The sequence below is a fragment of the Sulfurospirillum sp. genome (assembly GCF_036802865.1).
Classification (GTDB): domain Bacteria; phylum Campylobacterota; class Campylobacteria; order Campylobacterales; family Sulfurospirillaceae; genus Sulfurospirillum.
In genome coordinates, this window is sequence record NZ_DAIRVK010000005.1 from 113,744 (window position 1) to 229,086 (window position 115,343).

General features: G+C 39.8%; 109 protein-coding genes (2 of these 109 running past the window's edge). 69 read left to right on the forward strand and 40 right to left on the reverse strand.

Annotated elements, in window-relative coordinates:
* On the forward strand, positions 1-1,063 hold the 3' portion of the coding sequence (locus V7Q04_RS11225) for a DNA methyltransferase (protein WP_333805196.1). The gene continues 140 nt to the left of window position 1, outside the view; the window shows 1,063 of its 1,203 coding nt (coding positions 141-1,203); the start codon falls outside the window, past its left edge; its stop codon occupies positions 1,061-1,063.
* 48 nt (positions 1,064-1,111) lie between these two features.
* Here the strand turns inward: V7Q04_RS11225 and V7Q04_RS11230 are convergent, their stop codons facing one another.
* On the reverse strand, positions 1,112-1,996 hold the full coding sequence (locus V7Q04_RS11230; RefSeq protein WP_333805197.1) for a carbon-nitrogen hydrolase: 885 nt from the start codon (positions 1,994-1,996) through the stop codon (positions 1,112-1,114).
* Positions 1,997-2,105: 109 nt separating this feature from the next.
* Between V7Q04_RS11230 and V7Q04_RS11235 the strand changes: the two genes are divergently transcribed.
* Positions 2,106-2,330: a FeoA family protein gene (locus V7Q04_RS11235; RefSeq protein ID WP_333805198.1), complete on the forward strand. Its 225-nt coding sequence runs from the start codon at positions 2,106-2,108 to the stop codon at positions 2,328-2,330.
* Positions 2,327-4,426, forward strand: a complete 2,100-nt coding sequence (feoB, locus tag V7Q04_RS11240; protein WP_333805199.1) for a ferrous iron transport protein B — start codon at positions 2,327-2,329, stop codon at positions 4,424-4,426. The genes V7Q04_RS11235 and feoB overlap by 4 nt, the downstream gene beginning before the upstream one ends.
* Before the next feature lie 121 nt (positions 4,427-4,547).
* Here feoB and V7Q04_RS11245 read toward each other — a convergent pair whose 3' ends face one another.
* The gene (locus V7Q04_RS11245) at positions 4,548-5,447 is read right to left on the reverse strand and encodes a cation diffusion facilitator family transporter (protein WP_333805200.1); all 900 of its coding nucleotides are present in this window, start codon (positions 5,445-5,447) and stop codon (positions 4,548-4,550) included.
* Complete coding sequence (locus tag V7Q04_RS11250; RefSeq protein ID WP_333805202.1) at positions 5,447-6,439, reverse strand: agmatine deiminase family protein; 993 nt, start codon at positions 6,437-6,439, stop codon at positions 5,447-5,449. The genes V7Q04_RS11245 and V7Q04_RS11250 overlap by 1 nt, the downstream gene beginning before the upstream one ends.
* A gap of 120 nt (positions 6,440-6,559) precedes the next feature.
* Here V7Q04_RS11250 and V7Q04_RS11255 point away from each other — a divergent pair, with 120 nt between their 5' ends.
* The 6 genes from V7Q04_RS11255 (at position 6,560) to V7Q04_RS11280 (ending at position 13,675) form a co-directional block, all read left to right on the forward strand.
* Positions 6,560-8,032, forward strand: coding sequence for a sensor histidine kinase (locus V7Q04_RS11255; RefSeq protein WP_333805204.1), 1,473 nt, complete (start codon positions 6,560-6,562; stop codon positions 8,030-8,032).
* A 3-nt stretch (positions 8,033-8,035) separates the two neighbouring features.
* Positions 8,036-8,713, forward strand: a complete 678-nt coding sequence (locus V7Q04_RS11260) for a response regulator transcription factor (protein ID WP_333805206.1) — start codon at positions 8,036-8,038, stop codon at positions 8,711-8,713.
* A gap of 130 nt (positions 8,714-8,843) precedes the next feature.
* Positions 8,844-9,158, forward strand: coding sequence for a DUF485 domain-containing protein (locus tag V7Q04_RS11265; protein ID WP_333805207.1), 315 nt, complete (start codon positions 8,844-8,846; stop codon positions 9,156-9,158).
* Positions 9,155-10,795 (forward strand): cation acetate symporter, encoded by a 1,641-nt coding sequence (locus V7Q04_RS11270; protein WP_333805208.1) that lies wholly within the window; start codon positions 9,155-9,157, stop codon positions 10,793-10,795. Before V7Q04_RS11265 ends, V7Q04_RS11270 begins: the two co-directional genes overlap by 4 nt.
* A gap of 124 nt (positions 10,796-10,919) precedes the next feature.
* Entirely contained in the window at positions 10,920-12,866 is a 1,947-nt protein-coding gene (gene acs, locus V7Q04_RS11275; protein ID WP_333805209.1) for an acetate--CoA ligase, read from the forward strand.
* Positions 12,867-12,985: 119 nt separating this feature from the next.
* Positions 12,986-13,675 (forward strand): SapC family protein, encoded by a 690-nt coding sequence (locus V7Q04_RS11280; RefSeq protein WP_333805210.1) that lies wholly within the window; start codon positions 12,986-12,988, stop codon positions 13,673-13,675.
* A 66-nt stretch (positions 13,676-13,741) separates the two neighbouring features.
* Here V7Q04_RS11280 and V7Q04_RS11285 read toward each other — a convergent pair whose 3' ends face one another.
* The gene (locus tag V7Q04_RS11285; RefSeq protein ID WP_333805211.1) at positions 13,742-14,425 is read right to left on the reverse strand and encodes a flavodoxin family protein; all 684 of its coding nucleotides are present in this window, start codon (positions 14,423-14,425) and stop codon (positions 13,742-13,744) included.
* A 100-nt stretch (positions 14,426-14,525) separates the two neighbouring features.
* Here V7Q04_RS11285 and V7Q04_RS11290 point away from each other — a divergent pair, with 100 nt between their 5' ends.
* Positions 14,526-14,900 carry a winged helix-turn-helix transcriptional regulator gene (locus tag V7Q04_RS11290; RefSeq protein WP_333805213.1) on the forward strand — a complete coding sequence of 125 codons (375 nt, stop codon included), beginning with the start codon at positions 14,526-14,528 and terminating at the stop codon, positions 14,898-14,900.
* A gap of 63 nt (positions 14,901-14,963) precedes the next feature.
* Here the strand turns inward: V7Q04_RS11290 and V7Q04_RS11295 are convergent, their stop codons facing one another.
* The 5 genes from V7Q04_RS11295 to rpoD form a co-directional block, all read right to left on the reverse strand.
* Complete coding sequence (locus tag V7Q04_RS11295) at positions 14,964-15,842, reverse strand: metal ABC transporter substrate-binding protein (protein WP_333805214.1); 879 nt, start codon at positions 15,840-15,842, stop codon at positions 14,964-14,966.
* A gap of 98 nt (positions 15,843-15,940) precedes the next feature.
* Complete coding sequence (locus V7Q04_RS11300) at positions 15,941-16,741, reverse strand: metal ABC transporter permease (RefSeq protein WP_333805216.1); 801 nt, start codon at positions 16,739-16,741, stop codon at positions 15,941-15,943.
* An 8-nt stretch (positions 16,742-16,749) separates the two neighbouring features.
* A complete protein-coding gene (locus V7Q04_RS11305; protein WP_333805217.1) occupies positions 16,750-17,499 on the reverse strand; it encodes a metal ABC transporter ATP-binding protein in 750 nt (249 codons plus the stop codon).
* Between the two features lie 169 nt (positions 17,500-17,668).
* The gene (locus V7Q04_RS11310) at positions 17,669-18,355 is read right to left on the reverse strand and encodes a hypothetical protein (RefSeq protein WP_333805218.1); all 687 of its coding nucleotides are present in this window, start codon (positions 18,353-18,355) and stop codon (positions 17,669-17,671) included.
* A 2-nt stretch (positions 18,356-18,357) separates the two neighbouring features.
* Complete coding sequence (gene rpoD, locus V7Q04_RS11315; protein ID WP_333805219.1) at positions 18,358-20,214, reverse strand: RNA polymerase sigma factor RpoD; 1,857 nt, start codon at positions 20,212-20,214, stop codon at positions 18,358-18,360.
* A 178-nt stretch (positions 20,215-20,392) separates the two neighbouring features.
* On the opposite strand from rpoD, the gene V7Q04_RS11320 reads away from it, so the two are divergent.
* The 5 genes from V7Q04_RS11320 to V7Q04_RS11340 are packed head-to-tail and all read left to right on the forward strand — an operon-like array spanning position 20,393 to position 23,208.
* A complete protein-coding gene (locus V7Q04_RS11320; RefSeq protein WP_333805220.1) occupies positions 20,393-21,196 on the forward strand; it encodes a flagellar hook-basal body protein in 804 nt (267 codons plus the stop codon).
* A gap of 27 nt (positions 21,197-21,223) precedes the next feature.
* Positions 21,224-22,012, forward strand: a complete 789-nt coding sequence (gene flgG, locus V7Q04_RS11325; protein ID WP_333805221.1) for a flagellar basal-body rod protein FlgG — start codon at positions 21,224-21,226, stop codon at positions 22,010-22,012.
* A gap of 16 nt (positions 22,013-22,028) precedes the next feature.
* Positions 22,029-22,199 carry a hypothetical protein gene (locus V7Q04_RS11330; protein ID WP_333805222.1) on the forward strand — a complete coding sequence of 57 codons (171 nt, stop codon included), beginning with the start codon at positions 22,029-22,031 and terminating at the stop codon, positions 22,197-22,199.
* A gap of 21 nt (positions 22,200-22,220) precedes the next feature.
* Complete coding sequence (locus V7Q04_RS11335; RefSeq protein WP_333805223.1) at positions 22,221-22,895, forward strand: AzlC family ABC transporter permease; 675 nt, start codon at positions 22,221-22,223, stop codon at positions 22,893-22,895.
* The gene (locus V7Q04_RS11340) at positions 22,885-23,208 is read left to right on the forward strand and encodes a branched-chain amino acid transporter permease (protein WP_333805225.1); all 324 of its coding nucleotides are present in this window, start codon (positions 22,885-22,887) and stop codon (positions 23,206-23,208) included. The genes V7Q04_RS11335 and V7Q04_RS11340 overlap by 11 nt, the downstream gene beginning before the upstream one ends.
* Here V7Q04_RS11340 and V7Q04_RS11345 read toward each other — a convergent pair.
* The 6 genes from V7Q04_RS11345 to V7Q04_RS11370 all read right to left on the reverse strand — a co-directional run bounded on the left by V7Q04_RS11345 (position 23,205) and on the right by V7Q04_RS11370 (position 29,817).
* On the reverse strand, positions 23,205-23,543 hold the full coding sequence (locus tag V7Q04_RS11345; RefSeq protein ID WP_333805227.1) for a zinc ribbon domain-containing protein YjdM: 339 nt from the start codon (positions 23,541-23,543) through the stop codon (positions 23,205-23,207). The genes V7Q04_RS11340 and V7Q04_RS11345 overlap by 4 nt on opposite strands.
* Before the next feature lie 175 nt (positions 23,544-23,718).
* Complete coding sequence (locus V7Q04_RS11350; protein WP_333805228.1) at positions 23,719-24,201, reverse strand: hypothetical protein; 483 nt, start codon at positions 24,199-24,201, stop codon at positions 23,719-23,721.
* Between the two features lie 102 nt (positions 24,202-24,303).
* Positions 24,304-25,758: a 2-methylcitrate dehydratase gene (gene prpD, locus V7Q04_RS11355; RefSeq protein ID WP_333805229.1), complete on the reverse strand. Its 1,455-nt coding sequence runs from the start codon at positions 25,756-25,758 to the stop codon at positions 24,304-24,306.
* Between the two features lie 13 nt (positions 25,759-25,771).
* On the reverse strand, positions 25,772-26,899 hold the full coding sequence (gene prpC / locus V7Q04_RS11360; RefSeq protein WP_333805230.1) for a bifunctional 2-methylcitrate synthase/citrate synthase: 1,128 nt from the start codon (positions 26,897-26,899) through the stop codon (positions 25,772-25,774).
* Positions 26,900-27,022: 123 nt separating this feature from the next.
* Positions 27,023-27,901, reverse strand: a complete 879-nt coding sequence (prpB, locus tag V7Q04_RS11365; RefSeq protein ID WP_333805369.1) for a methylisocitrate lyase — start codon at positions 27,899-27,901, stop codon at positions 27,023-27,025.
* A 5-nt stretch (positions 27,902-27,906) separates the two neighbouring features.
* Positions 27,907-29,817 (reverse strand): propionyl-CoA synthetase, encoded by a 1,911-nt coding sequence (locus tag V7Q04_RS11370; protein ID WP_333805232.1) that lies wholly within the window; start codon positions 29,815-29,817, stop codon positions 27,907-27,909.
* 158 nt (positions 29,818-29,975) lie between these two features.
* Between V7Q04_RS11370 and V7Q04_RS11375 the strand changes: the two genes are divergently transcribed.
* From V7Q04_RS11375 to V7Q04_RS11405, 7 genes are all read left to right on the forward strand, one after another.
* A complete protein-coding gene (locus tag V7Q04_RS11375) occupies positions 29,976-30,926 on the forward strand; it encodes a hypothetical protein (protein ID WP_333805234.1) in 951 nt (316 codons plus the stop codon).
* 90 nt (positions 30,927-31,016) lie between these two features.
* The gene (locus tag V7Q04_RS11380; protein ID WP_333805236.1) at positions 31,017-31,433 is read left to right on the forward strand and encodes a DUF1924 domain-containing protein; all 417 of its coding nucleotides are present in this window, start codon (positions 31,017-31,019) and stop codon (positions 31,431-31,433) included.
* A gap of 112 nt (positions 31,434-31,545) precedes the next feature.
* Positions 31,546-32,001, forward strand: a complete 456-nt coding sequence (locus V7Q04_RS11385; RefSeq protein WP_333805237.1) for a diheme cytochrome c — start codon at positions 31,546-31,548, stop codon at positions 31,999-32,001.
* The gene (locus V7Q04_RS11390; protein ID WP_333805238.1) at positions 31,998-33,101 is read left to right on the forward strand and encodes a cytochrome b/b6 domain-containing protein; all 1,104 of its coding nucleotides are present in this window, start codon (positions 31,998-32,000) and stop codon (positions 33,099-33,101) included. The genes V7Q04_RS11385 and V7Q04_RS11390 overlap by 4 nt, the downstream gene beginning before the upstream one ends.
* On the forward strand, positions 33,102-33,476 hold the full coding sequence (locus V7Q04_RS11395) for a Spy/CpxP family protein refolding chaperone (RefSeq protein ID WP_333805239.1): 375 nt from the start codon (positions 33,102-33,104) through the stop codon (positions 33,474-33,476).
* Positions 33,473-34,144: a response regulator transcription factor gene (locus V7Q04_RS11400; RefSeq protein WP_333805240.1), complete on the forward strand. Its 672-nt coding sequence runs from the start codon at positions 33,473-33,475 to the stop codon at positions 34,142-34,144. Before V7Q04_RS11395 ends, V7Q04_RS11400 begins: the two co-directional genes overlap by 4 nt.
* Before the next feature lies 1 nt (position 34,145).
* The gene (locus tag V7Q04_RS11405) at positions 34,146-35,363 is read left to right on the forward strand and encodes an ArsS family sensor histidine kinase (RefSeq protein ID WP_333805243.1); all 1,218 of its coding nucleotides are present in this window, start codon (positions 34,146-34,148) and stop codon (positions 35,361-35,363) included.
* 243 nt (positions 35,364-35,606) lie between these two features.
* Here V7Q04_RS11405 and V7Q04_RS11410 read toward each other — a convergent pair whose 3' ends face one another.
* Positions 35,607-35,933: a cupin domain-containing protein gene (locus V7Q04_RS11410; protein WP_333805245.1), complete on the reverse strand. Its 327-nt coding sequence runs from the start codon at positions 35,931-35,933 to the stop codon at positions 35,607-35,609.
* A gap of 229 nt (positions 35,934-36,162) precedes the next feature.
* Here V7Q04_RS11410 and V7Q04_RS11415 point away from each other — a divergent pair, with 229 nt between their 5' ends.
* The 5 genes from V7Q04_RS11415 (at position 36,163) to V7Q04_RS11435 (ending at position 40,594) form a co-directional block, all read left to right on the forward strand.
* Positions 36,163-37,482, forward strand: coding sequence for a DEAD/DEAH box helicase (locus V7Q04_RS11415; RefSeq protein WP_333805246.1), 1,320 nt, complete (start codon positions 36,163-36,165; stop codon positions 37,480-37,482).
* A gap of 127 nt (positions 37,483-37,609) precedes the next feature.
* Positions 37,610-38,083: a hypothetical protein gene (locus V7Q04_RS11420; protein ID WP_333805247.1), complete on the forward strand. Its 474-nt coding sequence runs from the start codon at positions 37,610-37,612 to the stop codon at positions 38,081-38,083.
* On the forward strand, positions 38,080-38,583 hold the full coding sequence (locus tag V7Q04_RS11425; RefSeq protein WP_333805248.1) for a PaaI family thioesterase: 504 nt from the start codon (positions 38,080-38,082) through the stop codon (positions 38,581-38,583). The genes V7Q04_RS11420 and V7Q04_RS11425 overlap by 4 nt, the downstream gene beginning before the upstream one ends.
* The gene (gene recQ, locus V7Q04_RS11430) at positions 38,584-40,374 is read left to right on the forward strand and encodes a DNA helicase RecQ (protein WP_333805249.1); all 1,791 of its coding nucleotides are present in this window, start codon (positions 38,584-38,586) and stop codon (positions 40,372-40,374) included.
* Between the two features lie 22 nt (positions 40,375-40,396).
* Complete coding sequence (locus V7Q04_RS11435) at positions 40,397-40,594, forward strand: YwbE family protein (RefSeq protein WP_333805250.1); 198 nt, start codon at positions 40,397-40,399, stop codon at positions 40,592-40,594.
* A gap of 30 nt (positions 40,595-40,624) precedes the next feature.
* Here the strand turns inward: V7Q04_RS11435 and V7Q04_RS11440 are convergent, their stop codons facing one another.
* From V7Q04_RS11440 to V7Q04_RS11450, 3 genes are read right to left on the reverse strand one after another with little or no spacing between them, the layout of a single operon-like run.
* Positions 40,625-41,440, reverse strand: a complete 816-nt coding sequence (locus V7Q04_RS11440; RefSeq protein WP_333805251.1) for a phosphate/phosphite/phosphonate ABC transporter substrate-binding protein — start codon at positions 41,438-41,440, stop codon at positions 40,625-40,627.
* Positions 41,430-42,902: a sensor domain-containing diguanylate cyclase gene (locus V7Q04_RS11445; RefSeq protein ID WP_333805252.1), complete on the reverse strand. Its 1,473-nt coding sequence runs from the start codon at positions 42,900-42,902 to the stop codon at positions 41,430-41,432. Before V7Q04_RS11445 ends, V7Q04_RS11440 begins: the two co-directional genes overlap by 11 nt.
* Complete coding sequence (locus V7Q04_RS11450; protein WP_333805254.1) at positions 42,886-43,761, reverse strand: phosphate/phosphite/phosphonate ABC transporter substrate-binding protein; 876 nt, start codon at positions 43,759-43,761, stop codon at positions 42,886-42,888. Before V7Q04_RS11450 ends, V7Q04_RS11445 begins: the two co-directional genes overlap by 17 nt.
* Before the next feature lie 169 nt (positions 43,762-43,930).
* On the opposite strand from V7Q04_RS11450, the gene V7Q04_RS11455 reads away from it, so the two are divergent.
* From V7Q04_RS11455 to yedF, 3 genes are all read left to right on the forward strand, one after another.
* Positions 43,931-44,518, forward strand: a complete 588-nt coding sequence (locus tag V7Q04_RS11455; RefSeq protein ID WP_333805256.1) for a DUF2179 domain-containing protein — start codon at positions 43,931-43,933, stop codon at positions 44,516-44,518.
* A 189-nt stretch (positions 44,519-44,707) separates the two neighbouring features.
* Positions 44,708-45,913, forward strand: a complete 1,206-nt coding sequence (gene yedE, locus V7Q04_RS11460) for a selenium metabolism membrane protein YedE/FdhT (RefSeq protein WP_333805258.1) — start codon at positions 44,708-44,710, stop codon at positions 45,911-45,913.
* A gap of 12 nt (positions 45,914-45,925) precedes the next feature.
* The gene (yedF, locus tag V7Q04_RS11465; RefSeq protein WP_443070042.1) at positions 45,926-46,162 is read left to right on the forward strand and encodes a sulfurtransferase-like selenium metabolism protein YedF; all 237 of its coding nucleotides are present in this window, start codon (positions 45,926-45,928) and stop codon (positions 46,160-46,162) included.
* Between the two features lie 35 nt (positions 46,163-46,197).
* On the opposite strand, the gene V7Q04_RS11470 is transcribed toward yedF, so the two are convergent.
* Positions 46,198-48,612, reverse strand: a complete 2,415-nt coding sequence (locus V7Q04_RS11470) for an AAA family ATPase (RefSeq protein ID WP_333805259.1) — start codon at positions 48,610-48,612, stop codon at positions 46,198-46,200.
* A 203-nt stretch (positions 48,613-48,815) separates the two neighbouring features.
* Between V7Q04_RS11470 and V7Q04_RS11475 the strand changes: the two genes are divergently transcribed.
* Positions 48,816-50,426: a methyl-accepting chemotaxis protein gene (locus V7Q04_RS11475; RefSeq protein WP_333805260.1), complete on the forward strand. Its 1,611-nt coding sequence runs from the start codon at positions 48,816-48,818 to the stop codon at positions 50,424-50,426.
* 55 nt (positions 50,427-50,481) lie between these two features.
* Here the strand turns inward: V7Q04_RS11475 and V7Q04_RS11480 are convergent, their stop codons facing one another.
* Positions 50,482-51,081 (reverse strand): LysE/ArgO family amino acid transporter, encoded by a 600-nt coding sequence (locus V7Q04_RS11480; protein WP_333805261.1) that lies wholly within the window; start codon positions 51,079-51,081, stop codon positions 50,482-50,484.
* A 111-nt stretch (positions 51,082-51,192) separates the two neighbouring features.
* Here V7Q04_RS11480 and V7Q04_RS11485 point away from each other — a divergent pair, with 111 nt between their 5' ends.
* Entirely contained in the window at positions 51,193-52,917 is a 1,725-nt protein-coding gene (locus V7Q04_RS11485) for a tetratricopeptide repeat protein (protein ID WP_333805263.1), read from the forward strand.
* Positions 52,918-52,951: 34 nt separating this feature from the next.
* Here the strand turns inward: V7Q04_RS11485 and V7Q04_RS11490 are convergent, their stop codons facing one another.
* The 4 genes from V7Q04_RS11490 to V7Q04_RS11505 form a co-directional block, all read right to left on the reverse strand.
* Positions 52,952-53,488: a ferric reductase-like transmembrane domain-containing protein gene (locus tag V7Q04_RS11490; protein ID WP_333805264.1), complete on the reverse strand. Its 537-nt coding sequence runs from the start codon at positions 53,486-53,488 to the stop codon at positions 52,952-52,954.
* Entirely contained in the window at positions 53,485-54,402 is a 918-nt protein-coding gene (gene msrP / locus V7Q04_RS11495; RefSeq protein ID WP_333805265.1) for a protein-methionine-sulfoxide reductase catalytic subunit MsrP, read from the reverse strand. Before msrP ends, V7Q04_RS11490 begins: the two co-directional genes overlap by 4 nt.
* Positions 54,403-54,457: 55 nt before the next feature.
* On the reverse strand, positions 54,458-55,273 hold the full coding sequence (nudC, locus tag V7Q04_RS11500; RefSeq protein WP_333805266.1) for an NAD(+) diphosphatase: 816 nt from the start codon (positions 55,271-55,273) through the stop codon (positions 54,458-54,460).
* An 88-nt stretch (positions 55,274-55,361) separates the two neighbouring features.
* A complete protein-coding gene (locus tag V7Q04_RS11505; RefSeq protein WP_333805268.1) occupies positions 55,362-56,975 on the reverse strand; it encodes a methyl-accepting chemotaxis protein in 1,614 nt (537 codons plus the stop codon).
* 159 nt (positions 56,976-57,134) lie between these two features.
* Between V7Q04_RS11505 and V7Q04_RS11510 the strand changes: the two genes are divergently transcribed.
* Positions 57,135-57,686, forward strand: coding sequence for an HPP family protein (locus V7Q04_RS11510; protein WP_333805270.1), 552 nt, complete (start codon positions 57,135-57,137; stop codon positions 57,684-57,686).
* A 94-nt stretch (positions 57,687-57,780) separates the two neighbouring features.
* On the forward strand, positions 57,781-58,182 hold the full coding sequence (locus tag V7Q04_RS11515) for a PAS domain-containing protein (protein WP_333805271.1): 402 nt from the start codon (positions 57,781-57,783) through the stop codon (positions 58,180-58,182).
* 20 nt (positions 58,183-58,202) lie between these two features.
* On the opposite strand, the gene V7Q04_RS11520 is transcribed toward V7Q04_RS11515, so the two are convergent.
* Complete coding sequence (locus V7Q04_RS11520) at positions 58,203-58,967, reverse strand: exodeoxyribonuclease III (protein ID WP_333805272.1); 765 nt, start codon at positions 58,965-58,967, stop codon at positions 58,203-58,205.
* Between the two features lie 139 nt (positions 58,968-59,106).
* Here V7Q04_RS11520 and V7Q04_RS11525 point away from each other — a divergent pair, with 139 nt between their 5' ends.
* Positions 59,107-59,595: a CreA family protein gene (locus V7Q04_RS11525; RefSeq protein WP_333805273.1), complete on the forward strand. Its 489-nt coding sequence runs from the start codon at positions 59,107-59,109 to the stop codon at positions 59,593-59,595.
* 97 nt (positions 59,596-59,692) lie between these two features.
* Here the strand turns inward: V7Q04_RS11525 and V7Q04_RS11530 are convergent, their stop codons facing one another.
* From V7Q04_RS11530 to V7Q04_RS11540, 3 genes are all read right to left on the reverse strand, one after another.
* Positions 59,693-60,946, reverse strand: coding sequence for an arsenic transporter (locus V7Q04_RS11530; RefSeq protein WP_333805274.1), 1,254 nt, complete (start codon positions 60,944-60,946; stop codon positions 59,693-59,695).
* Positions 60,943-61,257: an ArsR/SmtB family transcription factor gene (locus tag V7Q04_RS11535; protein WP_333805275.1), complete on the reverse strand. Its 315-nt coding sequence runs from the start codon at positions 61,255-61,257 to the stop codon at positions 60,943-60,945. Before V7Q04_RS11535 ends, V7Q04_RS11530 begins: the two co-directional genes overlap by 4 nt.
* A 279-nt stretch (positions 61,258-61,536) precedes the next feature.
* The gene (locus V7Q04_RS11540) at positions 61,537-64,644 is read right to left on the reverse strand and encodes an efflux RND transporter permease subunit (RefSeq protein WP_333805276.1); all 3,108 of its coding nucleotides are present in this window, start codon (positions 64,642-64,644) and stop codon (positions 61,537-61,539) included.
* A 103-nt stretch (positions 64,645-64,747) separates the two neighbouring features.
* Here V7Q04_RS11540 and V7Q04_RS11545 point away from each other — a divergent pair, with 103 nt between their 5' ends.
* The 10 genes from V7Q04_RS11545 to V7Q04_RS11590 all read left to right on the forward strand — a co-directional run bounded on the left by V7Q04_RS11545 (position 64,748) and on the right by V7Q04_RS11590 (position 74,146).
* Positions 64,748-65,536 (forward strand): ABC transporter ATP-binding protein, encoded by a 789-nt coding sequence (locus V7Q04_RS11545; protein WP_333805278.1) that lies wholly within the window; start codon positions 64,748-64,750, stop codon positions 65,534-65,536.
* Positions 65,537-65,602: 66 nt separating this feature from the next.
* Positions 65,603-66,091, forward strand: coding sequence for a 3-isopropylmalate dehydratase small subunit (locus tag V7Q04_RS11550; RefSeq protein ID WP_333805280.1), 489 nt, complete (start codon positions 65,603-65,605; stop codon positions 66,089-66,091).
* Positions 66,088-67,161, forward strand: coding sequence for a 3-isopropylmalate dehydrogenase (gene leuB, locus V7Q04_RS11555; RefSeq protein WP_333805281.1), 1,074 nt, complete (start codon positions 66,088-66,090; stop codon positions 67,159-67,161). The genes V7Q04_RS11550 and leuB overlap by 4 nt, the downstream gene beginning before the upstream one ends.
* Complete coding sequence (locus V7Q04_RS11560) at positions 67,158-67,406, forward strand: tetratricopeptide repeat protein (protein ID WP_067176817.1); 249 nt, start codon at positions 67,158-67,160, stop codon at positions 67,404-67,406. Before leuB ends, V7Q04_RS11560 begins: the two co-directional genes overlap by 4 nt.
* Complete coding sequence (locus tag V7Q04_RS11565) at positions 67,397-67,801, forward strand: CiaD-like domain-containing protein (protein ID WP_333805283.1); 405 nt, start codon at positions 67,397-67,399, stop codon at positions 67,799-67,801. Before V7Q04_RS11560 ends, V7Q04_RS11565 begins: the two co-directional genes overlap by 10 nt.
* Positions 67,798-68,931, forward strand: coding sequence for a CCA tRNA nucleotidyltransferase (locus tag V7Q04_RS11570; protein WP_333805285.1), 1,134 nt, complete (start codon positions 67,798-67,800; stop codon positions 68,929-68,931). Before V7Q04_RS11565 ends, V7Q04_RS11570 begins: the two co-directional genes overlap by 4 nt.
* Positions 68,918-69,760, forward strand: a complete 843-nt coding sequence (purU, locus tag V7Q04_RS11575; RefSeq protein ID WP_333805286.1) for a formyltetrahydrofolate deformylase — start codon at positions 68,918-68,920, stop codon at positions 69,758-69,760. Before V7Q04_RS11570 ends, purU begins: the two co-directional genes overlap by 14 nt.
* Before the next feature lie 122 nt (positions 69,761-69,882).
* Complete coding sequence (locus V7Q04_RS11580; protein WP_333805371.1) at positions 69,883-70,353, forward strand: tRNA (cytidine(34)-2'-O)-methyltransferase; 471 nt, start codon at positions 69,883-69,885, stop codon at positions 70,351-70,353.
* The gene (locus V7Q04_RS11585; RefSeq protein WP_333805287.1) at positions 70,350-71,495 is read left to right on the forward strand and encodes an NAD(P)/FAD-dependent oxidoreductase; all 1,146 of its coding nucleotides are present in this window, start codon (positions 70,350-70,352) and stop codon (positions 71,493-71,495) included. Before V7Q04_RS11580 ends, V7Q04_RS11585 begins: the two co-directional genes overlap by 4 nt.
* A gap of 32 nt (positions 71,496-71,527) precedes the next feature.
* Complete coding sequence (locus V7Q04_RS11590; RefSeq protein ID WP_333805288.1) at positions 71,528-74,146, forward strand: bifunctional diguanylate cyclase/phosphodiesterase; 2,619 nt, start codon at positions 71,528-71,530, stop codon at positions 74,144-74,146.
* Here the strand turns inward: V7Q04_RS11590 and ppnP are convergent.
* Positions 74,106-74,417: a pyrimidine/purine nucleoside phosphorylase gene (gene ppnP, locus V7Q04_RS11595; protein ID WP_333805289.1), complete on the reverse strand. Its 312-nt coding sequence runs from the start codon at positions 74,415-74,417 to the stop codon at positions 74,106-74,108. The two genes, V7Q04_RS11590 and ppnP, sit on opposite strands and share 41 nt — an antisense overlap.
* A gap of 118 nt (positions 74,418-74,535) precedes the next feature.
* On the opposite strand from ppnP, the gene V7Q04_RS11600 reads away from it, so the two are divergent.
* The 6 genes from V7Q04_RS11600 to V7Q04_RS11625 all read left to right on the forward strand — a co-directional run bounded on the left by V7Q04_RS11600 (position 74,536) and on the right by V7Q04_RS11625 (position 81,088).
* The gene (locus V7Q04_RS11600; RefSeq protein ID WP_333805372.1) at positions 74,536-75,183 is read left to right on the forward strand and encodes a carbonic anhydrase; all 648 of its coding nucleotides are present in this window, start codon (positions 74,536-74,538) and stop codon (positions 75,181-75,183) included.
* Positions 75,180-76,112 (forward strand): endonuclease/exonuclease/phosphatase family protein, encoded by a 933-nt coding sequence (locus V7Q04_RS11605; RefSeq protein WP_333805291.1) that lies wholly within the window; start codon positions 75,180-75,182, stop codon positions 76,110-76,112. The genes V7Q04_RS11600 and V7Q04_RS11605 overlap by 4 nt, the downstream gene beginning before the upstream one ends.
* A gap of 76 nt (positions 76,113-76,188) precedes the next feature.
* Entirely contained in the window at positions 76,189-76,392 is a 204-nt protein-coding gene (locus V7Q04_RS11610) for a phosphoribosylaminoimidazole synthetase (RefSeq protein WP_333805293.1), read from the forward strand.
* A gap of 89 nt (positions 76,393-76,481) precedes the next feature.
* Complete coding sequence (glyS, locus tag V7Q04_RS11615) at positions 76,482-78,533, forward strand: glycine--tRNA ligase subunit beta (protein ID WP_333805294.1); 2,052 nt, start codon at positions 76,482-76,484, stop codon at positions 78,531-78,533.
* A gap of 78 nt (positions 78,534-78,611) precedes the next feature.
* Positions 78,612-80,357 carry a molybdopterin-dependent oxidoreductase gene (locus V7Q04_RS11620; RefSeq protein ID WP_333805295.1) on the forward strand — a complete coding sequence of 582 codons (1,746 nt, stop codon included), beginning with the start codon at positions 78,612-78,614 and terminating at the stop codon, positions 80,355-80,357.
* Positions 80,354-81,088, forward strand: a complete 735-nt coding sequence (locus V7Q04_RS11625; RefSeq protein ID WP_333805296.1) for a hypothetical protein — start codon at positions 80,354-80,356, stop codon at positions 81,086-81,088. Before V7Q04_RS11620 ends, V7Q04_RS11625 begins: the two co-directional genes overlap by 4 nt.
* 1 nt (position 81,089) lies before the next feature.
* Here V7Q04_RS11625 and V7Q04_RS11630 read toward each other — a convergent pair whose 3' ends face one another.
* On the reverse strand, positions 81,090-81,428 hold the full coding sequence (locus tag V7Q04_RS11630) for a P-II family nitrogen regulator (RefSeq protein ID WP_041958039.1): 339 nt from the start codon (positions 81,426-81,428) through the stop codon (positions 81,090-81,092).
* Positions 81,429-81,440: 12 nt separating this feature from the next.
* Positions 81,441-82,766, reverse strand: coding sequence for an ammonium transporter (locus tag V7Q04_RS11635; RefSeq protein WP_333805297.1), 1,326 nt, complete (start codon positions 82,764-82,766; stop codon positions 81,441-81,443).
* Positions 82,767-82,945: 179 nt separating this feature from the next.
* Between V7Q04_RS11635 and V7Q04_RS11640 the strand changes: the two genes are divergently transcribed.
* Positions 82,946-84,874 (forward strand): sulfatase-like hydrolase/transferase, encoded by a 1,929-nt coding sequence (locus V7Q04_RS11640; RefSeq protein ID WP_333805298.1) that lies wholly within the window; start codon positions 82,946-82,948, stop codon positions 84,872-84,874.
* A gap of 4 nt (positions 84,875-84,878) precedes the next feature.
* Here the strand turns inward: V7Q04_RS11640 and V7Q04_RS11645 are convergent, their stop codons facing one another.
* Entirely contained in the window at positions 84,879-85,742 is an 864-nt protein-coding gene (locus V7Q04_RS11645; RefSeq protein WP_333805299.1) for an EamA family transporter, read from the reverse strand.
* A 12-nt stretch (positions 85,743-85,754) separates the two neighbouring features.
* Complete coding sequence (locus V7Q04_RS11650) at positions 85,755-86,375, reverse strand: LysE family translocator (protein WP_333805300.1); 621 nt, start codon at positions 86,373-86,375, stop codon at positions 85,755-85,757.
* Positions 86,376-86,578: 203 nt separating this feature from the next.
* Here V7Q04_RS11650 and V7Q04_RS11655 point away from each other — a divergent pair, with 203 nt between their 5' ends.
* The 6 genes from V7Q04_RS11655 (at position 86,579) to V7Q04_RS11680 (ending at position 94,983) form a co-directional block, all read left to right on the forward strand.
* Positions 86,579-87,760, forward strand: a complete 1,182-nt coding sequence (locus tag V7Q04_RS11655; RefSeq protein WP_333805301.1) for a methyl-accepting chemotaxis protein — start codon at positions 86,579-86,581, stop codon at positions 87,758-87,760.
* Positions 87,761-87,905: 145 nt separating this feature from the next.
* Positions 87,906-89,024 carry an ABC transporter substrate-binding protein gene (locus tag V7Q04_RS11660; RefSeq protein ID WP_333805302.1) on the forward strand — a complete coding sequence of 373 codons (1,119 nt, stop codon included), beginning with the start codon at positions 87,906-87,908 and terminating at the stop codon, positions 89,022-89,024.
* 284 nt (positions 89,025-89,308) lie between these two features.
* Positions 89,309-92,779 carry a methionine synthase gene (gene metH / locus V7Q04_RS11665; RefSeq protein ID WP_333805303.1) on the forward strand — a complete coding sequence of 1,157 codons (3,471 nt, stop codon included), beginning with the start codon at positions 89,309-89,311 and terminating at the stop codon, positions 92,777-92,779.
* A gap of 13 nt (positions 92,780-92,792) precedes the next feature.
* On the forward strand, positions 92,793-93,488 hold the full coding sequence (locus V7Q04_RS11670; RefSeq protein WP_333805304.1) for an SIR2 family NAD-dependent protein deacylase: 696 nt from the start codon (positions 92,793-92,795) through the stop codon (positions 93,486-93,488).
* Between the two features lie 131 nt (positions 93,489-93,619).
* Positions 93,620-94,330 carry a hypothetical protein gene (locus V7Q04_RS11675; RefSeq protein WP_333805305.1) on the forward strand — a complete coding sequence of 237 codons (711 nt, stop codon included), beginning with the start codon at positions 93,620-93,622 and terminating at the stop codon, positions 94,328-94,330.
* A 215-nt stretch (positions 94,331-94,545) separates the two neighbouring features.
* Positions 94,546-94,983 carry a nucleoside deaminase gene (locus V7Q04_RS11680; RefSeq protein ID WP_333805308.1) on the forward strand — a complete coding sequence of 146 codons (438 nt, stop codon included), beginning with the start codon at positions 94,546-94,548 and terminating at the stop codon, positions 94,981-94,983.
* Between the two features lie 6 nt (positions 94,984-94,989).
* Here V7Q04_RS11680 and V7Q04_RS11685 read toward each other — a convergent pair whose 3' ends face one another.
* A complete protein-coding gene (locus V7Q04_RS11685) occupies positions 94,990-95,658 on the reverse strand; it encodes a response regulator transcription factor (RefSeq protein WP_333805309.1) in 669 nt (222 codons plus the stop codon).
* Positions 95,655-97,544 carry an FIST N-terminal domain-containing protein gene (locus V7Q04_RS11690; RefSeq protein ID WP_333805310.1) on the reverse strand — a complete coding sequence of 630 codons (1,890 nt, stop codon included), beginning with the start codon at positions 97,542-97,544 and terminating at the stop codon, positions 95,655-95,657. Before V7Q04_RS11690 ends, V7Q04_RS11685 begins: the two co-directional genes overlap by 4 nt.
* A gap of 462 nt (positions 97,545-98,006) precedes the next feature.
* Here V7Q04_RS11690 and V7Q04_RS11695 point away from each other — a divergent pair, with 462 nt between their 5' ends.
* The 10 genes from V7Q04_RS11695 to V7Q04_RS11740 all read left to right on the forward strand — a co-directional run bounded on the left by V7Q04_RS11695 (position 98,007) and on the right by V7Q04_RS11740 (position 109,933).
* Positions 98,007-100,727 carry a molybdopterin-dependent aldehyde oxidoreductase gene (locus V7Q04_RS11695; RefSeq protein ID WP_333805312.1) on the forward strand — a complete coding sequence of 907 codons (2,721 nt, stop codon included), beginning with the start codon at positions 98,007-98,009 and terminating at the stop codon, positions 100,725-100,727.
* Positions 100,728-100,813: 86 nt separating this feature from the next.
* On the forward strand, positions 100,814-103,180 hold the full coding sequence (locus V7Q04_RS11700) for a pyridine nucleotide-disulfide oxidoreductase/dicluster-binding protein (RefSeq protein WP_333805314.1): 2,367 nt from the start codon (positions 100,814-100,816) through the stop codon (positions 103,178-103,180).
* A gap of 1 nt (position 103,181) precedes the next feature.
* Complete coding sequence (locus V7Q04_RS11705; protein ID WP_333805317.1) at positions 103,182-103,388, forward strand: DVU_1557 family redox protein; 207 nt, start codon at positions 103,182-103,184, stop codon at positions 103,386-103,388.
* Between the two features lies 1 nt (position 103,389).
* Complete coding sequence (trsM, locus tag V7Q04_RS11710; RefSeq protein ID WP_333805318.1) at positions 103,390-104,121, forward strand: DVU_1556 family methyltransferase; 732 nt, start codon at positions 103,390-103,392, stop codon at positions 104,119-104,121.
* Positions 104,121-104,567 (forward strand): DVU_1555 family C-GCAxxG-C-C protein, encoded by a 447-nt coding sequence (locus tag V7Q04_RS11715; protein ID WP_333805320.1) that lies wholly within the window; start codon positions 104,121-104,123, stop codon positions 104,565-104,567. The genes trsM and V7Q04_RS11715 overlap by 1 nt, the downstream gene beginning before the upstream one ends.
* Positions 104,568-104,572: 5 nt before the next feature.
* Positions 104,573-105,913 carry a radical SAM (seleno)protein TrsS gene (trsS, locus tag V7Q04_RS11720; RefSeq protein WP_333805321.1) on the forward strand — a complete coding sequence of 447 codons (1,341 nt, stop codon included), beginning with the start codon at positions 104,573-104,575 and terminating at the stop codon, positions 105,911-105,913.
* On the forward strand, positions 105,910-107,205 hold the full coding sequence (locus tag V7Q04_RS11725) for a DVU_1553 family AMP-dependent CoA ligase (protein ID WP_333805322.1): 1,296 nt from the start codon (positions 105,910-105,912) through the stop codon (positions 107,203-107,205). Before trsS ends, V7Q04_RS11725 begins: the two co-directional genes overlap by 4 nt.
* Positions 107,206-107,208: 3 nt before the next feature.
* Positions 107,209-108,240 carry an XdhC family aldehyde oxidoreductase maturation factor gene (locus V7Q04_RS11730; protein ID WP_333805323.1) on the forward strand — a complete coding sequence of 344 codons (1,032 nt, stop codon included), beginning with the start codon at positions 107,209-107,211 and terminating at the stop codon, positions 108,238-108,240.
* Between the two features lie 3 nt (positions 108,241-108,243).
* Positions 108,244-109,347, forward strand: coding sequence for a DVU_1551 family NTP transferase (locus V7Q04_RS11735; RefSeq protein ID WP_333805324.1), 1,104 nt, complete (start codon positions 108,244-108,246; stop codon positions 109,345-109,347).
* Complete coding sequence (locus V7Q04_RS11740) at positions 109,340-109,933, forward strand: histidine phosphatase family protein (RefSeq protein WP_333805325.1); 594 nt, start codon at positions 109,340-109,342, stop codon at positions 109,931-109,933. Before V7Q04_RS11735 ends, V7Q04_RS11740 begins: the two co-directional genes overlap by 8 nt.
* A gap of 41 nt (positions 109,934-109,974) precedes the next feature.
* On the opposite strand, the gene V7Q04_RS11745 is transcribed toward V7Q04_RS11740, so the two are convergent.
* The 4 genes from V7Q04_RS11745 to V7Q04_RS11760 all read right to left on the reverse strand — a co-directional run bounded on the left by V7Q04_RS11745 (position 109,975) and on the right by V7Q04_RS11760 (position 113,642).
* Positions 109,975-111,051 (reverse strand): hemolysin family protein, encoded by a 1,077-nt coding sequence (locus V7Q04_RS11745; RefSeq protein ID WP_333805326.1) that lies wholly within the window; start codon positions 111,049-111,051, stop codon positions 109,975-109,977.
* Between the two features lie 112 nt (positions 111,052-111,163).
* A complete protein-coding gene (locus tag V7Q04_RS11750) occupies positions 111,164-111,529 on the reverse strand; it encodes a methionine-R-sulfoxide reductase (RefSeq protein ID WP_333805328.1) in 366 nt (121 codons plus the stop codon).
* 122 nt (positions 111,530-111,651) lie between these two features.
* Positions 111,652-112,314 carry a potassium channel family protein gene (locus V7Q04_RS11755; RefSeq protein WP_333805329.1) on the reverse strand — a complete coding sequence of 221 codons (663 nt, stop codon included), beginning with the start codon at positions 112,312-112,314 and terminating at the stop codon, positions 111,652-111,654.
* A complete protein-coding gene (locus V7Q04_RS11760; protein WP_333805331.1) occupies positions 112,311-113,642 on the reverse strand; it encodes a TrkH family potassium uptake protein in 1,332 nt (443 codons plus the stop codon). The genes V7Q04_RS11755 and V7Q04_RS11760 overlap by 4 nt, the downstream gene beginning before the upstream one ends.
* A gap of 195 nt (positions 113,643-113,837) precedes the next feature.
* Here V7Q04_RS11760 and V7Q04_RS11765 point away from each other — a divergent pair, with 195 nt between their 5' ends.
* Positions 113,838-115,343, forward strand: partial view of a TonB-dependent receptor plug domain-containing protein gene (locus V7Q04_RS11765; RefSeq protein ID WP_333805333.1) — the 5' portion only. It continues 468 nt past the right edge of the window; the window shows 1,506 of its 1,974 coding nt (coding positions 1-1,506); its start codon is at positions 113,838-113,840; its stop codon lies beyond the right edge, outside the window.

Genomic DNA, 115,343 nt, shown 5'->3' on the forward strand with positions numbered 1-115,343 from the left:
TTCATATAAAGATATTTGGAAAAGTAATGAAGAGTATGCTGAGTTTTTATATCATAGATTAATTGAATTAAAGCGAGTACTAAAAAATACAGGAAGTATTTTTGTACATTGCGATAAAAATGCTACACATATCATAAAAACACTCTTAGATGATATCTTTGGTTTAAATCAATTTCAGTCTGAAATTATTTGGTATTACAAAAGATGGTCAAATTCAAAAAAAGGTTTACTTTCATCTCATCAAACAATATATTTTTACTCAAAAACAAAAGATTTTAAATTTAAAACAATTTATAATAATTATTCTGAGACAACGAATATAGATCAAATTTTACAAAAAAGGGTAAGAGATATTAATGGTAAAACTATCTATGCAAAAGATGAAAATGGAAATATTATAAATAGTGGTATAAAAAAAGGAGTTCCTTTAAATGATGTGTGGGAAATACCATATTTAAATCCAAAGGCAAAAGAGAGGGTTGGATATCCTACTCAAAAACCAATTTTATTATTAGAAAGAATTATTAATTTAGCCTCAGACAAAGGCGATATAATACTTGATCCGTTTTGTGGAAGTGGGACAACTTTGATTGCAGGTAAATTGAATAATAGAAATGTTATTGGGATAGATATTTCAGAAGATGCAATCGAATTAACAAAATTAAGATTAGCAAATCCAATAAAAAGTGAATCGAATTTATTAAGAAATGGAAAAGACGCATACAATAATGTTGATAGTGTGGTTGAAAATTTTTTATACGACATTGATTATATCCCTGTCCAAAGAAACAGTGGAATTGATGCTATTTTGAAAGAAACCTATCAAGATAGTCCAATATTGATTCGTATCCAAAAAGAACATGAAACTGTTGAAGATGCAATAAAACAATTGCAAAAAGCGGTTGAAGTTAAAAATTCCAAAAAATCGTTTTTAATTAGAACGAATGACATAAAGTCAATTTTTGAATGTAGTATATATGATAGCAAGATAGAAATTATCAATTCAGCTTCATATGGATTAAAAGAGGTATTAATAAATAAGATGTCTAATAAAGTTAAATAAGAATAATTTTTACATGTAAAGCTTTAAAACTTTACATGTAAAAAGATTTCAATCAATAAATCGTTTCGTTAAATCCCCATAAGTCTCAATTCTTCTATCGCGTAAAAATGGCCAGATGCGTCTGACGTGTTCGCCTCGTTTTAGGTCGACATCGACAATGAGAATTTCTTCTTCATCGTGACTGGCGCGTGCGATGATTTCGCCTTGTGGACCTGCGACAAAGGAGTTGCCCCAAAAGCGGATGCCTTCTAATACGCCATGATTGTCTTCTTCTTTGCCGATGCGGTTGACGCTGATGACAGGTAAGCCATTTGCGATGGCGTGTCCTCGTTGTATGGTTTCCCATGCGTCACATTGCCTTCGTTGTTCATCTTCCATGTCTTCATCAAACCAACCGATGGCTGTGGGGTAAATGAGCATGTCAGCCCCTTTAAGCGCCATCAATCGTGCGGCTTCGGGATACCATTGATCCCAACAGACAAGAAGTCCTAGTTTTCCGACACTGGTTTGAATGGGGTTGTAGCCTGTGTCACCTGGTGTAAAGTAAAATTTCTCGTAAAAGCCTGGGTCATCGGGGATGTGCATTTTGCGGTATTTACCTGCTACACTTCCGTCGTTTTCAAAGACCACTGCGGTGTTGTGGTAAAGACCTGCGGAGCGTTTTTCAAAGAGTGAGGTGACTAAAACGATTTTGTTGGCTTTGGCGATGTTTGACCAAAAAGCGATGTCGGCTTCCCAGTCATTTGCCAAATCAAAACATGCGACATCTTCGTTGATGCAGAAGTAGCGGTCTTGGTGAAGCTCTTGGAGGACAACGAGCTTTGCGCCCTCTTGTGCGGCTTTTTCGATGAGTGAAACGGTTTTGGCTATGGTTTTTTCTTTGGTACTTTCTTTGGTACTTTCTACTGCGTGTTGGATGAGTCCGACTTTCATAAAATCCACCTAATGTGCTTAATTTTGTTGCTTTTATTATACATTAATGAGCTTTTAATCCGTTTTAACTTACAATCTTGATGAGCATTATCAATTAAGGAATATTAGAATGACATTATCTGAAATGAATGCTGGAGAGAACGCTATTGTGACGCTCATTGAAGCCGATGGCGAATTAAAACAGAGACTTTTTTCTTTAGGACTTCGACGAGGAAGTCACCTCAAAATCAAAGCAACGAGTATTGCAAAAAGTACGATGGAGATCGAAGTGGGAAGTACACTTTTAGCACTTCGATTTGAAGAAGCCAAATACATTGGAGTGCAAAGAGCATGAACGAACTTATTATCGCCCTTGTGGGGCAGCCCAATGTTGGTAAAAGCATGCTCATCAACTCTATTGCCGATGCACGCCTTAAAGTAGGCAACTTCTCAGGTGTCACGGTTGAAAAAGCGGAAGTGCGTTTTATGGCGCAAGATCGTTCTATCAAAATCGTGGATTTACCCGGAACTTACTCACTCAATGACTACACGCAAGATGAGCGTGTTACCAAAGAGTTTTTGGAAAATGAACCGTACGATCTTATCATCAATGTTGTTGATGCGACCAATTTGGAACGCAATTTATACCTCACAACACAACTTTTAGAGCTTGATAAAAAGATGATCGTAGCGCTTAATATGATGGATGAAGCCCATAAAGAGGGCATTATTATAGACCATGAATTGCTAAGCTCTATTTTAGGTGTACCTTGTGTGAAGGTCTCTGCGGCAACCAAGAAAGGCATCGGTAAGCTTCTCAATCGCACCATTGATATCTCAAACTTTCCCCATGAAAAATCAAAACTTATTTACAGTGATGTGGTAGAAGAAGAGGTCGAAAAGCTCTCTTTCTTTTTGAGACAAAAACGCTATAAAACAGAACTTCCTTATCGTGATGTGGTGCTAAAACTCTTGCAGGAAAACCCAAAAATTTACCACAAAATGCACGATGAGCCTATTTGGCTTGAATTTTCACCGCTTTTGAAAGAGGCGTTGGAGCATTTGTATTTGCACCATGAAACGAAAGATGTTGGCGAAATTTTTGCAGAAGAGCGAGCTTCATTTGCAAAAGGTGCGGTGATGGAAGCGGTTATCTCTAAAAAGAGCGTGTCTCAAAATGTGACTGAAAAGATCGATAGACTTCTGATCCATCAAATTTTTGGCATTCCTATTTTTATTTTTTTGATGTGGGCTTTGTTTCAACTGACCTTTAAGCTGGGTTCCATTCCGATGGATTGGATCGATGCCTTTTTTGTTTCGCTTGGCAATTATGCTAAAACGATTTTTGGCGATGGCGAACTAGGCTCGATGATCGCCGATGGCGCTATTTCAGGTGTTGGTGCAGTGGTAATGTTTCTTCCTAACATCGTCATTCTCTTTTTTGGCATAGCCCTTTTAGAAACGACAGGATATATGGCGAGAGTTGCATTTTTACTCGATGGCTTTTTCCACCGCTTTGGGTTGCATGGCAAAAGCTTCATTCCCCTTGTGACGGGTTTTGGTTGTTCTGTTCCTGCGTATATGAGCGCACGAACCCTTAAAAACGACAAAGACAGGCTTATCACACTTTTTATCATTGGGTTTATGAGCTGTGGTGCGAAACTTCCTGTGTACGTTCTTTTTGCAGGGGCTTTCTTTAGCCAACAAAATGCGGGCAATGTCCTTTTTATTATCTACATTGCAGGGGCATTTATAGGGCTTATTGCAGCGAAATTCTTGAAAGTGTTTGTCTTTAAAGGTGTAGATGAGCCTTTTGTTATGGAGATGCCAAAGTATCGTTTGCCTTCACTAAGGCTCATTTGGCATACGGTTGCAACAAAGGCGATTATGTATCTTAAAAAAGCGGGTACGTTTATTTTGGGTGCGTCATTGCTCATCTGGTTTGCAAGTAATTACCCTAAGCATCTTGATATTGAAGAAGCGTATGCCCAAAAAATAGAGCTTGTTCAAAATGCCGAAGAGAAAACGGTACTTGAAAATGAGAAAGCTCAACTGCTTTTAGAGAAGAGTTTTTTAGGGATGATTGGCAAATCAACCGATGTTTTATTTACACCGATTGGCTTTGACTGGAAAATGACGATAGCCCTAGAATCGGGCTTGGCTGCTAAAGAAGTTGTGGTCTCTACACTGGGTGTTTTATACGCACTTGGCTCAGAGGTGGATGAGGGCAATGAGAGTCTTATAGGGGTACTTCGCCAGCAAATTCCTTTTGCATCTTCGGTTTCGTTTATTATCTTTGTGATGTTTTATTTGCCGTGTATGGCGGCAAGCATTGTTTTTACAAAAGAGAGTGGAAGTTATAAGTATCTTTTTTATCTCTTTATTTTTACGACGGTGATTGCGTGGGGACTCTCTTTTATAGGGTATCGCGTGGCGTTGCTTTTAGGGTAAATGCGCGGGCTTCTCGCTTAAGGAATCACCGCGTTAGCGTAGTCTTTCACAGAAACTTCGTTTTGGAGCTTTGCTCCAAAGGCGTGTAAAGCGTTCTTTCGAGTTTGCAAGAACGCTAAGGCTAATCCATCTTCTTGGCTGTTTTATCGTTCATTTCTGAGTCATCGTACGGGTCTAGGTGTGCATTGATAACCCACTCTCCATCGGGAATCAGCTCTTTGATGCTTTCTTCAATGCGATCTCCTGCATGATGCGCTCGCATTAGTGAAATTCCAGGACTAAAAACCAAATGCACATCGACAAAGTTCGTATTGGCAGATTTGCGGGTTTTAAGGTAGTGAAAATCGCTAATCTCTTTTTCCCCAATAATGATGTTTTTAATACTCTCAACAATCTCTTCATCGAGCGATGCATCCAGTAAAATATAAACACCATCACGGATAATCTCATAAGCAGAGTGGATGATATAGATGGAAATAACCACACCCATAATGGAGTCGATCATCTCAAATCCAGTGACTTGAATAAGCACCAAAGAGATAAGGATAGCACCATTGCTCAAAACGTCTGTTTTGTAGTGCAGGGCGTCTGATTTGACGACCATGCTATGCGTTTTTTTAGCGACATAATTCAAAAAGAGCACCAAAGCAATGGTAATCACCAATGAAACCAACATAACAATGACAGAGTAGCCCAAAAACTCGATAGGCTCTTGGTTGATCGCTTTTTTGATAGAGGTGTAGAAGATAAAAAGACCTGAAACGGTAATGACCGTTCCTTCGATAACTCCTGCTAATGCTTCGATTTTACCTTTGCCATAATTGAACTTTTTGTTGGCAGGTTGTTCTGCTTTTGTGATGGCAAAGTAGTTAAAGGCAGAGACAATTAAGTCTAAAACAGAGTCAATGGCAGAGGCTAAAACGGCAACAGAACCACTCATGATACCAATAAAAAGTTTGATAACAATCAGTAAAGTAGCTGTTGCACTCGATACAACGGTCGCTTTTTTTTGTAAAGTCATTAGGCGTTATCTCTCTCTTTATAAATGTTCATCGAAGCACAGTGAAGGCTTCCGTGCTCTCTGATGAGAATGGATGACTCTATGCCCACAATTTCTCGCTCAGGAAAACAGCGCTCGAAAATAGCTAAAACTTCTTTATCGTAAGCATCAGAGTAGGTTGGTACAAGTACGGCGTTATTGATAAGTACAAAGTTCATGTACGTTGCTGGAATACGGTGGTTGTTGAAGTATTTAGCCGATGGTAAAGGCAGTGGAAGCAGGTGAAATTCTGTTTTTTGAAGCTCTTTTTCCATTTTACGAAGCTCTTTATAGTGCTCGTCTTCTTTGTCGTAGCATTTCACATAGGCGATGGTGTTTTTGTTGATAAAGCGTGCTAATGTATCGATATGTGAATCAGTGTCATCGCCCATAAGTGCGCCATGCTCAAGCACGATAAGCTCTTTAAGTCCAAAAAGCTCTTGAAGCGTTTTTTTGATTTTCTTTTTAGAAAGATGTGCGTTCCGGTTTTGTTCATACAGACAATACGCTGTGCTTAGCATAACGCCATGACCATTACTGTCGATACTTCCGCCTTCCAGTACAAAGTCAAGGCTTTTGAGTTTGCCTTCCAAATAACCCTCTTCAAAGAGCTGCTGTGTGATGCTGTTGTCAAGATTGGCTTCAAATTTGTTTCCCCATGCGTTGAAGATGAAGTCATAGGTACGGCGTTTATGGTTTTTATAGATGTTGATGCCACCAAAATCGCGAATCCATGTGTCATTTGTAGGCATTTGGATCAGCTCGATGTTTTGCAAGTTTGGCAAAAAGTTGGCAAGTGTTTTTTTGTCTTCACAGACCACAAGGCATTTTTGAAAACGTGCAATGGTCGAAATAAATGTAAGATATGTCTTGTGAATTTCCTCAATGGAGTGTGCCCAGTCACTATTTTTGGGTGGGAAAACGACGATAAGTGCTTCTTGTTCTTCCCATTCGGCTGGTATTCTGATTTTCATGTGTAACTCCATGTAGCGTGTATTGAAAGTAAATTATACCAAAAATGAGATCTCATCTCTGTTTTTGGGTGGAAAGAGGGTAAAATAGCCACCATGCGCATTTACATGTAAAGGATATTTTTGCTACAAAAGACGAAAGATAACAAAAGTATTAACCAGATTAATTTTATGGCAATTCTTTTTGCGGGTCTTTTTGCCTTTATATCGGCATGTTTAGTGATCGTCAATGAGTATTTAGAGTTTCAAAAAGAGATTAAAGTACTTGAAGCAAACTATATTCAGATGCAAGAAAAAAGTGCCGCTTCTCAATTAACCCTTCTTTTTAACATTACCGAATACCGCTTTACGCAGAGTAAAAGCTTGCCGAAAGAGGAAATTTATCAAAAACTCAAAGAAGACATTGGTGCGTTGATGTCGCATACGGAAGAGCAAAATTATGTCTTTTTACAGAAAAATTCAGGTGAGATGCTTTACCGCTCTTCTGCCTTTAGTGTGGAAGAGACAAGTAAAGATATCGTAGTGACAAAACTGTATGAACCGTTGGGATTGATACTGGGTAGTGGTGTTAGTACCCACAATATAGAAGATGTATTGGAGCAAAGGAAGAAAGACTACCAAGATAAAATCATCAATTTTGTCCTTAAAATTTATATGCTAACACTCTTTTTATATCTGATCAGTACGATTGAATACCGTTATGTCAGCGACATTATGAAACGTGAAATACGTTTTATTGCCTATTCATTCAAAAAAGCTTCTTCGAGTTATGAGTTTATCGATATGGAAAAGATCAAGTTTCAAGAGTTTCAAGAGATAGTAACCCATGCTAATGTGATGATTGAGGAGATTAAAAGTAAAAACAGTGCGCTTATTGAACTCAATAGCAATCTTGAGCTAATCGTCGAGCAAAAAACGGAAGAGTTAAAACGCTCTGTTGCGTTTACCCAAGAGTTACTTGAACAACAAGATCGTTTTATCAAAAATGCCATTCATGAGATCAATACGCCACTTTCCATTATTTTAATGAACATTGATCTTTATAATCTAAAATATGAGAAAAATCCTTACTTGCTTAAAATTGAAGCCGCCGTCAAAGTGCTTGATAATATCTATGAAGATTTGGCGTATGTTGTGAAAAAAGACAGAGTTGTGTACGAAAAAGCGATGATTGATTTTTCCAAGTTTTTAACAGAGAGGGTAGAGTACTTTGAAGATGTTGCCGAGGGCAATAAACTGCACATCATCACGGACATAACACGCGATCTGTTTATTGTTTTTAATGAGATAGAACTTCAACGCATTTGCGATAATAATCTTTCCAATGCCATTAAGTACAGTTATGAAAAACAGCCTTTGCGTGTAAAGCTTTATGCAGAGCAAGAGAGTGTGATTTTTGAAGTGCAAAATTCTGGCGAGAAGATTAAAATGCCTGACCAGCTTTTTGATCGTTACTACCGGGAAGATGAAGCGCGTGGTGGGTTTGGCTTGGGGCTTAACATCGTAAAAGAGATTTGTGATGCCAATGCTGTGGCTATTAGCGTTCTCTCAGATGAGTCAAAAACACTTTTTCGCTACCGCTTTACGAAAGGATAATGTATGAAAATTTTATTGTTGGAAGATGAGCTGATGCTTCGAAGTTCTATTGAAGAGTACTTGGAAGCACTTGGTCATAAAGTCATTGCGTATGGAAATGGCGAAGCGGCATATGAAGCAATCAAAAAGGATGTGTTTGATCTTTTGCTATTAGACATTAATGTTCCTAAACTCAATGGGCTGAGTTTACTTAAAGCCCTGAATGAAATAGAACATGCTTTTCCGACCATCTTCATCAGTGCAAACGTGGACATTGATGATATTACGCGTGCGTTTGAACTTGGAGCGTCAGACTATCTCAAAAAGCCATTTCATCTTAAAGAACTGGGACTTCGCATCGACAAAATTAAAAAAGAGTATGAGATCAAAAAACTTCAACATATCATTTTAAGTGCAAAATATGTCTTCTCAAATGAAGAACAAATGCTCTTTTATAACAACAATGTTCAAGTGCTTACCAAGAAACAGTTACAAATAGTTACAATTCTTTGTGAGAACATTGGCGTCGTTGTTGACTTTGAAAAATTCCGAAGTTATGTGTGGAACGATGAACCCATCGACAATGCCTCAATTAGGGCTGAAATCAGCCGTTTTCGCAAGCTTCTTAAGGAAGATTTTATCATCAATCTTAAAGGTGTTGGGTATAAAATTGAAAAGTATTTCCCTGAGAAAAACCGCTAAAAGTTACAATTTTACTCATATTATTTAAAAAAAATCCTCCATTTTCTTCAAACCTTAAAATGCTACGGTAATGCTACGTTACTTCTTTACAATGTCCTCATAGCTACCACATCACATTGAAGGAGCATTTATGAGTCAGAACATCTACGACAGAGTACAGGCCAATCCAAAATTCGCCGAACTCGTAAAAAAAAGAAGTAGTTTTGCGTGGAAACTAGCCATCGTTATGCTGGTTGTTTACTATTCTTTCATCCTTGTAATTGCTTTTTCCCCTGCAACATTTGCAGTGAAACTTGGAGAAGGTGTTACCACACTTGGTATGCCAATAGGACTTGGCGTTATTATTATCGCGTTTGTTCTTACGGGTATTTATACGCAAAGAGCCAATGGCGAATTTGATGACTTAACCAATCAAATCAAAGAAGAAGCAAGGGGTGAGAAATGAAATGGGGCTTGTTACTTTTAACACTTTCAAATTTTTTGTGGGCAGCGGATGCTCAATTTAGTGGTAAGAGAGATTTAAATGTCTCTGCGATTATCATGTTTGTCATTTTTGTTCTTGCGACATTAGGTATTACCTATTGGGCGGCAAGAAGAACGAAAACAGCGAAAGATTTTTACACCGCTGGCGGAGGCATTACTGGGTTTCAAAATGGTTTAGCAATTGCGGGCGATTATATGTCAGCAGCATCATTCCTTGGTATTTCAGGACTGGTTTATCTTAAAGGATTTGATGGACTTATTTATTCCATCGGCTTCTTAGTTGGCTGGCCAATCATCCTTTTCTTGGTGGCAGAACAACTTAGAAACTTGGGTAAATATACCTTCTCCGACGTTGCATCGTACCGTTTGCAACAAACACCAATTCGTGTGCTTGCCGCACTTGGTTCATTGGCAACTGTAGCACTCTATTTGATTGCTCAAATGGTAGGTGCTGGTCAACTTATCCAGATTCTTTTCGGTCTTGATTATGAGTATGCGGTTATTATGGTTGGTATTTTGATGATTCTTTATGTTACTTTTGGTGGCATGTTGGCAACAACATGGGTACAGATTATCAAAGCGGTATTATTGCTCTCCGGTGCATCTTTTATGGCTATTATGATTATGTACAAAGTGGGCTTTAGCTTTGAATCACTCTTTGCACAAGCTGTTGCAGCGAAGAAAACTGCATCGATTATGGCACCAGGGGGACTTGTAAGTGACCCAATTTCGGCGATCAGCTTAGGAATTGCCTTGATGTTTGGAACCGCGGGTCTTCCACATATCTTGATGCGTTTCTTTACGGTAAGTGATGCTAAAGAAGCTCGAAAATCTGTATTCTTTGCAACTGGCTTCATCGGTTACTTTTATATTTTAACTTTCATCATAGGTTTTGGTGCTATCGTATTATTAACGAATGATCCAACGTATCTTGACCCAGTCAAAGGTGGCATCATCGGTGGTGGTAACATGTCTGCGATTCATACAGCGCATGCGATTGGTGGAAACTTATTCCTAGGATTTATCTCAGCAGTTGCTTTCGCAACGATTTTAGCGGTTGTCTCAGGTCTTACACTTGCAGGTGCGAGTGCGGTCAGTCATGATCTTTATGCAAATGTTTTTGCACGAGGTCGAGTGGACGAAATGACAGAAATGAGAGTTTCTAAGTACTCTACGATTGCTCTTGGTATCGTAGCGATTATTTTAGGCATTGCGTTTGAAAAGCAAAATATCGCGTTCATGGTAGGACTTGCGTTTGCAATTGCAGCAAGTGCTAACTTCCCGATTCTTTTCCTCTCAATGTTCTGGAGAAAGCTTACAACAAAAGGTGCCGTCTGGGGTGGTAGTTTAGGGCTTATAACAGCGATTGTGTTGGTAATTTTGAGTAAGGCGGTTTGGGTTGATGTTTTAGGCTATAAAACAGCGATCTATGCTTACGGTAATCCAGCGATTTTCTCTATGGCAGTTGCTTTTATCGGAATTTGGTTCTTCTCTATTATCGATAAAAGTGAAAATGCAGCCAAAGAGATAGCGGCATATGATCATCAGTATATCAGAAGCCAAACAGGGATTGGAGCAGAGGGCGCTTCAAGCCACTAAAAATACAGTTATAAACTAAATCTCTGCCTCGTAAGAGGCAAGCTTTAGTGCATAGTGCAACGTAGGCTTTTGGGCTTTGCCCAAAAGACGTTATAAAATAATTTTATGAAAAAGGATCGTAACGATGTCACAACTTTTTGAACCAAGTAGAGCTTTAAGCAAAGAAGCCAGAATTAAGAACATGTGTGAGTATAAGGAGCTTTGTATCCAAGCAGACGAGGATTTTGAAGGATATTGGGATAAGCTAGCACGTGAGAAAATTGAGTGGTTTAAGCCTTATGACAGAGTGTTAAATGAAGAAAACGCTCCGTTCTACAAATGGTTCGAAGGTGGCAAATTAAACGTTACGCATCAGTGTTTAGGACGTCATCTAAAATCACGCAAAAACAAAGCGGCGATTATCTGGGAGGGTGAAGACGGTAAGCGTCGTATCATCACTTATCTTCAACTTTTCTACCGTGTTAACCGTTTAGCAAACTTGATGCGCAATAAATTTGGCATCAAAAAAGGTGACCGTGTTGTTCTTTATATGCCAATGATTCCTGAAGCGGCGTTTGCGATGCTTGCGTGTGCAAAAATTGGTGCGATTCACTCGGTTGTTTTTGGTGGATTTTCTGCTGAAGCACTAAGAGACCGTATCCAAGATGCGGAGGCAAAACTCGTCATTACTGCTGATGGTGCATTTAGACGTGGTAAGCCTTACATGTTAAAACCTGTTGTGGATGAAGCATTGAGCGTTGGTTGTGAATGTTGTGAAAAAGTACTTATCGTTCAGAGAAACTTTGAAGATATCGACTATGTTCCAGGACGTGACTATGTTTACAACGAGATTATAATGAACGAGTCTCAGTACTGTGACCCTGAATGGATGGACTCAGAAGATCCTCTTTTCTTACTTTATACTTCTGGAAGTACAGGTAAACCAAAAGGTGTTCAACACGGAAGTGCTGGTTACATCCTTTGGGCGCAATACACGATGGAACACGTTTTTGATGTGAAAGAAAACGATACCTTCTGGTGTACAGCAGACGTTGGTTGGATTACAGGGCATACGTACATCGTTTATGGACCATTGGCGATGGGTGCAACGACGATTATGTATGAAGGTGTGCCAACGTTTCCAGATGTTGGCAGATGGTGGGGAATGATTGAAGAACACCGTGTCAATCAATTTTATACCGCTCCAACAGCCATTCGTTTGCTTCACAAAGAAGGTGCAGATGCTCCTTCAAAGTACGATCTAAGTTCGTTAAAAGTACTTGGAACCGTTGGTGAGCCTATCAATCCCGATGCATGGAATTGGTACTATGAGCAAATTGGTGGCGGTAACTGCCCAATTGTAGATACATGGTGGCAAACAGAGACGGGTGGTCATATGATTACACCACTTCCTGGAGCTACACCGATAAAACCAGGTTCCGCGACATTCCCACTTCCGGGTATTAAAGCAGAAATTATCGATGAACATGGCAATCCAACACCAAAAGGTGAAAAAGGGTTCTTGTGTATCACGAAACCTTGGCCATCGATGATTCGTAATATTTGGGGCGATCCTGAGCGTTATGTTAAGTCCTATTTTGGGGATTGTAAAAAAGATGGTAAGCCTGTTTATTTCTCAGGCGATGGCGCAATGTACGATGATGATGGCTATATCATCATAACAGGGCGTACCGATGATGTTATTAACGTTTCAGGTCATAGAATTGGAACAGCTGAGATTGAAGCTGTTCTAGGCAACCATGAAAACGTAGCAGAGGTTGCCGTTGTAGGAAGACCTGATCCTATTAAAGGTGAGGGTATCTTTGCATACATCGTCATCAAGGGTGCAGATAGCATCAGTGAAGAGGTTTACATGATCCAGGAGCTTAACAAACTCATCGTTAAAGAGATCGGTAATATCGCTAAGCTTGATGCCATTCGCTTCGTTCCAGGACTTCCAAAGACCAGAAGCGGCAAAATCATGCGAAGAATTCTTCGTTCTATCGCGAAGAAAGAACCAATTACGCAAGACATCTCAACACTTGAAGATCCAAGTATCGTTGAGAAAATCCAAAACCTTATCGAATTTTAGAACTCTCCTGCGGTTACATGTAACGTGTAACCGCTCTCTTTCACAAAGCAAAGTGAAATTTTTTACTGAAAATGCTATGATACAGGCTATATAACTATCTCTTAGAGGAACATGACATCATGGCAATGCATATTATAAACCAACCAGACGATCAAAATAAAGCGGTCAATGAGGCAATTCGTTACCCCAACTTAGAAACGATGATAAGCGTACCTCTAGGACTAGGAGAATTTTACGAAGCGTGTAAAGATTATCCTATTTTGTTTACTAAAAATCAAGAAGGACATTGGCTTGCTATTGCCTTGCTTGGCTATAACGATAAAAATGTTTACTTAGATGAAAATCGTCGCTTTAAAAAAGGAAAATACCTTCCTGCTTTTTTAAGACGTTATCCGTTTGTTTTAGTTCAAAATGAAGCTCAAGAGAGCTTTTCTTTAGGCATTGAAGAAGAAGCTTTGGAAAAATTAACTCCCTCTAACCAACAAAGAGCCCTTTTTAAAGAAGATAAAACACCTAGTGATTTGACAAACAGTACGTTAGATTTTCTCGTTCGTTTTCAAGGTGAGTTACATGCATGTAGTGCTTTGATTAAAGAGTTTGAAACATGGGAACTGTTGGTTGAACAAAGTGCAAATATTGTCGATGACGAAGGTAAATCACATACCATTAATGGCTTCTTTACGGTTAATGAAGAAAAGTTAAATCATCTAAGTGAGAAGAAAAAGCTTGATATTTACAAAAAAGGAGCAACGCCTTTTATGACAGCGCATCTTATCTCATTAAGCAATATTCGACGATTGGGATTGTAGGCTTTTTTGCATTAATAATGTTTACATGTAAGGTTTTCAATTTTACATGTAAACGTCACTCTCCTTTTAATGGGGCTCAACTTCACTGAAAAAAGAAGATGAAACACCTTGTTTAGCAAATCGTACACCCATATTAAACGCTTTTTCGCAATCTATGGGGAACACATCTTTACGCCTTTGTGCTTTGTGGGGTTCACTAAAAGCGGTTACTTCGTATTTTGAGTAGTCTTTAAACTGATAGGTATCTGTGACATAAAGTGCTTCAGAAGAGCCAAAAATACTTCCAAGTCTCTTTTCAAGACCACTAAGCGCTTCAACATAACCCCATTCTCGCATTCTTTTTTCATCTAAATTCATCGTATACAGCAATCCTATAGGTATTTTTTTTGGGAATAAAGAGGAGTACTTAACATCGTAAACAGTATATTGAAAGGCTAATCGTTCGATGAAAGAGCGCATCATGCCAGTGATGTTTCCAAAGTAAATGGGCGAGCCTAAAAGAATCGCATCTGCCTCTCGTAGCGTTTCTAAAAGCGGCTTAAGCTCATCTTTATGCGCACATTTACCATAGGCTTTTCCATTTTTAAGTTTACAGGCAAAACAGCTCACACAGCCTTGATAATTTAAGTCGTAAAGATGGATTAGCTCTGTTTGCGCACCTTGTATTGCAGCACCTTCAAGCGCTTTTTTGAGCAGGGTTGCGGTGTTGGCATTTTTGCGTGGACTTCCATTGATCGCTACAATTTTCATTGGTTTTCCTTCTAAATATTTTGTTCATTGAATTATAGGGTTATTTACAATCTAAGTATAGAATGAACTTTTTAGTTATATACTAACTAAAAGGAAAGTAATGGAGAAAAAAATGGAAAATTTTAGTGATAAATACGAAAAATGTCCTATGTACTACGCGATGTCAATTCTTGAGGGAAAATGGAAGTGGATTATTTTGTGGAAGATATCGGAAGCAAAAGTCATTCGCTACAATCGTTTAAAAGAGATGCTACAGCCCATTGCACACAAAACGTTAAGCCAACAACTCAAAGAGTTAGAGAGTAATAATATTATTCACAGGGAACAGTACAACCAAGTGCCGCCTAAAGTGGAATACTCACTCACGTCAGAGGGAGAAACGCTCATACCCATTTTAAGTTTAATGTATCAGTGGGGAAAAGAGCATATGAAACCAAGTGAAGCGCTTGATGGAGGATCGTGTTTAAACGACTAATGTGGGTTACATGTAAAGCTAAATCAACTTTACATGTAAACGCTACTAAAGGCATAAAATGGATTATCGGCAATCCATAGCATCGTTGAGTTTTGTTAGATTGTCTCTCATAATATCGATATAACCGATACCTTTTTTACTCTCAGCGACGGTAATGTTCTCCACAGGTCTTAGAGCATCTGTTTTGACATTGGCTTCTTTTGCAATGGATTTTGCAACTTTATCGCTTGCAAATTCTTCAAAAAAGACGGTATTGATCTTTTCATTTTTTGTAAGATCGATTAATTTTGCAATCTGTTTTGGAGAAGGTTTTGTCTCAGGTGTCATGCCAGAGATTGAGTATTGGGTGATGCCGTACTCGTGTGCTAAGTACTCAAAAGCATCATGATTGACGATGACTTTTTTATTTTTACAATTTTTAAGCACTTCATAATCCGCTTTTAGTGTTTGAAGTTTTGTAAGATACTCCGCCAAATTTGCTTCATAAACTTTTGCATTTTCAGGATCTTTGGTACTGAGTAGGGTTGCTACTTCTTTTGCCACATTCATATAATTATCAATGCTTAACCAGTAGTGTGGATCATAAGATCCTTTGTGCTCATGCCCATGATCGTCATGTTTCATCTCGATGAGTTTGACTTTTTGGCTCATATCAATCGTTTTATCTTGAATTTTCAAAGAGCTAATCACTTTTTTGCTCCAAGGCTCAAACACGGGGCTACTGATAATAAAAAAATCACTCTTTGAAAGACTGGCAATCTCTTTGGCTTTGGGTTCAAATTCATGTGCTTCAACACCAAATGGTACAAGATTGGTTAGTTTTACTTTATCGCCACCAATATTTTTGACAACATCATACAGTGGAAATATAGTAGTTGTAACAGATACATCTGCAAACATAGCCGTACTGAGAGTTGCTAAAAATGTAAGCTTTTTTAACATACATGACTCCTTTTCTAGTTTTATAATCAAACTATAACATAATGCAACTAAGTTGCATATAAAAGTTCTGCTATGAAAAAATCTTAAGCAAAAGAGGGCTAGTAAAGTTTTCTTTTACATAAAAGTGAAATGACAAAGAAACAAAGTAGCAAAACAACGATGCTTGCTCCACTGGGCAAAGAGGCATAGTAAGAGATAAAAAGACCTAAAATGACCGATACAATAGCGATCAAAATGGCATAAACAACGGAATTTTTAAAATTTTTGCTAAATTGCATGGCAATAATGGCAGGAATAACCATCATCGCTCCAATCAAAAGAGCTCCAACAATTTTAATAGAAACACTAATAACCACCGAAACAAGCGAGATGAGCATATAGTTCAAAAGTGTGGTATTGATGCCTGAGGCTTTGGCACTTTCTTCATCAAATGCGATGTATAAAAATCGTTGAAAATTGGCATATAACGTCACACTACACGTCAAACCTAACAGCATGATAATAAGAATATCGTCATCATCAATGGCGACGATGGAGCCAAAGAGATAGTCAAATAAAGAGGTATTAAAAGAGGCTGATACCGATACAATGATGATGGCTAAAGCTAAAGAGCCTGATAAAAAGATAGAAAGTATCGAATCAGAATAGAGTTTGTTGTGTTGCCTGAGGTATTCAATGACCCATGATGCGACCAGAGTAAAAACCAGCGAGCTATAGCTGGGAGACAATGCTGTTAAAAAACCAATCGCAACGCCAAGAAGAGAGATATGCGCTAGGGCGTCGGAGAGCATTGAAAAGCGTTTAACGACAACGAACATTCCTAGGGATGAGGCAATAGCGGCGATTAAAGTGCCTGCTAAAAAGGCTTTGAGCATAAATGTGTAGTGAAAAATTTCCATATCAATCCTTAGTGATGGTGACAAACCATGTGTGCGTCGACACCGTAGAGTTGATTTAACTGTTCAGAGTGGTAGAGTTGACGCGGGTCATGGCACGCTAAAAGTGATTGGTTGATGCACAATACTTTGTTAATATCATCAACGATAACACCCAAATCATGCGTGATAAAAAGAATTGTAATGTTCTCTTTTTGATTTAAATCTTTTAAAAGTGCGTAAAAATTAATTTGTGATTGCTTATCAACGCCAGTATTTGGTTCATCGAGGATGAGAATTTGAGGGTTGTTTACAAGCGCTTTAGCGATCATAACTCGTTGTCGTTGTCCGCCTGAGAGTTCACTAATTTTGGCATCTTTGAGTTCAGCAATATTCATTTTTGCAAGAACGAGATCTATGATCGTTTCATCTTTTTTGCTGATTCTTGAAAAAAGTGATTTGTTTGCAATTAATCCTAAAGTGACAACCTCTTTGACACTAATGGGAAAATTTTCATCCAATTTTGAAATACCTTGCGAAACGTAGCCTACTTTTTTCAAAGAGCTTAATGAAGGCGTTTGAGAAAAGAGTTTTACCGTCCCACTGTCGTAGGGAATAAGCCCTAATATGAGTTTAACAAGTGTACTTTTCCCGCCGCCATTAGGACCAATAATGGCAGCATAATCGCCTCTTCTGATTTCAAATGAGACGTCTTGAATAATACTTTTAAAGTTTAAGTTTTTGGTTTCGATGACATTGTCTTTGAAATTTTGTAATAACACCGTATACCTTTTTTGAGTCAAAATTATCTGTCTGTTTTCTCTCAATGGAAAACGGTGTGTAGTGTATCATGATGCAACTAAGTCGTAAGTAAATTTTTTGAATTTGTTTGTTTTTTTTGAGCAGATGAAGTTTACATGCAAAGCCAAATGACTTTACATGTAAACATCTTTATGAAACCATTGCTGCGTGGATTAGTGTTTCGTCATTTTCAAAGTGAATGGTGCAGTTACTTTTCACACCAATTTCTTCAATACTTTTTTCATAATTTCTATCTCGGCTATCACCTTTGACTGAGATGGCAAAAATGGGGTATTTTTTATTGTTAAAGCGGATGTACTCACCGGTAATGAGCGCTAGGCGTGTTGTAATGACGGTAGAGTTTATATGTGACTGATAGACTTTTGTGAGGAGTTTCATAAAGTCTTCGACTTTCAGACGTACATCGGGGAATGTTGGGTCAAACTCTTTCTTAAATTTGATATTAGCATTGGTAGAAGAGGCACTGATGCACAGATCAAGGAGTGCATAGATATTAACACTCTCACCATACTCTTCAACGTTGGCAAACTTCTTCGTTGCACTTTTATAGAGTTTAATACCTATGGAAGTTTCATCATCGTACCCAACGGTAATGGCGTAGAATTTATACGAACTAAATGAAATGTCAATGATGGTTGTTTTGAAACCATATGTCATGCTAGCATAGGTTTGGGCAATGTCGAAGATTTTTTTGTGATTCACCTCACCAAGAAGGTATTGCGCTTCTTGGTTGAGGGAAATAATTTTACCTGTATTATCAAAAACAATAAAAGGATTGTAGTCGTGCTCAATCCATGCTTCTGCGAAACTACTCATGGTTAACTTTCGATGTAGTTTTTAAGTTTACGTCCAACTTTTGGATGTTTGAGTTTTTTAATTGCTGAGCTTTCGATCTGACGAACGCGTTCACGGGTAACATTGAGTTCTTTACCAATCTCTTCAAGCGTTCGATCGCTCTCATCGTGCATCAAACCAAAACGCATACGAATAACCGCTTTTTCTCTGTCATTGAGTTGATCGAGAACTTCATCAATCTGATCTTTAAGATCGGATTTTAAGATGAAATCAAGCGGTGCAACAGAGGCTTTATCTTCAACGAAATCGCCAAATTTACCATCGTCCTCGTTACCAATAGGTGCTTCTAATGAAATAGGCTCTTTTGTGATTTTGATGACGTTTTTAACTTTATCAGCACTTAGCCCCACTTCGAGTGCAATGGTCTCGATATCAGGCTCTTTACCTTCTTCTTGAAGGTGTTTACGAATGATCTTGTTGATACGGTTGATCGTCTCAATCATGTGAATTGGAATACGAATTGTACGTGCTTGATCGGCAATAGCCCTAGAAATGGCTTGCCTAATCCACCATGTCGCGTAGGTTGAGAATTTGTAGCCTTTCTTGTACTCAAATTTATCGACCGCTTTCATCAAACCGATGTTACCTTCTTGAATGAGATCCAAGAATGGTAAGCCTCTGTTTGTGTAACGTTTTGCGATGGAGACAACCAGACGAAGGTTACTTTTTGCCATACGGGTTTTAGACTCATCGGCAATTTTTTTACCCCGTTTGATCTGTTCAAGAACTTCTTTGAGTTTTTCAGGGTCAAGATCAAACCCTTGTTTACTTGCTTCCTTAGTTTGGAAAAGCTTTTTAATTTCCATGTATGTAGAAACCATCGTAGCTTCTGGAACCATGGTTGTGATGTCTTCTTTGTTTAAGTCAACAATGCTTTCAAGCAGTTTAGTGTGATTTTCTCTAAGCGTGTCGTTAAAAAGTGGTAAACGGTACTCTAAACGTTTAAGCTCTTTATCAAACTCAAAGTCACTTTTAAGCGCAGTTTCCATAGATTTTACAAGTTCATTAATAAGTTTACTGGTAGGTCCTAGATCCATCAGTGCGTCTTTAAGAAGTTTCTTTTTATACGCAAGTCCTAGGTCATAGTTCATCATTTCTTCAGCATCGTCAAGATTTTCTTCAGGTGGTCTTGTAAGACTTTTTAGCCAATCTTTTTTTGCTTTTTCGAGTGATTTAAAGCTTTCGATAACTTTTTCAGTACGGGTATTGTCTTTTTTAGAGAAAGTTTTTTTCTCTTCGCCTTCCTCTCCCTCTTCATCATCAAATTCTTCATCATCATCACCATCATCGGTGTCATCTTCAAAGGTTTTAAAAAGCTCTTTAACACGACGTTCACGGTTAATAAGTGCTTCTTTATAATCCAAAATAAAATCGATCAAATAAGGAACAGAACAGAACGCATCAATGATAATGTCTTCACCAAATTCAATTTTCTTACTGATGTCGATCTCTTCATCTTTGGTTAAAAGAGAAATTTGTCCCATTTCGCGAAGATACATACGAACAGGGCTGTCACTACGTGACCACTCTAGAAGCTCTTTTTCGCTGGCAAGATCAAACTCTTCTTCGAGGGCATCGTCTTTAATTTTTTGGCGTTCTTCTTCTCTTTTTCGTGCTTCTTCTTTGTTGCGCATTTTCGCAATTTCAGCAGAAGAAATTAACGTGACTTTGTATTTTTCTAAAAGGCTCATCAATTTTTTGACGTTTGCAGGAGTAGGAGGTTTTACAAAAAGATCCATAACGTTTTCATAGGTAACGTATGCTTTTTCATTTTCCGCAAAAAGTTCTTCTAGTAATGTATAGAGTTCTTTTGAAGCCATAAGTGTAACTCTCCTTGAGTAGGTGTGTTTGGAGATTAGATTTTTTTAATTAAATTCTAATAAAAAGATGTGGATTATACCGAGTTTTTTTTAAAATGTCCTTGAAGATACTATTTTTACAATGTGGAACAAGAGTTGCTTTAACTAGGGAAAGATTCTAAAAATAGTGGGATAAACAATGCAAAGCAGCTATTATAGCGTTACGGGAGCGATGGTCACACAGTTTAATAAACTTGATGTCATCTCTAATAACCTTGCCAATTTAAATACCACAGCGTTCAAAAGAGATGATGTTGTTGTGGGAGATTTTAAACGCATTTTTCAAGAATACAAAGATGAGATGCCGTTGAAGAATAATACAAAAGAGGCAAGTAAGTTTATGAATGCCGTTGGCACGAGAGTACCTCAAATTGTAGAAGAGTACACAAAATATGACCAAGGCACTATTAAGAACACGGGTAATCCTCTTGATTTGGCACTTAAACGTGACGATGCATTTTTTATGGTAGAAACGCCCAATGGTATTCGTTTAACACAAAATGGCTCTTTTTCTTTTAACAGTGCAGGTGTGTTAAGTACGAAAGAAGGCTACCCTGTTTTACCTGCAACCTATTTCCAAAATCATCAGTACATTACGATACCCGAAGACGGTGCGTTAAGAGTCGATCAAAATGGTGGACTTTATAATGGGGAAGATGACTTAGGTCGTTTGTATCTTGTTCAGAGTGATGATGTCAAATCATTACTTAAAGAGGGTGCAAATCTTTATAAATTTAAAAGTACGGATGAATTAACGGAACTTGGTGAAGGAAATTTGGTCATTCAAGGCTTTTTAGAGACAAGTAATGTTAATCCTGTTAATGAAATGGTAGGGCTGATTGAAACCAATAGATTTGTTGAGATGTATCAAAAAGTTATGAAATCGCATATGAATGACATCAATTCAGAAGCTATTTCTAAACTAGCGTCCACTAAGGCATAATATAATTAAAGCAACTAAGGAAGATAAATGATTCGATCACTTTACACAGCTGCAACGGGTATGATCGCACAGCAAACGCAGATTGATACCACGTCAAACAATATTTCGAATGTTAATACGATCGGGTATAAGAAGCAACGTGCTGAGTTTGCGGATTTGATGTACCAAACTATGACATATGCTGGAACATCAACCAGTGGTACTACAGTTTCGCCTACTGGAATAGAAGTGGGGCTTGGTGTTCGTCCAACAGCGATTGCTAAGCTGTTTACACAAGGTAACTTCAAAGAGACAGGTAACTCTTTAGATATGGCGATTACAGGAAATGGTTTTTTCCAAATCCTCCTTCCCGATGGAACAACAGGCTATACGAGAAATGGTTCATTTAAATTGGATGCCGATGGCAATGTAATTAACAGTGATGGGTATCAAATGATCCCACAACTTACAATTCCTGCGGATGCAACACAAATTACCATTGGTGTCGATGGTATGGTTTCTGTTCTTCAAGCTGGCGCTACTCAAACACAACAAATCGGTCAAATTGAACTTGCCAATTTTATCAACCCGGCAGGTCTTCACTCTTTGGGAGATAATAACTTCATCAATACCAATGCATCAGGTGACCCAATAGTAAGTAACCCAGGACTCAATGGACTAGGGCAAACGAGACAACAATTTGTTGAAATGAGTAACGTGCAATTGGTAGAAGAGATGACCGATCTTATTACAGGTCAACGTGCGTATGAAGCAAACTCCAAAGCGATTACAACGAGTGATCAAATGCTGCAAACCGTTAATGCGCTCAAAACATAATAGCTGATTATTTACAATGTTGATTTTAGTACCCATTCTGATCTTGATCGCGATTATTGTCGCGATCGATCAGCTCTATTTTAATGACACAACTCCAAAAGATACAAGCTCTCAAAAAGAGATACATCAAAAGCAAAATGATACGAATGCCACGCAAAAGTATTTGGATCGTTACATTAAAAAATAATTAACCTATAAAAGATACGGTATGAACTTTTTAGCTATTTTTAAACTTACAATTCCCGTTATGATGGGCTATATTCCTCTTGGTATGGCGTTTGGTTTACTACTTTCTAAGCTTTTGATTCCATGGTATTACGCTTTTTTTATGAGTGCTTTTATTTATGCGGGCTCAGGGCAGTTTCTTCTCCTTACGCTTTTTGCATCGCAAGCAACCATCCTTGAAATTGGTATTGCAACCTTTTTGCTCAACCTGCGCCATACGTTTTATGGACTTTCGATGGTTTCTTCTTTTAAAGATTTTTCATGGAAAAAGCATTATCTCATTTTCGGGTTAACCGATGAGACATTTGCACTTTTAAAAACCAGTGATGTTCCTGAGCGTAACCGTGAAAAAGCATACCTTTTAATCAGTCTTTTAAATCAATGTTATTGGATCATAGGAAGTGTTGTGGGCGCATTGTTAGGCAATGTTTTGCCATTTAACTATGAAGGCATAGAGTTTTCTCTTACAGCACTTTTTGTAGTGTTATCTATTGAATTGTATAAGAAAAATAGACTGCATAAGCCGTTTTTTGTGGCGCTTATTATTGGTTTGTTTGGCATGATTGTATTTCCACCACAAAAGATGCTCATTTTATCGCTTTGTGCTGCGGCATTTGTGTTGATTGTCTTTAAAAGGAGTATGGAAAATGGAAAGTAGTTACATTATAGGAAGTATCATTGTCGCGACATTGGCAACGTATGCGACACGTATTATTCCATTTTTGCTCTTTCGTACCCGTGAGCCTTCACCACTCATAAAATATATTGAGCTCAATATGCCTTTGATGATTATGGTCATTTTAGTGTTTTATGCACTTAAAGATGTGAAGTGGGAAATGTATCCGTATGGTCTTGCTGAGATTATCGGGGTATGTGTTGCGATCCTTTTACATGTAAAGTTTAAAAACGCACTGTTAAGCATTTTTATCGCAACACTGACCTATATGGTCTTAATTCAAAATGTCTTTTAAGCTTTTTTTACAAATTCAGATTTAAGTCCCATTGCCCCAATACCCTCGACTTTACAGTCAAGATTGTGGTCACTCTCATAGTTTAGGCGGATGTTTTTTACTTTTGTTCCACCTTTGATGACAGCAGATGAGCCTTTGAGTTTTAAATCTTTTATAACAACAACGGTGTCACCATCACTCAGCACGGTACCATGTGCATCTTTGATAATCGTAGCGGATTCTGCACTTGAAGTGCCATTTTTTGCCCATTCATGAGCGCATTCAGGACAGATGATCATTTCACCATCTTCGTAGGTATATTCACAATTACATTTTGGACAAGCAGGTAGTTGCATCGTATTCTCGCTTCATTATTAGAATTTTTCTGCCTCGAAAGAGGCTAGCTTTAGCGCCACAGCGGCTTAGCGTAGGCTTTTAGGCTTTGCCTAAAAGACGTGATACAAGAGTTCTTGCAGAGCTTTTGTAAAGATAAGTATGCCTTCTCTTGCCTCAAAAAGAGCTAAACAGCTCTTAGCGTCTTAAAAGATAGGGAAATTCGCGGTCTCTTTGATAGCGTTTGATCTTCTCTTCGTAACGATCAATGGCGGTGACCATATCTCTGGCAAATTCGTAGTTGATGATGTAATCTCTTTGATTGACATGAAGCGTTTGCATTCCTTGCAATCCTGCATCATACATGAGTGCGTCTTTGATGGTTTCAGCATTTCCATTGGTGAGACGGCGAAGATCGTGTCCTAGTCCTGTCACCCACAAATCCATAAATTCGACTCGAAATGGCAGTACTTTTCCCCAAGTCTGTTCAACTAAAATGGCGTTTTTGAGTGAAAATTCATGAAACATGATGGTGTCTTGGTCTGGATTATAGACGGCAATAATTTGATTTGGCATCGGTTTAAAGACAGGATTGATGGTTGCTAAATTAACCTCTTTAGGAGCACAACCGTTCAGTATAAGGGCTAAAAAAAGTAGAAGCGTAGTAAAAAGAGTGCGCATGACAAGTCCTTACGTATAAAAACAAGATGCACTATTGTACATTAGAAATGTTAACGAGAAAAAGAAGAGAAGAAGCCCCCCATTAAAAGGGCTTCTTAAATGTTAAAGAGCAAATAGGTCGCTAAATTCGTTGAAATTCATACTCTCTAAACTGACTTGAGTGTCACAAATATGCTCTATCGTTGCGCATTGTTTTGGGCTAAGTCGTCCTGCTAGATTGTGTTTGAATTTTGAGATCAAAAGAGGAATACCATCTTTTCGTCTGCGTTTATGTCCTATTGGGTACTCGACTTCGACTTTTTCGCTTTTTGTGCCATCTTTGTAGAAGATTTGCACGGCATTGGCGATGGAGCGTTTATCGGCTTCGAGGTACTCTTTAGTGTAACGCGCATCGACGACAACTTCCATTTTGTCTCTGAGTTTATCAACACGAGGATCGTTTGCATAGGCATCTTCGTAATGTTCTGCGACTAATGTGCCGTGAATTAATGGAATGGCAACCATGTATTGAATGCAGTGGTCACGGTCGGCTGGATTGGCAAGAGGGCCTACTTTATTGATGATGCGATGACCTGACTCTTGGGTTGTAATAACAATTTTTTCGATCGCATCAAGCTTCTCTTTAACTTCATCATGCAATTTCACAGCACACTCAACGGCTGTTTGGGCATGAAATTCGGCTGGGAAGCTGATCTTGAAAAGGACTTGTTCCATCACGTAACTGCCAAATGGTTGTGGAATGGTGAGTTTCTTACCGCCCATTTTGACATCTTCGTAACCCCAAAATTTTGCACTGAGAGCCGATGGGTAACCCATCTCGCCTGCAAGTGCTTTAAGGGCAAGGTTGACACCACGGCTGCTGGCATCGCCTGCCGCCCATGATTTACGTGAACCTGTATTTGGGGCATGACGGTAACAACGAAGCGCTCCACCATCGACCCATGCGTGTGAGACAGCATTTCTGATCTCTTCAAATGTTCCCCCAAGCATTGCTGCTGCAACCGCTGTAGATGCCACGCGTACTAAAAGCACGTGATCCATTCCCTCTTTGTTAAAGCAGTTTTCAAGCGCTAAAATACCTTGAATTTCATGCGCTTTGATCATCGCGGTTAAAATGTCTTTGACTTTAAGGGGTGCTTTGCCCTCGCTTATATTTCGACGGCTGATGTAATCACCTACCGCCCAAATAGCACCTAGATTATCGCTTGGATGTCCCCATTCAGCAGCCAACCAGGTGTCGTTAAAATCAAGCCATCTTACCATCGCACCCACATTAAATGCGGCACGTTCTGGGTCAAGCTGATACGAAGTACCTGGCACTTTTGCCCCTAAATAGGGCATAGAAGCTCCTGGAACCACAGGTCCTAAAAGTTTGGTGCATTGTGGAAATTTAAGTGCTAAAAGACCACATCCTAGGGTATCCATTAAACAGTAACGTGCTGTCTCATAGGCATCGTCACTTTTAATGCTAAATTCAGAAGCATAGCGTGCGATGTCCGTTAAAAGTGGGTCAAATTCTGGTCGTTTGGTATCTAAAATACCCATATCTGTACTCATGGTGTTCCTTTAATTATCTATTTTTGATGTCAACATAGGCTCGATTCTCTGGTCCTATGTACTCTGAACTTGGGCGAATCAGTTTATTGTCTCCTCGTTGTTCTACTACGTGTGCCGCCCAACCTGCTGTTCGGCTCATAACGAAAATTGGGGTAAAGTATGCCGTTGGAATGCCCATGAAATGGTACGTTGAAGCACTGTAGAAATCAAGATTTGGAAAGAGTTTTTTCTCATCCCACATTACTTTTTCAATAGCTTCCGAGATAGGGAAGATGGTAGCATTGCCCACATCATCAGCAAGTTTGCGTGACCACTCTTTAATGACAATGTTACGTGGGTCATTGCTCACATACACACGGTGACCAAAGCCCATGATTTTGGCTTTGCTATCCAGTTTTGCATGAATGCCACTGGTCGCTTGAGATGCTGAAGTATACTCAGAGATAAGCTCCATCGCCGCTTCATTTGCCCCACCGTGTAATGGTCCACGAAGCACACCAATTGCAGCGGTGATCGCTGAGTAGATATCTGAAAGTGTGGATGCACCGATGCGTGCCGCAAAGGTCGAAGCATTAAATTCATGTTCAGCATAGAGAATTAACGAGACGTGCATCGCTTTGATCCAAAGCTCGCTAGGTTGTTTGTTGTGTAGTTTTTCTAAAAAATAACCACCGATGGTATCTTGAGAACTGTTAGTATCGATCTCTTTGCCGTTAATGTGGTAGTGATGCCAGTAGAGTAAGATAGAAGGAAAAACACCCATCAAACGGGTAATTTTTGCATCTTGGTCACTAAAATTGTCGGCTTCTGGCTCTAAACAGCCGAGTGCTGAACAGCCCGTACGCATAATGTCCATCGGATGGGCATTCTTAGGTAAAGAGCGTAAAACGACTTTGAGTGCTTCAGGAAGAGCACGTGCTTTAATAAGTTCTCTTTTATAATCTTCAAGTTCGCTTTGTGTTGGTAATACGCCTTTGGTTAAAAGGTACGAGACTTCCTCAAAGGTCGCATTTTTAGCCAAATCGTAAATGTCATAGCCACGATAATTTAAACCATGCCCGGTGCCTACTGTACAAATAGCAGAACGACCTGCCACAATCCCTGCGAGCCCACCCGTTTTTTTTGTCTCTTTTGCTTCCATAGTATTTTCCTTTTTACTTTTTATTCTCATACGGGAAAGAAGCAAAGCTCCTTTCCCTACGTTAGCCACTGAGGCGCTAAAGCTTGCCAACGGTGTTGGCAGAAACGTTTACATGCACAACGATTACTTTTGATCTTTACCTGTAAACAGTGCGTCAATCTTCTCTTCAAAAGCGTGGTAATTCAACATATCGTACAACTCTGCACGTGTTTGCATGAGAGGAATTGAGTTTTTTTGACTGCCATTTTTCAAGATGTCTTTAAAAACGGTTAAGGCTGCTTGATTCATCGCACGGAAACCTGAAAGAGGGTAAAGCACCATGGCGATACCAACAGAGTCTAATTCATTGCATGTAAAGTAGGGTGTTTGCCCAAATTCGGTGATGTTGGCAAGCACGGGTACTTTGATGATTTTAGTGAATTGTTTGTACTCTTCAAGTGTGTGAATGGCTTCAGCAAAGATCATGTCAGCTCCCGCTTCAACATAAGCCTGAGCCCGCTCAAGCGCAGCTGCTTGTCCTTCCATCGCATGAGCGTCGGTGCGTGCCATAACGACAAATTCACTGTCAATTTTGCCATCCATTGCCGCTTTAATGCGATCACACATCTCTTCTTTGCTCACAAGCTCTTTGTTAGGGCGATGACCACAACGTTTTTGTGCGACTTGGTCTTCAAGGTGACATGCCGCAGCTCCTGCACGGGTGAGTTCTTTGATGGTACGAGCGATGTTAAACGCACCTCCCCAACCTGTGTCTGCATCAACCAAAAGAGGTAGTGAACTCGCACTGGTGATACGTCTTACATCAATGCACACATCTTCTAAGTTGGTCATGCCAAGATCTGGAAGTCCGATGCTAGCATTGGCAACACCTGCACCGCTGAGGTAAAGGGCTTTGTGCCCGACACGCTCTGCTTGCATCGCGCTGTAGGCATTGATGACACCGACGATTTGAAGGGGGTGACTCTCTTTAACTGCTTTTCTAAACTGTGCGCCTGCGCTGATCATGCTCATTTTTTTCCTTTTTTAGGGATTGGGTATCCTAGTTTTTCGATTGATTTTTGAATTTCTGGTAGTACGCTTTCATCTTCAATGGTGGAGGGAACAGTCCACTCTTTGCCATCCGCCATAGAGCGCATAGTAGCTCTTAGTATCTTTCCACTGCGTGTTTTTGGGAGTTTCTCAATGACCGTAGCCAGTTTGAGTGCCGCAACCGCACCAATTTCTTCACGTACCAGTTGCACCACGCCATCGGCGATGGAGCGATGATCGCGCTCGATGCCATCTTTGAGCACCACAAACGCCATCGGGACTTCACCTTTAAGTTCATCATCCACACCAATAACAGCGCACTCAGCCACATCAGGATGCTTGGCGATAACCTCTTCCATCTCCCCCGTAGAAAGCCTGTGTCCTGCGACGTTGATGACACCGTCCATCCTTCCCATAACCCACACATAGCCATCTTCATCAATGTATCCGCTGTCTCCTGTAAGGTAGTAGCCTGGATAGAAGCTGAGGTAGGATTTTTTATAGCGTTGATCATCCGACCAAATACTCATCAAGCATGAAGGTGGAAGAGGGAGCTTGAGGACAAGATTTCCCAATTGACTTGGTTTGCATTCATTACCTTGTTCATCCAAAACTTTGAGGTTAAACCCTGGCATCGGTTTGGTTGGCGAACCTGATTTTACAGGCATAGGATCAAGCCCCATCGGATTGGCGGCTATTGCCCAACCTGTCTCTGTTTGCCACCAGTGATCAATGGCTGGTTTACCTGTGATCGTAGTGATCCAATCAAGCGTATCGCTATCACATCGTTCCCCTGCTAGGAAAATGCTTTTAAGTGAACTGAGGTCGTATTTTTTGACCCATTCGCCTTTGCTATCTTCTTTTTTGATGGCACGAAATGCAGTAGGTGCGGCAAAGAGAATATTGACTTTGTACTCATCACAGATTCTCCAAAAAGCCCCAGGATTGGGTGTTCGTACAGGTTTGCCTTCATAAACAACCGTTGTACAGCCATTCATGAGTGGTCCATAAACGATGTAAGAGTGTCCTACGACCCAGCCCACATCGCTTGCCGCCCAAAAGACATCACCTGGTTTGGCGTTGTAGACATTGTCCATCGACCATTTCATCGCAACCGAGTGACCGCCATTGCTTCGTATAACGCCTTTAGGCTTGCCGGTTGTTCCTGATGTGTAGAGAATGTACAGTGGGTCAGTTGCATCCACAGGGACACACTCAACCAAGCCTGCTTTTTCCTCTTCCACTTCCCAGTCCACATCACGCCATGGAAGCATGTTGGCGCGCTCTTGCGGACGTTGCCAGATAAGGCAGGTGGTTGGTTTGTGCGTTGATTGTTTGATGGCTTCATCCAAAAGTGGTTTGTATTTGATGAGCTTACTGATCTCGATACCGCATGAGGCACTGATGATGACACGAGGTTTTGCATCGTCAATGCGTGTGGCAAGTTCGTGTGCCGCAAATCCGCCAAAGACAACCGAGTGAATCGCACCAATGCGCGCACAGGCTAGCATCGCAATGACCGCTTCAGGAATCATCGGCATATAAATGACAACACGATCACCCTTGACAACACCTTTATTGACAAGAATGGAAGCCGTTTTGGAAACTCTTTGGCGCAGTTCTCTATAAGTGTAAGTGCGTTTGGTATCGGTGACAGGAGAGTCGTAAATGATGGCAAGTTGGTCACCTCTGCCATTGTCAATGTGCAAATCCAGCGCATTGTAACAGCTGTTCATGCATCCGCCAACAAACCATCTGTAGTGGTTATCGACTACATCTAAGACTTTGTCCCATTGGTGATACCAATGCACTTTCGTCGCCGCTTGTGCCCAAAATTTCTCTGGGTTCTCAATGGATTCTTTGTAAGTTGACTCATACTTCGATGACACGTGGATCTCCTGTAGTACAAATTTTGAACAATTATATAACTACTTAAGGTTGAATTCAGTGTACTAGTTTTGATTTTTTAAGACAATTTTCAGACATAGATGCTAGACTCGTACAGTTTTCATACAAAATGTATCAAAAAAGTACTAAGGTGAGCTTCATGTACGACAACGCCATCGATAAAATAGTTGCTATTTACAACCGTTCAGGTCTTAGCATCTCCAAGTTTGCTTCCATCATTAACAAAGATCGCAGAACCTTGACTGCTTGGATCGATAGGTTGGTTACCAAAGAGCCTTCTACTGAGGTTAAAGTGGCTATCTCTAAATTCTTTCGCTATCCCTCTTCCATTTGGGAGAAGGAGTGTCATGGAGTTGAGTTTGAAGATATGTTGGAACACGTTCCTAAAGATGAGATACGCATTATCGATCAAGGGTATGAGGGCGGACTTCGCTACATTTTAGACAAAGAGGCGCAAGATCGCTTTGTGATTCATCCCCAATTCCCTGGACCTGCGTATCGGGATAAAGTTGTACCAACTCCCTATAAAAGGGTTATTTCCGCTGAAGCGGTGGAACTTAAAAAATTGCGCTACGAGCAAATATCCAATTATGCATTTGAATCAACCGAGTGGTACTCCATCGAATCACTTCTGCGTTTTGCTTTTTCACGCATAGGCAATTTTTACACAAAAAATGAAAAGATACAGATTTTAGAGCTGATGCACGACACCTTTTACGACAACTACAACAAAAGTCTCTACTTTTTTGACTCGCACTCTACAAAGGTCTATGGGATGGATACCGCGTATATCTCCATCAACGTCAAGCAAAATTTTATGTTTTGGAAAATGCCGATTGATTCGCTCATCGTTGAGATTCAAAACAAAAAGCTCATTTACCGCATGCACCGTTACTTTACTTCTGCTTCTCAAGCACCAAACCACATTCTTCGAACCGATGCCGCTAAGATACTTCGCATCATTAAAGGGGCGATCGTTTCAGATAAAACGCTCATTGAGTGTTACTATGACATTGAAAAGCAGACACCCTATGGACCTCTGTTTCTCAATAATATCTCACCGTTTGAACCGCGAGCTGATCTTCAATAAAACTTTACATGTAAAGAAAGTGTAAAGAAAAAGTCAATCCTAAATTGACACTGTTATCCTAAGATTTCAGTATCAATTTAGGAGTTAACCATGAAAAAAACACTCTGTTTTATACTACTGACACTCACATTACTGAATGCCAAAGAGTTCAATGGCCCCATGAAAACCTATATGGATGGCTTAAGTGCCGAAGCAAAAGCAGCAAATCCAAGTTTCACAGGCTTTGATGCTAAGCGTGGAGAGGCAATTTTTGTCTCCAAACATACGGGCAAAAAAGGAGGCGAGATGAGTTGTACTACGTGTCATTCAACCAATCTCAAAAACGGTGGGCAAAATGTCAATACCAATAAGCCAATTCTTGCCCTTGCTCCTTCGGCAAATCCTACACGACTAACCGATGTTGCTGAGGTCGAAAAGTGGCTCAGACGTAATTTTAACGATGTGTTTGCGCGTGAGGGAAGTGCGCTTGAAAAAGGTGATGTCTTAACCTACATCATTAACCAATAGACTTTTATCAAAGTCTACACACGTCAAAAAAGCAAAGCTCTTTTGACTACGCTAACCGCTAAGGTACTAAAGCTAGCCGATTGCATCGGCAGAACTAAATAAAGGATATATTATGAAAAAGATACTTTTAATCACAGCCATTGGACTAAGTTTTGCCTTTGCAGGCAGTGTCGCACCCGCCGATAATGCACAGTACCAAAAAGAGTGTGCCAGTTGTCATTTTGGTTACCAACCCGCTCTTTTAAACAAAGTTTCGTGGGAAAAGGTGATGGGAAATCTCAGCGATCACTTTGGTACAGATGCCTCTTTGGGCAAGGTTGAAAGTGAACAGATTTTGAGCTATCTCGTAAATAATGCAGGAAGTGGTAAAATAACCGCAAACAACAGCTCAATGCAAATCACGAAGTCGCCTTATTTTATGAAAGAGCATCGCAAAATTTCTGCAAAATTGATTGAGCAAAAAGAGGTTGGTTCACTTTCCAATTGTCTTGTATGTCATACGACAGCAGATAAAGGTAATTACAGTGAACGCGCCATTGTTATACCAAATCACGGGAGATGGGAATGAAAAAAATATTTGTTTGGGGACTTTATACAAGAGTCTCACATGTACTCCTTATGGTGATGATGTTAGCGGTTTTCTTAACCCCTGAAGTTAAACGTCTCCTTACATTACATGTAGCACTTGGATATACCCTTGCACTGCTGTTTCTTTTTAGAATACTTTGGGGCTTTATGGACGTTAAATACTCTAAATTTAAAGATTTTAACTTTAATTTGATGGATCTTAAAGAGTATATGCTTGCTATTTTGGGCAACAAAAAAGAGTACATCGGACACAATCCAGCGTCCAGTTATGCCATCATCGCGATGATTGTTTTGACATTCTTGGCGGTTATCACAGGTGCTTTAACGTACGGCGTGAAAGAGGGCATGGGCGTGTTTGCTTTTATGAATCACACGATGTTTCGCGATATGAAGCTTTTCAAAGAGGTGCATGAGCTTTTCTCCAACGCCCTAATGGCAGTCATCTTTGCGCATATAGCAGGCGTTTTGGTCGATAAAATCTTCCACAAATCCCGTGCATTAGAGTCGATGGTCGATGGCTATAAACTGGGTGAAGAAGAGGGTGTAAAACTCACTTTGGGACAGAAAGTTTTTGGTGGTATTGCTATTGGTGTGTCACTCTTTGCATTTGTCTATATGCTACTCGCTCCCAATAGTCTTTTAATCGCCGATGGTAACCCAAAAATGGACTATACCAAAGAGAACAGCGCGTTTTACAAAGAGTGTATCAGTTGTCATACACTCTATCCGCCTTTTTTACTCCCCTCAAAATCATGGGTAAGCATGATGGATACTCTGCAAAACCATTTTGGCGATGATGCCTCGCTGGACACTGCAACCACAGAGTCTATCAAAGCATATTTAGTGAAAAACAGTGCTGAGACATCGACAAAAGATTCATCTTTGCGCATTTTATCAAGCTTGGACAAAGAGAAAACCTATCTTGCTATTACCGAAACACCTTTTTGGAAAAATCGCCACAAAAAGATCGACAAAGCTGTTTTTGCACAAGCAGACATTGGTAAACCATCCAATTGTAAGGCGTGCCATGATAATTTTGAAAATGGACTACTGAACAATCGAGACATCAAAAGGTTATAAATGAAAATTTTACTCATTGTTTTACTCGCACTTTCATTGTATGCCAGTGACGGTAAAAAAGAGCATCACCTGAGTAAAGATCTCTCTTATTTAGAGTTAACCTCTGAGCAAAAAGAGATTGCTAAGGGTATTCTCAAACAATTTCGCGTGGATATCAAAGCATTTCGTGAGTTCAAAGAGAAGATGGAAGATGAAAAAGAGGCTTTAGTGATGAGCGAAGTTTTAAACGAAGATGATTTGCAAAAAATCAATCAAGCCATCTCGCAAAAAGCTAGTACAATAGAGAGTCGTTTTTTGCTTCAAATGCACAACCTTTTAACCCCAGAGCAACGCAAAAAATTTGCACACAACCTTGAAGAGTGGGAAGTCGAATGAGCGAGAAAATTTTACTCATCGAGGATGACTTGGAGATGCAATCACTCATAAGTGAGTACCTTCAAAATTATGACTTTGAAGTGAAGGCTTACGATAAACCTAAAGACGCACTCACTCATCTAAAAGAGAGTCCCACACAGTATAAAGTAATCGTCCTTGATCTTATGCTACCACAGATGGATGGTTTTGATGTTTGTAAAGAAATCCGATCCATGAGTGATGTGCATATCATTATTTCCTCAGCTCGCAATGAACTCAGTGACAAAATCTTAGGCTATGGCGTGGGTGCAGATGACTACCTCGCTAAGCCTTATGAGCCACGTGAATTAGTCTTAAAAATCAACTCCTTTTTACGAAGAAACACTCAGTCAAAAAGAAGAGTGGGGGATTTTGAAATCGATGAAGCGAAGATGGAAGTTGCTTTGGACGGCTATACGTTAGATCTTACGAAAATCGAGTTTGACATCTTGCTTCTTTTACTCTCCAATCAAGGCAAAGTTTTTTCACGTGAAGTCATTTTCAACGCCATAAACGGCATTGGTTATAACTCCAAAGATCGCACGGTGGATATGCACATTAGCAATCTACGTGCCAAAATAGGCGATGACTCTAAAAATCCCAAATACATTAAGTCGGTTTGGGGCATCGGCTATAAGTTGGTAGGCTAACATGTCTATCTTCACCAAACTTTTCTTACTCTTTATTGTCAGTCTCTCTTTGATGCTCTTTGTCTCGCGCGAAACCAGCCAACTGACCCAAGCTAAAATCGAGATGCTTTTAAAAGAGAAGTACCTTCAAGCCTCAACAGACCTCTTTCGCGACCTTGCCAATAATGACCAAAATGCTCTTTCAAAGAGACTTCAATCTTTAGATTTTGAAGTGATTTCTAGGACGCAAAGTGTATTAGAACTTTCAAAAACAGTGTATGAAAAAAACACTTCTTTTGGGGAGATCAAAATTCTGATTGATCCAAAAGGTAGGTATCTTTTGCTGATGAGTTATTTGGATGAAAGTTTACTGATGCGTGATAGGGCACAAGATGAGAGCATTTTAGGGCAAGGAATGGTGACGTATCTGATCTTTGCCGATATTTTTGTGCTTCTCCTTACCTTTTTGATGATTATGAAGCTTATTTTCCCCCTCAAACAGATCGCTTCAACGCTTCAAACCTTTGGTGAAGGTGCTTTACATGTAAGAATGAAACACTTTGGCTCCAACGAGCTTGGAAAACTCTCAGACACCTTTAATGCCATGGCTTCCAACATCGAAGCGCTCATTCTCTCGCGTCAACGCTTACTGCGTGACATCGGGCATGAGCTAAGAACGCCACTTGCCAAATCCAAGCTCGCCTTAGAGATGCTAGGTGAGGGTAAGTACCAGCAGAGCCTTAAAAAAGCGATTTCACAGATTGATGAACTGACCAAAGAGCTTTTAGATATCGAACGACTCAATGCCAATATGGAGCAGCTAAATCTTACGCGTTTCGATGCCGAAACGCTCATCTCCGAGTCACTTTCACGCGCACTGATTGATGATGAAAGCTTGGTGGATCTTCACATCGATGACTCTTTTGAGATCAAGGGTGATCTGAATTACCTTAGCATCGCGCTTAAAAATTTGATCGATAATGCGCTAAAATACACGACGCAAAAACCCATTCTCATCGAAGTAAAAGAGCGCACCATCAGCGTTAAAAGCAGGGGCGAAGCACTCGAACATGCGTTGGCGTACTACTGCGAACCGTTTGCCCAGGGAGATGATGCTAGAGGTGTAGAGGGCTTTGGTTTAGGGCTGAGTATTGTCAAAAAAATCGTACAAAAACATGGGTTTGGATTTGAGCTTACCTGTAAAGAGGGGTGGAATAGTTTTTCACTGCGTTTTACATGAATTTAATTTTACTTAATTGATGGAGTTGATAAATGAAAGTTAAAAGTTTAGCTCTGACCCTAAGAATCTGGAATTCTCAAGGTTTTAAATAATCTTGTAAGTCATTTATTAAGATATCCGTATCTCATAGAGTAAGTAATGGAGTCTAAGTTCTTATTAGGAGTAAAAAACTTAGACTCCATTTTGATTTTGATACCAAGCGTTATCTATGGAATATTAACAAGTTTTAGAAAACGTTTATGATTATTTACTATCGTGAGGGTTATTAATATAATCTACTTCTGAATATCCCGCATGAAATTTTATTTGGTGCTTCATTCCACTTGGAATAAGATATGTATCACCTTGTTGATACGTTTTTGTTTCACCATTCATGGTTAGTGTGCATTTCCCGCTAAGTACGACAGTCCATTGTTCTTCGTGAGCGTGTTCTGGGAATTGTATTTCTTTTTGGGCATGGATGAAATAGATTGTTCCTTGTGAAGTATGGTCTTCGTGTACGATAAGTCCTTCAATACCATAATCTCTTTCTGGAATGGATTTGATAATGTCTGGAAAAATAGTATTCATAGTGTTTTATCTCCTGTATTTTAAATTGTGAATATTACCTAAAAACTATAGGATGTTCAACCACAGCACGAGTAAAGTATACAGGCAACTTTAATGAAATTAGGCAATAAATCTTTTACATGTAAAGGCAGCAATAGCTTTAGCATTCAGATGCCTTAAATAAGGGCAGTTCGATTCTTTAAATAAAACTTAGGTACAATCGTGTCATTAAGATAAATAAAGGATAGAGATGTTATTTGAAAAGCTAGGCTTGATTGCACCGATACAAGAAGCAGTAACTGAACTTGGGTACACAAAACCAACGCCTGTGCAGACAAAGGTCATCCCTTTGGTATTAGAGGGTAAAGATGTTATGGCAACGGCTCAAACCGGCACAGGAAAGACGGCTGCGTATGCACTTCCACTTTTGCAAATTCTTGCTAAAAAAACACAAAAATCAACCACAAAAAAAGTAGTGCGTGCGCTTATTTTAGTGCCGACGCGTGAGTTGGCATCACAAGTGAATATGAACGTGCAAGAGTATGGCAAAAACCTTGAGTTAAACATCGGGGCGATTTACGGTGGCGTGAAGTTTACGCCCCAAGTGAAGAAGTTAGAAAAGGGCATTGATGTTCTTATCGCCACTCCTGGAAGGCTTCTTGAGCATATCAAAATCTCTAGCGTTGATCTTTCTCGTGTTGAAATTGTTGTATTTGATGAAGCCGATAGAATCCTCGATATGGGTTTTTGGGATGAGGTAGAACTTCTGCTCTCTTTGCTTCCTAAAAAACGTCAAACACTTCTTTTCTCAGTGGGTGTTTCTAAGTCAGTCAAACGCCTCTCTGAAGTGAGTTTGAAAAAGCCAGTGACCGTTGCTATCAACAACCAAGGCGAATTTGCTAAAAATGTACAGCAAACCATCTACGTGGTGGATCAAGAACGTAAATGCGAACTGCTCTCTTTTATGATCGGCTCACAAAATTGGCACCAAGTATTGGTCTTTACCAAGACCAAGCAGAGTGCCGACGAAGTGGGCGATTACCTAACAAAAAGCGGTCTAAAAAACCTTGTACTGCACGGCGACAAAGCGCACTCTCAACGTACCAAAGCCGTTGCTGCATTTAAAGAGAACTCCATTCGTGTTTTAGTTGCAACAGACATTGCTTCACGTGGTCTTGACATCGAAGATTTGCCGTATGTCATTAACTACGAACTCCCAGGTGATGCAGAAGATTACCTACACCGTGCGGGCAGAACTGGGCGTGCGGGTAAAGAGGGGCGGGCGATTTCGTTTGTCTGTCAAGAAGAGAAGTTAAGATTAAAAGAGATCGAGAAGATCTTAAAATACACGCTTAAAACAGAGTTTTACCCAGGATTTGAGACCAAAGAATGGGTTGATAAAGAGTCAAAAAAACATACGATCAAAGCGAAAATTGATCGTGATAAAGCCAATAGAAAACCAATGAGTCTTCGTAAAAAACGTGAAGAGATCAAAGCATCAAAAGCTAAAAAAGCGGCTAAAACATCGTGTGGCATTGATGCTAAAAACTGTAAAGTAAAAGGTAAATAATAAAGCACCAAAGGTGCGTGGGCTTTGCGCCGAGCAAAACTCAGCGTTAGCGTAGCTTTTAGAGCTTTGCTTTAAAAGCGTATTGAGAGTTTAAACTCTTTTAAATATGGAATTAAAGGTAAATAAAATGATCGTTGAGATGCAAAAATTACACTATTTTAAAAATTTTATTGAGCAAGAAGAAAATCCTATTGGTAAGAACCTTTATGTCATGGTACTTGCCGTTGAAGCGTACTATGAGTTTGTCGCAGAAGTGCTTATTCCTGGAACGTCTCGTAGTATGACACAGTTTAAATTGCTTGAAGAGTTACGCTCTCTTAAAACCATCAATGAGCAAGAATTTGTCATTATGAATGAGACACGAAAGCTTAAAAATGAGTTGACACACCGTTTGGATTATCAGATTGATTTGACATACTTGTATGATTTTTGTAACAACTGCACGGTTAAAGATAAAATTGTTCCTGAAAATAAAGAAGATCAACAAGAACTTGAAGATGCCCTTTTAGATGGACTTCTTAAAAGCTACAAAATCGTCGATCTAAAACTCTACTCCAAAGTACGCAAAGAGCTTGAAAAGGTACATGGAGAAGAGGCGTGAAATTTAAAGTCACGGGGAAACAGCACATCTCTAAAAACTGTTTAGTCTGTGGTGTGCAAAACCCTTTTGGTCTGAAAACAAAATTTTACGAACTTGAAAACAAAGAAATTGTGGCGTATTTTACGCCTCATACTTACCTTCAAAGCTACCCTGGTATCTTGCATGGTGGTATTTCAGCAACGATTCTCGATGAGACAATAGGCAGAGCCATTATGGCGCACTATGGGCAAGAGAGCTTTGGTGTCACCATCGAGCTTAATCTTAAGTATAAAAAGCCTGTTCCTTTGGATGTCGAACTCAAAGTCGTTGGGCGTATCGTGAGTGATAAAGGGCGTATTTTTGAAGGAACGGGAGAGCTGATACTTCCTGATGGTGAAGTTGCTGTGACCGCGTCAGGTCGCTACATGAAGCGCAGTGTCACTCAAATCGTTGAAAATGATTTTATTGAAGATGAGTGGTTTGTGAGTGATGGAAAAGAGAGAGACGAGATAGAACTGTAGGTGGATAAAAAATACCAAATACTCCAGAGTGTCTTTGGACACCATCGTTTTAGAGCCAATCAAGAAGAAGCCGTTAATGCAATCTTAGAGCGCAAAGATGTGATGATGATCTTGCCTACAGGGGCTGGAAAATCACTCTGTTATCAGCTTCCTTCACTTGTAATGGAAGGCATGAGCGTGGTCATTTCACCGCTTTTAGCTTTGATGCATGACCAAATTACCGCACTTTCTGCCTTTGGCATTAAAGCTTCTATGATCTCTTCCATGCAATCTTCTTCTGAAATACAAGAGACCATGCAAGCCTGTCGAAAGGGAGAGCTTAAACTTTTGTATGTTGCCCCTGAGCGCTTAAAAGGGGAGTCTTTTTTAAATTTTTTACAAACCCTTAGCCTTAATTTTTTTGTCATCGATGAAGCGCATTGTGTGAGCGAGTGGGGGCATGAGTTTAGGGAAGATTACCGACAACTCTTTCGTCTTAAACACTACTTCCCACAAACACCTATTGCTGCTTTTACGGCAACCGCTACGAAGATCGTTGAACACGACATTCTTCATCAGTTAAGCTTGTCAAATCCATTAATTATTCGTGCGAAAGTAGAGCGTGATAATTTAACGATCAAAGCAGAGTATCGAAATGGCAATGGGCGAGAACAACTTCTTGGCTTTTTAAGTGCATTTCAAAATGAGAGAGGCATCATCTATACGCTTAGCCGTAAAGAGACCGAAAGTTTGGCTCTGTTTTTAAATGGGCATAAAATTCGTTCATGTGCTTATCATGCGGGGCTTTCGACAGAAGAAAAAAATGAGACCTACCACGCTTTTTTAAACGATGAAATTGATGTGGTTGTGGCAACGGTGGCATTTGGCATGGGCATCGATAAAAGCAATATTCGTTTTGTTGCGCACATGTCTTTGCCAAAAACCATTGAGAACTATTACCAAGAGATAGGTAGAGCAGGGCGTGATGGACTTCCTTCTTCGACTTTGCTTCTTTTTTCAGCCTCAGACATTGTGGAGCACAAACGTCGTATCAGTGAACAGCCTGCTTCGGAGTATCAAAAAGTAGCCTATGAAAAACTGGGTGCAATGGCTAAGTTTGCCTCGTCACAAGTGTGCCGTCATCAACAGATTGCGACCTATTTTGATGACGCGATTATGCCCTGTATAACGCGTTGCGATAACTGTATTGATGGCGAAAAAGAGAGTGTGGATATCTCTCATGAGGCTCTTAAACTGTTATCGAGTGTGTACCGAACGGGGCAACGCTTTGGTTTGCAATACGTGGTTGACGTTTTGATGGGCTCAAACAACGAAAAAATAGAACAAAACGGACACCAAAGCCTCTCAGTGTTTGGCATTGGGAAAGATAAAACCAAAGCACAATGGCTTACCATCGGTGATAGGCTTTTGGAGCTTGAAGCCCTTAAAGTAGGCGAGTACCGTGTGGTGAGCTTGAGTGAATACGGCGCTCAGGTTATTAGAGAGCGTTTGTGCGTAAGCATTCATGCAAAACGGTTGGAAGAGCGAAAAAAAGCGTCTAAAAAAACTAAGCAAGTTGTTACGGGAGCATTTGAACTCTCCACATTTGAGCAGTTGCGTGCCCTTCGTTTGGAGATTGCCAAAGAAAATGGCATACCTCCTTATGTGGTATTTAGCGATAAAACCCTCAAAGAGATGGCAGAAAAATTGCCTCAAGACAAAGAGGCGATGTTAGAGGTGAGTGGAGTGGGTGAAGTGAAGTTTGAACGTTATGGCGAAGCTTTTTTAACGTTATGTGCTAAACTTTCTTAGCGTGAACCTATAAAGGATAAAAATGAGTGTTGGACAAAGTAGAAGTAATATTAAAAAAGGTGTTAAAGTACAGATCGTTTTAAAAGAAGACCAACGAACGGGAAAGCTTACCGAAGGTGTGGTAAAAGACATACTTACCAACTCAGCGAACCATCCGCATGGTATTAAAGTACGTTTAGAGAGCGGTGAAGTAGGGCGTGTGAAAGAGATCATTCTCTAAGCTTTTCACGTTTACATGTAAAGCAAAAAATCACTCCAAGTGGTTGAGTTTATCGTAAAGAACAAGCGGTCTTTCCTCAAACCCTGCAATGCTTCCTGTGAACGATTGGTTTGAATGAAACTTCAAAAGAAGCTCGTGAAGTTTTGCTACCAATGCCTTGTCGAGTTGTTTTGATGCAATCATCGCATCGTAAGGTATCTCTTCCGAAGTAGCAAGAATACGAATTTTTTCTTGCGTCTCCTTTGAAAGTGTTAAATACGTTCCATCATAAACTGCCCCTGCATCGATTGACTTTCCCAAGATAGCATCAATAATTTTAGAGTGTTTTTTGAGTAAATAAACTTTCCCAAGATCTTTTTGGGGATCAATGTCATTTTGTCGCATTAAAAGGCGAGGGTAGAAATAGCCTGATGTTGATTGAGTGTCGGTAAATCCAAAGCTTCTGTGCTTTAAATCGCTCATCATTTGAATGGAACTCTCTTTGTGCGTTACGATCAAACCATGATACGTACTGCGTGCATATCCTTGGTCATCATTGATTTTGAATGTTGCCAAATAATGGGTTAGAATCCCTTTTTGGCGTGATGTTGCAAAAAGTTTGGGAGAGATGGACGCAATATCGATGTGCCCTTGTTCCATCAGTGTTAAGAGATGATTGTAATCTTTTGATACGACAAAAACAATCTCTCTATCAAGCTCTTTTTCAAGATACGCAATGAGCTCAGCATGAATTATGTGCAGTTCTGTAAGGCTTTTATAGGGATTAACGCCAAAAACAAGCTTTTCATTGGCAAACAGTGAAAGAGTGAGTACTAAAAAGGTTGACAAAAGTCGTTTAATTTTCATATTCAACCTTATTTCGACCATTGTTTTTAGCACGATACAGAGCGTGATCTGCGCGTCTTAGAATGCTATTAGGCGTATCGCTCGTGCGGTATTCTGAGACCCCTAAACACATCGTAACACGCTGTGGGTAGTGCTCAAATTCGTAATGATAAATTTTTGAACGCAACGCTTCTGCCATAACCAGCGCACCTTCTAAATTCGTTTGCGGTAAAATCAGTAAGAACTCTTCTCCACCCCAACGCCCTAGCATATCGCTCTCTCGAATGACCGCTTGCATAAGCTTTGCGGTATGAATTAAAACGTGGTCGCCTATCTCGTGACCATATGTATCATTGATGGTTTTAAAACGGTCAATATCAAGCATCACTATGGAGAAAAAGTTTCCTCGATTGGCTTCTTTGAGTTTTTGCTCCAGATACTCTTCCAATTTACGTCTGTTGGCAAGTGTGGTGAGCTGATCGGTGCTGCTTAAGAGTTCGAGCGCATTTTGGGTGTCTGAGACTTTTTGGCTCATATTGAAAAGTGCTTCGGCAATTTTTTTGACTTCGCTGGTCGGTTGGTTGTTGATGGAGAGTTTGATCTTGCCAATAACCTCTTTTATATCAAGACGATCTTCGTAAAAATCAATCAAGATTTGTGACAATGCTTCATACTCTTTGAGGTATTTGAGGAGTGTAAAATGCAACGCAATGACAAGAACAATCAAGGCAAGTGCAATGCCAAGAAAAAAATTGGTACGGGCTTGTTTGAGCGCTAAAAGTTCCTTCTCTGAGCTTAAACCGATGCTAAAGTTGGCATCAGAGATACTTCCTGATTGCAACATCAACGATAATGATGAGGCATTTATGAGCGTTCTCTCTTTAGCGGTTGAGAGGTTTTGATGCTCTGATTGGTAGGCGAGGCTCATCGTAGTTCCTTCAACCAAAGAGGCGAGAAATGCATGGTCGATAACCAAAGCCACACTGATAATACCAATAGGCTTTTCTCCATACTGTTTGACGCGTTCGGCATAGACCAAACACTCTTCCCCATCGACACGATCAATACCCAAGAAGGTGTTGTTCAAAAGAGCTTGTTGCATGTACAACTGTTTGGAAACATCATCTGAAAAACGAAATTCTGCTTCTCCTCGACTAATCACCATGCCATCTAAATCACTAAAATGAATTTTGTCAATGGACGAAGAGAGAAAGAGCTTACTCCAATTGTAAAGCATATCGGTGTCATTGCTCAGAATTCCCGTAATGACTTCTTGTGAATTGGTTAATATGTGCGCTGTTTTTTGAAGTTCACTCAGTTTTTCTTCAAAGCGCTTTTGAATCACCTCTGTTTGAATGAGATTTGTTTGATCAAATGCCTTTTTTTGAGCGAGGTAAATTGATTGAATTTGATAGATGCCAAAAATGAAAATCGCTATGATTTGCAGCGTGGTAAGGAGTAGGATTTTATCGTAAAGTTTCATAGATAGGCACTTTAAGTGTTTTTTTGAATGTATCGTAGAAGTGTTCATCTTTTTTCACGAAACCTGCACTTAGCCAGCCTAAATGCTCCTCAAAAGCTTTATTAGAGGGTGCATCTTTGGGCATGTTCTCAAGCAATTTGGCGATGCGTTGGGATTCTTCAATCGAAACATTTTCAGAAGCAATGATGGCATCAAGGGGAATGGGTACGGAGAAGGCAAGAATATTGAATTTATCACCATACTTTGCACGAGCGCTGTAGTATGTACCATCGGATATCGCTCCAATATCTATAGAATGATTGATCAGTGCTTCAATGACTTTATCATGCTTTTTAAGAAAAAAAACTTTTTGAAAAAAGGTATAGGGATTGATGCGATGATCTTCAAAAATCATCATCGGATAAGCATAACCTGAGGTTGACTCTTTATCGGTGAAGGCAAAGTGTTTTCCTTTCGCATTTTCAAGCGTGGTGATGTTTGTCTCTTTGAGTGCGACAATAAACGATCGGTAATAAGGAGTGATTTGACCACTTTTAGAATTTTCAAGGTAGGTGACAAGGTAATGAAGTGAGGGTTTTTTTTCTTTGAGTAAAACAAAATTTTTGCTATTGACCCATGCAAAATCAACACTTTTTTCTTCAATTCGCTGCGTGAGTTCATCGTAATCTTTGGTGACAACAAGTTTAAAGGTATCGCCACTTTGCTGGCTTAGATACTCCATTAAAGGTGTGAGTGCCTGAACTATTTTTGTTGGGTTGTTGGCAGGGTACATCGCAAAAATATACTCTTTACCATGCACAGAGCTTAACAAAAAAAGAGAGAAAAAAAAGAGTTTTACAAGCATGGAGCTCTCAGTCATAGAATATATTTTATTAAAGATACAATAGTATCATAGGATTATAAGGAAATTATTAATAAATCTCATATTTTACACCTTTGCCAGCTTTAAAGTGGCGGTGTTATAATAGACATATATCAATGTATGATGCAAGAAACTAAGAAAAAATAACATAATATGAGGAAAAACTATGGGTGAGTTGCTTCAACAAGAGTGGTTTAGCTTGTATGGGATTCCTGTTTTAATTGCATTTGCGCGTATTACCGATGTCAGCATTGGCACACTTCGCATTATTTTTGTCTCCAAAGGGCTTAGACTTTGGGCGCCCATTTTGGGTTTTTTTGAAGTGAGCATCTGGCTTATGGCGATTTCAAAAGTTATGGCAAATCTGACCAATCCTATTAATTACATTGCCTATGCACTGGGATTTTCTATCGGTAATTACATTGGCATGTTTATCGAAAATCGTTTAGCCCTTGGTATGGTGGTTGTGCGCATTATCACCAAACGTGATTCGCATATTTTAGTTGCAGCTTTACGTGCGCTTCGTTACAGTGTCACTGTTGTGGATGGCGAGGGCAATACGGGAGCTGTCAATATCATTTTTACCGTCATCAAACGCTCTGACATCGAGCGTGTACGCTCTCTCATAGCTTTTCATAATCCTCAAGCGGTTTACTCTATCGAAGATGTAAGACATGCGAGTGACCCAAGCTTTCCACTGGAAGCTAAAAAACGCTCTACGTTTTCTCAACTCTTTCGGGGAATGCGAAAGTAACTCTTTTTTTCGTCATACAAAACAGATTTTAAGAAAACCTCTGATAGAGTCTTTTCTTTGATTTGCTTGCGGTCGCAAGGGTACATAAACGCTCAAATATCTGCTTTTGCGCTACTTATTAGCAACTTATTAAGTTCCTCTTTATGTACTTCACAATCAAACCTAACATCTTAATTTTTAGGAGTTTTCATGTCATGGTGGAGTGAATTTAAACAACACTATCTTGTTAAGTTTTGGTCGCCCATTCCTGCAGTTATTGCGCTGGGAATTTTATCGACCTATTATTTTGGTCTACTTGGTACATTTTGGGCGGTTACTGGTGAATTTACCCGTTGGGGTGGGCACTTGGCTCAGCTTTTTGGCGCAAACCCTGCGGAGTGGACCTACCTTAAAATCCTTGGTTTTAAAGGCACACCGTGGGATCGCATTGATGGTGTTATGATCATCGGTATGTTTGCGGGCGCGCTTGCTGCGGCTCTTTGGGCTGACAACGTCAAGCTTCGTTTACCCTCAACTCGTATTCGCATCTTTCAGGCATTACTGGGTGGTATTATAGCTGGTTTTGGTGCTCGTTTGGCGATGGGTTGTAACTTAGCGGCATTTTTTACAGGTATTCCTCAGTTCTCACTTCATGCGTGGTTCTTTGCTGTTGCTACGGCTATTGGTTGTTTTGCAGGCGCAAAAGTCTCTATGCTTCCTCTGTTTCGTATTCCTTTAAAGATGAAAAAAGTTACAGAAGCTACGCCTCTTGAGAAGAACAAACAAAGCGCTAAAATCAAGTTTATCATCGGAAGCGTGCTCTTTTTTGCGATTGCTATTACAGCGATTACTAGAAGCTTTGATGCCCCAAAATTGGGCATGGCAATGCTCTTTGGTTTGGGCTTTGGTATCTGTATTGAGCGTGCACAAGTCTGCTTTACGTCAGCGTTTCGCGATATGTGGATCACCGGACGTGGTTTGCTTGCAAAAGCGATTATCATTGGTATGGCAGTGAGTGCTATCGGTGTTTTTGCGTTTGTTCAAACAGGCATGGAGCCAAAAATTATGTGGGCTGGACCAAATGCCATCATCGGTGGGTTGATGTTCGGCTTTGGTATCGTAATAGCTGGTGGCTGTGAGACAGGTTGGATGTATAGAGCGATGGAAGGTCAAATTCACTTTTGGTGGGTTGGCATCGGTAATGTTCTAGGTTCTCTTCTTCTAGCCCTTTCATGGGATAACCTAGCGCCAAGCTTGGTCTATGGCTATGATAAAATCAACATGCTTAAACTGTTTGGAACGTATGGCGGTTTGTATGTGAACTATGCCCTTATGGCGGCATCATTTGCATTTGTGGTTTGGTGGGAGAGACGTTTTCTTGCCAAAAAAAGCCAATACCAAAATAATCACATCTAAAAGGAAGCGTTTATGAAAGAAGCAATCGTACCTAATTATTCACTTGATATGCGTGGCGAGCCGTGTCCTTACCCTGCCATCGCAACCCTTGAAGCGTTACCAACGCTTAAAAAAGGCGAGATTTTAGAGGTTATTAGTGACTGTCCTCAGTCCATTAACAACATCCCTCACGATGCAAAAAACTACGGTTATACCGTTTTAGAGATCATTCAAGATGGTCCTACCATTCGTTATTTGATTAAAAAATAACTCTTTATCTAGGGCACTTTAGCCCTAGATAATCTTCACACGTTTACGGCGAGTTTTGGCAGTTTTTCCTCAATGATTTTTTTGAGTTCTAGCCCATCTATCATCTCTTTTTCGATGAGTGCCAGTGCGACTGCTTCAATAGCAGGCCAAAGTCGTTTTACCTCTTTCTCCGTCTCTTTTTTAGCCTTATCTATCCATAAAAGCATGCGTGTTTCTAACTTCTCAGACAATAAATCTTTGTCGTACGCATCTTCAATGCCACTAATGTTAATGTACCCCAGTTCATCATCCATACCAAAAAGAGCAATCGCAGAGTACGCCTGCATACTGGCGATTTCAAGATCGGTAATAGCACCCGTTTCCATTCCTGCTTGACCGTATTTTTCCATATTGGCGATGCGACCGCCTAGCAAAACGCAGATATTGGCAAACAGTTCATCTTTGGAGATGGCATTCACATAGTCATCATTATGGTATGAGACAAAGCCAAGGGCATCGCTGCGAGGGGCAACGGTGACTTGCTCTATCTTGATATTGGGGCAAAGGACATACGAGAGTACAGCGTGTCCTGCTTCATGGTACGCTGTTTTTGCCATCGATATTTCGATGTCTCGAATCTGTTTGTTTTCAAGTTTATTGCCGTATTTGATGATGTTGATTTGCTCTAAAAGTATCTCTTCTGTGATCTCTTTTAACCCTTTGCGCGCGGCAAACAAAGCAGCCTCTTGTCCGATACGTTTAAGCTCATCGCCACCCATACCCGAGATATAGCGCACCACTTTTTCGATGTCAATGCTTGCATCGTGCGGTTTTTTTAAAATCTCTTCGATGAAAAAGCGACGTGCTTCCATGTCCAGTTTTGGCACTTCGATGCGAATATCAATACGTCCTGTTTGAACCAATGGATCGGGGATAGGGCTATTTTCACCAATAGTGATAATTGTAAAAATGGGTGCCTCAAAGCTCTGATTGATGGCATCTAACTCATCTACAATGGGTTGTATGCTCATCGTTGCGATGACGCCACCAACAAGCCCTTGCACATCAATATCTTCCAAAAGCACGATAGCAGGTGCTGAACCGTATGTTTGTGCGTAAGCTTTGTGAATTTTTGCTGCATCAAACAAGTCAGCATCACGCACTACCGTAAAAGGCATATCTGCGGCATTGGCAAAAGCACGTGCGAGTAATTTTTTACCCATGCCTGAAGGCCCATAGAGGATCATCCCTTTTGGGGGAGGCATGTCAAATTGTTTAAGCCGTGCGGGTTCTTTGAGGAGGGTTAAAATTTCTGCAAGTTCTGCTTTAACACGTTCTTGTCCTGCGATGTCATCAAATGTTACATCCGAAATATGCAGTGCATCTTCGGAAGTCATGGGGAGTTTTTCTTTGCGGAAAAAGGCGTCTTTGATGGTAAATTCTGCCACGCCTTTGATAACATGAGCACTCCATTCAAGTTCAATGCTTTCGTGTTGCTTGCTGATTTTTTTGAGCAGTAAAGGCTGATCTTTGAGTACTTTTTTGACAAAAGTAGTTGCTTTTTGAGAAACTTTATAGCTTATTTTAGTGACGTTCTCGTGGTATTTTAGTGTGTCATAGATGCGGTTAAAAACGACTTCTGGGAGTTTTTTGCGAATATGTCTAGCATTGAGATAAGGCGCTAGTGAGAGTGTTAAAAGAGAGATAATCATATCGATGTTGTTATACTCGATTTCGATGCTACTGTCTTTGATGAAGTTTTGTGACATACCATGTAAGCTTTGCGCACCGATTTTGATGAGAGCCGTGAGACTGAGGCGGTTAAAAGGCACAAGCGTGCATTCGTTTAAAAGGGAAAGAAGCTTTTTATCGAATACTTTCTCTTTGATGCCACTAATGACAATCTCTTCTTGCCCTAAGCGTTCCATCAAAAAGGTATGCGCTTGCAGAGGGTCATTTTTAAACAATTCTAGCAAGTCTTGGCGTCCTAATAGCTGATTAAGACGGGTTGTTGTCATAATAACAATGACATGGGAAAAATCGACGATGTTTTTTTCTGAGTCAGAAAAGAGCGTGTATAAAGAGAGTTGTACTTGTGTGTCGGCTTTGTCGATGTCTTCAAACAGTAAAATGGCGTTAGGATTTTTTTCGACAAATTCAGTGACATCTCCCTCAATGTTAGAAGCTGAGAGTTGCTCGGCGTTGAAAGTGTCGTTGTACTGATCCATCTGAAAGGTTTTCAGTTGGTCTATCTGCGAATCAGCTGAGACGAGAAGTTCAGCAAGGTAGCGCTTACCGCAATTTGGAGGACCTATGAAGGTAAAAAGTGCTCTGACTTTTGAGCTTACAAGGCGCATTTGCACCAGTGTTTTGGTGATCGTCTCAATGGCAAAATTTTGATCGAATAGGTGTTCTTTAAGCGTTTCTTCGAGCTTTCGAGCTAGCTCACCATAGCCATCTTTACATTTCATCATGTACTCCTGCTACTACAATCTATCACTAGGCTAGTATAACGCAACCTCTCTAAAAAGTGATAGCTCCAATGATTGTTTATTGCTAGTACCTCTAATGTCTAAATCATTTTATTTTATAGTTTACATCATCAAAAAACATGCAACTCCTTTGCAACACTTGATTGATATGATACCCGTAGACAAAAGAAAAGGAGTTTATCATGAGTATTTCAAGACAGCTTTTAGTGATGCTTGCAGTTGGAATCTTCGCTACATTTACAATTTTTGGAATTAGTTTTATCAAAATGGAACAAGTCTATACTGAGACAAATTACAGTAATGAAAATACCCTACCGAGTATTTTCGTTCTTGATGAAGCGATGCGAGTTGCTTATCGATTGAGGTTAGCAATGTGGCAACATCTCTCTTCCTCAAATTTAGCGCAAAAAGATAAAGTCGAAGAAAACATGCAAACACTCAATAAAACTTTGAAAGATGCTCTTAAACGTTATGAAGCGCTGATTTCTGATGACAAAGATAAAGAATATTTGGCAAAAGATTATAAAGCTGCTGAAGCTTATTTTACAATGATAAATCAGTCTATCCCCTTTTCTCGCAATGCAAATCAAGCAGAACTCGATAAGTTAATGTCAAGCAGTAAAGATGTCATTATTAATTTTACGCAAGTATTTGAAGAACATATGAAGTACAATTTTGAACTTGCTAAAGCATCAGCAAAAGAGGCAGAAAAAGAAAAAAATAGTGCAGCCATTGTGATGATCATCATCGCAACCATCTCTGGTGTAGCGCTTTTGTTCTTGGGATTGTTGATTCGTCGCAATATCGTTCATGGTGTTGATATGATTAGCTCAAGCATGATTACATTTGTAAAAAATAAAGAGCTGAACTTTAGAATCAATTATGACAAAAAAAATGAGCTTAAAAATATCTCCGATAGCTTCAATGCCTTAGTAACGACGTTAGAGCAGACCATTGTTGATGCCAAAGACTCTTCAAACGAAAATGCCTCTGTGTCGCATGAGCTAAGTACCACCAGTATGCAAATCGGGCGCAATGCCGAACAAAGTACCACGATAGTAGAAAATACCATTCAAGAGATAGCGACGATTAAAACCTTTGTGCAAGAGACTGCGGAACTCTCCGAGCAGATGAAAAAAAGCATCACCGATGCAGGGCAAAGACTCAATAACGCTAAAAATGAAGTAGTCAGCCTTCGTAATGAAGTAGGACTGGCCAGTGAAGCGGAGAGTGCGCTTGCGCAAAAACTAGAGCAGATGAGCCATGACGCAGAGCAAGTTAAACAGATTTTGACAGTCATCGCTGATATTGCCGATCAAACCAATTTGCTAGCACTTAATGCTGCTATAGAAGCCGCACGAGCAGGAGAGCATGGACGAGGATTTGCGGTTGTTGCGGATGAAGTACGAAAGCTAGCAGAACGTACTCAGCATTCACTCTCCGAGATCAATGCCACGATTAATGTTATCGTTCAGTCTATCGTTGATTCGTCCGAGCAAATGGGCAAAAATGCCAAAAATATCCAACGCCTTTGCGATGTTTCAACAGGTGTTGAAGATACCATCCTTGGAACAACCAGTGTGATGCAAGAGAGTGTTGTCTCTGTAACAACCAGTGCGGCAAACTCCAATCGCATCGCCAGCGATACGGACAGAATCGTCACGATGGTCACCAACATCAATTCACTCACCAGTGAAAACGCCAGAAGTGTTGAAGAGATAGCCTCTGCGGCGGATCATCTCTCTAAATTGGCTGAAAATCTAAATGGTAAACTGAACCAATTTAAGTCTTAACTTCTTTTTTCTTCCGCGTTATGGAGATAAAGTGAGCGCTTTATCTCCACTCCTCTCACAAGCCTAAGAGCATAAACGCTAAAGAGAGCATGACGACACCGATGAGTACTTCAAGGATTTTCCACGAAATGGGCTTTTGAAAAATAGGCGTTAAAATCCTCGCGCCATAACCGAGTGAAAAGAAAAACACGAAAGATGATGTCATCGCCCCAAAGCCAAAAAGAGGAGCAAGGGAGCCAAATTTGGTCGAAACAGAACCGAGTAAGATGACGGTATCAAGGTAAACATGTGGGTTAAGCCATGTAAATGCAAGTACGAGAAGAATCGTTTTAAAAAGTGAAGTCGTTGGTTGATCGAGTGGGTTCAGTTCATGTGACATGCTCCATGCGGAGTAAAAACTTTTCAATCCATAGACAAACAAAAAGGCAAAACCACCATACTTCGCGATAGTTTGCAAAGAAGGAAACTGCTCTACAAAATACCCAAAACCAGAAACTCCCAAGAAAATCAAGATGGCATCGGAGAGCGCGCAGACCAAGCAGATGATAAAGACATGCTCTTTCTTAATACCCTGCTTGAGGACAAAAGCGTTCTGTGCTCCAATGGCAAGAATAAGTGAAAAACCGAGACTAAAACCTGAAATAAATGCGTTCATTGAGTGCTCTTTGTGGTGGGAATAGGGGGGTTATGGTAGCAAAATATTGGTTAATCATATCTCTTATGTGAATTATTTTGTTATTATTACTGATGTCAAAAGGAGTATGCAGTGCCAAGTCAAACTAAAATTTTATCATTGAATGATTTTATACAAATTTTTAAAGATGATAAAAATAGTCCTTTAATCAGTAAATATTGCTTTTTACTTGGTGCGGGAGCATCTGTTTCTTCAGGAATTCCTTCAGCTACTACTCTAGCCAGACAATGGTATGGTGAAATTAGAGAGTTTTTAGATAAAAAACAGTTTGATGAATGGAAAGAAAAGAAAAAAATAGATGAAAAAAATTTAGCTTCATCGTATTCAGCTATTTATGAAAGGCGTTTTAAATCAAGTCCTTCAAATGGGTATGTAGAAATTCAAAAACAGTTGGAACATAAAGAACCAAGTATCGGATATGCTTTTTTTGCAAAGATTTTGGCAGAGACTCCTCATCGTTTTGTTATTACGACAAACTTCGATTCTTTAATCGAGGATGCCCTTTTCATTTATACCAAAACAAAACCTCTCGTATGTGGGCATGAATCTTTAGCAAGTTATATCAATGTACATGGTTTTCGCCCAACGATTGTTAAAATTCATCGTGATGTTTTGTTTGACCCCATAAGTGATTCCAAAGGAACAAATGATTTAAAGGAGCAATGGCAAAAAGCTTTAAAGCCTCTTTTATCAGGATTTCACCTCATAGTGATTGGCTATGGCGGTAACGATGGAAGTTTGATGAATTATCTGAAAGAGTTAATAACAGATAGAAAGTCTATCTATTGGTGTGTAAAAGATATTAATAATATAAATGATGATATAAAAAAAGCATTGCGAGGAGATGACTTTTTTGTAAAAATAGATGGATTTGATGAACTTATGGTTGAAGTGAGTAGTGCATATAATTTAAAAATAGAAAAAGATGAAATTGTTAAAAATGCACAAATACGTATGCAAAAATTTGATGAGGAGCTCAAAAAATTTAGTAAAGAGGTACAAGAAAAAGCAGATAAAAGTGGGGAAGAAATATCGCCAGCTATTAAAGAAGTATTACCAGTATGGTGGCAATATCAAAACCAGATTAATCATACGAAGAATCAAGAAGAAAAGGAGACTTTATATCTTGAAGGGATTGCTAAATTACCAAAATCTTATGAACTTCTTGGAAATTATGCCATTTTTCTACATGGTGAACGAAGAAATTATGATGAAGCAGAAAAATATTATCAAAAAACATTTGAACTGAATCCTGAATATATTAATGCAAATGTAGGTTATGGTGTTTTTTTACAATCTGTTCGTAAAAATTATGATGAAGCAGAAAAGTATTATAAAAAGGCATTAAAACTTAATCCAGAATATGTCGAAGCGCATATAAGTTATGCAATGTATTTACATGAAATTCACAAGGATTATGATGAAGCAGAAAAGCATTATAAAAAGGCATTAGAATTAAATCCAGAGCATATCAATGGTAATGTAAATTATGCTCAATTACTTTTGTTCTTAGGTAGAAAAAAAGAAGCTGAACTATACATTCAAAAAGCTGAGAAGCTTTTATCACATACGCATAAAGGAGATGCCGAAATTGAGTTATGGTTTTATCGTTTAGCGCATTTTCCAGAATATTATGAAGAAGCTAAAGAGAATATAGAAAAACTTCTAAAAAAAGGTGTTCGTTCAATTGGATGGGATTTTTCACAAAATATTGAACAAGCTAAAAAAGAAGGAAATACTCATATCAAAGAGCTTCAAGCTTATGCAGATGAAATTACTAAAGAGGAAGAAAAGTAAATTGTTTGTTAAATAACTTTACATATAAAGTTATTTAACTCTTCCGCCACGCCCAAATTCGTTCCCCTAAAAGTACCACGCCAACGGCAACGACACTATACTCAAACACCCCAGCAACCTTTTGTGCCCAGAAGCTATGAAGCAGTGCAAGTGCAAGAGCAAGATAGACAGTTTTGTGGTACGTTGAAAACTTTGAAAAAAGTTTTTTAAATGAGGTTAGAGTCATCAAAAAAAGGATAATGAAAGCAATAGCACCGACATAAATAAACGGTTTTTTGAGGCTTTTTTCAAAGATGGTGATGAAGTCAAATTCGCTGTCTAAGATGACAAAAACGCTTACATGTAAAAGGGCGTACATAAACGCAAGCAAGCCGATAGTCTTGCGATAACGAAGCAAATTTAGCCCGCATATTCTTTTACATGTCGAGGGTATGAGCGAGAGTAAAAGAAGCGAAATTGCCCCGATGCCTGTGTACGAGTAGAGCATCTTGATAGGGTCGATGGCGTTGTCAAGTTTGTAGTACGCAAGCCCCAGTGGAAGGAGAGCAAGAAGGACGAGGAAGACTTTCAAAAAAACTTCCTTAAGTCCATTCCTGCGTAAAGTGAGGCGACCTCTTTTTCGTAGCCATTGAAAGGCAAGGTATCTTGTTTGGTGAGTTTTCCAAGCAATCGCTCTTTGGCTTGTGTCCAGCGTGGATGGTCAACGGCAGGGTTGACATTGGCGTAAAAGCCGTATTCTTTCGGATTTTGTTCTTGCCATGTGTTGAGTGGTTCACTCTCTACAAGCTCTATTTTATCGAGTGATTTGATGGACTTAAAGCCGTATTTCCAAGGTACGACGAGGCGAATAGGTGCGCCATTTTGAGGCAATAAGCGTTTCCCGTACATACCCACAGCGATGAAGGTAAGCGGATGGCGAGCTTCGTCCATGCGTAACCCCTCAACATAAGGGTAATTGATAGAAGAAAATATACCTTTCGCTTGGTCTGGAAAGATGCTTGGGTCGTGTTTTGTGGTGAACTTTACGTATTTGGCTTTGCTGTTTGGCTCTAAGTAGTCCAGTAGTTTGTACAGTGGAAAACCAATCCACGGAACGACCATCGACCAGCCTTCCACACAACGAAAACGGTATATGCGCTCTTCAAGTCCAAATTTAGCGATGAGTTCATCCACTTCGAGGGTCTGCTTTTTGTTGATTTCTCCAGAAAGTCCAACACTCCAAGGCGTTGTTTTCATCTTTTGAGACAGTTTAACAGGAGCTGTTTTGTCGGTGGAAAATTCGTAAAAATTGACATAATTGGTAATCTGCTCAAAGGTGTTGGATGAGAGTTTTTGCAGGTTTATGTCGGGTGTGTATGAAAGGCTCATATCTTGGGGCAGTTCGGCTAAAAGCTGGGAAATGGCTGTACTGCTCACCAATGCGCCTGCTCCAAGTTTGAGAAAATGTCGTCGCGTTTCAAAAAGCGTTTCAGGTGTTATATGCATAGTAAACTCCTCTTGGAAAGTTCACCAATTTTAACAGAAAAAGATCAATGAAAAATCAATGATTTTTCAGCCATGCGTCGATCATAATACCTGAGATGGTAGCAAGTTTTGGAAGCTGTGGTAAGTTTTCTTTCGTAAACCACTTGGCATCTTCGATCTCTTCGGGTTGTAACGTGAGTTCACCGCTTTCATATTCTGCGAAAAAGCCTATCATCAAGGAGTGCGGGAAAGGCCACGGTTGTGAGCCAAAGTAGCGAAGGTTTTTGACGCGAATGCCAACCTCTTCGTACATTTCACGATGTACCGCATCTTCAACACTCTCCCCAGCTTCTACAAAGCCAGCAAGAAGGCTGTACATGCCCGTTGTAAAGTAGGGTGAACGTGCTAGAAGTATCTCATCACCTTTTGTAATGAGTACGATGCACGCAGGTGATAAACGAGGAAAAACGGTAAAGCCACAAGTGGTACAACTAAGGGCTGAGAATTTTTCTGCATAGCCCATAGGATCACCACAGCGTCCGCAGTGTTGGTTGTCGTAAAGCCAGTGTGCGAGTTGTTTGGCTCGAGAAAGCATCGCATAAAGATGCGGTGGATGAACGTCAAGAAATTCTCTCAGATTGGTTTTGACAAGGTGTTCGGGTAGGGTGGTTTTTTCATCCCAAATGAGGAGCGTATAAAGAGACGCTTCGATCTCTCCTATGTGAAAGCTATGGCGTGGTTTTTCCATGTTTTCAAACACATGTGCTGGCGGTAATGAGCCATCAATCGCCATCAATAGGGCATCGCCACAAAAGCCTAAAAGAATGCTCTGTTGCTCATCTCGTGGTTTAAAATGAGGTGTAAGTTTTAGTGAAATAGTCTGTTCAAACACGCAATACCCTTTGACATGTAAAGTCCAAAATGATAGCAAATAATTGGTTAAGAAATGTCCAAAGAGTCTTCCTCTTTGGACAAAAGCATTAGGCTGTTTTAAATTGTGCCAGAGTATGGCTAAGGGTTGAAGAGAGTTTGGAGAGGTGTTCTGCCGCAGCAGCGATTTCTTCGACACTTCTGGCATTAGAGCTGGAAAGGGTGTTAATTTCTCCGATTTTTTCGATGACCGCTGTTTTGATAAGCTTAACATTGCTGTTTGCTTTTTCAACAACTTCATCGGTTGCAAGCACACTCTGGTCTAACATATCGACTGCATCATTGGTTTGTGTGGTGACTTGGTTGGAAAACTCGGAAAGTTCATGAATACGCTTAGCGTTGTGGTTCATCTCTTGACTAATGTCGCTGATAGACTGGACGATGACATTGACCGTAGCATTGGTCTCTGTGAGGCTTTTTTGCGTACGTTCTGCAAGTTTTCGCACTTCATCGGCAACGACGGCAAAACCACGACCATGCTCACCTGCGCGTGCTGCTTCTATAGCGGCATTGAGCGCTAGAAGGTTGGTTTGGTCTGCGATGTCACCTATGACATCAAGAACGGATTTAACTTGTTCTGCTTCGTTTGAGAGATGGTTAAGTCGCTCGTTGATAGCAGCTTCTGCCTGAGCGGTATTGCTGAGTTGAAAAATGGTTTCATTGAGTAGTTTTTGCGCGTTTAGTAGGCTTGCTTGGGCATTGGACGTAATCTCTTTGACATTTTGGGACTGTACACTCGCATCGCTGATGGCGCCCGCAACTTCTTTGGCATCGTTCGTGGTTTCGTAAACGACTTTGGATTCTTCTTCTGCTCGTTTACCTATTTGAAGGCTTGTGCTGGAAAGTTCTTCGGCAACGGAAGCGTTTTCGATGGCATTGTCTTTGGCGTCATTCAGAGCACTCGCGACATCTGCTACAAGGGAGTTAACCGCTTGGATGATGTCATTGATCTCATCTTTAGAATCAATGTTTATTTTCATGCTCAAATCTTTGTTTTGGCGCATCAATTCACACCCTGCCTTTGCCCGTGCCACAGAGTTTTTAATCGAACGCGTCACAATGAAAAATATCATAAAAACGATGACTAAAACGATGACTAACGTAATTTGGGAGGTTAACATGTTTGTATCAAGTCGGTTGAAGTTATTTTTCTTCACAGAGCTTGCCAAATCGTCTATTTTTTCTGAAAGCGTAGCAAACCCTTGGCTGCTTTGTTTGTAGTATTCATCAATCTTTTTGGCATCTTCAGGGTGATTTTGCGCGAAGCTTGGTTCATGTATGGTTGCGCCGTATTTTTTAAAAAGTTGCATTCTTGGCGTGTTAACATCATGCCATTGGATCAATAGGTTTTTGAGCGTTTCAATACGTTGATGGTTTTGGGGACTCATCAAAATGAGTTTCAGTGCATCAAAATCTGCTATTAATTGTTGATATGTTTTTTCATAACGATCCAGATTGGTTTGTTTAAAATAGAGTTGATAATCACGCTGTTCTATGCGTAATACCATCATTGTATTTTCAATATCAGCAATATTAGTGAGTCGAATTGCTGCCATTTTGGCATCGTTTCCTTCTTTGAGGCTTTCAAGTCCTAATGCACTAAATCCTAAAAAAATAATAATCAGTAAAAATGCAAGTTTGTTTTTGATCGTTGCCAATAACATGGTTCTCCTTTTGTTTTGGCGCGTATCGTAGTGAGTTTGCGTAAATTATATGTAAACTTTAAAGAAAAAATGAGGAAAAAATATAAATGACTTGATGTGAGTCATACCAAAAAATCGTCAAATTCTTTAAAATAAACAAAATTATTTGGGGAGTAAGGTGTGATTAGAAGTTATGTGCAAAGAATGAAGACAAAGTCACAACCACCTTCAAGGAAGCCTTTAAGCAAGATACTTTGGTCAGGATTTGGTGCATTTGTTGGGATTTATTTGATTGCAATTTTCGGATACTACTTTTCTATGGAAAACAATTTTTTTCTCTTAGGCTCTTTTGGTGCATCAGCAGTTCTGATTTACGGCGCACCGCAAGCTGATTTTTCTCAACCACGTAATATTTTAGGCGGTCATGTGCTCTCAGCATGCGTTGCGGTCTTGCTTTTAAAGTTTTGTTCACCGTTTTTTTCGACAGAATTGTTGTGTGCTCTTAGTGTATCCATCTCTATTATGGTGATGCACTTTAGCCGTACTATGCACCCACCTGGAGGTGCTACGGCACTGATTTATATCATGGGAAATGAACATATTCACTCTTTAGGGTGGCTTTATCCCGTGACTCCCATCGGCTTAGGTGCCATTATTATGCTTTTGGTGGCACTGTTAGTCAATAACTTTTCTCAAAACAGTAAAAGACACTATCCCACATATTGGTGGTGAAAAGTTTTACATGCAATGTTCCATATAACGCGAATGTCACATTAATATTGTAAAATCTTAATTGAAAATGATAAATTGGCAAAGGTAAATGACGATGAAAAGAGATTATATTAATATTTTAGAGTGTATAGGACATGGGGTTTGGGAGTGGGAACCTATCGCAAATCGCATCACTTTATCACCTCAATGGATTACAATGTTAGGCTATGATGCAAAAGACTTTGTTCAGACGAAAGATAAATGGATGTCACTTATTCATCCTGAAGATTTAACCAACTGCCTCAATGAACTTACGGCACTTTTAAGCGGTCGCACCAAGCATTATCAACATCAACACCGTATGTTATGCAGTGATGGAAGTCATAAATGGGTGCTTGACCAAGCCAAAGTCATTGCGTACAATGAACATGGGTATCCTACTAAAGTGGTTGGAACACACACGGACATTCATGATCTTAGAACAACCCTCGAAATGTATAAACAGCAGCGAAAATAAGGCTTTATAGCTAACGGTATTTAAATTTCGATTTCAATACCCACAGGGCAATGGTCAGAGCCTTCAATGTGGGTTAAAATAAATGCATCTTTCAATCGCGGTTCCAACTCTTTGGAGATGAAAAAATAATCAATTCTCCATCCTACATTTCGCTCGCGTGCACTAAACCGGTATGACCACCATGAATAGGCATCTTTCACATCGCCATGAATGTGCCTAAAGGTGTCGATGTAGCCATGTTCTAAAAGTGAGTCAATCCAAGCGCGCTCAATAGGCAAAAATCCTGAGGTCTCTTCGTTGGCTTTAGGATTTTTAAGATCAATAGAGCGGTGTGCCGTGTTGACATCGCCACAAACGATGATGCCTTTTCCCTCCGCTCTTAGCGCTTCGGTATATGCCAAAAAATCACTGTAAAATTTCATTTTATGAGAGAGGCGTTCTTCACTTTGCTGACCGTTTGGAAAATAGACGTTAAACAAAACCACATCACCAAAATGATGCTCCAAAATGCGTCCTTCATGGGTATGGTCGATGTCATAAGCCGTATCGGTCTTTTCAAAGTCGATGGTCGAAAAGCTCATCGTACCCGAATAGCCTTTTTTTGTGGCAGAATTCACATGACTACATACAAAGGAGTGTGCAAAAAGAGACTCAGGAATTTGGTGAGCTTCTGCTTTGATCTCTTGCAAGCACAAAATGTCGGGTTTGAATTCATCTACCCACCCAAAAGCATTTTTAGAAGCCACAGCACGAATGCCATTTACATTCCACGAAACTAATTTCATTGATTTTCCTTTTTACATCTAAAAATAAATTGTACTCAAGAACGTACTAAACATAGGTGAATTGTAAAAGTTAACCCGTTCTTTTTATTTTAGAAAAACAAAGTAAAATGGTAAAAATAACTTCTAAAAAAGGTCAAAAATGATGCGATCTTATACTCTGAAAATGTTAGTTCCTCTGATGCAAATTGCTCTCATTTCGCCTCTGTTTGGTGAAGAAATTGGTTCAGTCGATACCGCGTTCAAGCTTATCGGCGCTAATCACAAAATCGTCATAGAAGCGTTTGATGACCCAAAAGTTGAGGGCGTTTCATGTCATCTTTCCCGTGCTAAAACAGGAGGGCTGAAAGGTACGTTTGGCGTTGCGGAAGATACCTCTGATGCTTCGATTGCGTGTAGGCAAACGGGTGTGATTGCCCTTTCTAAAGAGGTTTCATCTAAAAAAAGCGATGGCGAGCGCGTTTTTAAAGAGTCCACGTCACTTTTGTTTAAGCATATCCAAGTGGTGCGCTTTTACGATGCAAAACGCAATACGTTGATTTATTTGACCTATTCTGACAAACTGATTGATGGGTCACCTCAAAATGCCATTTCAACGGTGCAGATTACCAATGCTATTTTTGAGAAATAAACGACAGTAATGAGCATTTTAATTTCATAACCACTGCAGAATTTGGGCAGATACTTCGCCGATTTTATTTTTGATTCATTCCATACATAGGTAAAGACTAGACAAGGCTTAGTAGCACGATTAGAAGAATAGGCGGTGTGACGAGTAAGCCAAATTTTGAGTAGTCCCAAAAGCTGATTTTCACCCCTTTTTTTGCCATAACATGTAACCAAAGAAGGGTGGCAAGTGAGCCAAAAGGGGTCATTTTGGGACCTAAGTTACAGCCAATGATGTTGGCGTAGGCAAGGGCGGTATTTTGGATGTCATGAAGCGCAATGTCCATAATCATCACACTGGGCATATTGTTCATGAGTGCACTTAAAATGGCGGCGATAAAGCCTGTACCTACGATGGCGATGGTGTTTCCTTGGGCATTTAGCGCATTTAAAATGTGCGTTAAATAGGTCGTGAGTCCCGCATTTTTAAGCCCATAAACGACGATGTAAAGCCCGATGCTAAACCAGACCACTTGCCACGGAGCGGTTTTGATAATTTGCCACGGCTGTACTGCTTTAAAGTAGCGTGCAATGGCAAGAAAAAGAAGTGCGCCACCCAAAGCGATAAAGCTAATCGGAATGTGGTACTGCTCTCCCACAAAGTAGCTTCCCATAAGGGCTACGATAAAAACCCATGCGAGGTAAAAAAGTGGTTTAGACTTTAACACTTCATCAGGATGTTTTAAGAGTTCTACGTTTACATGTACAGGAATATCTTTGTGTAAAAAGAGCCACAAAACCGTGATGGAAACGAAGGTACTCACCACGTAAGGTGTAAACATTACGCTTAGGTATGTGGAAAATCCAATGTTAAAATAGTTTGCGGTGACGATGTTGGTGAGGTTTGAAAAGACAAATGGAAGTGAAGCCGAATCTGAGATAAATCCACCCGCAAGTAAAAATGCCACAATGGTTTTAGGTTCAAGTTTTAGGATGCGCATTTTAGCCAATAAAATAGGCGTGAGGATGAGCACTGCACCGTCATTGGCAAACAAAGCTGATATAAGAGCACCCAGTAAAAGCGAATAGACAAACATCAAGTGCCCATTGCCTTTTGAGAATTTTGCCATCCAAATTGCACACCACTCAAAAAAGCCTATTTCATCGAGGACTAAAGATAGGATGATAATACCGATAAAAGCGAGTGTTGCATCCCAAACGATGTTGGTGACGACCAAAACATCGGCAAAACTCACAATGCCTAAAAGTAGGGCAAAGCCCGCACCAATAATTGCGGATGTGCCTATTTGAAGTCCACGGGGTTGAATGATAACGAACAGAAGAGTGATGAGAAACAGTGAAAAAGCGAGGATCATGTTATATCTTTACACGCACAAACAGTTGAGCGTGTGGGCATCTCTAGATAGCTTATCTCTTCTAGGCATGCAAGCCTAAAACGATCCAGTGGCGAGCGAATCGCATAATACGCCCATTTTCCACGGCGATCAACGCGTAAAAAACCTGCATCTTTGAGAATTTTAAGATGACGTGAAACGCGTGACTGAATCATCGAAAAAGCTTCTTCAATCTCGCAAACACATACTTCACCGTGTGTGTGAATGAAGTGAAGGATTTGTACACGCGTTTCATCATTCAACGCGCCAACCGTTTTTAAAAAATTATCCATAGGGTTTCTCATTAATAGACTTCTTGCATACCCATTGAAAAAAGAGTATCGCTTATAGCACATCACTTTTTAAAACTAAAAACGTCGCCATAGCTTTGGCTATGACTCAATTTTGAGTTTTAAAAATTAACGCACTCAAAGCAAACTCTTTGTCTTTTCAAGGGGTATGCAAGAAGTCTAATTTATTTTTGCACAGTATAGCACAATGAGATTTTCATATCAAGATATATTGATATGAAGAAGAGATACGTGTTAAAAAAGAGAAAGGGCATTAAGCCCTTATTTTCGTACAAATCGCTCTTTGATTTTCATAATGAGGTAGAAAAAGAGTGGGGTAAAAAAGACACCGATGAGTGTCAGTGTCACCATGCCGCCTACAACGGTTGTTCCGATGACATGTCTACCATTTGAACCAGCGCCAGAGCTAATTGCTAGTGGTATAGTTCCCGCAATGAAAGCAAAAGAGGTCATGATGATAGGACGAAAACGAATCTTAGCCCCTTCTATGGTAGCATCAATCAAGCTCAAGCCTTCTTCCATTTTTTGCAGTGCAAATTCCACCATCAAGATGGCATTTTTCGCCGAAAGTCCTACCAAAGTGATAAGCCCAATTTGGAAGTAGATGTCATTTTGAAGCCCTCGTAGCCACACGCCAAGTTCTGCGCCTAAAAGGGCAAAAGGAACGGCCAGAACAATTGCCCAAGGAATCATCCAACTTTCATACAGTGCAACAAGAATAAGGAAGATAAACACAACGGCAAAGATAAAAGCCATATTGCCTTTTTCCAGAAGTTTTTTCTCTTGCAGTGAAGCACCACCCCATGCGATAGAATAGCCCTCAGGTAACACTTCTGCAGCGATCTCTTCCATGATTTTAATGCCTTCACCCGAAGAGTAGCCGACATTGGTTTCTCCTAAAATTTGAGCGGAGGGAAACATATTGAAACGTTTGGTAATATTGGGGTTCATCACACGTTTAAATGAGACTAAATCGCCTAAAGAGACAGAACTGCCATCACTCGCACGAACGAAGACATCATTGTAGTTTTTTTTGTCTTCACGAAAATCGCCTTTTGCTTGAACATTCACACGATAATTACGCCCAAAAAGGTTGATGTCATTGACATACAAGCTACCAAAGGTCGCCTGAATGGTGCTATAAATATCTGCTATCTCAATGCCATACGCTTTTGCTTTTTGGTTGTTGATGTCAATTTTAAATTGCGGCGTATTGGTGCTGAGTGTTGTTCTAACAGAGCGGAGTTCTTTTCGCTCATTGGCACGTTGGATAATCTCTTTTGCATAGACTTCAAGTTGTTGATAATCTCCATTGGCTCTGCTTTGCAGATACATCTCAAAACCACCTGCAACACCCAGCCCATTGATGGTAGAAGGGAAAATCGTAACAATTCTTGCTTCTTTATTGGTTGAAAGTTGTTTAAGTACATCTTTAGCAACAACCTCAATGGTTTGGTTCTCTTCTTTTCGTTCATTCCAATGCCTTAGCTTGACATAGCTATAAGCAGCCTCCGTTGTGTAGGCTTTTGAGGTGAATTCACTTCCTGAAAAACCTCCTACTTTTTGGACGGATGGATTTTCAAGTGCAATGTTTCCTACCTCGATATTGACTTCATGGGTACGTGAGAGTGAAGCAGCAGCAGGAAGCGAGCTGGAAAGGAAAAATGTTCCTTTATCTTCTTTGGGAATGAGTCCTGTGGGAATGGTATTCATAAGTTTCATAATGCCAAAAATCATAATGCCAAAAAGAAGGAGATTGAAAAAACTAAAACGAATGGTTGATTGAACAATTTGTCCAAAATGGTGGGTAATATAATCAAACATCGCATTAAATTTGCGAATAAACCAGACAGGTTCTTCCTCTTCATGCTTGAGTAGTAGCGCACACAGTGCTGGGGTGAGCGTTAAGGCAACAAATCCAGAAATAGTGACTGAAATGACAATGGTAATGGCAAATTGTCGTGACATCGTACCGCTGAGTCCTCCCATAAAAGCCGAAGGAATAAAAACAGCACTAAGGACTAAAACAATTGCTAAAACAGGCGCTGTGATCTCTTGCATCGCTTTAATCGTCGCTTCTTTAACACTCAGGCTCTCTTTTCGCAAAATCCGCTCGACATTTTCGATAACAATAATGGCATCATCAACCACCAGACCAATTGCTAAGGTTAGTCCAAAAAGGGTGAGAAGGTTGATAGAAAAGCCCACGGCATAAAATCCAGCAAATGTTCCTATAATCGAAACAGGAATTGCAAGAATAGGGATGATGGTAGCTCGAATGTTGCCTAAGAAAAGATAAACAACAAAGATAACAAGCGCAACCGCTTCTAAAAGCGTTTCAATAACAACTTTAATAGAGGCCTTTACAAATTGCGTTGGATCAAACGTCTCATCGATTTTGAGACCTTCGGGGAAATCTTTTTTGATTTCATCAATTTTTTTATCAAGCAGGTCTGAAACTTCAAGTGCGTTCGCTTTTGTATTGAGCGTAATACGAATCATTGAAGTGGGCTTTTTGTTAAAAATACCTTTGAAATAGTAACGCTCAGAGCCTAATTCAAGGGTAGCAACATCTTTCAGTTTAAGTGAAGAGCCATCTGAATTAGACTTCACTAAAATCTGTTCAAACTCTTCAGGTGTTTTGAGCCTACCCGATGACGTCACGGTGTAGGTAAATGCAAGATTTTTTTCTAAGGGTTCTTGACCAATTTGCCCTACTGGATATTCTTGATTTTGTGCTTTAATTGCGTTGATAACGTCGGTTGTTGTGATGTTATAAAATTGCAGTTTATAGGGGTCTATCCACACACGAATAGAGTACTCTTGATTTCCGGTAACTGCAGCTTCAGATACACCAGGAATTCGTTTAAACTCTTCAAGAATATTGTTAATAGCGTAGTTAGACATAAAGACAGTGTCAAAGCGGTTGTCATCGGAATATAAAACTAAAACACGTAATGTATCGTTTGAGCGTTCCGCGACGTCGATACCTTGTTGCTTAACGGCATCGGGAATTTTGCTTTGTGCAAGTTGGACGCGGTTGTTGACATCCAATTTGGCTTGAGCCATATCTGTGCCGACTTCGAAAAAGATATTCATCGTTAAAATACCGCTTGGCGATGTCGTGGACATCATATAAAGCATATTATCAACGCCATTTATTTTTTCTTCTAACGCACTGGCTACAGTGTTTTCAAGTGTTTTGGCATCAGCTCCAGGGTAGGTTGCGGTAATGATGATTTGAGGAGGGACGACATTGGGGTATTCCAAAACAGGTAAAGAGCGAATCGCCATGATACCAGCGATGATAATAATCAGTGAAACAACGATGGCAAAATTGGGTCGGTTGATAAAAAATTTAGAAAACATCTGAATGCACTACCTTTAATCTATGTTAGGAAATGTCACATTCTAACGAAATTTTGTGAATAATGATGTGATATAATCGTGAGATTGTATAAGGAGTTGTACTATGGAAATTATTCATTTTAAGCATATTAACGTAGCGTATGATGAGGAAGATGTTTTGCATGACATCAATCTTAACATCAAAGAGGGTCAACATACGGTTATTTTAGGAGCGAATGGTTCTGGAAAATCGACTTTATTAAAGCTCTTTTCCAACGACATTTACCCGCGTTTTAGTGAAACAACGACCAAAGAGGTTTTTGGCAAAACGGTATGGGATATTTGGGAGCTTAAAAAGCATCTTGGCATCATCACGAACGATTTGCACTATGAATTTACACAGCGTGCGGCTTTTCTTAAAGGTTTTGAAGTCATCCTTTCGGGCTTTTACAGCAGCTTTCATATCTATGAGCATCAGGAATTTTCACCTGTACATGTAAAGAAAGTGAATGAGGTTTTGAGTTTTTTAGAAATAGAACATTTAAGAGACAAACTCATCTCTGAAATGTCCACAGGTGAAATACGAAAGTGCATCATAGCACGCTCTCTTGTGCATGATCCAAAGGCAATGATACTGGATGAGCCAACCGTTGGTTTGGACATTAAAGCGCAACTCAATTTTATAGAGATGATACGAAAAATAGCAACACATCGAACCATCATTTTAGTGACGCACCATTTGGAAGAAATTTTTGAGGAGATTTCGCAAGTGGTACTTATCAAACAAGGGCATATTTACGCACAAGGTAAGAAGGAAGAGCTTTTAAATGACGCGCATCTTTCACATGTTTTTGATCTTCCTTTACATGTAAAGTGTGAAAAAGGGCGCTATTTTGTTCAAAGCGTGGGGTGATTAAACTTTTTTACAACCCTCTTTGGGTAAAATTTTAAGAAATCAAGAGACCCCTAAGGATAATCAATGAGTACGATTAGCGGAAAAGTATGGTGTTTTGGCGATAACATCGACACCGATCTTATTATTGCGGCGAGGTATTTGAACACTTCTGATCCTAAAGAGCTTGCTAAACACGTCATGGAAGATGCAGACCCTGAGTTTGTGAGCAAAGTCAAAGCAGGTGACATCATCGTTGCTGGCGAAAATTTTGGCTGTGGTAGTAGTCGTGAACACGCTCCTATCGCGCTTAAAGCTGCGGGTGTGAGTGCGGTTGTTGCTAAAAGTTTTGCACGTATTTTTTACCGAAATGCGTTTAACACAGGACTTCCGATTTTTGAACTGGCTGAAACTGACACCATTAAAGAGGGCGATAGCATCGCTATTTCTATGGAAAGCGGTGAAGTTAAAAATGGTGCAACAACCTATAAATTTACTCCGATTCCTCCTTTCATGCAAGAGTTGCTTTCTTCTGGTGGACTTATGAATTACGCGAAAAAAGAGATAAATAAATGAAAAAAATCTACAATATAGCGGTTATTAGAGGCGATGGTATCGGTCCTGAGATCATTGATGAAGCGATAAAAGTACTTGATAGTATTTGTACAAAAGAAGATTTTGAACTTCGTTATGAAGATTACCTAATGGGTGGTGTGGCGTATGATTTTAAAGGCACGCCTCTTCCTGATGAGACTATTGAAGGCTGTTTAAAAGCCGATGCAGTTCTTTTTGGCGCCATTGGTGGGGCTAAATGGGACACGTTGCCTCGTGAATTTCGTCCTGAATCTGGGCTTTTAAAACTTCGTAAATCTTTAGGGCTTTTTGCAAACCTTCGCCCAACCTCTGTATTTGATGAGCTTTTAGACGCAAGTACCCTTAAACCTGAAGTGCTAAAAGGTGTTGATCTTTTTGTTGTTCGTGAGTTAACGGGAGGCATTTACTTTGGTGAACCTCGTGGTAATGACGGCTTCAAAGGTTACAACACGATGGTTTACACCAAGCCTGAGATTGAGCGTATCGCGCATGTTGCGTTTGAGTCTGCAATGAAACGTCGTAAAGAAGTCTGCTCTGTTGATAAAGCCAATGTTCTTGAAGTTTCACAGCTCTGGAGAGATACCGTTAATGAAATCGCAAAAGGTTACCCTGAAGTCAAACTAACCCACATGTATGTGGACAATGCTGCGATGCAACTCGTGCGCAATCCTCGACAATTTGATGTTATTTTAACGGGCAATATTTTTGGTGATATTTTAAGCGATGAAGCCAGTATGATCAGTGGATCTATCGGTCTTTTGCCGTCTGCTTCAATTGGTGGAAAAGTAGGGTTGTTTGAGCCAATTCATGGCTCTGCTCCAGACATTGCAGGGCAAGGCATCGCCAATCCATTAGCAACCATTTTGAGTGCTTCAATGATGCTTCGTTTTGCTCTTGGTGAGAGCAAAGCAGCGGATCGTATTGAAAATGCGATTAAGCAAGTACTGAAAGACGGTTACCGCACAAAAGATTTAGCCGATTTTGGAGCTAAAGAGGTGTGTTCAACCACTCAAATGGGCTCTATTATTGCGGATTATGCAGCTAAATTATGAAAACCCTTACATTAGCTTCGATCTATGAACTCCAAGGTCTCAAAAATGAGGCTTTGGAAATTTACAAAGAGTTACTTCGTGAAAATCCTGACAATAAAGAGGCAAAAATTGCCATCAAACGTCTTTCAGGTATTCGCAAGAAGTACCTTGGTGTAGACGAAGAGATGAAGAAGTTTTTTTTAAATATGAACTCAGAAGTGGAATTTTTAGAATTTGAAAGGTGGTTGGTAAAGCTATGGAATTAAAAGATATGATTCTCTCAACGCTCAAAGAGCTTGAAGAGGTAGTACCCAAGGAAGAACAGCAACAACAACAAACACTTCAACCACCACGTAAACGTGAATCTGAGGAAATTTCGTTTGAACCAGAGCCACTGTTAGAAATCACAGAAGAGATCAGTATGATCCAAGCATATGCTATGTCGCGAGAGAATGATGACGTAGAGGATGAGTCTTGTGTTGAGACTCAAAAACAATTTTACATGAACCTCAGGGAGCGTATTTTAGTGCTTTTTGAAGGATTTCAGTCGCCAAACAATAAAAATATCGAAGCTAAAATAGACCTGACACTTAATTTTTTAGAGTACCTTCTCGCGACCATTGATGAGCAGTTGGAGCACATGGACAATCTCAAAAAATGAAAATGAATTGCGTTTTACCTGCGCATTTTCAAAGTCAAGTGGAAGAGGCAATCGCTTTTTTAAAACCTTATACGAAGCGAGCCTATTTGGTGGGTGGAAGTGTGCGAGACCTCTGTTTATATGAGCCTTTGCATGATTTAGATATCGAAGTGTATGACATCGAATCTACGGCTTTTGAAGCCTTGATGCATCGTGTTGGTGCCGTGGGTGTTGGTAAAAGTTTTTTTGTGTATAAGCTTGGTAACATCGACTTTTCACTGCCTCGCGTTGAGCGTAAAAGCGGTGTTGGACATGCTGCATTTGAAGTACATCTTTGTCAAGATGAAAAAGAGGCATCAAAGCGTCGTGACTTTAGTATGAATGCGATGATGCTCAATATTTTTAATGGTGAATTGCTTGACTTTTGGGGTGGTAAAGAGGCAATTGCCGCTAAAAGAGTTTCCATCATTGATGAAAAAAGTTTTAAAGAAGATAGCTTAAGGGTGCTTCGAGCGGTACAATTTTGTGCGCGTCTTGGTTTTAAAATAGAGCCAAAAAGTTTATACGTGATGAAGGGCATTGCCCTTGATGACCTTAGTCGTCCTCGCATTTTATGGGAGTTTGAAAAGCTCTTTAATGCACCGTATTTGCACTATGGGCTTTTTTACATGTATGCATTGAACCTTTTTGAAAAATGTTTTACACATAAAGTCGAAGATCTTTTTTTTGAGATTGCCCGTGAATTGGTACGATATAAGCAAAATTTTCAAGAGGCACTTAAGCCTTACTATTTTGTTTATATCGTAGCCAATAGACTCAAATGTGAGCCTCTTGTTTGGCTAAGAATGCTTGATGCACCCAATCATTACTTGCAAACTTTTAAGTTGCAGCCTTTTTTTAAAGGAAAAATCAGTGATGAAATGCTGTTGCATGTAAGCTTAGACATGCCTCTGAGTGCATGGCTTGGACATTACCGTCAGGGAATTAAAGAGCGAGCACAAAAACTTGGTATTTGGGATGCGGTATTTACAGGAAATGTGAACGTACAAGATGTTATACGAGATGGCTTTGAAAAAGAAGCGATAAGAGATGAATTAAGACGAAGACGAATTGAAAAAATAGAACAGGTGTGTAAAAATGCAAGAGAATAAAAATTATATTTTAAAAATTGACTGCTCTGATGAAAAGGGCTTGATATACCGTATTGCGGATGTGGTTTTTAAGTACCAACTAAACATCATCAAAAATGATGAATTTGTTGATCGCGACAATGGTAAATTTTTCATGCGAGCGGAGCTCAGCGGTGAAGTGGAGATCAGTGCATTTAAGGGCACACTTGAAGCGATGTTGCCTGCTAATGCCGATATTTACGTGGCAGAAGCCCGTAAAAAAGACATTATTTTAATGGGTACGAAAGAGACGCATTGTTTGGGCGATATTTTACTCAAACATGACAGTGATGATCTTAATGCTAACATTTTAGCGATTGTCTCAAACTACGAGGATTTAAAAAGTTTAAGTGATAAATTCAACATTCCTTTTCACTGTGTAAGCCATGAGGGATTGAACCGAGCTGAACACGAAGCGAAAGTGTTGGAAGTTTTAAGTGCATATACGGTTGATTACATCATTTTGGCAAAATACATGCGTATTTTATCCAGTGAGTTTGTGGGACATTATGAAGAAAAAATGATCAATATTCACCATTCGTTCCTCCCAGCATTTATCGGTGCAAACCCTTACAAACAAGCATTTGCAAGGGGTGTTAAGATTATTGGCGCAACAGCACACTTTGTTAATAACAACCTTGATGAAGGTCCAATTATCGCTCAAGATGTTATTCATGTCAATCATGAAATGACATGGAAAGATATGCAGCGTGCGGGCAGAAATGTTGAGAAAAATGTTCTTTCAAATGCCCTTGATTTGGTCTTTGAAGAACGCATTTTTGTTCACGATAACAAGACAATTATCTTTTAAGACCATTTTGACACGCTTCTTGAGCAAAGCCCAAGAAGCTACGTTGCACTAGGCGCTGAAGCTTGCCTCGTATGAGGCAGAAAGAAGATCGTGGTAAGTTTTATTCATTTGGAGATTATTTTATGTTTAATATCGTTCTAGTTCACCCCCAAATCCCGCAAAATACAGGAAGTATCGGTCGTATGTGCGTCAATGCCGACTGTAAATTGCACATCATTAAACCAACCATGTTTGAGATCAGCGATAAGACCGTGAAGCGCGCGGGGCTTGATTATTGGCATTTGCTTGATGTAACGGTTTGGGAGAATTTAGAAGCCTTTTTAGAGGCGCATAAAGATAAAGTGGATCATTTCTTTTTTGCCACAACCAAAACGAAAAAGACCTATTTTGAGGCTTCTTTCAAACCTGGTGATTTTCTCTTTTTTGGTGGTGAATCCACAGGACTCCCTATGGATCTTATGCAACTTAAATGGGAAAATGCCATTACTATTCCAATGGGAAAACTTGGTCGAAGCCTCAATCAAGCCACTTCAGCAGGAATTATTCTCTACGATGCGATTCGTCAAAATTTTGAAAGCTTTGAGCAAGCTTGAAAATTCACGATATTCTTTTCATTGGAGCAGGCGCAAGTGCTCTTATGGCAGCTTCGCATCTTGAGGGGCATGACGTAGCCCTTGTTGATGTAAACCCTAAAATAGGCTCAAAACTGCTTATTTCAGGTGGTGGAAAATGCAATCTTACCAATCGTTTTGCCACGGCTCAAAACTATTTGGGCGATGAAGCTTTCATTGCTTCCATTCTCTCTTCCTTTGACGCTTCTGCCACACTCTCCTTTGTGAAAAAAAATAGACTTAGTTTAGAAGAGCGTGCGCATGGGCAAATTTTTTGTGCCAACAGCGCCAAAGAGTTGGTCTCCATTTTTGGAAGATTGACCTCATACTGCACGTTTTATCTCGGTACAAAAGTTTTGCATATAAAGAAAAATGACCACTTTTTTGTACGTACTGATAAAGGCGAGATTTTTGCGAAGAAAGTCGTTGTTGCAAGTGGAGGACTGAGTTATGCAAGCATTGGAGCGAGTGGCATTGGCTATGAAATTGCACAGCAATTTGGACATACACTGGTAACGCCTGCACCTGCTCTTGTAGGACTTACACTTCAAAAAGAGCAATTTTGGATGAAAGAACTGAGTGGTATTGCTTTACCAATTACGTTACAGGTAGAAGGAAAAAGTTTTAGTGAAAATTTACTTTTTGCTCACAAAGGCATTAGTGGTCCTGCTGTTTTAAGCGGGTCTTTGTATTGGAAAAAAGGCAATATAACGATAGACTTTTTACCGCACATTAAGAGCATCGAAGCACATTTTAAACAACAGAGTAAAAAACAGATTATTACAGCACTAGGACTGCCAAGACGGCTGATAAAAGCCTTTTTAGATTCTGTAGGCATCGAAGATAAAGTGCTCTCCAAACTGACTCCACAAGAATATAAAACAATTGCTACATTAAAAACATATACGTTTGCACCAGCAGGGAATTTTGGCTATACCAAAGCCGAAGTGACGCGTGGTGGCGTCTGTACAGAAGAGATCGATGTACTTAGTTGTGAGAGTAAAAAGTGTAAAAATCTCTATTTTATTGGTGAAGTGCTTGATGTTACGGGCGAACTTGGCGGGTTTAATTTCCAGTGGGCATTTGCATCAGCATATCACCTTGCCAAAGCAATCATTGTTTGATACAATAGAATATCTTAAGAAAAGGAGTGCGTGTGAATAAATTAGCTTTAGTGTCATTACGCAATCCAAAAATTGTTTTAGTTATTGTTTTTATGCTCTCTTTTTCCCTGCTTTCTTCTATTGTTTACAATCTTCATGCTTTAGAATCTGAAAAAGAGCGTGCAAAGGTCTATACGACTGCGGTTAATTATAGTTATGACATTAAATTTAATCTTGATCGAGCACTTTCTTCTACCTATACAATTCAAGCACTTCTTACGCAAAATGATGGTGGATTTATCCGTGATTTTGAAGAGATTGCAGAGGATATTTTGCCTTCTTATCCTGGCGTTATTGAACTAGCCATTGCACCTCAGGGTATCATTACGCAAGTAGCGCCTCAAAGTGGGAATGAAAAAGCACTCGGACTCAATCTGTTTGAGTTGAAAACTCAAAATAAAGAGTCTTTTTTAGCGCGTGATAGTGGTAAACTCACCCTTGCGGGTCCTTTGGAGCTTGTTCAAGGAGGTATTGGCTTGGTTGGACGTTTGCCTATTTTTGAAGACAGAGCCAATAAAGAGAGCTTTTTTGGATTTGCGATTGCTGTTATTCGAATTGCTGAAGTTTTTGATAATGTGAAACTTGCACAACTTGAAGAGAGTGGATTTTCCTATCAAGTGTGGCGCATTCATCCCGATACAAAAGAGAAGCATGTTATTTTGCAATCTTCTCATGTGCAACTCAGTGATCCTATCGAATATGCATTTGAAATACCTAATGGAACATGGACGATTACGCTTTCTCCTACAAAAGGTTGGGGAAGTCCCATGGTTTTTATGCTGTTTGAATTGATTGCTTTGGTGTTTGCTTTGATGCTAGCCTACATGTCTAAGCTGTTCATCGCACTAAAATTTACCAAAGTTGCACTTGAATCAAAAGTCATTCAAACAACAGGAGAAAAAAAACTGTTAGAACGCCAGTTTGAAGTACTTTTAGATGCTATCCCCGATCTTATTTGGCTCAAAGATCCTCATGGGATTTATCTTTTTTGCAATAAATCGTTTGAGCGATTCTTTGGAGCAAAAGAGCAAGAGATTGTCGGTAAGAGCGATTATGATTTTGTAGAAAAACAACTTGCAGATTTTTTCAGATCCCATGATATCAAAGCAATGGAAGCACAAAATCCTGTCAGCAATGAAGAAGAACTTCTTTTTAAAGAAGATGGTTACTATGGACTTTTTGAGACTATTAAAACACCTGTACATAATCACAATGGTGATATTTTAGGTGTTCTTGGTATTGCTCGTGATATTACAATGCGCAGAGAAAATGAAGCAAAAATTCAAAAATTAGAGTATTTTGATGCACTTACGGGATTACCGAACAAACTTCAGCTCCATCTTCGCGTTGAGCATGATCTTAGTATTGTTCAACGTCAAAATGAACAGTTGGCAGTACTTTTTATTGATTTTGACCACTTTAAAAATATCAACGATACTTTAGGGCATGCGATTGGTGATGAACTGTTAGTGAAAGTTTCTAAGCGCCTTAAACCGTTGCTTCGCCAAGTAGATACACTTTCACGCCAAGGTGGCGATGAATTTATTGTTATTTTACCGGCTGTCAGTGTTGATGATGCCGCACATATGGCGAAAAAATTTCTCCAAGCCATTGAACAGCCCATCCAACTACTTGATAATGAGCTTATTGTTACGGCATCTATTGGTATAGCGCTTTACCCAAATGATGGACAAGATATTGATACCCTGTTTAGATGTGCGGATGCTGCTATGTATTTAGCAAAGCAAAATGGACGAAATAATTATCGCTTTTTTACTTCAGAGATTCAAAGTAGATCAGCGCGCATTTTAAGCCTTGAAAATGCACTGCGATATGCGCATTCTAGGGGAGAGTTAAGCCTTCATTATCAACCGCAAATTTCACTCAGTGATGGCAAAATTATAGGCGTTGAAGCATTACTCCGTTGGCACCATCCCGAACTTGGAATGATCTCTCCTATAGAATTTATACCGATTGCAGAAGAGAGTGGGCAGATACTATTGATTGGCGAATGGGTGATGCGTACAGCTGTTACATGCATGAAGCAGTGGATAGAGAGAGGTTTTCCTACGATGCGTATGGCTGTTAATCTTTCAGCCGTTCAGTTTCATGATGCGCATCTCTCTCATCTTATCAGTACCATTCTTGATGACGTTCAACTTCCAGCGGAGTATTTGGAGATTGAACTGACTGAGAGTGTTACTGCTCAAAACCCTATTCATGCTATAGAGACGATGAATGAACTTTCTCAAAAAGGGATACGCCTTTCTATTGATGACTTTGGTACGGGGTACTCATCTTTGAGTTATTTGAAACGGTTTAAAGTTTATAAACTTAAAATCGATCAAAGCTTTATTCGTGACATCAATATTGATCCTGAGGATCGTGAAATTGTTAAGACGATCATTGCCTTGGGAAAAAGTTTAGGGTTCAAAACGATTGCTGAGGGTGTTGAAACCAAAGAGCAGTTGGACTTTTTAAAAGAGAATGGATGCGATGAAGCTCAAGGGTACTACTTTAGCAAGCCCTTGAACATCACCGATATTGAAGCGTTATTGCAAAATCCTGAAATTATTGTACAAAAGAACAACAGTAGTCTGCCATCGATGTAACATGTAAGGTAAAGCTTGAATTAGCAGGTACTTCAAATGTGGCAGAACCATGAATGACTAAAGGCTCTTTTTGGTTAGGAAGCTCAACAGTCAGTTCTCCACTAAAAAACTCCATAATTTCGGCTTTCCCTGTGTTAAAGGTGTAGTCTCCTACTTGCATAAAGCCGAGTGTTTTAGTTGATCCATCTTCAAATGTAAGCGTGTAGCTGACCACTTTGCCATCAAAGTAAACGTTTGCTTTTTTCTTGGCCGTAACATTTTTAAATTCCATTTTTTCCCTCTTGTTCAAATAAAATATAGCCATAATTATAGTTACTTTGTGCTTGTAATTTCTTTTTCATGCAGATTCACTATAATTACCCATCTAAAATTCAAAAGGGTGCTGGATGATGAAGATAGCCGAGCTTATCAGCGGATACGAAAAGTTTAAAGATACCAAATTTAAAAAATATGAAAACAAATTTTTGGATCTTGTCAAAAATGGTCAACATCCAAAGGTTTTATTTATCGCCTGTAGTGATTCAAGGGTTGACCCTTCGTTGATCACCAATTCTGCCCCAGGAGAGCTTTTTGTACTGCGAAACATTGGTAACTTTGTTCCTCCTTTCGCCCCAGACAATGACTTTCATGCAACAGCGGCGGGTATTGAGTATGCTGTTTCGGTTTTGGGCGTAACGGACATCATCATCTGTGGGCATTCACACTGTGGTGCTATTGAGACTATGTACACAAAAATCACTGACATTAACTTGGTGCATGTTAAGAAGTGGCTAGAACTGGGTATGGATGCTAAAAACTATGTCACTCAAAAGTTGATTAGTCAAGATGTAACGCAGCCTGAAAGGTTGGAGTTGACCGAGAAAATTTCACTGCTATTTCAATCTAAAAATCTTTTAACCTATCCTGATGTGGAGCGTCGTGTTCATGCGGGAGATCTTTTTATAAGGTCATGGTACTATCACTTAGAAACAGGAGAACTTGAGTACTTCAATACCGAATCAGGCGAATTTGAGCCAATGTTAGGAAGTGAGAATTGATTCGTTGGGTTCTGCTTTTTATTCCTCTTCTTCTGAGTGCATTAGAGTTTAAAGTGGCAACTTATAATGTCGAGAATCTTTTTGATGTCCAAAAAGAGGGCGGAGAGTACGAAGAGTATGTGCCCAATAATAAACACGGTTGGAATGAAGCAATGTTGCAAATAAAAATTGCACATATTGCCCGTGTCATTGCTGATATAGATGCCGATGTTATCGCTTTAGAAGAAGTGGAGAACAAAGCTGTTCTTAAACAACTCAACGTAGCATTGGGCAATAAAGCGTATCCGTATCTGTTTTATCCCAATAAAAAAGAACGTGTGACGATTGAAACAGCGCTTCTTTCTCGTTTCCCGATAGACAAGGCATCAACGATTGCCATTAAAGATCAACCGCGAGGGATTCATCGCATTACGCTAAAAATTAAGAATCAGAGCTTGGATGTCTATATCAACCATTGGCCTGCTCAAAAAGAAAAAGAAGAAGAGCGGTTGATGTATGCTACAACACTGCATAATATACTTTTAAAAGAAGAGGGTAAAGAATATATACTTTTAGGAGATTTTAACTCTCCCTATCAGGTTCAAAAAGACTGGGGGTTAGCCTTAGTCACGATCCTAAAAGCGGGAGACAAAAGTGCTTCATTGTATAACCTTTGGTATGACTTGCCTCAAGATAAGCGCTATTCTCATAGTTATGGAAAACAAAAGGCGGCGCTAGACCACATTATTATCCCTAAAACACTGAGTGATGGCAAAGGCATAGAGTATAACCCTTCGTCCCTAACCGTCTTCACACGTCCTTATATGCTTGATGACAAGAGTGATCCTAAGCGCTGGCAAATCAGCGATAGAGGCAGAGGTGTACATCAAGGTGATGGCTATTCCGATCATTTTCCGATAACTGCACTTTTCCATACGGTCAATGATTAAGTCTCAAATATAACATCATTTTAAGCCCTTTACTTTTATAGTTAACAATTATATTAATCATAACAAAGGACTCAAAATGATCTGTGCTGAAAAACTTCAACGTTTGCTGATGGCAGTTGTTTTATTTATTGCATGTTGTTTGATGACGTCAGGTTCTGTGTATGGCACAATTTTACTAGGCTTTGTCATCGCTATGACTCTCATTTGGGCAATTACCGATTTTTGTCCTTCTATTTGGTTTTTCACCAAGTTGTTTGGACACTGTAAAAGTAGCCGTTAGTACCGCAAAAATCCTTTGCATGTAAAAGCACGATTTAACCTCTGTTTAGCTAAAATAGAGCTAAATTATTTACATGTAAAGGTCAATCAATGATCAAACCCCTTTTGATAGAAATAGGCGTCGAAGAACTTCCTGCGATCCCTTTTTTGAAAGAACTTCCCAATATTGAAACATTATGGCTTGATATTTTAGAGAAAAATGCCCTCGCGTGTGAGTTTGAATTTTACTATACACCACGTCGTTTAGTTCTTTGGCATAAAGCATTCCCCATTGCACAAGCAGAGCGTGAAGAGGAATTTTTTGGCGCACCTTTAAGTGTTGCACTCAAAGATGGAGAACCAACGCCTGCGGCACTTGGTTTTGCAAAAAAATGTGGTGTTGATTTTTCTCAAGTTTCACAAACTCTAAAAGATGGTAAAGAAGTACTTTACTATAAAAAAACCATTGCGGGTTCTGAGTCAAAATTGCTCCTTAAAGAGATGATCGAAAGTTTTATCAAGGGTCTTAATTTTGGAAAGTCCATGCGTTGGGGCTTTTTAGAAGAGAGCTTTATTCGTCCTATTCGTTGGTTTGGCTGTATGTTGGGCGATGAGCATGTTCCTTTCTCTCTTTTTGGCATCGAATCCACACCTTTTTCATACCCGCACAGAACCATTTCGTATGAGCCATTTGCCTATATGTTTGCAGGTGATTATTTTGATAGATTGGCTGAGCGTGGCGTTGTGTTGTACCCAAGCAAACGTCAAGAGATTATTTTAAATGATTTTAAAGCGATTGAGCAAAAAGAGGGTATTCACATCGAAATTGATGCAGACCTTTTAGCGGAAGTTGTTGCCATAACTGAGTATCCAAAAGCACTTATTGGTAGTTTTGAAGAGCGATTTTTGCGTTTACCTCCTGAAGTTATCATCACTTCCATGAAAGAGAACCAACGTTACTTCCCTGTTTTTAAAGAGGGTAAACTGACCAATCGTTTTATTGTGGTTTCGAATGCAATTAGCGATGATTATGATTTGATTGTAAGAGGAAATGAGAAAGTACTCCGTGCACGTTTAAGCGATGCACTTTTCTTCCTAGACAATGACCTTAAACATGGACTTAGCTATGAAAAACTAAAAGACATCACGTATCTTGATGGACTCGGTTCGTTACTGGATAAAGAGCTTCGTGAAAAAGAGATTGCGACGTATTTAACCAGCAAATACCAACCAACACTCCTTGCTCAAAACAGTCGCCTTAATGCTTCAAGTTTACAAGCACTCATGGACAAATCAGTCATGTACAGTAAAAGTGATCTTTTAAGTGAGATGGTTTATGAATTTACGGAGCTTCAAGGTTTGATGGGTTACTACTACGCAAATGCTGCTGGCGAAGATGAACTTTTTGCATTAGCGTTGAAAGAACAGTACCTTCCAAATTCTGAAGAGAGTGCATTGCCAAGCACACTTTTTAGTGCGATTCCAGCCCTTGCCTATAAACTTGATTCTCTTATTGCACTTTTCAGCATCGATAAAATTCCAACAGGCAATAAAGACCCTTATGCGCTTCGTCGTGCCGTAAATGGTATTGTCAAAATTGTTCTTGACCAAGGCATTGTTTTTGACATTCATAAAGACCTCAAAGCATTAAGTGCATCGTATAAAGCGTTTGATTTTACTATTTTAGAGACATTCTTTTTAGAGCGAATGTATCAGTTCTTTGATGTGAATCCTTCTATTATTACAGCTGTTATTAACAGTGGTGAACGTGAAATTGTGAAACTGTCACAAAAGATCAAAGCACTCTCCAGTATCGTTCAAGATGATGGTTTTAAAGAGATGTTCTCGACGTTTAAGCGTGTTGCAAACATTATCAAAAATATGGATGTCAAAGCGCAAATGCCAATCGATGAAAAACTCTTTGACAATAACTACGAAAATGAACTTTACGCTGCTTTTAAAGCTACTACAGCTAAAACCTATAACTCTTTTGAAGAAAATTTAGATGCACTGTTTTCACTTAAACCACAAATCGATGCCTTTTTTGACAACGTGATGGTTAATACCGAAGATTTAAGTGTAAGAGCTAATCGTCAAAACCTTATTGCTTCGGTTTATAATGCCTTTAAATCGATTGCGGATATTAAAGAAATTAGTATTTAACTGCTTCAAGGAGATATTCTATAAAAGTATCTCCTTCCTTTATTTTTATATATCAAACTCTATTATGAGGGGGTTTTGATGCGTTTTACTACCTGTCCGCTGGATTGTTTTGATGGATGCAGCATTGCTGTCAGTAAAGATTTAAAGCTTAAAGGCAATAAATCCCACCCCATTACACAAGGTTATCTCTGTCACCATCTCAACCACTACCATACATTTGAACGTATTGAAGAGCCACGTTATTTGGGGCAAAGTGTCACAATGGAAGATGCTTTAAAGATTTTGGAAGAGAAGTTAAAAACATATGAGCCTTCTCAAACGCTTTATTTTAAAGGGAGTGGAAATCTTGGAGTTATGCAAAGCTCACCAAAGATGTTTTTTGCACAACATAAAGCTACGCTTGCTTCTGGATCATTGTGTGATGAGGCGGGTGATGCTGGTGTATGTGAGAGTAGAGGAGCAAATCTGTGTTTATCTCCTTTGCATGTCAAAGAGTCTGAAGTTGTCATCTTATGGGGGCGAAATCCAACGGTAACCAATTCGCATATGCTTCCTTCCCTCAAAGGTAAAACACTTATTGTTATTGATCCTGTAAAAATTGACCTTGCCTTTCATGCGGCACTCCATATTCAGATCAAACCACGCGGTGATCTTTACCTTGCTCTTTTACTGTGTCGTTTGGTTGCTATGGAAGAGATGGAAGATCAGATTTTTTTAAAAGAACGAACGCTTAATGCTAAAGATTTTTTAGACTTTATTAGTGGTATTCCGATGCGAAAACTCCTTGATAAATCGCAGGTCAATCTTGATGAAGTGGGTGAATTACTTCGTTTAATCAAAGGGAAAAAAGTCTCTATTTTAGTAGGCATTGGTGTTCAAAAGTACAGCTTTGGACATAGTGTTCTACGCGCTATTGATGCCTTAGGTGCTATGCTTGGGCTCTTTGGAAAAGTAGGTTGTGGAGTAGGGTATCTTTCCAACAGTGGTTTTGGTTTTGATGCTCCCTTTAAAGTCAAAGCTAAAACGGAGCCTTTACCTATTGCCAATTTTGGTAAATATGATCTTGTGTTTATTCAAGGTGGAAACCCTCTCAATCAAATGCCTTGCACCTCAAGAGTCAAAGAAGGTCTTGATAAAGCAAAGTGTGTGGTTTATTTTGGGTTACATGAAAATGAGACATCTGCAAAGGCACATTTGGTTATACCTGCCAAAAACTTTTTAGAAAAAGAAGATTTAAAACTCAGCTACGGGCATCCTTTTATAGGGCGTATGCCAAAATTGGTTGAGAGTAAAATCGGTATGAGTGAGTATGCGCTCTCTCAAGCGTTATTGGCTACTTTCGGGTACGAGCCTTTGGCAAGTGAAGAGCATATCATAGAAAATATTATTGCATCCAATAGTGTTGAAAAAGAAGGATTTTTAATCTCCAAAACATACGAAGATTTACCGTATGAGAAGACATTTTATACCAAGAGTGGCAAGTTTGAGTTTTTAGACGAATTTGACGATGATTTTGATGACGACGAAGAATTCTTTCTGATTGCTGCCAAACAAAACAAGTCACTTAATTCACAGTTTGTCACCGATGATTACCTTTATGTTCCTCTCTCTTTGGGTTTTGAACAAGAAGATCGTGTCAGACTTACCAATCGTTACGGAAGTTCAGAGTATTCAGTCATGCCATCTGATAAGCTTCGCGATGATTGTTTACTGCTCTACAGTGGCGCTAAAAATGCCAATAGACTCACTCCCCATTTGATGAGCCAAGAGGGAAATAGTGCAGTGTATCAAGAGATGAAAGTGAAATTGGAAAAAATCAAATGACCGATACTGAAATTCTACTCGATGATGCTCTTTTACTCGTGGAGCAAAATTTTTACTTTTTACATATGGGAGAGTTTTTAGGAAAACTTTCTAAAACAGAAGACTTGAATGATCGTAGTTTGTTTGTGGTCAAAAAATATGAAAATGATAAAGCCTACTACTTCAATGCGGAGATCATTCAAGAGCTTCTCATCAATACACGTCAAACGAAAAAAGAGGAGATTTCACTTTTTGAGTATTTTGTAGAGTTCAACGCTTTTCGTGGTATTTGTATGGCAACCGTTGAGAGTCTTCGATTTGAGAGCCCTTTTAAAATCTTTATGCAAAAACTTTTTGCTGACCAGTACGAGAATTTTTTTGACATTGTTTCTTTTGTGCGTAATGTTCTCTCTCACAATATTCATTCAGAGATCCGTCTCAGTGAGAAAGATTACGATGGGACATTAAAGCGCATTCGTCGTATGGGACGAAATGCAGATATGAGTTTTGCTTTTCAATATTCACGCAATCTCCCAGAACTGGGTGCTCCTAATGATGCGTATATCTTTACGTGTAAGATTGATTTTGAAAAGCTCGAAGAAGGAATGCCTTTTTTAGAGATACTCTCCATGTGGGATCTTTTGATGCTCAGTGAGCTTTGTTTTAATTTGGTAATGACCTATCGAATGAAAGAAGAAAAAGCGTTAGAAGAAGAGGAAACGTGGGCAGATTTTTATTCTGCCCACAGTTAAATTAAACAGCTTCGTTATCAAGCTCACCGGTCCTGATACGAACACTTTTCTCGATAGCGGAAACAAAAATCTTTCCGTCACCGATTTTGCCAGTGCGTGCACTTTTGACGATAACGTCAATGACTTTGTCAACGAGTTCGTCAACAACAACCACTTCGATTTTAATTTTTGGTAAGAAGTCAACGACATACTCAGCGCCTCTGTAAAGCTCTGAGTGTCCTTGTTGTCTACCATAACCTTTTACTTCACTGACGGTCATACCTGTGATGTCAAGTTCCGCTAAAGCGTCTTTTACGTCTTCAAGTTTGAATGGTTTGATAATTGATTCGATTTTTTTCATTTTAGATCCTTATTATCTTAAGTTGAAGGCTTTTTCGCCGTGTTCTACTTCATCCAAACCTTGTGACTCTGCATCCGCGCTTACTCTTGCACCACCTGTTAGGACAGAAGCAATTTTAAAGACAATCGCTGTAGCGATCGCTGTATAGACGATAGTTACAATGATACCTTCGATTTGAATCATTACTTGATCAGCGTTACCGTAGAGTAAACCTTTACCAAGCTCGTTAACTTCTGGGTTTGCAAAAATACCTGTTGCAAGTGCACCCCAGATACCAGCAACACCGTGAATTCCAAATGCATCGAGTGAGTCATCGTATTTTAGCGCTTTTTTAAGACCATTTACACCGTAGAATGCGATGATACCAGCAACCGCACCAATGATAAGTGAAGCACCTGTGTCAACAAAACCTGCCGCTGGAGTGATCGCAACAAGACCCGCAACGATACCAGAAGCGATACCAAGCAATGTAAACTTTTTGTATGTGATGTACTCAATTGTCATCCAAGCAAGCGCTGCAACAGCTGCTGCTGTATTGGTTACAAGGAATGCACTCGCCGCAATACCATCAGCTCCTAATTCACTACCAGCGTTGAATCCAAACCAACCGAACCATAACATACTCGCACCTAGTACTGTAAGCGTTACAGATGAAGGGAACATTGCTTTACCAAAATCTGCACGTTTGCCAAGCATAAGCGCTACCACTAAGCCTGCAACACCTGCATTGATGTGAACAACTGTACCACCCGCAAAGTCAAGAACGCCAAGTTTTGATAAAAATCCACCGCCCCATACCCAGTGAGCAATAGGAGCATAAACCGCCAGAATCCAAATAGCCGCAAAGACGATCCATGTTGAAAACTTCAATCTCTCGATGATTGCACCGCTTGCAAGTGCCACCGTAATGCCCGCAAAGGTCATTTGGAATGCCACAAAAAGAAGCACAGGAATGCTACCTGTTGCCCAAAGGTCTGTGACCTTAATGCCACTTAGGAAGAGACTATCAAAACCGATAACACCACCGATATCTGTACCAAATGCCAAGGTGTAACCAGCGATTACCCAAACAACGGCTGCTACGATGTAACCCATAACACTCATAGCAATGGTGTTAAGTAAGTTTTTAGAGCGAGACATGCCGCCGTAAAAGAGTGCCAAACCTGCTGGTGTCATTAACATAACGAGTGCAGTAGCTGTTAAAACCCACGCTGTGTTACCAACGTCAAGAGTTAAAACCTTTTCTGCGACGTCTGCCGCTTCTGGAGCTGCTTCTTCCGCAGCCCACAATGCTGATACAGGCAACAATGTTGCGAGAGAAAGTAGTTTACTTCTCATGAAATCCTCCTAAAATGTTGAACTGATGAAATTGTATCACTTGTGCGATTTTAATATGTCCACTCAACTGATTAAAAATTAATCAGTTTGGAAAAATAACAAATTTCTCTACAAATTTTTAACAACAAGATATAATACCATCCTAAAATCAAAGAGGATTCAAAACAACAATGAATAACATGCTATGGTTATCCGCAGTACTTTTTTTAATCGCATTATTTACTTCTAAAAATCGTACACGTACACAAAAGAGTGCGCTTATAGGTGCTGTATGTATTTTTACTTATATGATTATCAGTGCTTTTTATATTGTCTCCAATTATTTTACAGGAGAAGGCATTAACGATGCTGTTATCTTTCATCTTCGCTATGGATTGGAAGGTTCAGGGTTTGGTGATTATTATTTAATCATTGCAGCTGGCGTAGGACTTTTTATAGCGAGTTTAGCGCTTTCAATTTTCTATTATCGTTTAGTGAAAAATGATGTTTTTGAACACCATCATAAACTAAAACATGCTATCTCTGTTGCAGCGCTCATGCTCTCATTGGTTTTACATCCAACCGTTCGTTTTGGATTTGACAATACGCTTAAGGCTTTAGGTTTTGAAAACCCTCTAAGCCTTCAGTACAGTTTTAGTGATTATTACCAAGAACCCTCTTTAACATCTACGAGTGATGAGCACCCTAACTTGGTCTATATTTTTGCAGAAAGCTTTGAAGATACCTATTTTGATGAGAAAATTTTTCCTTCACTCGTAACGGCATTGCGTCCTATTCGAGAACAAAGCACGTCTTTCACACAGATAAAACAAGCCCAAGGAACGAGCTGGACGATAGCAGGAATGACTTCTGTGATATGTGGTCTTCCCTTAGTCACACCATCTACCGATGCCCATTCTGCTCAAGGTAACTCTATGTCAAAAATGAGTACCTTTTACTCCGGTGCTGTGTGTATGAGTGATATGCTTCATAAAGAAGGCTATAAACTGATTTATCGTAGCGGTTCTCCTTTAGAATTTGCAGGGGTCGATAAACTCTACAAAACCCATCAATTCGATGATGTTAAGGGAATAAAAGAGCTTAAACCATTGCTTCAAAACCCAAGTTATCAAACACCATGGGGCTTGTATGATGATACCTTATTTGACATTGCGATGAACGACTTTAAAAAAGCTTCTAAAAGCAAACAAAAATTCGCGATGTTTCTCTCCACTATGGACACACACCATCCTTATGGTCATGTCTCAAAAAGTTGTAAAGCGCAACAGTATAAAGATGGAAGCAACTCTATGCTCAATGCTGTTATCTGTTCGGATGAACTCATTGCGAAGTTTATTAAGCAGATTGGAGAATCTCCGTATGGTAAAAATACGATTATCGTTGTAGGCTCAGACCACCTTGCTATGCACAATATGGCGATTGATGACCTTATGAAGGGTGAGCGCCGCAATCAATTTATGATTATCGATCCAAGGGCAACGAGTGGTCAAAAAGTGGAAAAAGTAGGGACAACACTGGATATCGGTGCAACACTATTGCCATTTTTAGGCTATAACGCACAGTTAGGACTCAGTCGCAATCTTTTAGGAGAAGACATCTCATTAAAAGCGACATTTGACAATTTTGATCAAATTTTGAGTGCATGGACGAAAGAGATTGGTCGCTTTTGGGAATTCCCCAAAATAGAGCAAGATGTGGTACTAAACAGCAACAAAAATAATCTCAAAATAGGCTCAACACTGTATAAATTTCCAATACTTCTACGTTTAAGTGAAAATTTGGAAGTCAGCCCTTTCTTTGAAGTAAAAATCAAATTTTTTGAGACAGCTAAACTGTTTGGTTACTTGCATGACTATCATGCCAATGATGCGTTTTTGTGGGTTGATAAATGTTCACGCATAACAGCATTATCGTCTGAAAACAATACCTCTTTCAAAAGTAAATATTGCTTTTCGTATGGCAAGCTAGGTGGTGACATCACGATGGGCCCTTTAGATACTGATAAAACACTCAGTGTTGAGACATTAAATCAAACCCTGACTCTTCCCTATGAAGATGACAAAGCAATGCTTAGAAGAGAAAATTTGACGAAGATTCAAGAGAAGTAAAGATTTACTTTCGGATACGATCTCCGTAAAGATTAATCACCAATCCTGAGACAATTAAAAAAGCGGCGAGGAGTTTCCAGCCAGGAAGCGCTTCGCCCACTAAAATAGCGGATGAAGAGAAGCCAAAAACAGGTACAAGCAGTGTAAATGGCGCTACGGTGGTTGCAGGGTATCGGCTCAGTAAGAAACTCCAAATAGCAAAACCAAAAAGTGTGACAGGATAAACCAAGTAAGCAATAGAGCTAATGCTAAGCCATGAGAGCGTGATGAAGGTTTGTACATTCCACATATGCGACTCCAAGGTAAATGAAAGAGCGAGTAGAAAAGGAAGAGAAAGTAAGCTTCCCCACACAACAAGGCTGAGCATATCAACATGCCCAATGCGTTTAGAAACAAGATTACCTATTGCCCATGAAAGCGCTGCACACTCGACTAAAAAAAGCCCGAAAAGATTGACATCGCCTCCTGTATGAAACCCTACAAAAACGATGCCAGAAAAAGCCACACTCGCTCCAACTGTTTTGGCAAAGGTCATCTTCTCTTTGAAAAAAATGACCGCTAAAATGGCGGTAAAAAAGACTTGTGTTTGCAGACTTAAAGAGGCGATTCCAGAGCTAACACCCACATACATTCCTGAAAATAAAAATGAAAAATCAAGTACAAACATACTCAAGGAATAGAAAAAAAGCATTTTCCATGAAGTATTGGGGCGTTTAAGAAAAAATACCGCGGGAAAAGCGGCAAAAAAGAAACGTAAAAATGTAAGCATCAGTGGAGGAATTTCTTTGAGTGCAACTTGAATCACTACAAAATTAATTCCCCAAATGGCGACAACACTGAGCGCAAGCAAAATATATTTTACAGGCATATAACAGACCTTTTAATGATTGCTAATCGCAAGTTTAACACCAAAGACAATGAGTGCTATACCTGCTAGGCGAGTAGCAACTCTACGAGCGAAGGGAAAAGCTTTGAGTTTGTGTGCAACGGTATTGCCTAAAAGGACTAAAAGGGTTTGATAGACAAGGCTTATAAGGCTTACATGTACTATCATCGCGATCAGCGTAGAAGTTGTTGCATCGGGACGTAAAAAAAGGGGGAAAAACGCTACAAAAAAGAGCATGACTTTAGGATTTGTGATACTTACAAAAAAAGCTTGCCTAAAATAGACCCATGCGGATCTTTTGGGTTCTTCTTGATTCTGTTGTGAAGAAAATTTTGTGCGTACTAAACTGATGCCAAGCCATATAAGATAGGCGGCACCGAAGTATTGTAAAAGTTCAAAAAGAAAAGGATTTTGTTGCATAAGTGCTGCAAGTCCTGCAAGGGCTGCTATCATAAACACAAAATCACCTAAGAGTGTTCCAAAAACTGCTCCAAGTCCTGCTTTCAGACCATTACGTGCCGTAGCATTTAAAATGGCAATGGTTCCAGCCCCAGGGATCAGTTGAAAGACAAAAATAGCTACAATAAAGCTATAATAGTTTTGAATGTCAAACATAGGCACTCCTTGATTAAGAATGGGTTTATTATACTCCGATTGTAAAAAAGGGATTGCTTAAATTTAGTCCTTTTTTTGTCATACATTTTTCTTATAATGTACAAACAAAGCGATACTTTATGCAGAATGAAATAGAATGTTAGCGCTGTAAAAAAGCGTTTTTACGTGATCTTATCAAGATTATAGAGGGTAAGGGGAAGTACATGAGCGTTAATCTACTGTTAATTGGTGCAAATGATGCAACAACTGAGGAGCTGGTCTCATTGGTAGATGCAACACTTTCGAAAAGCGCTGTTTATCAAAAAGCTACTTTAAGCAACTATCAAAATTATGATCCTACCAAGTATGATTTAATTGTCTGTTTTGCCAATCGCTATGATGAAATGGTGAAAAAATATGGCAAAGAAAAGGTTATTTCTGTCGAGTTTGTACCACCTACCGATTTTTTTGTGGCAGTCAGTCGTATTCCTGCGGGTGAAAAAGTTGCGATTTTTAACAACAGTACTTCTGGTGCTAATGTTCTTTTGAAATTTTTGAAATTTTACAGACTCGATCATGTAAGCTATCGTGTTGTACCGTTTGATGAGTGTAGCGATAATGAAACAAGGGAAGCCTTGGGTGAATCTCCGTATATTATCGGTACCGATGGATACGTTTCATCGGGTAAAACACTTTACACAAAATACAGTAGCTATTTACGTCCTGATGTCACCGTTATGCCAAGTCCTCCTCGTACTGCTACGGCTGAGAGTGTCAGTGGTTTAGCGCAAATTGTAACGGCGATTAATAGTGATAAAGCGCTCCAAGAAGCGCGCAATATCTCTAAAAAATTGGCAGAACAAACCAAAGAAATTTCACTTATAACTCAAAATGCTTCTAAATCTATCGAAGATACTGCCAATACAATTGTCATTGTAAATACGAAGCTTGCCGCCGAAGTTCAAAATGTTCAAGTAACCAATACAATGGCACAAGAGTTGACTGAGGCAGTGGATCAAATCGGTAATATTACTACTGCAATAAAATATATTGCCAGTGAAACCAACCTTTTAGCACTGAATGCAACGATTGAAGCAGCGCGCGCTGGGGAACATGGACGTGGCTTTGCCGTTGTGGCAAGTGAAGTACGTAAGCTCTCAGATCAAAGTAATAAATCAACGGATAACATTCGCCTTTCCATCATGGATGTTCAAAAAGTGGTTGATCAAATCGTGCCTGCTTTGCAACGTACGGTTGATGAAATTATTAAAACACAGTCTGAAGTAGAACGCATAAGTATTGCGGCACAAGAAGAGAGTCGCGCTATGAATGAGATTATTAAAAAACTTAATGTGATTGTTGATGTCTCAGAAGCACTGAATGTCGCGGAGAACAGTCACTCTTAATCCAAAAAGAAGAGACGTTACTCTCTTCTTTCACTTCTTTTTTATCCCTTTAAATGTGTAATATTTTCCCTAGAAATGAGTTTTTTGAGTCAATCATAATCTTCATTGTGTTAGACTTTCTCAGGAATTTTTTAAAGGAGAAAAGATGCGTTCTTTTATGACACTGTTAAGTCTTGCTGCTGTTATGGCAACAAGTATGTTAGCAAAAGAGATCAATGTTGGTATTATTTTGCCGATGAGTGGGGCACTTGCGGGTTATGGTCAAGTAGCGTATGAAGGTGTGGAGCTTGCCAATGCACTTCAGCCAAAACTTAAAAATGGCGATACCATCAAACTTGTTTTGGTTGATACCAAAGGCGATAAAGTAGAGTCAGCTAACGCTACGACAAGACTTATTACGTCTGATAAAGTTGTAGGAATTATCGGTGAGATGATTAGCACCAATACAGCTCAGATTATCTCTATTGCAGAGAAAAAGCAGATACCTGTTATTGCCCCTGCGGCAACCAATGACAAACTGACTGAAAATAAAGTTTATGCCAATCGTGTCTGTTTTATTGACTCGTTTCAAGGAACGGTGGTTGCAAATTATGCTTCAAAAGATTTAGGGCTAAAAACAGCTGTCATTGTGACCGATCAAGCACAAGTGTACTCTTTAGGTCTTGCAAAAGCCTTTACGCAGGCATTCACACAAAACGGTGGGAAAGTGCTTAAAGAAGTGCGTGTAAGCTCTGGCGATAAAGATTTTAAAGCGGTCATCTCTCAAATCAAAGCACTCAATGCAGACTTTGTCTTCTTACCTTTGTATCATTCAGAAGCTTCGATGATTAAGCGTCAAGCAAAACAAGCCGACTTTAACAAACCATTCTTTTCAGGCGATGGCGTTGCCAATCAAACGTTTATCGACTTAGGTGGGGACGCTGTTGAGGGGTATATGTTTACCGATGCATTTGATCACAGCGCACCTCCAACCAACAAATCAAAAGATTTTATCGCTGCGTATGAGAAAAAAACAGGCAAAAAAGAGTTGAACTCATTTACTGCTTTAGGTGCGGATGCCTATAACATTATGGTCGATGCGATGAATCGTTGTGCGAATCCAGAAGACAGCGTTTGTATTAACACAGAAATCCGTAAAACGTCAAAATTTGAAGGTGTTTCAGGCTTTATCAGCATTGACGATAAAGGAAATGCAACCCGTTCCGCTGTTATCAAAGAGATCAAAGGCGGCAAAGCCGTTTACAAATCTACAGTTAATCCTTAATTAACCATCAAAACCAAAGGGGCATTTTGCCTCTTTGGACTACTCATAACCTTTTAGCCTCTCCTTACCAAAGTTTTGATAACATAATAATAGACTTCTTTCATAACCCATTGGAACAAGAGATGTGAGACATAGCACATCACTTTTTAAAACTAAAAACATCGCCATAGCTTTGGCTATGACTCAATTTTGAGTTTTAAAAATTAACGCACTCTGTTCACACTCTTTATATTCCAAGGGTTATAAAAGAAGTCTAGCATGTTATAACATACTAGGAACACCACTTGGCAACACTTCAAGAACTCATCAAAGAAAAAGTTTTAGTCATCGACGGTGCGATGGGCACACAGATACAAGCACTCAGCCTAACACCCGAACAATGGGAAGGCAAAGAAGGTTGTAATGAACTGCTTAATGCTACGGCACACGAGGAAATTTCAAAAATTCATCGTGGTTACTTACTCGCAGGTGCAGACATCATCAAAACCAACACGTTTGGGGCATTGCCATGGGTTTTAGAAGATTACGGCATAGGTGAGCGAACGTATGAACTCGCCAAAGCGGGTGCAAGCATCGTCAAAGAAGCGTGTGCTGCTTTTGCAACGCCAGAAAAACCTCGTTTCACCGCTGCTGCGTTTGGGCCGGGAACGAAACTGCCTTCTTTAGGGCATATTGGCTACGATGAGATGTATGAGGGCTATAAGATTGCCGCGCGTGGTGTTATCGATGGTGGAGCAGATCTTTTCCTTATTGAGACAGCGCAAGATCCCCTTCAAATCAAAGCGGCACTGCATGCCATTTCTGATGCACAAGAAACATTGAACACAAAACTGCCTATCATGGTTTCTGTCACCATTGAGCTCAGTGGTACGATGCTCATTGGAACCGATGCTACAACGATTGCGGCTATCTTAGAGCCTTTTGACATCCTAAGCCTTGGTTTTAACTGTGGAACGGGTCCTGAACAGGTTGAAAAGCACGTTAAAACGCTTAGCTCCGTTTGGGGGAAACCTATCAGTGTACACGCCAATGCAGGACTTCCTCAAAACCGTGGGGGATATACCTTTTACCCAATGGGACCGCGTGAATTTGCCGAACTTCAAGAGAAATTTACAGAAATTGCAGGGGTTGCCATACTGGGAGGATGTTGTGGTACAACGCCTCAGCATATTTTAGAGCTTACCAAACGCGTTGAGGGTAAAAAACCTCTCGCACCTGTTGGAAGTATGCCAAGAAGCATTGCCTCTTTGTTTGAAACCAGAGCGCTCAAACAAGACCCAGCACCGTTTCTCATTGGTGAGCGAAGCAATGCGACAGGTTCTAAAGCGTTTCGTGAACTTTTACTCGCTGAAGATTATGATGGCACACTAAGCGTTGCGCAACAGCAAGTGCGAAGCGGAGCGCATGGCATCGACGTCAGTGTCGGTTTTGCAGGACGCGATGAGCACAAAGACACCAAAGAAGTGATGGGTCGCTATGTGCAAAAGATAGCACTGCCACTTATGCCCGACACCACGCAAGTGCCCGCTCTTGAAGTTTCACTCAAACTTATCGGCGGAAAGCCCATCATCAACTCAGTCAACCTTGAAGATGGCATCGAAAAGTTCGACAAAGTCTGTTCTTTAGCCAAGCGTTTTGGTGCGGCATTGGTTTGTTTGACCATCGATGAAGTGGGCATGGCAAAGAGCAAAGAGCAAAAAGTGGCGGTTGCGGAGCGTATTTTCCAACTTGCGACTGAAAAACATGGCATCCATGCGGGTGATTTGGTTTTTGACCTCTTAACCTTTACTGTGGGCAGTGGTGATCCTGAATACCATACTGCGGCAATCGAGACCATCGAAGCGATTCGTGAGTTTCACGCGATGCACCCCGAAGTAGGCTTTGTTTTGGGTGTTTCTAACATCTCCTTTGGTTTAGCAAAACACGCCAGAGAGTACCTAAACTCGGTCTTCTTGCACTATTGTGTTGAAGCAGGGCTTAGCATGGCAATTGTCAATGTTAAAAACACACTTCCGATGCATAAAATTAGCGATGAAGATAAAAAAGTCTGTGAAGACTTACTCTTTAACAGAAGAGAAGAGGGGGATCCGCTCTTTAAATTTATCGATTATTTTGAAGGGGTTGTTGAAAACAAAGATGAGAGTGATGCCGCCTATGAGGCGATGAGTACCAAAGAAAAAATTTCCACGCTCTTAATCGATGGCGACAAGGGGCGTATGCTCACCCTTTTACCAACCGCAAAAGATGAGATAGCCGCTGAACTCATTGTGAATGAAATCTTGATAGATGCGATGAAAGTGGTGGGTGAGCTTTTTGGAAGTGGAAAGATGCAGTTGCCTTTCGTACTTCAATCAGCCGAAGTGATGAAAGCCGCCGTGGATTTTTTACAGCCTTACTTGCCAAAAACCGAGAAGAGTACCACCACAACGCTTATCATCGGAACCGTCAAAGGCGATGTGCATGATGTGGGTAAAAACTTGGTTGACATCATCTTAAGTAACAATGGCTTTAAGGTTATTAACATTGGTATTAAGGCTGATTTGGAGCAATTTTTAGAAGCACTCAAAGAGCACAATGCCGATGCCATAGGCATGAGCGGACTTTTAGTGAAGTCAACCAATGTGATGAAAGAAAACCTCGAAGCGATGCAGAAAATGGGCATAAAAATCCCTGTCGTTTTAGGCGGTGCAGCGTTGACCGACAACTTTGTGGAGGACTTTTGCCGTCCGATTTACGATGGTCCGATTTATTATTGTAAAGATGCTTTTGAAGGTCTTGAAGCGATGGGGCGCATTGAGGCGAAGAATTACGACACCTCGTTTAATCGCAAAGTGGTTGAAAACAGCGTTTCTAAAGCCAATAAAGAAGTCAAAGAGATACCGCCGTTTGAGAGCCTTAAGATGCCTAGCCGAGACATTGCCCTTCCGACACCGCCATTTTGGGGTAGACGTGTGCTTAAAACCGATGTGAAAGAGCTAGCATTTTCGTGGATCAACCACAAAATACTCTTTGCTCAGCGCTGGGGTTACAGTGGAAAAGGGCAGAGCAAAGAAGAAAAACAAAAACAACTCGACACTGTTTTGTGGCCGACTTTTGAGCGTGTGAAAGCGGACATCGAAAGACTAGGGCTTTTTGAGCCAACCATCATTTACGGCTACTATCCAGCGCGCTCACATGAAAACAATCTTTATCTGTTTGATGAGAGCGAGGGCTACTTTAGTGATGCTCAGGTCAATCGTGAGAACATCGAAGCCATTAAAGAGCGCGCTATCAAAGTGTTTGACTTTCCGCGTCAGAACAGAAATCCGTATCGGTCACTGAGTGATTTTATAAATCCTGATCGTCACGATGTTTTAGCGTTGACATGCGTCAGCGCAGGACCAAAATTTTCAGTCTATGAAAAAGAGCTTTACGATGCGGGAAATTTTACAGAGTACTTTTTTGTCCATGGGTTGAGCGTTGAGCTTGCCGAAGCATTAGCAGAGATCGTGCATAAACAAATACGCCTAGATTTGGGCATTGCTGAGCATGAGGGGCATAGTTTGCGTGACGTGCAGATGAAGCGCTACCACGGATGTCGCTACTCGTTTGGTTACCCAGCTTGCCCAGCTCTTGAAGATACCAAAGTCATTTTTGAGCTTCTCAAGCCTGAAGAGTTTGGCATAGAGTTAAGCGAGACGTTCCAAATTCACCCAGAACAAAGTACCACTGCTATCGCGATGCATCATAGAGAAGCGCTTTACTTTAACGTTTAAAAGGAGTTTTCCCATGGCAAAAGTCGTGATTTTCTCAGGGGCGGGCATCAGTGCGGAGAGTGGGCTCTCCACCTTTCGCGACAGCGATGGACTGTGGGAAAAGTACCGCATCGAAGAAATTTGTACGCACGGGTGTTTGAACTGGAACAGAGAAAACACCCTGACTTTTTACGATGCCAGACGTGAACAACTCTCTTCCGTCACACCCAATGCCGCACACTACGCTATCGCAAAACTACAAGAGCAATACCCCAGTGACATTGCACTCATCACCCAAAATGTGGACGATCTTTTCGAGCGAGCAGGGTGCAAAGACGTTTTGCATTTACACGGGTTTTTGCCACGCCTACGCTGTGAAGTGTGTGGCAAAACCCATCTCATCGGCTACACCAAACAAGAGCGAGACTTTACATGCAAAAGTTGTCATGGCTCACTACGTCCCGACATCGTCTTCTTTGGTGAAGCTGCTCCCATGTATGAACACCTTTATGAAGCAATGGAAGAGTGCCAGTTTTTGGTCATCATCGGTTCAAGTGGAAACGTCATCGCTATGGATCATTTTGCTTTACATGTAAAGGTTTCAATCCTCAATAATCTAGAAAAAAGTGAAGCCATTAACGAGAGGGTTTATACCAAAGTAATTTACAAAAAAGCGACAGAGGCGGTGGATGAGATAGTTTTAGATGTTGAGCGGTTTTTACAACTGTAATATTTTAGCTACAATGATGAGTATCTAAGGATAAAAAAGAGGGATAAGAAGTTGAAAGATTACCTTGAAAAAGTTAAAAGTTTAGCCCCTGAGCCCTATTAATGATTAATTTTGTAAAAAAGGAAGTTAGAATGAAAAGTATGTTTGTTTATGTTGTTATTGTTTCTATTTTATTCGGAGTTTCATCTGTTCAGGCACAAACCTTTGATTTGTCACATACGGATCAGGTGAAGCCGAACAATGTGATTGTTAAATCTGCTGATTTTGAAGGTCGCAAAAGTCTTCAGGTTTATCTTAGTGAAGAAAAACAGGCACAGATATTGAAAGGTCTTGGTGGGAATCATGCCACTTTTGCTTTAATACCCGTTACTTTCCAAAATGGAATTATTGAGGTTGATATAGCCGGTGAAGTCAACGGCAAAGGTGATCAAGATGCACGGGGATTTACAGGAATTGCTTTTCGCATCAACAATGATGTCTCTAAATTCGAGGCAATTTATTTGCGCATGACAAACGGACGCAATGCGGAGCCTATTCCACCTTCTCCCCGCATTGATAGGGCAATTCAATACATCTCATATCCTGATTGGTCATTTGATCGATTCCGTAATGAATTTCCTGAACAATATGAAAAAGGTGCAAATATTGCTCCTAAAAAATGGATTCATCTTAAAATCGAAGTCAAAGGAAGTGTGGCTAAGGCTTATTTAAATAATGAATTGGAACCTGCTATCACAGTCAGTGATTTGAAAATGGGTGCCGAGGCCAAAGGCTCGGTCGGGCTTTGGGTAGATGATGGTTCAAATGGGTATTTTTCCAATTTGCAGATAACTTCGTATTAAAAGGTGTCAAATTAAGTTCAAAAGAGGCATGTATATTTCATAAAATTTATTCGTAAATAAAAGGGTCTGAGCTAAACTTTTAACTTTCTAAAATTCCATTTTTTTACATGTAAAGATATCAAAATCAACTTATCAAAGTGTAGCTTCTATATATAATAAAATATGGCAAAAAAGTTATAATACAAACTAATCTAAGATAACTAAAAGGCAAAACCATGGATCAATTTTTAGGAGCAGCCATAGAAGAAGCCCAAAAAGGGTTGAATGAGGGTGGCATACCTATCGGTTCAGTGCTCGTGATAGACGGTAAAATTGTTGGGCGTGGTCACAACCAGAGGGTTCAAAAAGGAAGTGCAGTCTTGCACGCGGAAATGGACTGTTTGGAAAATGCGGGACGACTGAGTGCACGTGATTATCAAAGAGCTACTCTTTATTCGACGTTATCGCCTTGCGATATGTGCAGTGGTGCTGTTTTGCTTTATGGCATACCCAAAGTTGTCATCGGCGAAAACCAAACCTTTTGTGGACCAGAAGCGTACGTCAGGTCACGAGGTGTAGAGGTTGAAGTCGTCAATGACTCAAAGTGTCGTGAACTTATGGAGTCTTTTATAGCAAAAAATCCAGAGCTTTGGAATGAAGACATTGGTGTCTAAAAGAGTTTAAAGCGAAGGCGTTTTCACCATATACCCAATACCTCTAATGTTGGTAATGAAGTCTTCTTTCAAGTTGTTTTTCAAGCGGTTGATCTCTGTTCGTATGGTGGCATCATCGACAAACATATCGCAATCTGCCCAGACACTTTCTCTAAACATATCAAAACTACAGACAAATCCTCGGTTGTGTGCGAAAAATTCTATGATTTGGAGCTGGCGTTTTGAGAGTACTTGTGGCTCTTCATGGAAGTAAAGGGTCATATCATCGCAATCAAAACTGTAAGAAGGTGAGAGCCTTTTGTGATGCATGTCTTTTTTAGCTGTTTTTGCAATTCTGTCGATTCTGATGCCCAGTTCTTTCAAATGAAAAGGTTTTTTCAAATAATCATAGCATCCTAATTCAAACGCTCTGGATATATCTTCGATGTCAATAAGCGTTGAGATAAAAATAACCGGTGTGATTTTCTTGTGCGCGTGCAATGTCTCCAAAATGGTTAATCCATCAATGTTAGGAACATTGATGTCAAAGATAAGCAGGTCGAATTTTTCGCTCTCTAAGATGCCTAGACATACATTGCCATCTCTGACAGACGTGATGGCGTGACCAATGGTTGTGAGGTACTTGGTGATGGATTCATTGAGGAGGATATCGTCTTCTAAGAGTAAGATTTTCATGCGTTATCAACTTTAAATTGGTATGAAAAGGATGTGATGTTTTCATCAGAATGCAGTGTAATTTTCACGTTTTCTTCCTTACAGATTCTTTTAACGAGATTGAGTCCTAAGCCGAAGCCTTGTTGTACTTCTTCTTCACGGTAGAATTCTTCAAAAACTTTCTCGGGTTCTTGAATTTTTCGTGAATGCGATGCGATGCAAAAATGACAATATTCATTATCTGTTTGTACTGAGACAACGATATTTTCATTTTCAAATGTGTATTTAATAGCGTTGGTAAGATTATTGTCAATAATACGTTGCAGTTTTGTTTCATTAAAAAATATGGTCGCTTTATCGCAATTGGTTTCAAAGATAAAAAGAGATTTTGCTATATGGGCAACTTGTGCAAAAAAATCGATACGGCTTCGAACATAATCAACCAAATCAATTTTCTGTTTTACATAGGTAATATGGTCTTTTTTAACCAAATAACTCAAATCATCATACATCGAAAAAATGCTTTTAACCGCAACTTCAATATTTTCCAAACAAACACTTCTGCCAAATTCCATCTCATGCAGTTCTATGTTGCTGAGAATGACACTTAAGGGTGTATTCATCTCATGCACGGTGTAACGTAAGAACTGCTTATGCGATGCCAAAAGAGAGTCTGAATACTTAATTTGCTTCTCTAATCGTTTGGATTGCTCATGATAATCAGAGGCACTTTGTTCCACTAAATGGGTTAAGGATTCGATTGTTTTAGAATAAGAAGTGTTTTTTTTAGTCTCTTCGGTGTTTGTATTGTTTAAAGCAGGTACCCTTTCGATAGATTCGCTTAAGGCAACAACGGTAAGGGTTTGATTGAGGAGTTTATTGTGACCGTTGTGATGGTAAAATTCTGAGTAAGTGAAAAAACCTGAGGTCGTGGCTGTTTTTGCAAATGACCCAATGCCAATTTTGATGAGAAATGGCATAAACCTTCTTCGTGCCATACAGGAAAAGATAAAAAATGTTTCGACATTGATGGATTGTAAGTTCACTAAAACTTTTATGGGGTCTTTCATCAAAGATTCAGCATCACCAAAGCCAATTCTGACTTGATCTCCTTCACTCAAATTGCCACTGTAACTGAGGCTACCATCTTCGTATTTACCTATGACAGCGCGTGCCATGATGATGCCATTTTTTTCAAGGATTAAGGGAAATTCTGTTTGTGAAAAATTGCTACCGAGGTATTTATCGTAAAAATAAGCAGCACTCATGTCATCTATTTGGTAAACCCTATTATTGTGGGCTTTCGTAATGGTATGCTGAAGTCCTATAGGTTTCCAGTCAAATTTATAGTCTGTTGCTACTTGAAGAATATTGGAATTTAAAGAAACCCCCACTACACCTGCACTTAAAAGCGTGTTTTGGGATGAAATATAGGTCTGTATAAATTTACCATTGTCTCCTGCCATACCCCCACAAATGGGCACACTTCCATCGAAGGACTCTACACCTTGTAAAAACTCTTCGGCATTCATATGCGTGCCATCGGTAAAAAGAATGAGTAGTTTTGTGGTAGGAGTTATTAGATTTGACGCTATGTTTGTACCACATACAAAGGAGTCTTCATCATTCGAGTAAGCTGTTTTAAGGGTTGTATAGTCAAAAATGCTAATGGAGATGATCGTCTGTAATGTCGTAATCGACTCGCCGTTTATTTCTCCATCGGTTGTTGTTCCGATACAAATGGCTTGAGGTAGATAGTTTAGAATCACATCGCTAACGTATTTTAAGGTTTCTTTGTCTTGACCGCAAAAGATTTGCACTAAAATATTTTGCTCATTGGTAAAGAGTGCAAAATCGATAATGCCCTGTAATGCGCCTGTTTGATAACAAAAGTTATATGTTCTCACAAAATACGTCCCTTCTTTTTGAGGATCGAGTTAAGGATAGCAAATAGCAACTTGCAAAAATATCGTTGTTGCTAAAGTCCAATAAATATGATTTTGTATGTAACCATACCACACATAACCATATTTCTTTATGATGGGTTTTTAGCATAAATTTCATTGCTATATTCATGCTACATTCATGTTATATCATTTGAAGTAACAATTAAAGACAACAACAAACACATAGAGTATGGGAGGCCAAAAAAGATTCTATAAAACATGAATAATACAGTGTATGTACGTGCTTCATGGGGAGTTTTAAATTGGTGAGTTTTTGAAAAGTCTTGTTAATCAATATGCAGAATATACATATTGTAGAGCTTTGGAATGAGGTTTTCAGAAAACTTATGGATAAAAATATGCTCTTTTTGCATATATCTCAATATGTAAGATATTGCAAATACTATTTTATAAGGTAAAAACATGCTAAAAAAAATGTTAATCATTAATGGTGTTAAAACAACATTGGTTGCGGATGTAGAAGAAAAATTATCCGATGTTTTACGAAAGCAACTAGGACTTACGGGCACAAAAGTAGGTTGTAATAGTGGTGAATGTGGTACGTGTACGGTTATTCTTAATGGTAAACTCGTTCGTGCCTGTATCACGAAGATGAAAAAAATTGAAGACAATGATGAAATCATCACCATTGAAGGTGTAGGTACTAAAGACAAGCTTCACCCACTTCAAATTGCATGGATGGTTTATGGTGCTGCACAATGTGGTTATTGTACACCAGGCTTCATCGTATCAGCTAAAGTTCTTTTAGAGCAAAATCCAAACCCAACACGTGAAGACATCAGAGACTGGTTCCAAAAAAATAAAAACCTTTGTCGCTGTACAGGTTATAAACCTCTCGTTGATGCCGTTATGGATGCAGCAAAAATCATTAGAGGCGAGTTAGAACTTAAAGATTTTTGGAAAAAAATTCCAGAAGGTACGTCATTGGTTGGCTCATCGTATATCCGTCCTTCTGCAATGGCAAAAGTTATGGGAACATGGGATTTTGGTGCAGACCTAGGCTTAAAACTTCCAGCTAACACTCTACATGCAAAAATCGTCCAAGCTGAAGTTTCTCATGCAAATATTATCTCTATCGATACAGAAGAGGCTAAAAAAGTTCCGGGTGTTGTGGCAGTACTTACCTATAAAGATGTAAAAGGAACAAACCGCATTAATGGTTTGGCTTTCCCTACCAATAAAGGTGATGGTTTAGATAGACCAATCTTAAATGATAAAAAAATCTTCCAATACGGTGATGCTATTGCTATCGTTTTGGCAGAGAATGAAAAAGCAGCACATGCGGGTGTTGATAAAGTTAAAGTAGAACTCGAAGTGTTACCAGCCTATATGAACGCTCCAGATGCAATGGCAGAAGATGCTATCGAAATTCATCCAGGTACTCCAAACGTCTACTTTAACAATCACATTAGTAAAGGGGCTGAGACTGCGCCTATTATGAAAGACGCTCCTTTTGTTGTGGAAGATAGCTTCTATACACAACGTCAACCGCACTTACCACTTGAGCCAGATGTTGGTTTTGGTTATGTGGATGATGATGGAAAGCTTATTATTCACTCAAAAAGTATCGCACTTCATTTCCATGCATTGATGATTGCTGAGGGTGTGGGTATGAAAGCTGAAGATGTCTTTATCGTTCAAAACAATACGGGTGCTACTTTTGGTTATAAATTTAGTCCAACGATGGAAGGCTTACTCGGTGTTGCAACCATGGCAACAGGTAGACCAGTTTACCTTGAGTTCAATATGAAACAACAAATTACTTACACAGGTAAGCGTTCACCATTCTGGACAACCATGAAAATGGCTGCTGATAAAAATGGCAAAATCTTAGCATTAGAATCAGATTGGAGTGTTGACCATGGTCCTTACTCAGAGTTTGGTGACTTGTTAACACAACGTGGTTTCCAATTTGGTGGTGCGGGTTATATGATTCCTAACATTCGTGGTAATGGACGTACGGTATGTACAAACCATGGTTGGGGTTCAGCATTCCGTGGATACGGTGCTCCTGAGATTATGTTCCCTTCTGAAGTACTTATTGATGAATTGGCTGAAAAAGTGGGCATGGATCCGTTTGACTTCAGATACAAAAATATCTACAGACAAGGTGATACAACGCCAACAGGATGTTCTCCAGATGTCTTCTGTTTGGAAGAGTTGTTTGACAAAAGTCGCCCAGTATACGAATTAGCGAAAAAGACAGCCAAAGAGAAAAATGCAAAAGCGGCAGCTGATAAAAAATACGGTGTGGGTGTTTCTGTTAACATTTATGGTTGTGGTTTGGATGGTCCAGATTCTTCTGAAGCATGGGCAGAGATTACCGCAAAAGGCGTGACTGTGGGTAACTCATGGGAAGATCATGGACAAGGTGCAGATGTGGGTACATTAACCTTTGCACATGAAACGCTAAAACCTCTCAATCTTAAACCAGAACAAGTTGATTTGGTCTTGAATGATATGACTAAAACACCAAACAGCGGACCAGCAGGCGGAAGTCGCTCGAATGTTGTAACCGGTAATGCAACCGTTGTGGCATGTCGTAATTTACTTGAAGCGCTGAAAAAACCAGATGGCACATACAGAACCTATGCAGAGATGATTGCAGAAGGCCGTGAAGTGAAATACATGGGTAAATGGACAGCGCCATGTACCGACACACCACCAGATCATGGTCAAGGCAATCCATTTGCGGCGTATATGTACGGTGTTTGTATCGCTGAGGTTGAGGTCGATACTAAAACGGGTAAAACCAATGTTGAGAAAATGACGTTGGCATCAGATGTTGGTACGATTATCAACAGACTTGTTGTTGATGGTCAAATGTATGGTGGTTTGGTTCAAGGTATCGGTTTGGCACTAACAGAAGACTTTGATGATCTTAAAAAACATACAACCTTAACAGGATGTGGTATTCCAAAAATCAAAGATGTCCCTGACAATCTTGATCTTATCTATACCGAATACCAAAGACCAAACAGCTTACTAGGCGCTTCAGGTGCGGGTGAAATGCCTCTTGCGGCTCCACATGCGGCAATTATTAACGCTATCTACAATGCGTGTGGTGCGAGAGTAACTCACTTACCAGCACGTCCAGAAAAAGTTTTAGCAGCTATGGCTTAATGTAGCAACGTTGTAAGCATGCGTGAGATACCGAGCCGTATCTCACGCACATTTTTGTTTTTTATACGATAGCTGAGGATAGTAGAATGGATTTAGATAAATTATTGGAAATTGGAAATCAATGTATTCATTCAGAGCCTCCCGTATGCGTGGCATCGTGTCCGGTTCATCTGGATGTGATAGCTTTTGTGTCTGAAATTGAAAAAGGTGATTTTGCTAAAGCGTATAAGGTTATGGAAAACAAGATACCTTTTAGCAGGCTTATTGGAAAGATTTGTGACCACCCTTGTGAAACGCAGTGCGTGAGAAAAGAGGCTGGTGGAAGTATACGCATCAGCGAACTTGAAAAAACGGTGATTGATTTAGGCTATGTGCCTCCTAAAAAACCACTGCTTTTGCCCAAAAACAAAGGCAACGTCGCCATTATCGGCGGAGGACTCAGTGGGTGTGTTGCAGCGGTTGAGCTGGATAAAAAAGGGTATAAAGTCACTGTTTATGAAAAAACAAACCGCTTAGGTGGAAGCATTTGGGAGTATGAAGGTAAAGGCTTAGAGACCTCAGTCATTGAAGAAGAACTTTTGGTGGTTGCCAAAAAAGGCATAACAATTTGCTACAACACCGAAGTTTCAGAAGAAAATCTCAACAGTTATAGCGAACAATACGATGCGATTTATTTAGCTACTGGGTCTTGGAACAAAGCGTATAGCATTAACCAAGATACATTTCAAGTCGGTGAATCTTCCTTATTTGTAGGTGGAAAAATTCAAAGCCAAAACAACTCGGTTATTGATAGCGTCAGCTCAGGAAGACGAGCAACAGTCTCAATTGATCGTTACATTAACAAAACCTCTATGCTCGCTTCAAGAGAGCGTGAGGGTATATTTGAAACAAAATTAAAATATAAAATTGACACCGTAAACCCTGTTGATACAGTGGTTAAAACAGCCACGGTTTACACTGATACTGAAGCACAAGAAGAAGCCACACGATGCTTAAAATGCCAATGCGATGCGTGTATCAAAGCGTGTGTGCATATGCAACGTTTTTCCATCACTCCCGATCAATATATCAGAAGTATCAGTCATAATGAACGGATTGTTCTAGGAAATAGAACTGCCAATTTGATGATCAACTCCTGTACCGAGTGTGGTTTGTGCAAAGAGGTTTGTCCTGTAGGTATTGGTATGGCAGACATTATTCATGCTACGCGTGAAAGCATGGTCGAGCGTGGGAAAATGCCACTTTCGGCGCATGACTTTGCCCTTAAAGACATGCAATTTAGCCACAGTGATTACTTCTCCATGGTGCGTAAACAGCCGAGTAAAGAACAATCCAAAGACCTCTTTTACTACCCAGTCATCGCCTTTTCAAAATACGCAAGAGGCTTGTACAAGGGATCTGGAAAAACAGGGTATCTTTTTTACCCAGGGTGTCAGCTGAGCTCTACGCACACCGATTACATCGGCGATATTTATAAACATCTTGTTGGTGCTATCAAAGAGAAAGACGCTGACAACGATGTCGGGCTTTATTTGGGTTGTTGTGGAGCGCCTGCGGATTGGGCTGGAAGGCTTGATTTGATGCCTGAGAGTATTGAAAAAATTCATAAGACATGGGAAGAGATGGGAGAGCCTACGTTTATCTTAGCCTGTTCGAGTTGTGCTGCGACATTTGAGAAATACTTACCAAAGATTAAAACCATCTCGTTGTGGGAAGTGTTTGAAAAATACGGTTTGCCTGAAGTTGATATCAAAAAAGGCAAACGAGAGCTTTGCATTCACGATGCCTGCGCTACCAGACATAATTCAGGGCTTCATGACAGTGTACGTAGCATTGTCAAAACATTAGGCTACACCATCCAAGAGCTGGAATTCTCCAAAGAGAAAGCAAAATGTTGTGGCTATGGTGGCTTGGTTTCAAATGCTAACCCTGAACAAGCGGGTGACTTTGTCAAAGATCGCATCAGCGAGAGCGAGCAAGATGTTCTGGTTTACTGTGCGATGTGTAAAGATGCCCTAGTGAAGGGCAATAAGAGAGCGTATCATCTTTTAGACATCATTTATGGCAATGAAGTGAACCAAGAGGAGCCTCAAAAAATGCCAACGCTCTCAGAGCGCCAAAACAATCGTAAACGACTGAAAAACCAACTTCTAAAAGAGATATGGAACGAAGAAGAGGAGAGTGCTGTGAGCAATACCTATAGTTTTACCCTACATGTCCCCGATGAAATCGTCACATTGATGGAAAAGCGATTTATTTTACTCAGTGATGTTGAGAAAGTGGTGGAAAACTCTATTACACACAAAGAGCGATTTTTTAACCCTGAAACATCAGACTATCTCGCACGCCTTAGAGTTCAAAACGTGACGTTTTGGGTGAAATACGAAGAAAATGGCAATGACATTACGCTTAAAGATGTGTACAGTCACCGCATGGAAGTAGTGGAGGGTTAAGATGAGTGATCAAATCGATAAAACAACCGTATGGATATGTGATAAGTGCCAAAAAGCATTGGTAATCCAAAAGTTAAAAGTGCGCTACTTAGAGGGTAACTTTGAAGTCGACCTTTTAAAATGCCCAGAGTGCAATATGGCGTTTATTAGTGATGATTTGGCGTTAGGCAAGATACTTGAAGTTGAAAAAAGCTTAGAGGACAAATAACATGCCTACGTGTAATCTCTATGAAAGCAGCTGTATGCAAGAAGCCACAGGCGATACTCTTCGCCCAGGAGGCTTCAAGCTGACTGAAAAAGCGCTCAATTTTTGTGGATTAAATGAGCAGACTCGTGTGCTTGATTTAGGGTGTGGCATGGGTGCAACAGTGGCTTATTTGTTTCAAAATCATGGGATTAACGTGGTGGGGCTTGACCCTTCTTCTAAGTTACTTAATATCGCAAAAGTGAAAAATCCTTTTGCAACTTTTGTTACTGGTTCGGGAGATTCGCTTCCGTTTGACAATAAGAGCTTTGAGTGTGTTTTGGCAGAGTGTACGTTGTCTTTGATGCATGATTTACACGTAACACTAAATGAGATACACAGAGTTTTGGAGAAAGACGGTTGGTTTGTGATACACGATGTTTATGCCAAAAAACCTGAGTTTCTAAGCAACATGAACCATTTTTCTATGACGTCGTGTATGCGGGGAATGCATGATTTGGCTTCTTTAAAAGAGGTATTGGAGACGATTGGTTTTGAGGTTATGCTTTTGGAAGATTGTAGTCAACTTCTTAAAGAGCTTATGGTCAAAATCATCTTTTCACATGGCTCTATGGGGGCATTTTGGGGAAAAACTATTGAAGGTGAAGCGCTTCAAACGTGCTGTTCTTTTGAAGACAATATTAAACAATGTAAACCAGGTTATTTTATGTTAATCGCTAAAAAAGGAGAAAAGTAATGGATGATTTATCACTACGCTTATTTAAATTCTCATCTGAGGGATTTTGCTGTGCTCAGATCATGTATAAGCTCGCTCTTGAAGATGAAGATACGAAAAATGATGACCTCATACGTTCAGCGCAAGGTCTTTGTAGGGGTATCGCCGATACACAGAAAACCTGTGGTGTGCTCACTGGAGGCATAGGTGTTTTAGGGCTTTACGGTGCAAAGGGCAATGAAAGTGAAGATGCAAAAGAAGATTTTGCGCACATGGTTCATGAATTTCACACGTGGTTTAAAACCGAATTTGGCACAACAAAATGTGTTACGCTCATTGGTGAGAGGGATTTTACAAGTGCCGATCAGAGTTTTAAGCCTATCTGTGCAGGAATGATTCAAAAAGCGTATGTCAAAGTCTATGAGATTTTGCAAGAACATGGCTATGAGTACGGAAATAGAGGGTAGATGCGATGACTCTGAATCCTTTGATGCACACGGAAAGTCTCTGTCCTATTTGCTTGCGTAAGCTTGAAGCGTTTATCGTCGAAGAGGATGATTGTGCTTACATGTTGAAAACCTGTTTGGAACATGGATTCTTTAAAACGGTTTTATGGCGCGGCAAAACACCGATGCATGCGTGGATACGCCCTAAAGAGCGGGCTTACATAAAAAATCCTATTACCCAAGTGGATCAAGGGTGCCCGTTTGATTGCGGATTGTGCACAGCGCATCGACAACACACGTGTACGGCACTTATTGAAGTGACAACGCGTTGTAATTTAAGCTGTCATTTTTGTTTTGCTGACGCGCTTGAAGGCAAAAGTAAAGACCCGTCATTAAAGCAGTTGCGTTTTCAATTTGAGAGTATTTTAAAAGCCTCTGGAAAGTGCAATATTCAACTCTCAGGTGGTGAACCAACGGTGAGAGATGATTTGGCGGAGATTATTCGCATAGGTGTGAGCTTAGGCTTTCCTTTCATTCAAGTCAATACCAACGGTATCCGTATGGCAAAAGATGAAATATATGTGAAAGGTTTAAAAGAAGCAGGGCTTAACTCTGTCTTTTTACAATTTGATGGAGTTGATGATGCTATTTATGAAAAATTACGCGGGAGGGCTTTGTTTGATGTTAAATGCCAAGCGATTGAAAACTGCCGAAAGTATGGCATCGGGGTGGTGCTGGTTCCTACCATCGTGCCTAATACAAATGTGGATAGCATCGGCGAAATTATACGCTTTGGCATAAGCAAAACTCCCACCGTTCGAGGGGTTCATTTTCAACCTGTCAGTTACTTTGGGCGAATTCCTAAAGCACCTCGTGATGAAGAGAGAATTACTTTGCCTGAAGTGATGGAGTGCATTTGTGAGCAAACCGATCATATGATTAGCTTGCAAAGTATGCAACCTCCCGGATGTGAAAATGCGCTCTGCTCTTTTAATGGCAATTATTTGATAGAAGAGGGTGTTTTAAAGCCTGTGACAAAGAGGGCGTGTTGTTCAAGTGAGAGCGAAAAAGCAGAAGTGGGTGCTACGAAAGCTAAAGCCTTTGTGGCTCGTAATTGGTCGTATCAAAAACAGGTTGAAAACGAGAAGCTTTCGGACTGGGACAAGATACTCAGTGCCATTGCCAACAACGCGTTTAGCATTTCAGGTATGGCATTTCAAGACGCATGGAATGTTAATCTAGAACGTATCAAAGAGTGTTGCATTCATATCTCTACCCTTGATGGGAGGTTGATTCCTTTTTGTATGTATAACATCACCAACAAAGAGGGTGAATCCCTTTACCGTGGTTCAAAGTGGATACGATGAACGTAACACCTTTAGAGCATTGGATACTCACACGCACTCAACCAGCGCAAAAAAGCCAAGAGGCTTTACGGGCATATCAGTTTGGCGAACTCCTTAAAGCATTAACCTATGCAAAAGATAAAAGCCGCTTTTATCAAACCGCATTGGAAACTATTGACCTAAGCGCTATTAGATCTCTTAAAGATTTTGAGAAAATTCCTTTTACAACACCCGCAGATATTAAACACAATGCCTACGACTTTGTGTGTGTTTCGAGTAACGATATTGATCGTATTGTGACACTCAATACTTCAGGTACAACGGGTGATGAGAAGCGCATCTTTTTTACGCATGAGGATTTAGAAGCGACCATCGACTTTTTTCAACACGGTATGCACTGTCTTGTCGATGCGAGCGATAAAGTGATGGTGCTACTTCCTGGTCCCGCATATGGAAGCATTGGGGATTTACTCAAGAAAGCATTGGCTAAAAGTGGCATTGAGTGCATCGTGCATGGTGTGTTAAATGATGTTGAAAAAACGGCTTTGTGCATTCAAAAAAACAATATTACGTGTATTGTGGGTATCCCTATGCAAGTATTTTATTTGAGCAAACTAAAGCCAGATGTCTTTTACACTCATATCAAAAAAGTTCTTTTGAGCACCGACTATGTGCCTGATGCCCTAGTAGAGGCATTAAGCTATAAGGGTGCATGCAAGGTCTTTAACCATTACGGTATGACGGAAATGGGATACGGTGGAGGCGTTGAGTGCGAATGTCTGGGTGGCTACCATTTAAGAGAGAATGATCTCTATTTTGAAATCGTAGATCCTATCACGGGAGCTCTTGTGGAAGACGGTGTGTACGGAGAGGTTGTCTTTACAACGCTTCATCGCCAAGCAATGCCCCTCATTCGTTATCGAACGGGCGATATGGCACGTTTTTCTACGCAACCTTGTGCATGTGGAACATTTTTACGAACGATGGAAAAAGTCCTCGGTCGCATCGACAATAAAATAGAGATTAACCAGCATGAAATTCATTTGAGAGATATGGATGAAATTCTGTTGAAGTTTGGTGCTATTTTAGATTATAAGCTTACGATGAGTGAGAATAATGCTTTACATATCCAACTTATTCTTACCCATAAATCGGAGTGTGAAGCACTTAAAAAAGTGATCGTTCAGCAAATCAAAGAGCGATTTGCCTTTATGTTCGAACTTACCATAGAGGCGAAGGAAGACGACCATTCCATCAACATAACCAACAGCATGATTAAAAGAAAATTACATCATTATAGACAAGGAAACTAACGTATGAAAACAATCATTGAACACATTGTCGATAGTTTAAATGAACAAAACGAAATCGTTACGGCAACGATATTGGAAAAAAGCGGTTCTGCGCCTAGGGAAGCGGGTGCCAAGATGGTGATTCGCAAAGATGGTTCGATTGAAGGGACTATTGGTGGGGGCACACTGGAAGCCATGGCAATGCAACTGGCTCCCGATATTTTTAAAACCAAGCAGTGTTCTATCGAAGACATTGAATTAACAGATGATGATGCAAGAGCTGCTGGTATGGTCTGTGGGGGTGAGGTAAGAATTCTTTTGGAGTACATAGATGCTTTGGATATTCAGGAGCTGAATATTCACCATAAAGCCAAAGAGCTCAAAACTTCAGAAACAGATTTTGTGATGATTACAAGGATTGTATCCAATAAGCGCATTACGGGCAAACATAAATGGATATGTACCGAAACTGAACTGTATGGTGAAGAAGATAAAGAAGTTGGGCGCATTGTTGAGTCTTTGCGAGAAGATTTCAATCATGTTAAATTTCATCTTTTTTCGGGAAAATACCAGTATATGGTAGAACCTTTTTACGATACCCAACGACTTTATATCGTAGGCGCGGGGCATGTGTCACAACAAATAGCGGCACTGACTAAAACATTGGGCTTTTATACGGTTGTCCTAGATGATAGAGAAGCTTTTGCCAATAGAGAGCGTTTTCCTACAGCAGATGAGGTGCACGTTGTTCCTTCCACCTATGAGGGGCTGAGTCAAGAGGTGCATATACCTAAAAACAGTTACATTGTCATTGTCACCAGAGGTGTTGATAAAGTGGTACTTGAACAATCGCTTCACATGAAAGCTAAATATATTGGCATGATTGGAAGTAAAACGAAAAAAAATTATGTTTACAATCTACTCCTCAATGAAGGCTTTGCGCAAAAAGATTTAGATGCAGTACATTGTCCTATTGGGGTTTCTATCAATGCTCAAACACCTGAAGAGATTGCCATTAGTATCGCCGCAGAGCTTGTCAAAGCGAAACGTAGTTAGACAATGAAGCATAACATCGCCGTTCTTATCATTGCTGCGGGGTATTCTTCGCGCATGAACGACTTTAAAGCACTTTTGCCATTTGCTCATACCTGTGCGTTAGAGCGACTGATTCAGACCTATGAAGCGCATGGTGTGGAGCATATCTATGTGGTCGTTGGGCATCGGCAAGAAGAGATTAGAGAAGTCTTGAAAGATAATAATGTCTCTATTATTTATAACGAGGATTATGACAAAGGCATGTTTAGCTCTATTCAAAAAGGGCTTAGTGCCATTGATACAACAGTAGATGCATTTTACATGCAGCCAGTTGATATTCCCCTCATTAAAATGCACAGTTTGGACTGTTTGTATGAGGCGTACATGCGTGAGCGCAAAGGGGTTATATACCCTACATTCCTAGGTCACAAAGGTCATCCTCCGCTCATTGACATGAAATATAAAGAGCAGATTCTTTTGAGCGATGGCAAAGGTGGACTTAAAAAGGTTTTGGAAGCATTTAAAAAGGATGCTTTAAATGTCAATGTTTACGACCAAGCTGTTTTAATGGATATGGATACACCAGAAGACTACCAAAAACTTCTCCTTTATGAAGCGAGAAATGCTCCTACACATGAGGAGTGTTTGGCAATGATGCTGTTCAATAATGTACCTGAGCCTATCATTAAGCATTGCGAAGCCGTGGAAAAAATGGCATGTACTCTTTATGAAGAGATCGCTTCGTTTGGACTGGGCATTGATAAAACGGTTTTACGTGCTGCGGCATTGTTGCATGACATCGCACGACAAGAAAAAAACCATGCCACGGTTGGGGCAGAACGACTCAAAGCGATGGGCTATAAAGCGATAGGTGATGTTATCGCGACACACATGGACATTGAAGTTGATGCGAATGCTCCTTTAAATGCCAATGAATTGCTTTTCTTAGCCGATAAAGTGGTAAGTGAAGATGAGGTATGTGGTTTTGAAAAACGCTTTGAGAAGGCATTAAAAAAATGTGAGGGAAACCTTGACGCACAAAGGAACATCACCAAGCGTTTGAACGCCACAAAAGCGATTATTTTAAAAATAGAAATTCTTACATGTAAAGTGTTTCCTTATGGTTGAAAAAGTGTATCTGCTTCGCCATGGGCACATTGATAATGGAAGCGAAAAAAAGTATTTGGGTAAAACCGATGTACCGCTTGATGTTCTAGGTTTAGAGCAAGCCCGTTTATTGTGTGATTATTTTAAAGCAATTCTTGTTGAGACTATTTTTACAAGCCCTTTAACACGATGTGTGCAAACGATTCAACCGTTGTGTGAAGATAAAAAAAAGCACTATCACATTGTCAATGCATTTTGTGAGATAGATATGGGAGATTGGGAAAATGTACCAATGGCTTACATTCAGTCACACTTTCCCAAACTTTATGCCCAAAGAGGTGAAAATTTAGAACATTTTACTCCGCCCAATGGTGAGAGTTTTCATGTTATGGCAAAGCGTGTAAGAGATGCCTTTGATGCTATTACACATCATGCTAACGGAACAATACTTATCGTTGCTCATGCCGGTGTCAATCGAATGATTCTCTCACAAATACTGGGTATAGCCATTAACGATATGTTTAGCATCGAACAACCTTACGCGTGTGTCAATGAATTGACATGGGATTATCAAAGTATGCAGTGGATATACCGAAGAGTTTTGTAAAGAGGCTTTATATGTAAAAGCCTCTTTGTGTCTTAACGCGTTTAGTTTACTTTCGCTTTTTCGAGCTTTTTGCGCTCGACTTTCATGCGGTCTTGGAACTTTTTACTTCTATCTTTTGCAAACACTTGCATGTCTTCAACTTCATCCATCTCATCGACGATTTCAACACCCAAAAGTGTCTCAATGGCATCTTCAAGCGTTACAACGCCAGCTGTTTGTCCGTAGCTGTCAAAAACGATAAAAAGGTGTGTTTTACGTTTGACAAATTGGTCGATCAGGTTTGGTACAGGAAGATTTTCAGAAACCATATGCACTTCATGCGCAATGTCTTCCAGTGTAATTTTATCGTGGTCTTCCACACTCTCTTCTAAGATTCGTTGATTGAAGGCAATACCCACAACATCGTCCAGTGTCTCGCCAAAAACAGGAATACGCGAGTGGATGTACATACGGTCATCTTCAATGGCTTCTTCAATGGTAGTGGATGAGGGCAATGCAAATACAACACTTCGTGGTGTCATAATATCTTTTGCTTTAATATTTTTAAGTTTTAAAAGATTTTCAATGAGATCACTCTCTTTACTTAAAATAGAACCATCTTTTTCACCCATAGCAACAACAGCCATGATTTCATCGCGTGAAAAATTTGGATGTTTCTTCTTGTTTTTTGAAATGAAGTTGGTCAAGAGTGAAGAAAGCCACACAAAAGGATACGTTAGTGTCACGAGAAATGAAATCGTATAACCTGAGGGTATAAGCAATTTTTTCCAGTAAAGCGCACCAATAGTTTTTGGAATAATTTCTGCAATATATAAAATCAGCAATGTAACAACAAATGCAACAGCTGTTTGCCATTCATTTCCAAAAAGAATCTGCGCTTGCGCACCTACACCGGCAGCACCCATAGTATGGGCAAAGGTGTTAAATGTCAAGATAGACGAGATTGGCACGTCGATATTGGATTTGAGATCTTTGAGCATAGCAATGGCATTTTCGTTATTTTCTTTTGGAAGGGTTTCTATATAAGAATCAGTGCTTGAAAGCAAAACAGCTTCTAAAATGGAGCAGAGAAACGAGATAAATAAAACGATCGAAAGATAGACAAGAAGTAGGGTCATGATAGACTGCCTAGAGTAAGGGGTAAGCTACAACTACGCGAGTCTGGTTCACTTGGGGACATTCAGAATTCCTTTAAAATATTTTGTGTTGTATTATAGCATAAACATGACACTACTTTATTACAGGCACAAATGTAAGCGAGAGTGAGTTCACGCAATGACGGGTGTTTTTAGGGGTCATACCTTCACCTTCAAAGACATGTCCTAAGTGCGCTCCACACGCATTGCAAAGGATTTCTGTGCGCCTACCATCGCGGTCTATCTCTCGTTTAATGGCTCCTTGTATCTCATCATCAAAACTAGGCCAGCCACAGTGTGAATTAAACTTGTCATTGGAGGTGTAAAGGGGTGCATTACAGCGTTTACAGAGGTACGTTCCTTTCTCATCAAAGCTGTTATAAAGCCCAGAATAGGGCATCTCTGTGCCTTTATGCAGGATGATGCGTTCTTCTTCAGGTGTCAGTGGATTGAATGGCATAAACACTCCTTTTGGATTTGATGAAAAATTGTGCAAAGGAGGTTTTAAAAATAGCGAGAAAACCTCTTTAATTGTCCAATGTTATAACATGGTTCTATTAAAAGAGGCTTTATATGTAAAGATTAGCTTTCAAGTTTCGTAAGATTTCTCAGCTTCTCGATGAAGGTTTTCTTGCCTATAAAAGCAAGCATATCGTTTTCGCGAATTTTATAGGTTTTTTCAATATCAAACATCCAGTTGTCGCGTGTTTTGCAGGCAATGAGATGGATTTCATTTTCAAACATTTGCTCAACATCTTTGATTGTTTTCCCAATAAGAGACTTCGTAACTGAGAATTTGGCGATTTTAATCGTACTACTAAAATCAACTTGGTCGATGACCACATTGCCAACAAGGTTTTCAACCAATTTTTTAGCAGATTCACGTTCAGGGTAAATAACTTTAAAGGCACCAAGACGCGCCAAAATCTCGCCGTGTGTCAGCGTAATGGCTTTAGCAATAATGGTTTTATTGTCCAACTCTTTCAGTGCCATTAGCGTTAAAATACTCGCCTCAATGTTTTCCCCAATGCTAATAATAACTGTATCAAGGCCTACAACACCTGCTTCTTGAAGGGCCTTAATGTCTGTACTGTCTAAAATCATAGCATCTTCAATGTATTCACTAATGACTTGTATTTTGTGTGGATCGTTGTCAATGGCGATGATGTCCATGCCTTGCTCAGCCAATCCTTTAGCAATGTGAAAGCCAAATTTGCCCAAGCCTATGACGGCGTATGTTTTCATAATAAAATCCTTCCTTCAGGGTATTGTATGTGTTTAATTTTTTCTCTTCCCATAATGAGAAATCCAAAGGCGAAAATACCCATACGTCCGATGAGCATGAGTGCTATAATGAGTGTTTTACCAAAGGTACTAAACTTTTCTGAAAGACTTAGTACATCGCCATTTCCAACCGAAACTCCTACCGTACAAAAAGCTGAAACGACTTCAAACAGCGTTTGCATAAAATTCGTTTTTTGTGTTTCGACTAAAATGATCGTTGATGTGATCGCTATAAAGGATGCAACCAAAATGATGGCAGAAGAGCGGTTGATAATTTCAGGTGCAATGGTACGTTTAAAAGCATGGGGTTGTTGGTTGCTAATTTTAATGGTGTGGATGGTTGCAATGATAAGCACAGCAACGGTTGTAATTTTAATACCACCAGCGGTACTGCCTGCACCTCCACCGATCATCATATAAATGGTTGAACAAAAAAGTGATGCGTCACTGAGTTGGGAAAGATCAAGACTGTTAAAGCCAGAAGTTCTAAAGTTGACAGAGAGAAAAAAGCTGTTAAGCAATCCATGATACCACGTCATATTGGCAAAAACGCCTTTGTTGTCCCATTCAATCGCTAAAAAAAGCAGAGTACCTGAAACAATCAGTATGAGTGTTCCTACAAGGGTGATTTTCGTGTGCGCTGAGATCATAAAACGCTTGTGTGTCGCTTTTGCATGAAGTTCAACCAACACCAAATAACCAATACCCCCTAAAATGATAAGAAGTCCAACGGTCACTAAAACGGTGAAATCGGTTTGATAGCCTAGAAGATTGTCTCTAAATGTTGAAAAACCCGCATTATTGAAAGCTGCAACGGAGTGAAAGATGCCTTGCCATATAGCTTTAGGCAATGGCATATGTGTTGCAAAACGCAGGGTTAAGATAAGTGCACCAAGGGACTCGATGATGAGTGTAAAGATAAACACTTTTTGAAGAAAATTTTGAATGTCTAAATTGGAGGAATAGTTCAAGGAATCTTTTGCCATATTTTTTTCATGGATGTTGAGATTTCGCTTCATAAACAAGAAGAAGAGGGTGACAATACTCATATAGCCTACACCGCCCACTTGCATGAGAATTAAAATGACAAATTGTCCAAAAAATGTGAAGTCTTCAGGTGTGATTTTGACAACAAGCCCTGTTACACAGGTTGCTGATGTTGAAGTAAAAAGTGCATCGATGAACGCTAATTTCCCGATGTGGGCAAAAGGAAGCATCAATAAAATAGAGCCGATAAAAACAACCGTAAGATAACTAAAAAAGATAATCCGCAAGGTCTTTTGATTCATTCAGTTCCTTCTTCGTAACCAAATTGATTACGAATCTTTTTCTACATTTTTTATGCATCTATTGTACCAAATTATAGCGGTATTGATAAGTTTTTTAGTGCTTACATGTAAAGATCAATTCTTATGTAACATAAAGATATATGAAAACAGTTACTTTTTGGATAAAATATTTTTCCCAAATTTTAAGGAGAATATATGAAAAATCTGAAAGGATTTAGAGGAAAGTATTTTAGTCTAGCGGCTATACTTGCTTTAAATGCTACGATTGCACTTGCAAGTGAAGGGCAAAGTGTCGTAGATAATGAAAAGCAACTCAATACGCCAAAAGCTGAAGCGTCCTCTGAAACAACAGAAGTGCTCGAAGAAAGCAGTGCACCTGTTGTGGTGATCTCAAAGAAGATCAAAGAAAAAAAGTCTGAAGTATATACTGCTTCCAAATCCTTGGTCAGTGCGACCAATGTCACCGATAACGTTACGGTTATCACCTCCGAAGAACTTTCTCTCAAAGGCATTACTTCTGTTACTGAAGCGCTCAATACTATTCCTGGTATTAGTATTACGTCACAAGGAGGGTTAGGTAAATTAAGCAGTGTTCGTATGCAAGGTATGAGCAACCAATACACACTTGTCATGGTTGATGGTGTCCGTTATAACGATCCTAGTAGTCTTTCTGGTGCAGATTTTAGTCATCTTTTAGTGGGTGATATTGAGCGTATCGAAGTTATTAAAGGTGCACAAAGTGGTGTTTGGGGCGCAGATGCAGCAGCTGGTGTGATTAACATTATTACTAAGAGTGCACAAAGTGGGACACATGGAACTGCAGGTGTAGAAGTTGGAAGTTACGGACGTAGAAGTATGAACACTTCCATTTCACATAAAACTGATAAATTTGATGCTATGCTCTCTGTGCAACGTGTTACAGAAGATGGGTTTACTGCATATGCACCAAGAAATGAAGATATAGATAAATTTGAAAAAGATGGTTATCGCAATACGACAGTTAATCTTAAAGCAGGTTATTGGATTGATGAATCTAACCGTATTGAAGCAGGCTATCATGATATTAACGCTTTAAATAATTATGATGCTTCTGACCCAACAACTTGGATAATGGATCCAAATTCTATTCAACGTGGTGATTTTCGCCAACGATCGGGCTATTTAACGTATAAATATTTTGTAGCAAATCATGCTATTGAAACAACACTCTCTCAAAGTACCTTTACAAAAAAAGAATTAGATGAAACAACATCTGGAAATTTACGTGACTATGAGGGGAAAGTCCCTTCGGTAGAAGTAAAAGATACATGGAAATACTATGACAATAGTACATTGGTTTTTGGTGGCAGTTATGAAAAACGAGAACTAACCTATACTGCTGTTGGAGATAGTGAAAAAGAACGAGATGAAAATTCAAAAGCTCTTTATATCAATAATACAAATAAATTAGGTAATGTTGTTCTAAATGAAGCGTTACGTTATGATAAATTTAGTGCATTTGATGATAAAACTACAGGTAAAATTGGTGCAAAATACCTTTTTAGCGATCAATTTAATATTTATACCAACTATGGAACAGCGTATAAAACACCTACGATGTTTGAAATGATCTATCCATGGTTCCCTAATTCATCAAATTTCAATTTAAAACCTGAGAATATCAAAAGTTTTAATATGGGTATGCAATATGCTGGGTTTAAT

Coding starts and splice junctions, on each gene's coding strand:
- V7Q04_RS11320 (WP_333805220.1), top strand. CDS start 20,393: ATGCAAAGCAGCTATTATAGCGTTACGGGAGCGATGGTCACACAGTTT.
- V7Q04_RS11670 (WP_333805304.1), top strand. CDS start 92,793: ATGGCAAAAGTCGTGATTTTCTCAGGGGCGGGCATCAGTGCGGAGAGT.
- acs (WP_333805209.1), top strand. CDS start 10,920: ATGTCACAACTTTTTGAACCAAGTAGAGCTTTAAGCAAAGAAGCCAGA.
- V7Q04_RS11520 (WP_333805272.1), bottom strand. CDS start 58,967: ATGAAATTAGTTTCGTGGAATGTAAATGGCATTCGTGCTGTGGCTTCT.
- V7Q04_RS11515 (WP_333805271.1), top strand. CDS start 57,781: ATGAAAAGAGATTATATTAATATTTTAGAGTGTATAGGACATGGGGTT.
- V7Q04_RS11270 (WP_333805208.1), top strand. CDS start 9,155: ATGAAATGGGGCTTGTTACTTTTAACACTTTCAAATTTTTTGTGGGCA.
- msrP (WP_333805265.1), bottom strand. CDS start 54,402: ATGCATATAACACCTGAAACGCTTTTTGAAACGCGACGACATTTTCTC.
- V7Q04_RS11625 (WP_333805296.1), top strand. CDS start 80,354: ATGACCGATACTGAAATTCTACTCGATGATGCTCTTTTACTCGTGGAG.
- purU (WP_333805286.1), top strand. CDS start 68,918: ATGCAAGAGAATAAAAATTATATTTTAAAAATTGACTGCTCTGATGAA.
- V7Q04_RS11675 (WP_333805305.1), top strand. CDS start 93,620: ATGAAAAGTATGTTTGTTTATGTTGTTATTGTTTCTATTTTATTCGGA.
- V7Q04_RS11750 (WP_333805328.1), bottom strand. CDS start 111,529: ATGCCATTCAATCCACTGACACCTGAAGAAGAACGCATCATCCTGCAT.
- V7Q04_RS11405 (WP_333805243.1), top strand. CDS start 34,146: ATGTCTATCTTCACCAAACTTTTCTTACTCTTTATTGTCAGTCTCTCT.
- V7Q04_RS11755 (WP_333805329.1), bottom strand. CDS start 112,314: ATGAAAACATACGCCGTCATAGGCTTGGGCAAATTTGGCTTTCACATT.
- V7Q04_RS11345 (WP_333805227.1), bottom strand. CDS start 23,543: ATGCAACTACCTGCTTGTCCAAAATGTAATTGTGAATATACCTACGAA.
- V7Q04_RS11745 (WP_333805326.1), bottom strand. CDS start 111,051: ATGACCCTACTTCTTGTCTATCTTTCGATCGTTTTATTTATCTCGTTT.
- V7Q04_RS11535 (WP_333805275.1), bottom strand. CDS start 61,257: ATGGATAATTTTTTAAAAACGGTTGGCGCGTTGAATGATGAAACGCGT.
- V7Q04_RS11700 (WP_333805314.1), top strand. CDS start 100,814: ATGGATTTAGATAAATTATTGGAAATTGGAAATCAATGTATTCATTCA.
- V7Q04_RS11340 (WP_333805225.1), top strand. CDS start 22,885: ATGGAAAGTAGTTACATTATAGGAAGTATCATTGTCGCGACATTGGCA.
- leuB (WP_333805281.1), top strand. CDS start 66,088: ATGAAAAAAATCTACAATATAGCGGTTATTAGAGGCGATGGTATCGGT.
- V7Q04_RS11505 (WP_333805268.1), bottom strand. CDS start 56,975: ATGTTATTGGCAACGATCAAAAACAAACTTGCATTTTTACTGATTATT.
- V7Q04_RS11620 (WP_333805295.1), top strand. CDS start 78,612: ATGCGTTTTACTACCTGTCCGCTGGATTGTTTTGATGGATGCAGCATT.
- V7Q04_RS11450 (WP_333805254.1), bottom strand. CDS start 43,761: ATGACTGAGAGCTCCATGCTTGTAAAACTCTTTTTTTTCTCTCTTTTT.
- V7Q04_RS11260 (WP_333805206.1), top strand. CDS start 8,036: ATGAAAATTTTATTGTTGGAAGATGAGCTGATGCTTCGAAGTTCTATT.
- V7Q04_RS11730 (WP_333805323.1), top strand. CDS start 107,209: ATGAAAACAATCATTGAACACATTGTCGATAGTTTAAATGAACAAAAC.
- V7Q04_RS11435 (WP_333805250.1), top strand. CDS start 40,397: ATGAGTGTTGGACAAAGTAGAAGTAATATTAAAAAAGGTGTTAAAGTA.
- V7Q04_RS11760 (WP_333805331.1), bottom strand. CDS start 113,642: ATGAATCAAAAGACCTTGCGGATTATCTTTTTTAGTTATCTTACGGTT.
- V7Q04_RS11705 (WP_333805317.1), top strand. CDS start 103,182: ATGAGTGATCAAATCGATAAAACAACCGTATGGATATGTGATAAGTGC.
- V7Q04_RS11290 (WP_333805213.1), top strand. CDS start 14,526: ATGGAGAAAAAAATGGAAAATTTTAGTGATAAATACGAAAAATGTCCT.
- V7Q04_RS11570 (WP_333805285.1), top strand. CDS start 67,798: ATGAAAATGAATTGCGTTTTACCTGCGCATTTTCAAAGTCAAGTGGAA.
- V7Q04_RS11300 (WP_333805216.1), bottom strand. CDS start 16,741: ATGGAAATTTTTCACTACACATTTATGCTCAAAGCCTTTTTAGCAGGC.
- feoB (WP_333805199.1), top strand. CDS start 2,327: ATGAACGAACTTATTATCGCCCTTGTGGGGCAGCCCAATGTTGGTAAA.
- yedE (WP_333805258.1), top strand. CDS start 44,708: ATGTCATGGTGGAGTGAATTTAAACAACACTATCTTGTTAAGTTTTGG.
- V7Q04_RS11645 (WP_333805299.1), bottom strand. CDS start 85,742: ATGCCTGTAAAATATATTTTGCTTGCGCTCAGTGTTGTCGCCATTTGG.
- V7Q04_RS11350 (WP_333805228.1), bottom strand. CDS start 24,201: ATGCGCACTCTTTTTACTACGCTTCTACTTTTTTTAGCCCTTATACTG.
- V7Q04_RS11525 (WP_333805273.1), top strand. CDS start 59,107: ATGATGCGATCTTATACTCTGAAAATGTTAGTTCCTCTGATGCAAATT.
- V7Q04_RS11680 (WP_333805308.1), top strand. CDS start 94,546: ATGGATCAATTTTTAGGAGCAGCCATAGAAGAAGCCCAAAAAGGGTTG.
- V7Q04_RS11740 (WP_333805325.1), top strand. CDS start 109,340: ATGGTTGAAAAAGTGTATCTGCTTCGCCATGGGCACATTGATAATGGA.
- V7Q04_RS11470 (WP_333805259.1), bottom strand. CDS start 48,612: ATGAAATGTAAAGATGGCTATGGTGAGCTAGCTCGAAAGCTCGAAGAA.
- V7Q04_RS11630 (WP_041958039.1), bottom strand. CDS start 81,428: ATGAAAAAAATCGAATCAATTATCAAACCATTCAAACTTGAAGACGTA.
- V7Q04_RS11695 (WP_333805312.1), top strand. CDS start 98,007: ATGCTAAAAAAAATGTTAATCATTAATGGTGTTAAAACAACATTGGTT.
- V7Q04_RS11385 (WP_333805237.1), top strand. CDS start 31,546: ATGAAAAAGATACTTTTAATCACAGCCATTGGACTAAGTTTTGCCTTT.
- V7Q04_RS11415 (WP_333805246.1), top strand. CDS start 36,163: ATGTTATTTGAAAAGCTAGGCTTGATTGCACCGATACAAGAAGCAGTA.
- rpoD (WP_333805219.1), bottom strand. CDS start 20,214: ATGGCTTCAAAAGAACTCTATACATTACTAGAAGAACTTTTTGCGGAA.
- V7Q04_RS11295 (WP_333805214.1), bottom strand. CDS start 15,842: ATGTTAAAAAAGCTTACATTTTTAGCAACTCTCAGTACGGCTATGTTT.
- V7Q04_RS11610 (WP_333805293.1), top strand. CDS start 76,189: ATGATCTGTGCTGAAAAACTTCAACGTTTGCTGATGGCAGTTGTTTTA.
- V7Q04_RS11600 (WP_333805372.1), top strand. CDS start 74,536: ATGAAGATAGCCGAGCTTATCAGCGGATACGAAAAGTTTAAAGATACC.
- V7Q04_RS11635 (WP_333805297.1), bottom strand. CDS start 82,766: ATGAGAAGTAAACTACTTTCTCTCGCAACATTGTTGCCTGTATCAGCA.
- V7Q04_RS11640 (WP_333805298.1), top strand. CDS start 82,946: ATGCTATGGTTATCCGCAGTACTTTTTTTAATCGCATTATTTACTTCT.
- V7Q04_RS11245 (WP_333805200.1), bottom strand. CDS start 5,447: ATGACTTTACAAAAAAAAGCGACCGTTGTATCGAGTGCAACAGCTACT.
- V7Q04_RS11390 (WP_333805238.1), top strand. CDS start 31,998: ATGAAAAAAATATTTGTTTGGGGACTTTATACAAGAGTCTCACATGTA.
- V7Q04_RS11330 (WP_333805222.1), top strand. CDS start 22,029: ATGTTGATTTTAGTACCCATTCTGATCTTGATCGCGATTATTGTCGCG.
- V7Q04_RS11560 (WP_067176817.1), top strand. CDS start 67,158: ATGAAAACCCTTACATTAGCTTCGATCTATGAACTCCAAGGTCTCAAA.
- V7Q04_RS11650 (WP_333805300.1), bottom strand. CDS start 86,375: ATGTTTGACATTCAAAACTATTATAGCTTTATTGTAGCTATTTTTGTC.
- V7Q04_RS11715 (WP_333805320.1), top strand. CDS start 104,121: ATGGATGATTTATCACTACGCTTATTTAAATTCTCATCTGAGGGATTT.
- V7Q04_RS11580 (WP_333805371.1), top strand. CDS start 69,883: ATGTTTAATATCGTTCTAGTTCACCCCCAAATCCCGCAAAATACAGGA.
- V7Q04_RS11335 (WP_333805223.1), top strand. CDS start 22,221: ATGAACTTTTTAGCTATTTTTAAACTTACAATTCCCGTTATGATGGGC.
- V7Q04_RS11250 (WP_333805202.1), bottom strand. CDS start 6,439: ATGAAAATCAGAATACCAGCCGAATGGGAAGAACAAGAAGCACTTATC.
- V7Q04_RS11475 (WP_333805260.1), top strand. CDS start 48,816: ATGAGTATTTCAAGACAGCTTTTAGTGATGCTTGCAGTTGGAATCTTC.
- V7Q04_RS11735 (WP_333805324.1), top strand. CDS start 108,244: ATGAAGCATAACATCGCCGTTCTTATCATTGCTGCGGGGTATTCTTCG.
- V7Q04_RS11400 (WP_333805240.1), top strand. CDS start 33,473: ATGAGCGAGAAAATTTTACTCATCGAGGATGACTTGGAGATGCAATCA.
- trsM (WP_333805318.1), top strand. CDS start 103,390: ATGCCTACGTGTAATCTCTATGAAAGCAGCTGTATGCAAGAAGCCACA.
- V7Q04_RS11455 (WP_333805256.1), top strand. CDS start 43,931: ATGGGTGAGTTGCTTCAACAAGAGTGGTTTAGCTTGTATGGGATTCCT.
- V7Q04_RS11445 (WP_333805252.1), bottom strand. CDS start 42,902: ATGAAACTTTACGATAAAATCCTACTCCTTACCACGCTGCAAATCATA.
- V7Q04_RS11440 (WP_333805251.1), bottom strand. CDS start 41,440: ATGAAAATTAAACGACTTTTGTCAACCTTTTTAGTACTCACTCTTTCA.
- prpC (WP_333805230.1), bottom strand. CDS start 26,899: ATGGAAGCAAAAGAGACAAAAAAAACGGGTGGGCTCGCAGGGATTGTG.
- V7Q04_RS11655 (WP_333805301.1), top strand. CDS start 86,579: ATGAGCGTTAATCTACTGTTAATTGGTGCAAATGATGCAACAACTGAG.
- V7Q04_RS11410 (WP_333805245.1), bottom strand. CDS start 35,933: ATGAATACTATTTTTCCAGACATTATCAAATCCATTCCAGAAAGAGAT.
- V7Q04_RS11530 (WP_333805274.1), bottom strand. CDS start 60,946: ATGATCCTCGCTTTTTCACTGTTTCTCATCACTCTTCTGTTCGTTATC.
- ppnP (WP_333805289.1), bottom strand. CDS start 74,417: ATGGAATTTAAAAATGTTACGGCCAAGAAAAAAGCAAACGTTTACTTT.
- V7Q04_RS11565 (WP_333805283.1), top strand. CDS start 67,397: ATGGAATTAAAAGATATGATTCTCTCAACGCTCAAAGAGCTTGAAGAG.
- glyS (WP_333805294.1), top strand. CDS start 76,482: ATGATCAAACCCCTTTTGATAGAAATAGGCGTCGAAGAACTTCCTGCG.
- flgG (WP_333805221.1), top strand. CDS start 21,224: ATGATTCGATCACTTTACACAGCTGCAACGGGTATGATCGCACAGCAA.
- prpD (WP_333805229.1), bottom strand. CDS start 25,758: ATGAGTACAGATATGGGTATTTTAGATACCAAACGACCAGAATTTGAC.
- V7Q04_RS11280 (WP_333805210.1), top strand. CDS start 12,986: ATGGCAATGCATATTATAAACCAACCAGACGATCAAAATAAAGCGGTC.
- V7Q04_RS11660 (WP_333805302.1), top strand. CDS start 87,906: ATGCGTTCTTTTATGACACTGTTAAGTCTTGCTGCTGTTATGGCAACA.
- V7Q04_RS11420 (WP_333805247.1), top strand. CDS start 37,610: ATGATCGTTGAGATGCAAAAATTACACTATTTTAAAAATTTTATTGAG.
- V7Q04_RS11285 (WP_333805211.1), bottom strand. CDS start 14,425: ATGAAAATTGTAGCGATCAATGGAAGTCCACGCAAAAATGCCAACACC.
- V7Q04_RS11375 (WP_333805234.1), top strand. CDS start 29,976: ATGTACGACAACGCCATCGATAAAATAGTTGCTATTTACAACCGTTCA.
- V7Q04_RS11235 (WP_333805198.1), top strand. CDS start 2,106: ATGACATTATCTGAAATGAATGCTGGAGAGAACGCTATTGTGACGCTC.
- V7Q04_RS11725 (WP_333805322.1), top strand. CDS start 105,910: ATGAACGTAACACCTTTAGAGCATTGGATACTCACACGCACTCAACCA.
- V7Q04_RS11550 (WP_333805280.1), top strand. CDS start 65,603: ATGAGTACGATTAGCGGAAAAGTATGGTGTTTTGGCGATAACATCGAC.
- V7Q04_RS11265 (WP_333805207.1), top strand. CDS start 8,844: ATGAGTCAGAACATCTACGACAGAGTACAGGCCAATCCAAAATTCGCC.
- V7Q04_RS11685 (WP_333805309.1), bottom strand. CDS start 95,658: ATGAAAATCTTACTCTTAGAAGACGATATCCTCCTCAATGAATCCATC.
- V7Q04_RS11380 (WP_333805236.1), top strand. CDS start 31,017: ATGAAAAAAACACTCTGTTTTATACTACTGACACTCACATTACTGAAT.
- V7Q04_RS11480 (WP_333805261.1), bottom strand. CDS start 51,081: ATGAACGCATTTATTTCAGGTTTTAGTCTCGGTTTTTCACTTATTCTT.
- yedF (WP_443070042.1), top strand. CDS start 45,926: ATGAAAGAAGCAATCGTACCTAATTATTCACTTGATATGCGTGGCGAG.
- V7Q04_RS11540 (WP_333805276.1), bottom strand. CDS start 64,644: ATGTTTTCTAAATTTTTTATCAACCGACCCAATTTTGCCATCGTTGTT.
- V7Q04_RS11310 (WP_333805218.1), bottom strand. CDS start 18,355: ATGAGTAGTTTCGCAGAAGCATGGATTGAGCACGACTACAATCCTTTT.
- trsS (WP_333805321.1), top strand. CDS start 104,573: ATGACTCTGAATCCTTTGATGCACACGGAAAGTCTCTGTCCTATTTGC.
- V7Q04_RS11545 (WP_333805278.1), top strand. CDS start 64,748: ATGGAAATTATTCATTTTAAGCATATTAACGTAGCGTATGATGAGGAA.
- V7Q04_RS11230 (WP_333805197.1), bottom strand. CDS start 1,996: ATGAAAGTCGGACTCATCCAACACGCAGTAGAAAGTACCAAAGAAAGT.
- V7Q04_RS11395 (WP_333805239.1), top strand. CDS start 33,102: ATGAAAATTTTACTCATTGTTTTACTCGCACTTTCATTGTATGCCAGT.